Here is a 115,343-nt window from a genome sequence, read left to right on the forward strand (position 1 = left end):
ATACAGAAGCTTCAATGAAATAAGGTCTATTGTTACCAATTGTCATAGCGTTTATCCCTATGTTCTGGTTGTTTAAAGCCATTTTGTAAAAAACAGGGACTATTAACGGCGACTGTTGGAAATTAGAATTTTGAGTGTTTAAAGGTGCCGAAAACACGTACACGGTCGAAATTGAATTTGGCAAGGAAGTCAAAAACATACTCTGATCGTCATTATACAATGCTGCGGGTCCGGAACTGGATATAGAAAACGAATTTTTTGTACTTGGATATTGAAAATTGTCAATTTTATTTTCGAAAACTGCATTGAATAGGGGATGGTTAAAATTGATTTTTGTAATCAGTTTTTCAGTTTTTTCGGTTTTTATGAAACGAAATTTTCCGAAATTTAACATTAACTGATTTAGATTTGTGGTTGCCGTTGATAACGATGGAATAACAACCAGATTCCCTCCTTTTTCCACAAATGATTTCAGTGTGGTTTGTAAGGCTTGAGGGATTTCGTCCAATTCATTCAGGATAATAAGTTGCTGATTTTCTATAATGCTGTAATCTAATGACCCTAAAGAAAAATTGTTGTAGTTGAATTCAGTATCAGTATAAATCCGACTTAAGAAATTACTTTTTTCTGCTTGACCTATGCTCATTACATTGATCTTTTTTATTTTCGAAATACTAAAATAATAATTATTGTCATAATATAAACCGTTATCTACGATAGAAACATAACCGTGAAATGCTTGTTTAGGAATCGTAAAAAGAATGTTTTTCTTCGAATTGTCAAACTTGACGATGGTTTTTGCAATAAGTTTGGTCTGATTGTAAAGAGCAACAGGAACAGGTATTAAATCTTCCCCATATCCAGATAATTTGATCCCTATTTCATAAAAATCAGCTAAGGTTTCATTAATATAAACGCTGTCTATCGATATGTTGTTTTTTTGCTCCGCTTTTGGGATTATGAATAAAGGCGAATCAGAAGTGTCGCTGTTTTTGAGATGTTTCTTTTCCAGTCCCATGGCATCCGTTATGACAATAATATCTTTTTTGAATGCTGATTTATGCGCTTTTACTTTAGCTAGCATTTGGTCCAACTGAAAGGGAATGGCACTGTGTTTTAGGTTTTGCAACTCACTTTGAATTGTTTTGATATCGGTGTTCCAATAATTTTCAGAATTAGTAAGCAAGGAGAAATTTACATTTTCGGGTGTGTTTTCAAGTAATTCTTGAACGGCTCGTTTTAGCAATTCCCCTTTTTTACCTTTGGCTTGCATACTAAATGAATTGTCTAGTATAATATACATTTCGTTAGTAGCATTAAGACTGTCTTCAGCCTTAAAAAAAGGTTGTGCAAATGCAATGATAAGACATATCAATAATAATAAACGAGAGGCGAGAAGCAGCCATTTTTTTATTCTGGAGCTTTTCCTGCTTTGAACAGAAAGTGCAGCCAAAAAACGGACATTGGTGAAGAATTCTTTTTTGAAACGGCGTAATTGAAATAAATGAACCAAAATTGGAATTAGAAGCAAGAAAAGGAAATAAAGAATTTCTGGGTGTTTGAATTGCATTCCGTTTTGTGTTTAGTTCCTATAATTGCACCCTAAAGTAGCTCTATGAATTATAATATTCAAATATAGTATTTAGATTTCAAATTTTAGATTGCTGCTTTCAGAAATTAATGGATTTGTTTTTAAATATGGATCTAGAAAGGAATAAACTACGTTCTTGCTGATTGATAAAATAAGAGTTGTATAAAAAAGACAACCCCGTTTACATACATAAACGGGGTTGCTTTTTTATAAAGAATAGTGTTTTTTAGTTTCAAACTATAAATACTATTTGTTCTTGTCTTTTCTTTTTTTATCTCTGGTTTTAAGCATGTTTCTGTTTACAGATCCGTGAGTTTTCTTTTTAGTAACACCAGGTCCACCTAAATTTACTTTTTTATTCTTTTTAGATTTTTCATGATAAGCACCATCACCTTCCAGTTTTTGTTTTTTCATCATAAACTTAATCGGTTGTCTGTCTTTTTCAGGTTCGATAAGTTTAGAAGAAATTTCTACAATTTCAGGGAAATTTTCGATTTTTAATTCCATATTCATCAATACTTCAACCTCTACTTTTGACTCTTCCTCTCTAGGAGTGATAAAGCTTATTGCGGTTCCTGTAGCATCAGCACGACCCGTTCTACCTATACGGTGCATGTACAATTCAGGTAGTTCCGGCATTTCAAAGTTGACAACATGGGTAATGTTTGAAATGTCCAAACCTCTCGCCATAATGTCAGTTGTAATAAGTCCTCTTAAGTTTCCTTCTTGAAAAGAAGCCATAGTACTCAAACGGTAATTTTGAGATTTATTAGAGTGAATAACTCCAAATTGTCCTTCAAATTCCTCTTCGATACGCACGTGAAGCATATCAGATATTTTCTTGTTATTCACAAAAACTAAAACACGACTCATGTCTTCGTTTTCTTGTAACAAGTGTTTTAATAAATTTACTTTAGTGTTAAAGTTGGGAACATTATAAGTAATTTGTTTAATGTTTTCCAATGGTGTTCCAGAAGCTGAAAGTGTAACTTCTTCAGGATAATCAAAATAATCATTCAAAATAGCATCTACTTCCTCAGTCATTGTAGCTGAGAACAGAATGTTTTGACGTTTTTTTGGCATCATTGCTAAAATAGCTGTCAATTGAGTACGGAAACCTAAATTCAACATTTCGTCAAACTCATCGATAACCAGTTTTTGCATTTCTTCAAATCGAATTACATTATCTAGAGTCAAATCCATAATTCTTCCTGGTGTTCCCACAAGAATGTCGGTACCTTGATACACATTTTTTTTCTGTGTATTAATGTTTACACCTCCAAAGATACCAATGGTTCTTACAGACATGTATTTTGTCAATTTTTCAACTTCTTCTACAACCTGAACCACTAATTCACGCGTAGGAACTAGGATAACAAGTTTAGGAGTATGTGTAGGTGTAAATTTATAAAGCTTTAATAAAGGCAATAAATAGGCAAAAGTTTTACCTGTTCCTGTTTGTGCAATTCCCATCATATCACGCCCAGACATAATCACAGAAAAAGATTTTTCCTGGATAGGAGTAGGTGTCACAAATCCCAATTCATCGATTGCTTTTTGTACTGATTTTGGAAGATTGAATTGCTCGAAAGTAGTCATAAAAATGTATATTTCGTGCAAAGATACGCTTTTTATCAGGATGCCAACATATTGCTATTATAGTTGTAAATTTAGAACGCAATTTTGAAGCTCTGAATGCCCTATTTAAAAGCATTTCTGTCAATATCGTATTTACCGTTATGTAGGTTTTCCTTTATTCGAAAAAAAACAAATACGGTTATTTAAATTTTAAATCCCAAGATAAAGAAACCGAGTAAATCCAAAAATAATTTCCGGGGTCAAAAATAATTTCTTGATGCGCTAAATCAAATTGTGCGCCCCAAGTATTTTTATTTTTATTAGTGGTAAAATAGTAACCAACATTAAAACGTTGTGACTGAAGATTAATAATTGGTGAATCAGAATCATTAAATTGAAACTGATTTATCTCAGGAGATGTTCCCATACTATAGGTGAATGAGATATAATTTTCGGCATTACTACGGTATTTTCGGTAATTTAAAGCAGCTGACGAACTGGTTCCCGCTTCTCCAGGAGTGAAATATGGGCGTAAAGACCAATAACTGTTTCCTGTATACCAACCAATAGCTCCTGTGTATATATTAGTGGTTGTGCTGTATTTTAAGGTCCTGAATCCTAATGATACCTCTAAACTATGAGGTAATGATTTATACAATTCAGCACCATATCTTACATCAGGAAAAAGAAAAGATTTTGACAATCCTAAATTTAAATAAGCATACAATCCATTTGCAATTCTTGGATATAGGTCAACTTCAAATTGACTTCCATTTTCATTAAATCGCCTGCTCAAATTTAGTTTAGCTATAATACTTCCATATTTAGTAATTCGGCTTAATTTAAGGGAATGGAATTGCATAGGATCAAAAACATCAGAATAGACATCAACTGCTGATCTAATTCCTACTGTATTTACTCTTAAAGTTTGGTTTAAACTTGATTTGTAATCCAAGGCTTTTTGGTCCTCTGGATTTTTGTCTAAAATGGATTCAATTGTACTTAATGCCTCTAAAGGATTATTAGTACTTTCTTGCGCACTGGCTTTTAGGTATAATAATTCAGGATCATTTGGAAAATGTTTCAAACTTTCGTTCGCCATTTCTAAAGCTTTAAACTTAAATTCTCCCCAGGATTCATTTTTTATTGCTGCTATCCAAGTTTCCTTGTTTTTAGGGTCTTTATCTAATATTGAAGCAAACTCTTTTCTTGCTTTTTTGTAATCTCCATCCCAAGAATAGGTAGTAGCCAAAAAGGAACGGATATCTGTGTAGTTAGGATATTTGGTTAATATATGCAACAAAGTATCCTGAGCTTGTTTCCGTTGTTGATTGAAGGCTAGTTTACGAGCAGTTTCAAATGAGGTATCTGGATTTCCGTTGTATATTGTTTCTTGTCCATTTATTTGCAGTACACTTAAAAATACCAGTAAAAAACTCAACTTGATGGTTGTTTTTATTTTCATTTTTTTAAGGTGTTTTTAAAAGTTAAGTATTTTTGGTTTTTTGGGTCTGTTTTCAATAGACTTTCAATTATTTTAAATGCGTTGGAAGGTTTGTTTATTCTTTGATAAGCTTCGGCCAATTTAAAATCAATTTCAGGATTTTTAACTTGATTCGTCGCAGCTTTTTGAGCAACCAGAATTCCTTTTTCATTTTGGTCAGACCACCAGTATAAATCCATTAAGGCTAGATAACTGTCAATATGAAATGGTGTTCTTTTAATAACACTCAATAATTCAGTCTCCGCTTTTTTATAATCACCTTCCCATCCCAAAGTTCGAGCTTTTAATATTCTGACATCTGAAAAATTAGGTAATTCATTCAAAATATAATCACATAGCAATCTCGAGTTTTTATACTCTTTCTTAAACGCTAAGTCTCGAGCTACTACAAACATCTGATCATAATTTAGCCCCTTTGCTAATTTATTAATTGTCGCAAGATCTTGTTTTGTAAATTGAGTTGCTGGTTGTGTATATATATTTAAAGATTTGGGAATTATTTTATTTTTTTGGGTTAAATAGGCATTCAGCATTTTTGCCTCTTTTAAGGTGTCAGAAATGGTTTTTAAAATTTCTTTTTCGTTGACTTTGTTAATTCCGAAATTTTCATTTATTTTAAATAATTCCCCGTCAGAATATAAATAGTCTTTATAGATGAAGTCATTAATACTTCCTTTATTTCGCATTAAAGGGATATTGTGAATGTTTCTAAATTCTTTTACAGTATCTAATCCTTGACTCATCCAGGTAGTTTTTTCCATTTTATTGAACTTATAGTTATTCATTAAAAAAGAGACCAAACTTGGAGCTACATCCCAATGGGAAGAAATGGATTTGAATTTTTCCGCTTTTTTCAACATCGGACTTGATATAATTAAAGGCACATGAAATCTACATAATTTGTTTCTTTGCGAAATAGGAATTAGTCTGTGATCACCTGTAATGATGAATATTGTGTTTTTATATTCGGGTCTTTTTGCATATTCCTTCATGAAGTTTTTAATAGAAGTATCAGCGTACAATAAACAGGCAAAAATGTCTTTGTATGCTATTATTTCAGATTTATTTAAATCAAGGGTTTTGTTAGTATTCATGATGCTGTCGACCTTTTTCAAATACACGTTTTTTGAAGGAAAGTCAAATGGTTCATGATTAGTAAGTGTCATTATAATATCTAAACGGGGCATTTTTTTACCATCTAGCTCTGACAAAGTCTTTTTGAAAATTTCAGCGTCAGGATATCCCCAAGAAAAGCCACCCGAGTTTTCTTTTGTTTTGGTATAGCCAGGGCCAAATTTATTCACATCAATAATGTTATCTATTTCATTGTATTCCAAGAAATTAATTTTTCTGTCAAAACTTGATTCATCGCCACTAAAATATGAAGTAGTATATCCATTTGATTTTAATATACTAATAAGAGAAATATGTGAAGGCAAAGGATTTTGTTCTAAAAAGCCATTCTCAGCATAAGGTAATGATCCTAATAGCGATGGCACAACGCCAAAAGTTCTTCCAGTATTACTTACGAAGTTTTCCCAGTACAATGATTCTGAAATTAAAGAATCTAAGAAAGGGGTAAACCCTCTGTATGCATTTTTATCTAAAAACTCAGCGCCCAAACCTTCAACAATAATCATTGCAATATTAGGTTTGTCTTCCTGAATATTAAAAAAAGGAGATAAGACATCCTCAGATTTTTCAAAAGGTTTTACTAAAGGATATTCTTTTTTATAAAAGATATTTTCAACGTTTGTTAAATTTTTATCATTCTGAAAACGCATAATATCACTTGCGAAGAAATACATCTTATTTTGATAATTTGTTCCTGAAGATTCTGAAAAACTTAGTTTTAAAATCACAAAAAACGGTATTAAAGAAAGCAAAGAGACTATAATAATTTTCTCTTTCCCGTATCTTTTTAAAGCTTCATTTATTCCTAAAAATAACATTGGAACTAAAATAAAAGGCAAGAAGTAAAGTACTGATAAGGATTCAGAGGCGGTAACTGTAGTATACATATCCGCCATTGAATAGCCTAGTATATCCGCACCTAGATTAATCAACGTGGTAAGACTGTATTTTACTAATGCAAATTGTCCAAGAACAACTAAAGTGAACACTATTTTTATTAGTATATCAGCCAGTCTTTTTTTATATAAACGGATTCCGAAATATAAAGGGAATAACAAAAGGCCAATTCCTATACCTGCAAGGAAATCATTGGTTAATTTATAAAATAAAGTGAAAGCAATATTTTGAATAACAATTCCATTGGACGAAATAATAAAAATCTCATATAAACTACTTAACCAAAACGTAATTACTAAAGATGCTGTAAAATAGGCATAACTATAGCTGCTATTTAATAAAGTCTTACTATTCATATTCGTGTAATAATTGTGTTTGTAGGTACTAAACCTAAGTTGTTTTAGTACCTGTCATTCCTTTTCGTGTCATCTCACCCCATTTTATTTTAGTATTAAAATAGTAATCAAAATTACCTTTAATAGCTGAATAAAGAATAAAAGGATGGCAGACAATAGGTTCCATTAAAGCAATTCCTATTAACTTAATGCCGATTCCTTTTTTCTTGTATTGGTGATAGGTAAGTTCTTCTGATATAATTGTAACTATGGAAAAAAAGACAGTAAATAGATAAGCTAATACAATAAATGTTAATGCATAATCCCATCTTACTTCTTTCATAATTATAAGAAATAAAAAGTAAAAAATTCCAATCACTTCAATTACCGGTGCTAATCTTTCATAGATTAACCAATAAGGATAACTTAAAACACCGAGTGATTTATAATTTGGATTAAAGGCAATTTTTCTATGTTTTCTTAATGTTTCGATTGTTCCTCTAGTCCATCTGTTTCTTTGAGAAATAAAGATTTTGTAATTATCTGGTGCTTCAGTCCAGCATAATGGATCAGGAATATAAGCCACCTTGTATTTTTCCTTTTTCTCTTCCATATAACGTCTCATTCTAACAATGATTTCCATATCCTCACCTACAGTTTTGGTGTCGTATCCACCAACTTCAATTGCTGTTTTTTTATCGAAAAGACCGAAAGCGCCTGAAATAACTAATAAACCGTTTAGCTTACTCCAAGCCATTCTTCCCAGTAAGAAAGCTCTTAGGTATTCTAAAATCTGACCTCTTTCAAGCATTTTTTTAGGTAAATTCACTTCAATTAATTTACCGTCCTTGATAACACATGAATTTGCGATTCTAATTACCCCTCCAGCAGCAATTACTTTATAATCAGTCGCTTCTAAAAAAGGTTTTATCATTTTTTGTAAAGCATCTTCCAGTAACAAACAATCGACGTCTATACAGGCGACATATTTGTTAGTACTGATATTTAGACCAGTATTTAAAGCGTCAGCCTTTCCTCCATTTTCTTTATCCACTACCATTAATTTTTCAAAAGCAGGATTTGTAGACTTAAATACACCCGCTCTAAGTGGTTTTGTTGGAATTTGATTATTGATAAGCATATCTACTTTAACTAAATCGTATGCTTTTATAAGTTTTTCTAAACTATCATCCTTACTTCCATCGTTTACTATAATTACGTCATAATTTACATAATGGCTAGACAATAGAGACCTTACGTTTTCAGTAATATTTAAACTTTCATTATATGCGGGTGCAATAATTGAAATAGATGGTGAGATTGTAGATGATAAAATCTCTGTATAATTTACAAAGCTGTTTTTTTTCATATACTCAACAGTTTCTATTGCAGAAATAATTGCTAATACTATATAAGATAGTATTGCAGAAAAGGCAAAACCAAAAAACAAATATTGTATTATTTCAATTATTAATTGGAAGGTGCTAGTATTCATAAGCTATGCAGTTTCAATGAATTTAACATTTTCATCTATTTTAGGATCCGTAGGCATCATTTTGAAAGTATTGAAATTGTCAAAATTAAGTTCTTTCAATATTTTTATTGCAGATATCCTTATCTCAAAATTATCCTTATTCAAATAATCCAAAATAAATGGAATATCACTAATGTCATTCATATTTTGTAGCATATTAAAAAAAGCTATTTGCTCTTCTAAACTCCTATTTGAAAATTCTTTTTTTATTATTGGAATAGCTTCTACAGCATTTAAATGAGCAAGGACATTAATTGCATCGACTCTTATAGATTTATTTTGATGATCTAATAATAGTAGGAGCTCGTCTTTAGCCTCAAACTGATTGTAAATTTTAGCTAATTTTAATGTAAAAACTACTACCGAATCATTAGATGATTTAAGCCAATCATTAATATTAGGGATATGTTGATTATCAAATTTCTGAAGTATTTCTAATAATTGAATTTGATCCCATTCCGTTAAATGAGATTTCAAAACATTTAGAAAGTCAAGTCCTTTAAAATAAAATAAATTCACCAAATACATTTGGACTTCTTTACGAACTTCTCTTTTAGGGTGGTTAACGTGATGTGTAACAGCATCGTATGATTCTTTTATTTGAAATTGTGTAAGTTCTCGTATACTTTTTGCAATTATATCCCAGCTTTTGCTTTTCAGTTTACCTGTAGGGTAATTAACAAGTTCAGTTTGATAATAGAGATTTTGTATAGAATCTGCCATTTCCCCAGAAATATCATTTTTTAATTTCAGTAATGTAGCGATTATTATTTTCCTTTTTAATCCACTATTGGAGTGTTTTTTAAAGTAATTAATAATATTTTGTTGCTCAATACTTATTTCTTCCTCTTCGTTTCCTGAATACAAATAAGTAATTAATTCCGACTCATATTTTTTTTGATAAGTTTTTTGGATTCTTTCTTTAGATCTTAATCGATTTCTCAAATATTTAAGATAAATAATTAAAAAAGTTATTATCAAAATAAAGACTCCACTTAAAATCCAAGCCCAATAGATAATTGGCGGATACTGAGTGATAAATTCAATGATGTATTGATATGATTCCATTATATTTTTTTTAAGTAGGATCTTAAAATCTAACGCAACAATCTTTTTATTCTAATTACTAATTCATTAGGACTAAATGGTTTACTCATAAAATCAGTGGCTCCTAGATTAAATGCGTTTATCACCATTTCTTCTTGACCAGCTGATGAGAAAACAATAATAGGAGTTTGCTCTACTAATTTATTTCTTACATGACTAATTACTTCTAATCCGCTAATAAATGGCATCATTACATCGGTTAGAATCAACTGAGGCTTATGTTGTTCTATTAAATTAACAGCCTCTTTACCATCATATGCTATAAAAAGCTGGTACCCTTCTTTTTCCAATCTAAATTTCAATAATAAAGAAAGGATTGAATTGTCTTCCGCTAAAATAATTTTTTTAGAATCAGTCATCTTTTTATAATTTTAGAGCTTAATAATTCTTATTCCAAATTTTATTTAAAATCAAACATTTTTTAACTCTGTCGTTATTGTTTATTAATAATGATTGAGTTTAGATACATTTAAAATTAACTAAAAAATCTGACAAATATTACGTTAAAAATAATTTTATTATTATGCTCTTAGTTTTTGTATGAATAATCAAAAGCTCTAATAAAGACGAATAATAGAATTACATTACTCTAAATTAGTATAAATAACCGATAAAGCACTAAAAAAACACGATAAACTACACAAATACACTTGTGTGTAGGAAAAAAATTATAAAAAAATATTTATTTTTCAATTATGCCTGTTTGATAAAACGATGATATTTTTTGTTTGATTTATTGCTTTATCAAAAACTTTCAAATACACCTAATCCAAAAAGTGCAAAATCATACTTAACAGGGTCATTTTTATCTAGTTGTCTTAAGTTTTTGTCAAGTTCAGAAAGTGCTTTGCTATCATTTTGTTTTCGAATAAGCAGTCCAAGTTTACGAGCTACATTTCCTGAATGCACATCTAATGGGCAGGATAAAGAAGCGGGTGAAATGCTTTTCCAAATTCCTAAATCTACTCCTTTGTTATCCTGACGGCACATCCATCTTAGGTACATGTTGATCCTCTTTGCTGCGGATCCATTTAAAGGGTCTGAAATATGTTTTTGAGTGCGATAAGAATGCGGAATTTCAAAAAATATTTTTTTAAATTCAGAGATGCTTTTTTGCATCGAATGTGATTCTTGGTTTTTTAGAAAAACGGCTTCCATACCGTTATGGTTTTGGTAAATGTGTTGTAGGCTTCTGATAAAACTTGCGAAATCCTGACCGTTAAAGGTTCTGTGAACAAAGGATTCCAATCGCTCCAAATCGGATTCAGTATGCGACATCACAAAATCATATGGAGCATTACCCATTAGATCCATCATTTTGTGTGCGTTTTTGATAATCATTTTGCGATTACCCCAAGCAATAGTGGCACTCAAAAAACCGGCTATCTCCACATCTTCTTTTAGGGAAAATAAATGCGGAATTTGTACAGGGTCACTTTCAATGAAATCAAGTGTATTGTATTGTATTACTTTTGAGTCGAGGAAATCTTTGAGTTCGGAATGGTTCATTTTCATATGGGAAAAGGGAAAATTGTAAAGAGCTAAAGTGAGTTGCTAATTTAATTCAGTACTAACCCACTGCAGCGGTCTACTTAAATACTGACCACTGATCACTGTTTTACTGACCACTAATTTGTCCATCAACCATAACCAGTTTTCTGTCAGCCATGTTGGCTAATTCTTCATTATGGGTTACGATTACAAATGTTTGTCCTAATTCATCACGCAATTTAAAAAATAATTGATGTAAGTTTTCTGCTGATTGTGTGTCTAAATTTCCTGATGGTTCATCGGCAAAAATGATTGCGGGTTTATTAATTAAAGCTCTTGCAACTGCAACACGTTGTTGCTCACCTCCTGAAAGTTCATTTGGTTTATGGTTAATTCTATGAGAAAGTCCTAGGTAATCCAGTAATTTCTTTGCCTCAGTTTCAGTTTCTTGTTTGGATTTGTTAGCAATATATGCTGGAATGCAAACATTTTCTAAGGCGGTGAATTCAGGTAGTAACTGATGAAACTGAAAGATGAAACCCAAATTGAGGTTTCTAAACTTAGACAATGTCTTGTCATTCATATTTAGAATATCCTCTCCATTAATAACTAGAGATTTCTCAATTTGATTGTTGCTTTTTTGTTCTTCGACAAAAAGACTGGGTTTGTCTAAAGTTCCTAATATCTGTAATAGTGTCGTTTTCCCTGCACCTGAAGCCCCTACAATGGAAACAATTTCGCCTTTTTGTATATGAAGATCAACCCCTTTTAAAACGTGAAGTTTGTCATAGTATTTATGGATGTTTTTTGCGTGTATCATAGATTCAATCAGTTTTCACAAAGAAACAAAGTTTTGAGGACTATTAAATAAATAAGACTAGAATTTTAATCTTTCAAATAATAAACTTTCGTTAATAGGATACTGCAATGCGTAAATTATAAATAAATTTGGAGTTAACTCAATTTTTGTCAATTAGACTATCTGAAAAGGGAATGTATAAACTTCTTAGAATTCTTTTAGAAAAGCATCGTGATGAAGCCTAATATTGTTTCTTTACTCCTTCAAATTAGACAAAAAGTATTTATTTTTCGAATAATTAACGAACCAATATAAAAATGGAATTAGAAGAAGGAATGGAAGTTGCAACCCTAGCAGGAGGTTGTTTTTGGTGTACTGAAGCCGTATTCTTAGAATTAAAAGGAGTAAAAAGTGTTATTTCTGGTTATATTGGTGGGAATACATTGAATCCAACATACAAAGACATATGTAATGGAGATACTGGACATGCGGAAGCAATACAGATAGAGTTTGATCCTGAAATTATAAGTTTTGGGGAATTACTTGAAATATTTTTCGCAACGCATGACCCCACTACTTTGAATCGTCAAGGCAATGATCTTGGTACTCAATACCGTAGCGAAATATTTTATCATAATGAAAACCAAAAAAATGTTTCTGAGCAATATATAAATCTGTTGACTAAGGAAAACACTTTTAGTAACCCCATTGTAACTAAAATTTCTCCAGCAACAGTATTTTATGAGGCTGAGGATTATCATCAAAATTATTACAATCAAAATTCATCTCAGGGGTATTGCTCTTTTATGATTACTCCAAAAATTGAAAAACTAAAAAAAGTCTATAAAGACAAGCTCAAAAATTAAAGTGAATAAAAATCGTGATTTATTTAAAATATATACACTTAAAAAATAATGACAGAAGAGTTTCAAATTGAAAGCAATAAAAAAAAGAATTTAATTCTAGGAGTTGTATTTGATGCGATAGGGATGTTATCATTTACGGTTCCTGTGGTTGGTGAATTTTCGGATGTAATCTGGGCACCTATAGGAGCTTATTTGGTGACTAGGATGTATAAAGGGACTGTAGGTAGAGTAGGAGGAACGATAGCTTTTCTGGAAGAAATTATTCCATTTACGGATGTTATTCCAACGTTCACCTTAATCTGGATCTATACTTATTTAATAAAAAAAGAGCCTAAGAAATAAATTTATTTTTTGAACAAAAAACCTAAACCCATTCGTTTAAGCATTTTTTTTTCGAAACCCCAAAAGAATTTAAATTGACCGAAAAGAAAACCTATTAATACAAGAAGGACTTGGTAAAGAGGGAAAATCAAGATTAGGCGAATAGGGGTAAACCAAAGGCCTAAATCTTCTTTTGAAATGCCTAACCAATAACAAAAAGGTTTTGACAGCCAAGCAGATGCTGATCCCGTGATTGCAAAAACGATAAATATGATTGTGAGTTGAAAATTGGATTCTATTCCCCAACGTTTTTTTAGTTCCTTCATTTAATTTGTAATGATTACAAATATACTAACATTATCTTATAGGAACGTAACCAAAAAGTTTTTGTTTGAAGGTGTTTTGAAAATATATCATATAGTTGTATATCAAATAATTCACCTCATATCCATAGTCTACAAAAGAATCATAATTGATTGTCATTTCATATAGGCTAGAATTGTATAACTGAGGCTGTAAAACACGCCTGTTCCATTCGCTTACCCACACTCGGTTTTTATTTTCCAGATAGCTTTGTGTGTGATACCCTCGTGGATACGACCTTGAACTAAGCCAAGTGCTAAAACCGGGATCGATAATGATGACTTCGTATTCAAGTTCGTCATTGGCAATTCTAATCGTATCGTTTTGAATGGTAGTTGGTTTTTCGGAATTGGAAACAATAGATTTTGAATTAGTACAACTAAAAAAAACACCTATGAGTAGTAGAAGTATGAAAGCACTATTTTTCATGACGTAAAAATTAATATTAAAGTTACAAAATTAAAGTGCTTGTATAGTGTGTTTTAATAAAAAAAATCACCTCGAGTCGAGATGATTTTCTTTAATATTGTATTGAAATTATTTTCCAAAAAGGTTTCCAAGCATACCTCCAAGGCCACCACTTTTATTTTTCACAGCTGACAGAGCATCGTTTATATCTACTTTACCATCGGCATTTTGATCTAAACCAAATTGCCCACCATATTTAGAAATCGCTTCCATAATCCCAGCATTTTGGCCACTATTACCTGAAATTGCACCTACTAAATCTGATATTTCAAAACTTGAATCATTTGGATCTTTTGCTTTTCCTACTAGAGAACCAAGAATTTGAGGAATTAATTTCCCCGCTATTCCTTCGGAATCGTCACTATTCAACCCGAATTTTTCACCCAAGTTACCACTTAACTGCTGGGTAAGTTGCTGTACAACAGGATTAGAATTATTTTGAGAATTATTCGCTTGGAACAATTCTGCCAATTGTTCTGCTCCTCCTTCTGAAACTATTTTTTGTAATCCAGAAAATATAGAGTTACTGGCTTCATTTATTACGGCCTCATTCTTTTCGTTCGGAACAGTATTGTTATTTACAACTGCATCTACTCCAAACTGTTGTGCTAATTGTGTCAATTGATCAAACATGTTTTTTTGAATTAGATTAGAAATTAAACTTTATAAAAAAAATGATTCATTAAACTGAATTAATGAATCACCTCTTCGTTTTTATAAAGGTATGAAAATTAGCCTATTAGTCCAATTATTTGTTGCGCTAATTCGGTTCCAATCCTGTCTTGTGCTTCTAAAGTTGCAGCTCCAATATGAGGTGTCAATGAAATTTTGGGGTTCATAAGGATGATAATTTCTGGTGTTGGTTCTTTCTCATAAACGTCTAATCCAGCAAATAAAACTTTTCCATCATCCAGTGCTTTTACTAATGCAACTTCATCAATCACACCACCTCGAGCACAATTTACGATCCCAACACCATCTTTCATCAAGTTAAATTCATTCTCACCTATTAGATAATTTTCCTGATCAGGAATATGTACTGTTATGAAATCAGATTCTTTTAGCAATGACTCCAGAGACTGAGAAATAAGTGTTGTCGTAATTGATTGACCGTCAAAAAAGGAAACTGTTACAGCCACTTTTTCGATTAAAGGATCAGTTACAATAACTTTCATCCCTAATCCATGAGCAATTTTTGCCGTTGCTTGACCAATGCGTCCTATTCCTATTATCCCCAGTGTTTTGCCACGCAATTCAATACCGTTTGAATAGGCTTTTTTCAAACTTTCAAAACTAGTGTCTCCTTCAAGAGGCATATTTCTATTGGAATCGTGTAGAAAACGAACACCCGAAAATAAGTGGGCAAACACCAGTTCAGCAACTGATTCTGATGATGCGTCAGGCGTATTTATAACGTGTATTCCTTTGCTTTTTGCATAGTCAACATCAATATTATCCATTCCTACACCACCACGTCCAATGATTTTTAGACCTGGGCAAGCATCAATCATAGCGGCGCGTACTTTAGTTGCACTTCGCACTAAAATAACGCTGATGTCGTTTTTATTTACAAAATTGGCCACTTGTTCTTGTGCTACTTTTGTAGTGATGACTTCAAAACCTGCTTTTTCTAATGCTAGAATTCCGCTTTTAGAAATTCCGTCATTGGCTAATACCTTCATTGTTTTATATTTTAAGATTGAAAATTTAAAGATTTAAAGATTCAGACTGTTTATTTATTGCAGTGATTGATTGTAATTGAGTTTTGAAAACCTTAAATCATTCAATATTTTAATTGTTAAATTGCTTTTTCTAAAGCTTGCATTACATCGACTAAGACCTGAACGCTTTCTAGAGGAAGTGCATTATACATCGATGCTCTAAAGCCGCCTACTGAACGATGTCCTGGTAATCCAGAGATTCCTGCCTCTTTTAACATTGCGTTAAAAGTATCAGTGTGTTGTAGATCATTCAATAAGAAAGTGGCATTCATATTCGAACGGTCTTCAACAGCCGCTGCTCCTTTGAATAATGGATTTCTATCTATTTCAGTATAAAGTAAAGTCGCTTTTGCATCGTTTATTTTTTCGATAGCAGCAATTCCGCCCAGTTTTTTCAACCACTTCAACGTCAGTAATGATGCATATATAGGGAAAACAGGAGGCGTATTGTACATACTTTCTGCTTTAATATGTTTAGTGTAGTCTAACATACTTGGAATGTTTCTTCCGGTTTTGCCAAGAATTTCATCTTTTATAACAACCAATGTTGCTCCAGCCGGACCCATATTTTTTTGTGCTCCAGCATAAATCAAATCAAATTTTGAAAAATCCATTTGACGTGAAAAAATATCCGAACTCATATCACACACAAGAGGTATATCAAGCGTTGGGAATTCCTTTATTTGTGTACCAAAAATGGTATTGTTACTCGTACAGTGAAAATAATCAGCATCAGCAGGAACAGTATAGCCTTTAGGGATATAGTTATAGTTTTCTTCTTTAGAAGAAGCGACAACAACCGTTTCTCCAAAATATTTGGCCTCTTTTATCGCTCCGTTTGCCCAAGTTCCAGTATCTAAATAAGCCGCTTTTCCGCCTTCTTTCATTAAATTATAAGGCACCATCAAAAATTCTAAGCTTGCACCTCCTCCAAGAAAAATGGCGCTATATCCTTTGCCTTCAAGACCCAATAATTCAATTACAAGTGATCTTGCTTCTTCCATTACAGCAACAAAATCTTTGCTTCTGTGCGAAATTTCTAAAAGGGACAAACCGGAATCGTTGAAATTTAAAATAGCCTGAGCTGATTTTTCAAAAACTTCTTGAGGTAAAATGCATGGTCCAGCGCTGTAGTTGTGTTTTTTCATGAGTAGTTACTATTTTTATATTGGATCAAATTACTTCCCTTAGTATTCAAATTTCGTTAATAGAAGCCTAATAACAGTTAATTTATTCGAAATAATTAATTGAATTGTATTTATATTTTCAACAAAAACGATATCGTATCTATGTTATCAGCATAATCCCATAAATTGGGTTTTTGTGTTTCTCCAAAAGGGATACTGTTTTCGATTAATGCATTACTAACGATGCACTGAATTTGGTCTTTATCTGTTTGCAAGCGTTGCTCTATTTCGTTGAGGTTTTCATAAGTTTCATAAAAAACACTCGAAATAGGGGAGGCGTAGCTTTTATCTTCTTTTAAAGTCAAGAATCCATTGTCTCTTAACTTGAAATTACTCATTAAAAATACTGCTTTATTATAATCGTAATTATTAGCGTATTTCTCGTAATGAATCACATCTTGGTATTCGAAAATAGCTTCAAAAAAGACTTCAAATGAGTAGCCCTTTGGGACAAAAAGCTTAGATACATTACGGCATCCTAAACCAAAATACCTAAATATGTCTTCTCCCAGAGCAATTATCTGTTCTTTAGATTCATTGCCGTTTAAAACAGCAACTGAGTTTCTGTTTTTTCTAATAATCGAAGGTTTGTCTTTGAAATAGTATTCAAAATAGCGAGCCGTATTATTGCTTCCTGTTGCAATAACGGCATCAAAATTTTCTAATTTACCTTCTACAAACGTAATTTTGTCAGCAAATTTAGGCTCTATTGAAATAAGGTATTTAGCTAAAAACGGAAGTAGATGTTGGTCATTAGAGGAAGTTTTAACCAGAACATTATGCCCTGAAATTAAAACCGATAAAAAATCGTGAAACCCAACAAGTGGAATATTTCCAGCCAATATCAAAGCGATATTTTTAGATTCAACTATATCAATTGTATAGGCGGAAAGCCATTGATTTAAATTTTCTTCAGTAAGTGCTTTAGCCCAAGATTGAATAGAAAAATAAACTTGTTCCGGAGTATACCAACCGTTATGGGATTGTGATAATTTTATTAATTTGTTAAATTCATAAAAAAACATATTATTATGTAGTACATTTTCGTTTCTAACGGTTTCATTACTATTGAATTGATTTAAAAAGTGACCTAATTCAATGAAAATGTTTTTTTTAACTTCTAATGTCATAATGTTTGTTTATGAATTGTTTTGATTGTAATTTTGCACAAAAATAAGCATAATTAAGTCGAAAGTCAAAAGTCATCAAGTCAAAAGATTTTAATGTCTTTTTTACTCCTACACTTAAGGCTTTAAGACCGTTCAAATTTAAGACTATAAACATGGCAATAATAATAACAGACGAATGTATCAACTGTGGTGCATGTGAACCAGAATGTCCAAATACAGCAATATATGAAGGCGCTGACGATTGGAGATATAAAGACGGAACAAAACTAAGTGGGAAGGTAATTTTGCCTGATGGAACTGAAGTTGATGCTGAAGATGCTCAAACACCTATTTCTGACGATATATATTACATCGTTCCAGGAAAGTGTACGGAATGTAAAGGATTTCATGATGAACCTCAATGTGCTGCCGTATGTCCAGTGGATTGTTGTATTCCAGATGATAGTCATGTTGAGAGCGAAGAAACGTTATTGAACAGACAGGCTTTTTTACATAACGAATAGTTTAGTACGCATATATAAAAAAAATCCTGAGTTATTATACACTCAGGATTTTTTTTTTTTGGATATTGTGTACTTAATCTTTTATAATCACATAAGTTGTTTTAGATACTTCATCTGTTTGGTCATCGTAAGTTTCGATTACTAAATTACCATTATCATCAAAATACCCAAAAGAAAGAATGTTATTGGATTTTATGATATAATTATTTCTGGATGTTTTTCTTAGTATTGCTGATTTATCACCATTTAGGAAGTACATATTGTATCCTTTATCATCTAAGACGACCTGATATTTTTTATCGTTATTAATATAATAAGCAGAGTGATCCACATCTATAAGTCTAGTTTGCCCGTTATCAGTAATTTTAGTGATTTCTGTAACTTGAACAGGGGTATCCTTGACGTCCTTATTCAGAATTGTAGATTCGGCATCTTTAAGTTCGATTTTTTGAATTTCCTGAATTTCTTGGGTTTTAACTATTTTTTTCTCCCCTTCAGAATCTTTGATTGTTGTTGTTGTGGTTTTTACTTCAGTTTTAACGTTCTTGTTTTGTGATTGAATATTAAAAGAGAATAAAAAAACGGCGATTCCTAATACTATATTTTTCATATTATTTAATTTTAAAGATTGATATTAAACAAATTTACAACTATTTGATTGTTAATTAATTGTGGAATTATTAAATAATATTGTATTATTCACAGATTTATAGGTTACAATGTTTTTTGTTTTTGGGGTTTCTTTTTTGCAACTATAACATAGGTGTCAAAAGCATACGTTTTTCTGTCAATGGTTTTTATGATTTCGAAACCATTTAAAAATAAAAAAAGTTGCATTTCGTTTAGGGTAAAAACTCTTACCGTAGAGAAGTCTTCGGCTTTTATCTTTTTTTCGCCATTCTTTAAAGTGTAATATTGAGCGGTCCATTCAAGCATAAAATTATCTAATGTGGTTGTTTCCCAATGACTTTCTCTTAAATAATTGATTCCCTCGTGTTGGGCTTGATGGGTGATTACTTGATTTTCTATTATAAAGGGAATAAATCTATTGGCATCTATAAAATCAAATATCAATACGCCATCGATTGAAAGATTGTTGTAAACTGTATCGAAACATTCATTCACATCCTCATTTGATATTAAATAACTACTGGAGCGCCCCGTGATAATAATAGCATCTACCGGCTTTTTAAGCTGAAATTCCCGCATATCTCCATGGATGAAATTGGAGGTTTTGTTTCGCTTTTTAGCAATGTTTATCATGCTTAGACTATAGTCTAAGCCAGTATATTCCAGATTTGTTTTTCCAAAGCGTTTGGCTAAATTTCCAGTTCCACTACCTATTTCAAGTAGCGTTTTGCAATTGTTTTCCTGGATAAGTCCGTTGTAGAACTCAAATTCTTCATCATAATCAATAAAAGTCTGGTACATAGCATCATAAATAGCAGCCATTTTACCATCATATAGAGTTGCCATATTAAACTGATTTAAGGTTGGAATTTAGTTATTTCTTAGAACCTATTCTTTTTTTTAACCAATTGAAATAATTGGACTTATAAATTTAGGTAAAAATAAGGTATAAAAAAAGCGGCTATCTTTCGATAGCCGCTTTTAAAAATTATTCGATAATCGAATTAGAATTTATAGTTCAATGATAAGTTGAACATAGTTCCTAATTGGCTAAAGTGATACCCATCATAAGTCATTTGAGAATAACGTTGGTTGAAAGTAATCAAGTTAGATTGATTTTTAACTTGTGCAGGATCATTTAAGATTGCTGTACCAGCAGCATTTTCAGCTTTGAATTTCCATTCAGGTAGTACATTCAACAAGTTGTTTACATTTAAAGCTAAAGTTAATTTTTCAGTAGCTGAGAAAGTAACTCCTAAATCGGTAACAATCTTTGGCGTGAATTCTGTTCTTAAGTTAGAATCTAAACCTGCTTGTTTGAAAGTAGATTTTCCAAAGTAAGTATTGTTAAGAGAGAAACCTAATTTTCCAACTTCGTAATTAGCTCCTAAGATCCATTTTGTTTCTGGTCTAGAAGTAAACATTAAAGCATCAAGTGTTTCGCTAAAGTTGTTACTTTTTACAGGAGAGATTCTTTCATTTTGGAAAGTTACGTTTCCAGATAAATTGAATCCAAGTTTTCCAGTTCCTAATTCAATGTTATTGTAATTAGCAACTACATCTAAACCTGAAGTTCTTGAATCAAAAGAGTTTTCAAACCAAGCAACATCTCCAAAAGTTGTTGAAACAATGTCTCCTAAGATGATTCTGTCTTCTACCTTAATGTTGTAATAATCTAAAGTGAAATTAAAGTTTCTTGAAGGTTTTACTCCAACACCTACAGTAATATTTGTAGATTTTTCAGCATCTAATTTAGGCACGCCTAATAAACGAGCTTGAGGAGAAACGTTGTTTACAATTCCACTAACTTGTACTCCTTGTCCTGGAACAAAAGAATATTGTGATTTTTGAGTATAGATTTGGTGTAATGTAGGAGCTCTAAATCCAGTAGAAACAGATCCTCTTAATGTTACTTTATCCTCTGCAAATTTATATCTTGAGCTTAATTTCCAAACAGTTGCTCCACCAAAATCGCTATAATCTTCGTAACGAACCGTTCCGTTAATTAAGAAATCTTCAGTTACATCATAAGCAAGGTCAAAATAAGCCCCTAAGTTATAACGATTCCATTTACCTGAATTTTCAGGTCGGTTACCAGCAAATGAATCTGCTCCAATACCATCCCAAGATGCTTTGTCTCCTTCTGTTACTCCGAAAGTCTCTGTTCTAATCTCAGATCCAAAACCAATACTAATTTTGTCTGAAAGTACTTTAGAGATATCTAAGTTTCCTACAACATGGTTGAAAGATGTTCCTCCTGGTTTGAATGAAATAGGGCTGTTTTCTAAGTAGATATTAGCTCCGTTTGAATCAGTTCCTGAAGTTCTGTTATGAGAATTTTCAACTGAGTAAGTTTGTGTGTTTCCACCAACAGTAATACTAGCGTCAGTATTCCAATCATTCTTAACCGATTTGTAACCTAAAGTAGCGTTATAGTCATTCAAGTCTCCAATGAATGTTGGAACATATCCATTATAAGAAGGATTAGCTGAGTTACCATTTCCGAAGAAATCATTTAAGTAAGGAAAGTCAGATAATGATCTCCAGTATGGAGTTCTGTAGTTAGCAAATGAGTTTACCTTTTTGTAAACATATGCAGCATTGTAGTATAATTGTGTTTCTTCAGATAATCCAAATCCACCATTTACTAAAAATTTAGCAGCAGCAGTTTCAGGTGATCCATTGATGTTTCCTGCATCTGGCATCTTAGCTAGAAAAGCTTGTACGTCAGATAAAGAAGCACCAAAATCAGCAGCTTCTCCAGCAGCATCAACTGTACCAGGTCTATTTGCAAGATTTACTTTAGAAAAATCTACAGTATAGTTTACAAAACCTTTATCTCCTACAGTAGATCCATTGTTTAAACTTACTCCAAGCATTTCTCCATCACCTTCAGAAGTCATTCCACTTCTTACAGTTACAGATCCACCAGTTGTGTTCTTTTTTAAGATAATATTCATTACCCCAGCAATAGCATCAGATCCGTATTGAGCCGAAGCACCATCACGAAGAATCTCTACTCTTTCGATTGCGTCAGTTGGAATTGCAGAAATGTCAGAACCTGTTTCACCACGTCCTGGAGACGTTTGAACATAAAGTAAAGAACTTAAGTTTTTACGTTTTCCGTTGATTAATATTAAAGTTCTACTTGGTCCCATGTTTCTGATTTCGTAAGGGTCAAGTAATGAAGTCGCGTCATTTACCGGAGTCTGAACCGTGTTAAATGATGGAATTTTGTACTGTAATGCCTTGTCAAATGTAGCTTGACCAGTAGATGTTAAGTCTTTAGAAGAAATTACATCAATAGGTAATGCAGTAGTAGTGTTACTTCTTGGAGCAGTTCTTGTTCCTGTAATAACAATTTCATCTAATGCTTGTCCACCTTCTTCAGATAAAACAACATCTATTTTTGAACTAGAAGCTGCTTTTTCTACTTTATTAAATCCGATGTAGCTAAAGATTAATGTAGCTCCATCTTTTACTTTTATTCTATAGGCTCCGTCTATATCTGTAGAAACACCATTGTTTGTTCCTTTTTCTACAATGTTTACGCCTGGAAGAGCTTGTCCCGATTTGTCTTTTACTACACCCGAAACGTCTTTTTGAGCAAAAAGAAAGCTTACGTTAAGTAAAAAAAATAATAATGTGAGTTTTTTCATAATTAATTTGAGTTTGTTAATTTTTGGTTAGTTAATCAGGAGCAATATAGTAATTTTTTAACTTATAATTAACTAAATGCAGAAATTTTTTTAGAAACAAAGACAATAAACAGTAATGCCTGATTCTTTTTTATACCTAGTCTGACAGGTTAATTTAGTATATTAATATTCCTGAAATTTTAAAAATAATAATTGCGCTATTTGAGATTAATAAAATTGGTTGTCACGATTTTCTCTTCATAATTGATAATTTAAATGGTTTTTAATTTTTTGGCTTTAAAAATGAATATAACTTAAATAAAGAAATATAATAGCAAACATAACTTAAATATCTATATAAAAAAGTGAATTAAGTAAAAATATGATTAAATGGTAAATTTATATTATTTAATGAATAATTATCGGATAATAAGGAAATACTTTATTGATTTGGTTAATTGTAATTAAAAGAAAAAAAATATCAGTAGCATATTGAAGTTGCTTGTTAGTCAACGAATCAATAATATTTTTTAATCACAGGTTTAGTTCGCAAAAGGGATACTGAAAATTTGCTGAATGATTGCATTATATCTTATATTTGCAAACTTTAAAACAGGAATTATTAAAAACAGCTAGTGGAAAACGCTATCTGTAAACATAAATATCATGAAAGCAGGAATTGTAGGATTACCAAATGTTGGAAAATCAACATTATTCAATTGTTTATCGAATGCAAAAGCGCAAAGTGCTAACTTTCCTTTTTGTACTATTGAACCTAATATAGGAGTTGTAAACGTTCCTGATCCAAGAATTGAAAAATTAGAGGAATTAGTAAAACCGGAGCGTGTTCAAATGGCTACAGTAGATATCGTTGATATTGCTGGTTTAGTTAAAGGAGCGAGTAAAGGGGAAGGTTTAGGGAATCAATTTCTTGGAAACATTAGAGAGTGTAATGCAATTATTCATGTATTGCGTTGTTTTGATAATGATAACATTATACACGTTGATGGTAATGTGAATCCTATTCGTGATAAAGAGACTATTGATATCGAATTGCAGTTAAAAGATTTAGAAACAGTAGAAAAACGTCTTGAAAAAGTAAATCGTGCCGCTAAAACTGGAAACAAAGAGGCGCAAACTGAAAAAGCGCTTTTGGACCGAATTAGAGAAACGCTACTGCAAGCTAAATCAGCAAGAACTATCACTCCTCAAGGAAATGAAGAAGAAGTGTTGATGGAAAGTTTTCAATTGATTACTGCAAAACCAGTTTTGTATGTATGTAATGTAGATGAAAACTCAGCTGTTAACGGAAACAAATATGTAGATCTAGTTCGTGAATTAGTAAAAGACGAAGATGCAGAGGTAATTATACTTTCTGTTGGTGCTGAAGCTGATATTACCGAGTTAGAAAGCTATGAAGAGCGTCAAGTTTTTCTTGAAGATATGGGATTAACTGAGCCAGGTGCTTCTGTTTTAATTCGTGCTGCATACAAATTGTTGAAGCAACAAACCTATTTCACTGCAGGTGTTAAGGAAGTTCGTGCTTGGACAATCGACGTTGGTTCTACTGCGCCACAAGCTGCAGGAGTAATTCATACTGATTTTGAAAAAGGATTCATTCGTGCTGAAGTAATTTCATACGAAGACTACGTTGCATACGGTTCTGAGGCAAAAGCTAAAGAAGCTGGTAAATTTAAAGTGGAAGGAAAAGAATATATTGTTAAAGATGGTGATGTTATGCATTTCCGATTTAACGTGTAATTTTTATTTGAAGAAAATAGAATAAAGAAAATAGAGAATAGACGAAACCTGCAAGAGTAATTTTTGCAGGTTTTTTTTTTTTTTTTGACCTAATCCAGCTTTCCGCTGCAAGATTTTGCCGTCTTGCCTTTTTTTCTAAGTCAATAAAGGAGCTTCTCCCGAAGTGTCGGGAGTCGCTCTTTTTTGTCAAGAAAAAAGCAGTCAATCCTGTCAAAATGCTTTTCGTTTCCATCTGGGGTAAAGAAAAAAGAAAAGAGAGAATAGAAAGATTTTTAAAAATCAGCGAATCAGAGGTAAATAAAAAAAATCAGTGTAAATCTGCTTAATCTGTCTAGTCTGCGTTCCATTTTTTGTTTAATATTTTTAATCCGTGGGCTAATTTCATTACTTTTATAAAAAAACAAGCACTATGAAAATTATAGCCTTTGGCGGAAGCCCAAGTAAAAACTCAATAAATAAAAAATTAGCCACTTACGCAGCTTCTTTGTTTGATAATGCAGAAGTTGAAGTTTTGGATTTAAATGATTTCCAAATGCCTTTATTCACTGTCGATATCGAGGAGGAAATCGGACAGCATGAATTAGCCAAAGCATTTTTGGCTAAAATGGAAAGCGCTGATATTCTGGTGGTTTCTCTTGCTGAAAATAATGGGAATTATTCTGCTGCTTTTAAAAATGTTTTTGACTGGTGCACCCGGATTACAGGGAAAGTTTTTAATGAAAAACCGATGTTGCTTATGGCTACTTCGCCAGGAGGAAGGGGAGGTGCAACCGTACTTGAAATAGCTAAAAACGCTTTTCCTCGTTTTGGAGCCAACATAAAAGGAGTCTTTTCTTTACCTAATTTTAATGACAATTTCGATATTGAAAAAACTAAAATTTCAAACACCGAACTAGATAATCAGCTAAAAGAAGTAATTAAAGGTTTTTAGATTTAAAGGAAATGTCTCAAAGAAATTGACTCAAACGCAAAGTAACAAAGTTGGGTGTACTATCGATTAGTTCACTTTGTAATCCTTTGAGACTTTGAGGCTCTGTGTCTTTGTTTCTGTCAAAAAAAATGTCAATATCATTCTTAATAACTTTGACTCTTTCCTCTTTTAAAATATATTGAGAAGTCCTATATTAGCACAAAATCGTTAAATTTCCAAAATGTCAGATCAAAATCAATATACTGAAGATAATATTCGGTCTCTCGACTGGAAAGAACACATCCGTATGCGTCCCGGTATGTATATTGGGAAGTTGGGAGATGGTTCATCGCCAGATGATGGTATCTATATTTTATTAAAAGAAGTACTTGACAACTGTATCGATGAGTTCGTTATGGGTGCAGGTAAAACGATCGAAGTTACCATTAAAGACAAAACAGTTAATGTTCGCGATTACGGTCGTGGTATTCCGCTTGGAAAAGTGATTGATGTGGTTTCTAAAATGAATACTGGTGGTAAATACGATTCACTGGCTTTCAAGAAATCAGTAGGTTTGAACGGTGTAGGAACAAAAGCTGTAAATGCTTTATCTAATTATTTTCGTGTAGAATCCGTTCGTGATGAGAAACAAAAAGCGGCTGAATTTTCAGCAGGAAATTTAGTTCTTGAAGAAGATGTAATTGACACAACCAAACGAAAAGGAACCAAAGTAACTTTTATACCAGATGAAGCGATATTTAAAAATTACAAATTCCGTTATGAGTATGTGATTAAAATGTTGAAGAATTATTGTTACCTAAATAATGGGTTAACCATAATATTCAATGGCGAAAAATATTTTTCTGAAAATGGATTGAAAGATTTGTTGGAAGAAACCATTAACGCTGAAGATTTAGAATATCCTATTATCCACTTGAAAGGGGAGGATATCGAAATTGCCTTAACGCACAGTAAAACACAATATAGCGAAGAATACCATTCTTTTGTAAATGGCCAAAACACGACGCAAGGAGGAACGCATTTAGCGGCCTACCGTGAAGCGATTGTGAAAACCATTCGGGAGTTTTATAATAAAAGTTTTGATGCTTCAGATGTTCGAAAATCGATTGTTACGGCAGTTAGTATCAAAGTAATGGAGCCTGTTTTTGAATCGCAAACAAAAACAAAATTAGGTTCTACTGATATGGGTTCTGAACCTGGAATGCCTTCAGTACGTACTTTTGTGAATGATTTTGTGAAAACGAAGTTGGATAATTTTTTACACAAAAACACAACAACTGCTGATGCATTATTACGTAAAATTCTTCAGGCTGAAAGAGAGCGTAAAGAATTGTCAGGAATTAGAAAATTAGCCACTGACCGTGCTAAAAAAGCTAATTTGCACAACAAAAAATTAAGGGATTGTCGTGCGCATCTTCCGGACACTAAGAATCCAAGGAATCTAGAAAGCACCCTTTTTATTACGGAGGGAGATTCGGCTTCTGGATCGATTACTAAATCGCGAGACGTAAATACTCAGGCCGTTTTTAGTTTGCGTGGAAAGCCTTTGAACTCATATGGAATGAGCAAGAAAATTGTTTATGAAAATGAAGAGTTCAATTTATTGCAATCCGCATTGGATATCGAAGATGGATTAGAAAAATTACGTTACAATAATATTGTAATCGCCACCGATGCCGATGTCGATGGAATGCACATTCGATTATTATTGATTACTTTTTTTCTGCAATTTTTCCCTGAATTAATAAAAGAAGGGCATTTGTATATTTTGCAAACCCCTCTTTTTAGAGTTCGAAATAAAAAAGAAACTATTTATTGTTACACGGATGAAGAGAGAAGAGCAGCGATTGAAAAATTAAAACCAAAACCGGAAATCACCCGATTTAAAGGATTGGGAGAAATTTCGCCTGATGAGTTTCAGTTTTTCATTGGTGAAGACATCCGTTTGGATCCTGTTATGATGGATAAAAACACTTCGGTAGAGCAATTGCTATCCTTTTATATGGGTAAAAACACACCAGACCGTCAAGAGTTTATCATTAAAAACTTGAAGGTAGAGCTCGATGTGATTGAAGCGGTATAATATCAAAAAAAAAACGGATTATGATTTCTAAAAAACATTTTGTCTACATTGTTATTGTGGTTTTGTCAACTTTTTTAATTACCCTTTTCATCAAAAAAAATAACGATCATATAGAATGCAAGACTGTTGTAAAAAAGACTTTAAGTACGGAAGGAATCGAAGTAGTTACAAAAGAGCATAAGTGCAAAGAAAAGTATTCTTTTTAATTGCCGAAAAAAATTGTAATTATTTACTATTCAATAGAGTATATTTAATGAAAGACGAGGAAGAAGAAAATACAATTTCAGAGGATAATTTTATAGGTTAAAATCAAGAAGAAAAGGTGTTTTATGAAATAATTGAAGTAGATACCAAGAATTTTAAAAGTAGAAATCGATGTGATTGAAGCGGTATAATTATGTAAACGTTTGAAAATAAATAGCAGTGTCAGAAAGCCTTCAAAATAAAGTTTTGTTATCTCAAGTGGTTGCGCTGTGGCAAAATGCACGCCAGCAGGTTTTTCGAACCATAAACTCAACGATGACGTATACTTATTTTGAAATAGGTAGAATGATTGTTGAAGAAGAGCAAAACGGAAACGAGAGAGCTGCATACGGGAAACAAATCTTGAAAGGACTTTCTGCAGATTTAACAAAAGAGTTTGGGAAGGGCTTCTCAATGAGGAATTTAGAACAAATAAGAAAATTTTATAAAATCTATTCGATTTCGTCGACAGTGTCTACAATTTTGCAAAATCAAATTCCGCAGACAGTGTCTGCGGAATTGAAAGATCAGATTCCGCAGTCACTGACTGCGGAATTCAATACTTTTGATTTTGAGTCGTTTAGGTCTTTTTTTAGACTTACTTGGTCACATTATACTTTTTTAATGAGAATCGACAATGAAAAAGAAAGACGCTTTTACGAAATAGAATCGGAGAAATACAACTGGAGTGTGAGAGAGTTAAAACGTCAGTATGATTCGGCACTTTATACAAGATTGGCTTTAAGTCGCGATAAGGAGGGTGTTTTGAAATTATCAGAAAAAGGGCAAATAATTGAAAACCCCAAAGACATAATCAAAGACCCATACATATTGGAATTTTTGGGATTACCTGAATTAAATCAATATTCTGAATCTGATTTGGAAGAAGAAATAATCAATAAGTTAGAACATTTTTTGTTAGAACTTGGGCACGGATTTACGTTTGTAGCCAGACAAGACCGAATTACATTTGATGATAAACATTTTAGAATAGATTTGGTTTTCTATAATCGAGTATTAAGGTGTTTTGTACTGATCGATTTGAAAATTGGTGAATTGAAGCACCAAGATTTGGGGCAAATGCAAATGTATGTGAACTATTATGATAGAGAAAAACGTTTGGAAGGCGAAAATAAAACTATTGGAATTGTCCTTTGTCAAAACAAAAGCGATTTGGTGGTTGAATATACTTTGCCAGAGAATAACGAACAAATTTTTGCCAGTAAATACAAAACCGTTTTGCCTAGCAAGGAAGATTTAATAAAATTAATTTCGTAATCACTATATGAAAGACGAGGAAGAAGAAAATACAATTCCAGATAATGAAGATATAAATTCAGAGGATAATTCTATTGATGAAAATCAAGAAGAAAAGGAATCTGATGAAATAATTGAAGTGGATGCCAAGAATTTTGAAGGACAGCATTTTTACGATATTCAAGAAGACGGTAACGATACCATAACCAAAGTTACGGGAATGTATAAGGACTGGTTTTTGGACTATGCGTCTTATGTTATTCTTGAACGTGCGGTGCCTGCGATTGAAGATGGTTTTAAACCGGTTCAGCGTCGTATAATGCACTCGCTTAAAGAGTTGGATGACGGGCGTTACAACAAGGTAGCTAATGTTGTGGGTCACACGATGCAGTATCACCCTCACGGAGATGCGAGTATTGGTGACGCTATGGTGCAAATAGGTCAAAAAGAATTGTTGATTGACTGTCAGGGAAACTGGGGTAATATCCTTACTGGGGATAGTGCGGCAGCTTCCCGTTACATTGAAGCGCGTTTGTCAAAGTTTGCTTTGGAGGTGTTATACAGTCCTAAAATTACGGATTGGGGAATGTCCTATGACGGAAGACGAGCGGAGCCTAATAATTTACCGGTAAAATTTCCATTACTACTCGCTTCAGGGGCTGAGGGAATTGCTGTAGGTCTTTCGACCAAAGTGTTGCCACATAACTTTAATGAGTTAATTGATGCTTCGATCAAAATATTAAAAGGAAAGCCGTTTACGCTTTATCCTGATTTTATGACACAAGGTATAGCAGATATATCTAATTATAATGATGGACTGCGTGGCGGACGTGTTCGTGTTCGTGCCAAAATTTCCCAGCTGGATAAAAACACTTTGGTGATTACCCAAATTCCGTTTTCGACTAATACTACAACACTTATTGATAGTATTTTGAAAGCGAATGATAAAGGGAAAATCAAAATCAAAAAGATAGAAGACAATACCGCAGCCGATGTTGAGATTTTAATTCATTTGTTTCCGGGAGTTTCTCCTGATAAAACCATTGATGCCTTATTTGCTTTCACGGCTTGTGAAACTTCGGTAGCGCCATTAGGTTGTGTTATTGAAGACAATAAACCGTTGTTTATAGGTGTTTCGGCAATGTTGAAAATTTCAACAAACAGAACGGTACAATTGTTAAAAAGCGAATTGGAGATTCAATTAAGCGAGCTGGAAGAACAATGGCATTTTCTGTCTTTGGAACGTATTTTTATCGAAAACAAAATCTATCGTGACATTGAGGAGCAAACCACCAGAGAAGATGTTATTCAGGCAGTAGATGATGGTTTAAAGCCACACATTAAACATTTAAAACGTGCTGTAACCGAAGACGATATTCTTCGTTTGTTGGATATTCGAATTATGCGTATTTCTAAATTTGACAGTAACAAAGCGCAAGATAAAATTGAAGCTTTAGAAGGAAATATTGAACAGGTTAAACACGATTTGGAGCACCTTATTGATTTTGCCATTGCCTATTTTGTTAAGCTAAAAGAGAAATACGGTAAAGGAAGAGAACGCCAAACGGAGCTTCGTATTTTTGACGATATCGAAGCGACCAAAGTGGTGTTGAGAAACACTAAATTGTATGTAAACAAAGAAGAAGGATTTGTGGGTACGAGTTTGAAAAAAGACGAGTATGTTACGGATTGTTCGGATATTGATGATGTGATTGTTTTTCTTCGTGACGGGAATATGATGGTGACTAAAGTGGATGCCAAAACTTTTGTGGGTAAAGATATTATTCATATTGCCATTTTTGACAAAAGCGACAAACGTACTATTTACAACGTGATTTACCGAGATGGAAAATCAGGGCCTTCTTATATAAAAAGATTCAATGTTTCTGGTGTTACCAGAGATAAATTATATGATTTGACTAATGGTACCAAAGGATCTCAGATTCTTTATTTTACTTGTAATCCAAACGGGGAAGCCGAAGTAATTACCATTATCCTGCGTCAGGTAGGAACTATCAAGAAATTAAAATTCGATGTTGATTTTGCTAGCCTAGCCATTAAAGGCCGTGCTTCCAAAGGAAATTTGGTGTCCAAATATCCTATTAAGAAAATCGAAATTAAGGAAAAAGGTATTTCTACTTTGTTACCAAGAAAAGTATGGTTTGACGATACGGTTCAAAGGCTGAATGTAGATGGTAGAGGAGAGTTGTTAGGTGAATTTAGGCCGAGTGATAAAATTCTAATTATTCTGCAATCCGGAAAATTGAAAGTGGTGACTCCTGAATTATCTACTCATTTTGAGGAAGACATGATTGTATTGGAGAAATGGATTCCTAAAAAACCTATTTCTGCTATTTACTTTGATGGTGAAAAAGAACGCTATTACTTAAAGCGTTTCTTAGTGGAAACTGAAAATAAAGAAGAGAGCTTCATTACGGAACATCCAAATTCACAATTGGAAATTATTTCGACTGATTATCGCCCTGTGGCCGAATTGATTTTTCCAAAAATTAAAGGAGTCCAAAAAGAAAGCGTTACGATTGATATCGAGTCGTTTATTGCCGTGAAAGGTTTTAAGGCGTTAGGTAACCAGTTAACAACTGATAAATTGAAGCAAGTGAATGTTCTTGAATCCTTACACTATGAGGTTCCAGAGGAGATTGTTCCAGAACGCAGTCAAGATACTGAGGAGGATTTATCTGATGTGCATCTTGATGAAGATGGACAGGTTAACTTGTTTTAAAACATAAAAAAAGCTCCATTTGGAGCTTTTTTTTTAAGTTTTGTAATGTCATTTTATTTCTTTTTCTTCGAAGCTTTCATATTCAACACTTCTACAAAAAGGGAGAAGGAAATAGCAAAATATAAGTACCCTTTTGGAACTGGCGTTACATGGCTTCCAAAGATTAGGGCATTAGATAAATGCGCACTTTCAGTAAGTAGCATCATTCCAATTAATATCAAAAAGGATAAACCTAAAATCTGAATCGATGGGTGTTTATTTACAAAAGAACCTACAGGAACTGCAAATTGCATCATTATTAAAACCGAAATTACTACAGCTGTAACCATAATATACAAGGCTCCCTCAACTCCATTAGTCATCCCGACAGCAGTAAGAATACTATCAAAAGAGAAAACCAAATCAATCATTATGATTTGCAATAAAACGTTTTGAAATGATTTTGTCGCCGCTTTCCCAAGCTCTTTTTCTTCAAGTCCTTTTTCATCTACTTTTTCACGAATTTCATTCGTGCTTTTGTAAATTAAAAATAAACCACCTCCAAGTAAAATAAGACTTTGTCCTGTTATTCCGGCTGAGAACCAACTTAAGTCAACTGTAAACCAAGGTTCTTTCATTTGGGTTAATAAGTTGATTCCAAACAAAAGGGCAATTCTCATAAACATAGCTAAAAACATACCGATTTTAGTGGCCTTTTTTCGGCTTTCAGCAGGAAGTTTTCCAGTAGCGATTGAGATGAAAATGATATTGTCAATTCCTAGGATAATCTCTAGAAATGTTAATGTTAATAGGGCAATCCAAGCATCCGGATTTAAAAATACTTCCATTTTATTTAAGTTATGAATTATGAATTATGAGCTATGAGTTTCCTGAATACTGCTGCTGACCACTGATTACTGCCACCTGAACACTATTATTCCGAGATCTTTGTGACGGTTCCTTTTTGTTTTTGATCAGTACCTACTATTCCAAATTCAAAGGTATACGAATTTCCTGAAGTTGTCAAAATTTTCATTCCGATAGCTTTTTCTTCCGCGCTGTTTTTTGGGTGTAATTTTTTTAAAATGTATTCGCAATCATTTACCCATCTGATGGTAGCTGTATCGGTTTTACCTTCAAAAGTTTCTATTTCGATGCTGTCATTTCGCTCAAATACAGTTGTTTTTTTAACTCCGTCAACTTCATATTCAAAACTAAATTTTCCGGTTCTAAAATCTTTGCAATTGCGTTCTACATTATAACAGGAGAACATCAAAAAGAGTAAGGGAATCAAGAGCAATTTTTTCATTTCTAAGTTTTTGTTTTTACGTTGGATTTTTTTAATATTCAGCAACAGCTTTTATTTTTTATTTAGCCTTTTTAATTCGGCATCAGTAAAGTGTTTTATTTCTTTTTCTTTAGCAAATTTATCAGCATTATAACTCGTTGATTTGTTTTTGGGAATGGAAAGGCTTTCCCAACTGCCATTTTTTAATTGTTTGGCATAAAGTACAATTTGACCAATATGATAGGGATAATGGGCCAATTGTCTGTTTATTGCATCCATTGCTGTTTGTCCCTCATTTCGGATGTATATAATTTGTAAAAGCTGTTCGGGAAGCAGGGAATCGATTGCTTGAAAAAAGCAATCCCAGCCCGTATTCCATGTTGCTAATACTTCCTCTTTGGTTTGTGGTTCATTTTCAAATTCCATATCCCTTTCTCTCCATTCTTTTTCACCATCTGTAGTCAAAAAGTCAGTCCATCGAGATAACATATTCCCTGAAAGGTGTTTTACAATTGTTGCAATACTGTTGGAATCTTCATTTGTCGCAATAAAAAGTTGGTTCGTTTCCAATTGCTCCATTGCTTTTTCGCCAATTGTCTTGTAATAATGCATTTGCTTTTTTACGCTAGCAAGGTAGTGTTGATTGATATCCATTTTTACTGAATTTTGATGTCGTATTTGTCTAAAAGCCCTGGAATACCTTGAGTGGAAAACTTAGCTTTTTTCATTGGGTTAAACTCGGGATCAATTTTATAATTGTATGCGGTTAGGAAGTTAACTTCCTTTAGTTGGGTATCATTAAATATAGCGCCGTCTAAATTGCAGTTGTCAAAAACTGAATTTGATAAAATGCAACCAATAAAAGTCACTTCTTTCAGCGAACTATTTAGGAACTTTGTTTTGGGCATTTTCTTGTTGGCAAAAGAAGAGTAATCCAAAACACAATCTTGGAAATTCACGTTAAATAAAAAATCAGTGCAATTTTGAAAATGAATTCCCAGCAATTTGCAATTTGTGAAACTAACCGTTTTTAAGCTTGTGCCTACGAGTTGCATCATAGAAAGGTTACAGTCAATGAACTCGCAATCCATAAAAGTATTGTTAGAGAAATTACTATTTGAGAAATCACAATTTTTAAAAGTACAATCTTCAAATTCTCGATTGCTAACTCTCTTGTTGATGAAGTTTACCTTTTCAAATGTTTTTTGAATGTGAATTAATTCTTCCATTAGTCGTTAAATATACCTTTCATAATTGTTTTTAATCCTATATACATCAATGCCATTGCCGATATACATGCAATAATTCCAACTCCTAAAACCAAGTAATGCCAAACATTTTGTTGGTTCATAAACGCATTATAAATCAGTGTTGGGCCTATGAACAACAAGGGCAAAGAGCCTGTTAGATATCTAATTCCTTTGGATAATAAGTCTTTATTTATTGGCATTATTTTTTTGTTTTTTAAACACAAAGTTCACAATCCCGATAACTATCGGGATTCGCAAAGTTCACAAAGAATAAATTGTTTTTTTAGGTTTAAATACTTTAAAAATATTCTAAGTTGTTTACAATCTTAGTTTATTATTTTCATATTACTGAATGCACGTCCCTAATTAAAGTTGACCGATTTCTATTAATTTCTCATTGTCAAAAATAGTAATAATAGGCTTAGAAAAAAGAGGATTATTGAACCAATTATTTTCAAAATCAACAGGACTTAATTTCCCTATGTTGTTATGAGGTCTCTTATTATTATAATGTTCAACTGCTCTATCTACATCCTTTTTTAATTGTTCAAATGTTTTAGGTTTCCAGTGGTCTATATACTCTTCTTTTATTGTTCTGTTAATCCTTTCTGCATAAGCATTGTCTTGTCCTGACAATGCCATGCTGATTTCGCATCCACTCCCTTTGAGAAGAGCTATATATTCATTGTAAATATACTGACTACCTCTATCAGAGTGGTGTATCATTGGAGCTTCATTGTTTTCTAATGCCATTTGCATTGCGCTTAAATTAGCAGTAGCTCTCATGTGATTAGATAGTTGATGTCCAACGATTTTCTTTGTATAAACATCTATTATAAAAACTGCGTAATAAAATCTTTCTCCAACATAAATATAAGTTATATCTGATTGCCATATCGTTGACGGAGCATAAACAGACATTGACTTTATTAGATTCGGAAAATAAACTTTCACAGAAAACGTTGTTCTCCTGTAATTTTTATGTCTTTTTATCCTGAACCCTAAATCCATAAACGTATCGATAAATCTATCTCTTCCTATGAAATTAGGACGCAAAGCATAATACATTTTCTCAACCCCACAACCAGGGTGTTCTTTCCTTAGTTCCTCTGCTTCTATAATCAGACATTCTATATTTCTTTCAAAAGCAATCTGTCTTTTTGAATACTGATTAACTGCTTGCTTGCTTATTTTAAGTGTTTCATAAAGCTGATTTAAAGAAAAACTTACTACTTTCTGGTTCTCAACGAACCAGCTGATTGTGGGGTGTTGAAGTTTTTTTTTATGTCGATATTAAGCTCATCTTTAGCTATATCGATCATCTTTTCGAGATAATCAATTTTTATTTGCTTCTGACCAACCGCTTGCTCAAGTTCTTTTATCTTGAGTTCTAACTGTTTTAGCTTATCAATGTTACTATCTTTCATTTCTACAACTCTAATTCCTTTTTCATTAAAAGTAGAAAATTTATAAATCCAATTGTAGATTGTAACGTTATTTACTCCGTAAAGTCGTTCTAATTGCAGAACACTATACTTCCCGCATTCGTAAAAACTTACGATTTCTTTTTTAAACTCTTCCGAATAAACCCGGAGTTTCCTAATTTCTTTTAAATTTGCATTCATATAACTTGACTTTTGTGGTCAACCTATATCAGGGAAGTACAAAGTACAGAACACTGAACACTGAACACTGCTTACTGTTTACTGCTTACTATTAAAAGAGTCAACGGCCTTTCTCACACTTCCGTGTTTTTCTAACAAAGCAGCCGCTTCTTCATAACTAACGGGAATTTCTCCCATAATCATTTTTACACCGCGATCCACGAGTTTAGTGTTGCTTAATTGCATATCGACCATTTTGTTTCCTTTAACTTTTCCAAGTTGGATCATCGTGGCTGTTGAAATCATATTAAGCACTAATTTTTGTGCTGTTCCAGCTTTCATTCTAGAGCTTCCGGTTACAAATTCTGGTCCTACAACCACATCGATAGGAAATTGTGCTGTTTGTGAAAGTGGACTAGCCGCATTGCAAGAAATACTTCCCGTGATAATGTTATTTTCGTTACAAGATTGCAATCCGCCAATGACGTAGGGAGTTGTTCCTGAAGCGGCAATACCTATTACCACATCGTTCTCATTTATGTTATATTCCAATAAATCTTTCCAAGCTTGGGTTGCATTGTCCTCGGCATTTTCTACTGCTCTACGTATTGCCATATCACCACCGGCTATGATTCCGTTTACTAAATCGAATGGCACGCCAAAAGTAGGTGGACATTCAGAGGCATCCACGATTCCTAATCTACCTGAAGTTCCTGCTCCTATATAGAAAAGTCTTCCGCCTAGTTTCATTTTAGCAACGATTTGGGACACTACAATTTCTATTTGTGGCAATGCTTTTTCAACAGCATAAGGAACGGTTTTGTCTTCTTGATTGATATTAGATAACAATTCTTGAACGGACATCTTTTCCAGATGTTCGTATTTTGAGGATTGCTCGGTAGTTTTTGTGAAAGTCATTTCTTTTTGAGGTTCAAAGTTGCAAAGATTCAAAGGTACTACCTTTTTGAAAAGTATAATAAATTTTGTGGTTTTGATTTACGGTAGATTGATGGAACGCAGATAAAACAGATTCGCTTGCTCGAAAACGCGGATAAAAGCGCAAAGAAATCCAATTTTGTAGAATCAGTAGCCTCTATCTTGTCTTTCCGACGAAGGAGGAATGGCATATAGAATTTCGACTATAAGGTTTATGAGTATTTGTTTTTTTGCCGTTAGCTGAGTCATTGCGAGGAACGAAGCAATCTCATCTAGTATTTCGACAATGTAGTTTACAGGTTGAAGGAAGTTATTATTTAAATAAACCGCAGTAAAAGACGCTGCGATTTATTTATTTAAGTTAATAGACGTCTCAGACGAGCGCCAGATAGGTGTCTACATTCTTTGTAGGCACGGATTGCAAATCCGCTTATCCTTTAGATTCGCAAAGTAGTTTTTTTATTTTGAATAAATAATTTTTATGGTTTCATCGTTAATCGCATCACTCCAATTTAAGCTTGGTTGAAGACTTTTAATTGCTTCAACATCTCGTTTGAAATTATTATTAAGTTGAACTGGATGAATATTACTTTGCATACTTTCATCAAATTGGATGTTTCCTAAATATTTTATTTCACCTTTTTTTAGATTAAATGGTAAGTTGAATCCATTTATTGAAGTGTCTCTGGTTGAATATCCATAATTAGTAAAAAGTCGCAAAAAAGGAATTTCGTAATTTCCAGCTTTGCGTTCCAATACAAATAAATACGTTTTTCCATTTTCTAATTGTCCATCGTGTTTCATTTTGATAATTTGTTGAGGAACAAATCGAATTTGAGTAGAATTTTTTTCTGCTATTTTTTTATCAGAATTTGTATTTGATATTTGAACAAAATATCCGTTAAATTTAGCTTTCTCGTTTGGAAATGTGATAGATCCAAAAATCAGTCCATTTTCTGAAGTGTTTTTGTCGAATTGAATCGGTTCATACGGAATAGAAGTTACAACACCACAACTATTGAAAATGGAAATTGTTGCAATTATTATTAAGGTTAATTTGCAGATTTTTTTTAATTTTTTAGTCATTTGTTTTATCTTAGTTTATTTGTTTTCGTTTGCTTGGAAATAACGCGCAACTAGTATATAGGTCTGATAAAATCAGACTTATCACCCCAAAATTAGGTAGATTGGCCTGACATACGCCACGCATTATTTGTTTTCAAAAGTAGTTAATTTTTTACTTTTTACTTTAGAGATTGTGAATTTTTTCTGAGGATAATTTTATGGGAGATAATTCAGTTTGACTATATGAATTGGTACTTGTACAGCGTGAGGGATAGCAGTGAAAATCCCACGCCTTTTTGCGTGGATTGAAGCGAATAGCCCGACCCGACCCCGATAGCTATCGGGGTTACGGAGGGGCACGCCCAAATTATAGAATTATAAAAAGTAAGCCAATATAATTCCCAGAATAATCATGGAAACTTTGGCGATATTGAATTTATGTCCTTCACTACTTTCAAAAATGATAGTCGATGAAATGTGGAATAATATCCCAATAACAACGGCTGTTATTTGGGTTGTGAACTGGTTTAAAACAGGTAAATAATCGGAAACGAAAGTTCCTAACGGCGTCATAATGGCAAAGGTGATCATAAAGGCAAAAATGGCTTTTTTGTTCAGATGCGAATTGATGAAAAAGGTTGTTAGAATTATGGCAATAGGCAAGTGATGAATGGATATACCAATTGCTAAGTTGTTATGATGGTTCCCCACAGGAAATCCTTCCATAAATGCGTGGATACAAAGACTGATAAATAGGAGCCATGGGATTTGGTTCATATTTGCATGTCCGTGTACGTGTCCATGTTCAGCTCCTTTGGAGAAAAACTCCAATATGATTTGGAATAAAATACCCAACATTATAAAAATCCCTATGTTGCTGTCGTGACTTTCGTACACATCAGGTAACAGGTGCATCACAGTTAGTGAAAGCAAAAAAGAACCACTAAAAGCCAGTAATAACTTAAGATTGGTTTTGTTTTTTGGCTTTAATACCAGTGCGATGCCATAACCGATTAATACAGAAAGTAAGGGTAAAAGATAATTCATTATTTGAAAATCATAATTAATCGTTCGCTTTCATTCTTGTAGAATTTTTTTAGCTTATAGTCTCCAAAAATATCCAAAAGATAAATTCCGGCTTCTTCCATTAAAGCTTCAAAATCCTGAAGGGTTAAGGCTTTTACTTTTTCAGTGAAATGAAATTGCTGTCCTTTGTCTTCAAAATCTATTTCTTTATAAATATGTCCGTCCTTTAAATACCTTTTTAGATGAAAATCAATTCCGTCCACGGTTTTTGTTTCTTCGGGAACCAAAGTGTTAAGTACTTGGGTCACATTCATAAAGTCAATCACGGCAAACCCATATTCAGAAAGACTTTCTTTTATGGATATTAAAGTGGTTAAATTGTCCTCGTCGTTTTCGAAATATCCAAAACTGGTAAACAAATTGAAAATGGCGTCATACTTCTCTTCGAATGGCTCACGCATATCGTGCACTTTAAAATGCAAAGAACTGTTAGCGTTTTTATTTGCCTCGGCGATACTGTTTTCTGACAAATCAGCACCAAGAACATCAAACCCTAATTGATTAAGATAAATAGAATGACGGCCTTTACCACAAGCTAAGTCAAGTACTTTTGCTTTTTCAGGCAGATTAAGATAATGAGTAATATTATCCATAAAAACCTGTGCTTCTCTATAATTTCTTTCTTTATAAAGGATGTGATAATAGGGAGTATCAAACCAAGAACTAAACCAAGTTTCAGCTGGTTGTTCGTTGTTTATTTCGTTTGGTTTTTGTTCTTCAGACATTTATTCTTTTTCAATTAATTCAAGTCCGGCAAATTTAGTGTATTTTTGCTGAAAAATAACGAATCTGTATAGATACACTGTGATTCTCTTTGAGAATTGTGTGATTTTTATAAGAGGTTAAATATGAAACAGAAAAAGGTCTGTTTTAATTATACACAAAAATGGAAGATAATTTTAAGATGGTTGCCAAAACCTTTTTTGGTTTTGAAGAAATATTAGCTAAAGAATTAATTAAGCTAGGCGCACAAGACGTGGAGCAGGGTGTAAGAATGGTAAGCTTTAAAGGAGATAAGGGATTTATGTACAAAGCCAATTTGTCTTTGCGTACAGCCCTAAAAATCTTAAAGCCTATTTATTTTTTTAAGGCTAACAACGAACAAGCTTTATATAAAGGAGTAGCTGGTGTAAACTGGTCAAAATATATTAATGCGAACCAAACTTTTGTAATTGACGCAACAGTTCACTCGGATAATTTCAATCACTCGGAATTTGTTTCCCAGAAATGTAAGGATGCGATTGTGGATCAATTTAGAGAACGAACAGGACAACGTCCAAGTATTGATAAAATACATCCTGATTTAAGAATCAACATTCATATCGACAGAGACCAAGTTTCAGTAGCGTTAGACACTTCTGGAAATTCATTGCACCAACGTGGGTATAGAACAGCAACTAATATTGCTCCTATAAACGAAGTTCTGGCTGCCGGAGTTTTATTACTATCGGGTTGGGACGGAGAGACTGATTTTATTGATCCTATGTGTGGTTCAGGTACTTTACTTGCCGAAGCGGCTATGATTGCTTGTAACATTCCAGCAAACATTAACCGTAAGGAATTTGCTTTCGAAAAATGGCGCGACTGGGATAATGAATTGTTTGACAGCATCACAGACAGCTTGTTGAAAAGAGTTCGTGAATTTCACCATACCATTAAAGGGTATGACAAAGCACCATCAGCGGTTCAAAAGGCCAAAGACAATATCAAGAATGCAAATCTAGAAGAGTACATCACTATCGAAGAGCAAAACTTCTTTGATACGGAGAAAACTACCGAAGGGAAATTACATATGGTTTTCAATCCGCCTTATGATGAGCGTTTGGATATTCATATGGAAGAGTTCTACAAGAGCATTGGAGATACGCTTAAGAAAAATTACCCAGGAACGAATGCTTGGTTTATCACGGGTAATCTTGACGCCTTGAAATTTGTGGGGTTAAAACCATCTAGAAAAATCAAACTTTTTAATGCTAGTATCGAATCCCGTTTGGTGAAATACGAAATGTATGAAGGAAGTAAGAGAACGAAGTTTCAAGTTGTTGAAGGGGATAGTGAGTAGTATTCAGTGGTCAGTAATCAGTGGTCAGTGGTCAGTATTCAGTGGTTAGTGTTCAGTAATCAGTGCTCAGTATTCAGTAATCAGTGCTCAGTGATCAGTAATCAGTAAACAGTGTTTAGTATAATTAGAACTTATAATTCATAACTTATAATTCATAACTCATAATTTATAATTCATAATTCATAATTTTTTTTCGATGACAAAATTACAAGTAAGAGCATTTCTATACCAATTAGGGTGTTTTGCCATATTATTTATATCAGCGCGCTTTTTAGTGGAACGTTATACGAATTTGACTGGTATATGGATTCCTGCAACAGCATTTGTTGTTGGGACACTTTTATCACCAAAGTTTAAAGCAATGAAAACCAATGACGGAGAGAAGTTGTTTATGAAATGGATTTTCACTAAAGATGTGAAAGAAATAGGATAATTTACAACAACTCTATAATAAAAAAACGAGCCAATTATATATGTATAATTGGCTCGTTTTCTTTTATATCTATCCTGTTAAAGGATTTATTTTTTAGTTGTCACAACTTTTTTGGCAACGACCTTCTTTTTATAAAGTGGGATGAAATAAGAAACGGTATAGTTGATTCCTACTCCAAAACTACCGTCATAAGTTCTGTTGAAACCCGGAATGTAAAGGTTATCGAAGTTATCTGGTTTTTTGTTTGTAATCAAGGTATTTAATCGAAGGCTGAATCCCATAAATACGTTGTCAAACACTTTTGCTTTTACACCTGCTACCACTTCAATCCAGCTAGCGGTAAGGCCGTCGAATTTTTGAGAAGTTGCAATTGCGGGTACTTGTCCAAAATAAGGGTTGGCATTGTATATTTTATAATTGTTCAGTTCTTGACTGAAGGTGCTTACTCCATAACGCATTCCTATAGAGATAATATTCTCCATATCCAGCCAGTTTTCATACGCATTGTAGTCAAAACCAACTTTTAGGTACGAACCTTTGGTTGTGAAATTCAATCGGTCGTCGTCAGTGGTTTTGTTTTCATTACCAATTTCGGCTGCCAGATAATATTTTTTGTTCAGTCTAAAATCTCCTGCGAGTTCCAGTCCCTTATAATCTTTGTCATAGAATGCTTTTGTCAGTTTGAATAAATCAATCCCAACACGCAGTCCATAACGGTCTTTTTTTACGGGAATGGTATCTGTTTTTTTAACAACCTCTTTATTTGGGATAATGGTAACAGGAGGTCCTGGAAGGATTCCCTCGGTTTGTGTGCTGGTTTGTTTTGCCGGTTCCACTTTTTTTGTCGTTTCTTGAGCTTGTGACAAAAAGAAAGACGTTAAGAGACAAATACTAAAAAAATATTTCAATGTGTGTTTCATTTTCGTTATTTAAAGTACTGTTTTTAACGGCTATGTGCTGAATCCATTTTTGGTCCAGAACTGCTGCATCGGTATGTGTAAATGGATTTTGGGGATTTAAAATAAAATTAGTTTTAAAACCGCAAGCTCTGGAAACGAAGAGATTTTGTCTGGTGTAATTAAACTTCAGAATATCTTCGTTTACCAATGCTGTATTAGGATTCCCCGAATTCAGAATAAAACGAAAGCTTGTCGCATCGGCATCTGTTTTTAGGGGAATTGAAACTTTACTTCCATTAATTAGAGTGCTACTATTAAAAACAATTCCTTCAGTCTTTCCTTCTCCAATAATTTTTAAATCCGTCACATTTTTTAATGTGGTGGAATTTACGGAATCATAAAATGAAATCACTAATCGAGGAGTAGTAATGGTATTAGCATCACAAATATCATCTTTCTCACAACTGGAGAAAGTGAAGGCAATGGCTAATAACAACAAAAATGTTTTTTTCATATAATATATATTTAGTGTTCAGTAATCAGTGCTCCGAGTTCAGTCCTAATAGTTCTGAATACTGCTACTGCAAACTGAGCACTATTTTCTTCATAAAAATAGTTTACTCTAATTTTTAAAAACAACAGGTTTTCAATTTCAATGGCAAAAACCAATGTCAATAACTGTGTCAATGTCAATGTCAAAAATCAATGTCAATAACAATGGCGAAAATCAATATCAATGGCAATGACAATAGCAATGACAAAAAGCAATAATTTAACAACTGCGACTGAACACTGAATACTGACCACTGATTACTCGATACTGATCACTGAAAACTATTTTCTTCTTTCCAAAAGAACTACATTCTCTACGTGATGCGTTTGCGGAAACATATCCACTGGGCGCACACGAGTTACTTTGTATTTTTCGTCCATTAAAGCTAAATCACGAGCTTGTGTAGCTGAGTTACAACTTACATAAACCACTTTTTCAGGAGCAATTTTCATAATTTGTTCGATTACATCCTTATGCATTCCGTCTCTTGGTGGATCAGTAATAATCACATCAGGATGACCGTGTTGCGCTATGAAATCGTCGTTAAAGACCACTTTCATATCTCCTACAAAGAACTCACAGTTTGTGATTTCGTTGCGTACCGCATTCGCTTTAGCGTCTTTAATCGCATCTGGAACACTTTCGACACCTATTACTTTCTTTGCTTTTTTAGAAACAAACTGAGCAATAGTACCCGTTCCAGTATATAAATCATAAACGATTTCGTTTCCTGTCAATCCAGCAAAGTCACGAGTGATTTTATATAACTCATAGGCTTGGTCTGAATTGGTTTGGTAGAAAGACTTAGCGTTAATGCTAAATTTCAATCCTTCCATTTCTTCCAGGATGTAATCACGACCTTTGTATAGTTTGATGTCAGTATCGTAAAGCGTATCGTTTGCCTTACTGTTTACCACATATTGTAAAGAAGTAATTTGTGGAAACTTCTCATATAAATGGTCTAAGATTAATTCTCTGTTGGCTTTATCGTTTTCAAAAAACTGAATCAAAACCATAATCTCACCAGTTGAAGAGGTACGCAACATTAAAGTACGTAGCAATCCTTCGTGCGCTCTCGGGTTAAAGAAAGTTAGACCATTTGCATTAGCAAAATCTCTCACTTCGTTTCTAATCGCGTTAGATGGATCTTCTTGTAAGTGACATTTATTGATGTCCAGGATTTTGTCCCACATTTTCGGAATATGGAATCCTAGGGCATTTCTATTTCCTAAATCTTCGGTGCTGCTAATTTCAGCTTCGGTCAACCAACGGCTGTTCGAAAACGAAAATTCCATTTTGTTTCTATAAAAGAACTTTTTCTCTGATCCTAAGATAGGTTCAAATTCAGGAAGCTCTACTTTCCCTATGCGTTGCAAGTGATTCAACACCTCATTTTGCTTGTAATACAGCTGTTGGCTGTACTTCATATTTTGCCATTTACAACCTCCACAAACACCAAAGTGCTCGCAAACAGGTTCTATACGATGTTCAGAAAACTCGTGAAAATGAACCGCTTTCCCTTCGTAATAGGCCTTGCGCTTCTTAAAAGTCTGCACGTCAACCACATCACCCGGAACCACATTTGGGATAAACACTACCTTACCATCGGGCGCTTTTGCTACCGATACGCCTTTTGCACCTGCATCAAGGACTTTTATTTGATGAAAGACAACCTTGTCTGTATTTTTCTTAGCCATGGCGCAAAAATAAGCGTTTGTAAACTTTTATAAATTCAAATTGCGAAATATTTTCAAAAAAGAGTGTTTTTTATTTGAGCCTATTCCCGCTTTTCGCTGCAAACCCGCCATTCTACAAGCAAGAACACTACGCCTGTAAAGGAGCTTCCGCTGGTCGCTCTTTACCGGCAAGAGTTCTAAAGCTGGTAGTACCGCGGTTTTTACGCTATAATCGGGGGCAGGGGAGTTGAAGTTGTAAATTAGTATAGTTCTAAAATTGGTCTTTACGCTTCATCATTTCGTAATTTAAAATCGTGAGAAAATAAAAAATAAAATCGGCGCAAATTTTTCCTGCAATTACTCCTGTTAATGCATTTCCGGTTAAAATGGGCAACCAATACATACAAAACGGACGAACCAATGAAATATCGAGAAGAGCGGGATAACCAAATTCCAGCAACAAGTTTCTAACAATCAAGAGCACATCTTTAAAAGAAGTGCGTTGCTGCAGTATTTTATTCTTTTTGCGCCGTTGCAGGAAAACCATAATAAGTATAACACCATAAAAAGCAAAGTACTCCGCAAACGTAATTAGGTAAGCCGTCGTCAAGCCATCAAAAAACCTACTGAATTGCGAACCCAGCAAAGCCGCGCTGCTAGCGGCCAACTCGGCATATTTATAGCGATCAAACCATTCTTTAAACTGTACTTTAGAAAGCATAGAAGTTTTTTACTTATTGGTAAAGAAAAGCAAAAGTAAAAAAAAACACAATCTAAATTAATCTATCGCTACAGATTGAAAGGATTCAAAAGAATTTAATCTGTGCTTCTCTTTTTAATCTCTGATAAAAAACATTTTTAATTTGCAGCTTTAAACTGTTTCATTTCTTGCAACGGTTCGATGGCATTGTAATCTTTCCAAATTTTTGGATCGTAGGATTTGATATTTATATATTTAAAATTTTCTTCCTTGATTTTTTCTATGGCGGCAACGTTCGTTTCAGTACGGGACATATTTAAAAACTCTGTTTTATTGCGAGTATTGGCTTCAATTTTAAAATCAATTGCCAATACGTCTTTTTCACCGTTAGTTAATTCTATAAGCTTCAACGGGCGATTGAGATAAAAGTAATTTCCACTTTCTGTAGCGGCATACTGCATATAGTAGCTATCCTCTTCGGCTCTTTTTTTGTAAATTATGGTTCCTTTGCTAACATTTTCGGATACTTTAATTCCTAACAGAAACTTCATATTGAAATTATGCACCTTTTCTCCTTCGTCTAGGACATAATCAGTTCTCAGGACAGCATAATCGTTTTCAGAAATATACAGTTTACCCACATACATGGCTTTGCTTTTTCGAGGTTTAAAAGAGAGGATATAGGCAAATTCATTTTGATCAGTGTAGGTTGTGCCTTCAAAAGTGTAGTCGTATAGATCCGGTTTTTGTATAAAATCGAATCGCTTATCGCTTAAAAAATTATTTTCATGCATAAAGCTTTTAAGCTTGCTTTTTGTAGCAGTTAACGGGCTGTTTATTTCTATGTCAATACCTTTGTTTTTCTTTTTATTGAAGTCTTTACGTAACGAAATCGTATCTCTTGATCCAAAAAGCCCACTTTTTGCGCGGTAATATTTAGTGGAGTCTAAGTGTTGTAACATCATATTCATAGCTGTTTTTTCTAAATCGTCTAGGGACGTAGACTCTCCTTCCTTTTTTAAGACAGTAGCTTTTAAAACAGCTAGTTTTGAGGTAAACACAAACTTATCAGCTTTTTTGGTTTTAACCGAATAGTAATTACAAAGAATATCCGTAAATGATAACGGCGGATGCGATATTAATTTTTTAGAAAAACCCTGCAAGTCATTGTTGACTTTTGATAAGGCTTGCTTGCTAAAACCAGTTGATTTGTTAATCTCCACATCGATTATCGAAGGATTAAAATAATTAGAGGTTCTGTAAAAGAACATTTCTTTTGACCCTTTTTCGCCAGTGGTATAATTACGGCTCAAGTTGGCTTTTACATTAGCCATAATCTCATAAGGATTTGGTTTTATGTTTGATACGACAACATCATTCAGTTCGTAAATTCCGGGTAAAAGCTTAATCGTAAAATCCAGTTTTTTCAATTCCCCAACGGTCAGTTGCTGATTAACAAAACCCAAATAGGAAACAGTAAGGAATGTTTCGTCTTTACTATTGTTTTCCGAAAGTGAAAAATAACCTTCGCCATTTGAAACCAAGTTTTCCGACTCGTTCACCCTAATATTTGCATACGGAATACTTTCTCCAGTTGTGGAATCAATGATTTTTCCTTTTATGTTTTGGGCATTTCCTATTTGGAAGAAAAAAAGAATAAAATATATATTTATCAGGGTTTGTCTCATTTTTGTAAAGTGCTTTAAAGATGTAAGCTTTAACTAAATTATATCAATTATCTGTTTTTTTGATATTTATCAGTAGCAAATTGACACTATTAAAACTATAGCTGCAATACCCACTTTTAGTGATTTATAAAATTTTAACTTTTTGGGATGTATAACCTTTAAGCAATCGAAAACACTAGATAAATCAACTTGTTTTTAATTTAGATAAACTAAATTGTAAAACAACCATATTTCTAAATATATTTACCGTTCTATAATTAGCTGTTATTTACATGAAAAAACTATTATTTATTGCGCTTTTAGTGTTTACTACGAGTGTGTTTGCCCAAGACAAGAGTCAAGGTACTACTAGTGAAAACTACACCAAGAAAGAAGTACAAATTAAAATGCGTGATGGCGCAACTTTATTTACTGCCATTTATGCACCCAAAGACCGTTCTAAAAAATACCCTATCATTATGCAACGCACGCCCTACAGCTGTGCGCCTTATGGAGAAACCGAATTTAAAAAGAGTATTGGTCCAAGTGATACGATGATGAAAGAAGGTTATATAGTCGTGTATCAAGACGTTCGTGGGCGCTATATGAGTGATGGTTTGTATGACAATATGCGAGCTTTTATCCCTAATAAAAAAGTAAAAACCCAAGTGGACGAAGCTTCCGATACGTATGATACGATTGACTGGCTTGTTAAAAACGTGGAGAACAATAACGGGAATGTGGGTGTATGGGGTATTTCGTATCCTGGATTTTATTCTACTTATTCTTTGTTAAGCAACCATCCTGCTTTGAAAGCAGTTTCGCCTCAGGCTTGTATTGCTGATTTCTTTTTTGATGATTTTCATCATAATGGCGCTTATTTATTGAGCTACTGGAAAGCGACACCTTTATTTGGTATCCAAAAAGCGGAAAAAACCGACAAAGGTTGGTTTAAATTTCCTGATTTAGGAACTAAAGATGATTACCAGTTTTTTCTAGATGCAGGGCCTTTGTCTAATTTGGATAAATTTTATGGGAAAGACAATGAATTTTGGCAACAGCTAAAAGACCATTCAAGTTATGATGATTTCTGGCAAAAACGCGGAATTCTACAACACTTAAAAGATATTAAACCTGCAGTAATGACAGTAGGAGGTTGGTTTGATGCCGAGGATTTATATGGTCCTTTAAACACGTACCAAGCCATTGAAAAAAGCAGTAAGAACTACAATACAATTGTTATGGGACCTTGGAGTCACGGCGATTGGGCTAAGAACTCGGCTAGTGCTGTGATTGGAAATATAAAGTTTGGCGATAGTATTTCTGGGTTTTACCAAAAAAATATCGAAGCCAAGTTCTTCCGTCATTTCTTGAAAGACAATGGAAAAGGGGAAAACAAATTACCGGAAGCCTATGTCTTTGACACTGGTTCTAAAGACTGGAAAACGTATGACGTTTGGCCACCAAAAAACATAGTAAAAGAAAGCTTTTATTTGGCTTCAGACAAATTAACGACTGCTGTGCAAACGAATGTTGGTTTTGAGGAATTCATTAGCGATCCAAAAAAACCAGTTTCTTTTACTGAAGATATCAACCAAAAAGGGATTACTCCTAGAAAATACATGACAGATGACCAACGTTTTGCAGCAAGACGTCCTGATGTTCTAGTTTTTGAAACGGACGTATTGACTGATGACACTACATTGGCAGGAGATATTTTGGCGCAATTGCAAGTTTCCACTTCTGGAACAGATGCGGACTGGATTGTAAAAGTTATTGATGTATTCCCAAATGACGAACCAGAAACGCCTGAAGTTGCTCCTTATTTAAAAATGAGCAATTACCATATGATGGTGCGTAGTGAGGTGATGAGAGGTCGTTTTAGAAATAGTTTTATAAACCCGGAACCTTTTGTGGCAAATGAGAAAACAGCCGTAAATATCAAATTGCAAGATGTGATGCATACCTTCAAGAAAGGGCATAAAATCCAAATCCAAGTTCAAAGTACCTGGTTTCCTTTGATTGATTTGAATCCGCAAACGTATGTGGACAATATCTTTTATGCAAAACCGGAAGATTTTAAAAAGCAAACACATCGTGTGTATTCAGATTCTAAAATACTTTTTACTGTTTTGAAATAAATTCTGTTATTTACGAGGTTCAATTGTCCTTAGCTTCCGTAATCGAGCGTCAAATGTTTGAAGAATACGTAAAAAGAAAAGCTGTTTGAGCGCAGCGAGTTCTTTTCTTTTAGTATTTAAGAACTAATTTGACCGATGAGGGAGTGTAGACTTGATTTTTTTGTTTCTTTTTTGATCAAGCAAAAAAGAAAATTAGTAAAACATAATTTTATAATTTCAAAAAAACTTAATTGGTAGTGTACCTGCTTCTCGATAAAATCTCGCCCCCCAAAAGCGGAATCACTCGAACTGACGAAAAATCATCATCTCGTTGAGTTGGCTCATAAAGTAAATGATTAATGTGAAAACAAGAATCCAATCCTAGAAATAGTGATTGGGTTTTTGTTATATAGGAATTTGTGGTTATTGTGTAGCGAGAGCATTTTGTATCGCTTTCTCTATCAAAGGCGCCATTATTTCATAACCAGCTTTGTTAGGATGCACGCCATCTTTAGAATAGGCTAGGGGCAGTCCTTTTTTATCATCAGTCATTGCCGTGTGATAATCGACAAATGTAATTTCATTGGCAGTAGCATAACTACTTAGAAGAGTATTCAACTCAATAATGGTATTTGCAGGTTCTTGATTGGGTTGCCATATAAAATCATTAGCTGGTAAAATCGAGCAGAGAATGACTTTTATGTGATGGGCTTTCGCCAAATCCACCATCGAGAAAAGGTTATCTGTTATCATTTCTAATGTTGAAGGTCCCGTATTACCGGCGATATCATTGACACCTGCTAAAATAACAACGAGACTAGGTTTTAATGCAATGACATCGGCTCTAAAACGCAGTAATAGTTGCGGACTTGTTTGGCCGCTGATTCCTCTATTAATATAATGATGATTTTCAAAATACTCTGGTGCTTCACGGCTCCAAAACTCGGTTATAGAATCTCCCAGAAATACTACTCGCTTATCATTAAGCACCGAGTTTTGAAAAATCGAATTGGCTTTTTGGTATTTGTTTAGATTGGGCCAGTCTTGTACTTTGTTTCGTTTTTCCATAAAAGATTTTGAAATGGACTGGGTTATTTTAGAAAAAATCCTAGTCACTAACAATAGATGTTCCGAAGCAAATCTAGCTAAAATAATTTCGGATTAATTCTATAAAGCACAGTATTTTTAATTTGTATTTATATTCAAACAGATAATTAGAATTCCACCGTTAACAAATAGTTTACCATATGAGAAATATAAGGACATATAAGTTATTGATTTTTAAGCCTCGCTTAAATCCTCTTATATTTCTTAAATGGTTAAAAATTAATGCTGTTTATTTCAGTATATAGCCATAATTTCAAAGTCATTTTCGAATGAACCAATTCTTTGTGTCTATAATTGGTTTTCGATATATAATTTGTTGCACGTCACTTCGAGGTGTGATTTTTTCATAAAAAAGTAATATTAAATGACATTTGAGGTTTAAAGTTGAATTCGATTACAAACTAAAATGCTGTTGTTTAAGAGGTTCAGTTGTCCTTAGCTTCCGCAGTCGAGCGTCAAATGTTTGAAGAATACGTAAAAAGAAAAGCTGTTTGAGCGCAGCGAGTTCTTTTCTTTTAGTATTCGAGAACTAATTTGACCGACGAGGGAGTGTAGACTTGATTTTTTTGTTTCTTTTTTGATCAAGCAAAAAAGAAAATTAGTAAAACATAATTTTTTATTTTCAACAAAACGTCATTGGTAGTGTACCTGCTTCTCGATACATTTCAAAATAAAAAATTTTGAAATACTCGAAGTGACGAAATGAAAAAATGTATCGAGAACCGTTTTTAATTCTAAATTTTCTTGTTCTCGATACAATCCCTCCCAAAATCGGGATCACTCGAACTGACGAAAATCATCATTAAAAACCAATTTCCCCTAACGGCTAAGATTTCTATTCTTCAAAATTATCTTTCCAGTCTTTTGAAACAATAGCCGAAACCTTATTGTCTTTATCCATAGTCACTCTCAGTTCTTTATTAGCCACTTTCTTTGAATAATCAGCTTTAAATCTATAAATGATGGATTGACCATCCTCATTTGGGATGACTTCTATTAGTCGGAGATCGATGAAGGTACCGTAGTTTTGACGGAATTTCGCACAAGTTTTACTAAGGCGGCTAAGCGTGGTGTTTGCAATGACTTTGTCTGTAGCTTCGTCTCGGGTAAATTGTTTGAATGTTGAGGTATTGCATGTCAATAACACTCTTTTACCTAAATTATAGGCTTTGGCCTTTAGCGCTTCATTGGCTTCTGCTTTTATCAGTAGCTCGGCCATATTTTCTCTTTCAATTTTTTCTTTTGCTTTTTTGGATTTACATGCTATTAGAGAAAGTAGGCAGAGTAGTAGAATTAACTTTTTCATTTCGGTTTCAATTTCTGTATAAACGGAAAATAAGGGTGTAAAGTATAAAACCAGCCTTCTTATTCCTGTTTTTTATGAGAATGACGAGCTTTAAAGCGGTTTCGTATACTATTGTATATGTGATAGATGTGTTTTTAATTAACTGTGTATCAAGTATTTGTTTTTTATTTTAATTCACATTTTGATCTGTGAACTCATAAATGAAATTAACGCTTTTATGTTTGTATGAATTTTACGTTTTTATTTGATGACACGAATGTCATTCGAAGTTTTTTTTAACACTTTCATCGGAAATATGATAAATGTATTAACGATGTAATTGTTAATTATATAAATTAGTATTCAAATGTATGAATATTACGCAGTTGCGATTTTTTTTTGTTGCGTAAATATGAATTTGGCTGTAATTCCATTATATATTTTAACATAAAATCAATAATAGAACTCCCCACTCTATAGATTTTATTTTTTCAGTTTGTTATATCGTGTTCGTTATTTTATAAATTTTTATTCGATAAATATGAAAACATTTCTACTTACCCCCAGATTTTTTACCCTTGTTTTTTTAATTAGTAATTTATTTTTTGCCTCCGGGGCTTTTGGGCAGGCGACTGTCACTACGGATAAGGCAGATTATGCCCCAGGTGAAATTGTTACAATTTCGGGTACTGGATGGTATCCTAATGAAATGGTGTCTTTTACTTTAAAAGAAATTCCATCTATTGATGAAGCTCTTTTGAATTTTACCGTTCAGGCAGATTCAAACGGTTCGTTAGTTTACAATCAATTTATGACACAACAACGTCATTTAGGTATCGCATTTTTAATGAGTGCTATAGGGAATTCTTCTGGTCTTACAGCAGAAAACCATTTTACGGACGCAACCTTTACAGTTAAAAATGGAGGTAATTGGAATTCAACACCTAATGTCTGGAACGAAAGCGGATTTCCTGGTGCAGGGGATTTCGTAACAGTAAACGATAAAAAAGCGGTTACATTAAATGCTAATGCGAGTGCTAATACTATAAATATTGCTGCAGTCCAAAGCGGAAGTGGTACTTCAAAAATTGAAGTTATACCAAACACATGTATTATATGGCCCAAATTTTATCTAAAAATACATAGCTATATCCACAGATACTCATTACCTCTTTTTTGCTTGTAGCTTTTACGACATTAGTAATGAAATCTTCTACATCTTCCAATGAATTATAAAATTTATTAGAAAATTCTCGTTTGTATTTTGCCCACATTTTTTCAGCGGGATTAAGTTCTGGACTATATGGTGGTAGAAAAACCAAAACAATATTTTCAGGAATGATTAATTTTTTTGCCTTATGAAACCTTCCATTATCCAGCACCATTATTTTGAGTTCTTTCGGATTTTCCTTTGAGAAATTATCTAAAAAAACTTGAAAATTATCAGCGTTGCAATGTGGGAGTATTAATTGAAAATGGTCTCCAGTTATGGGCGAAAAAGCTCCAGAAAGCCAAGTTGATTTAAAAACTTGTTGGAAAGCACAAATCGGCTTAACACTAATAGCAGTAACTGATTTTCCGTTTCGAGTGAACAAACCAAAACGCGATTCATCTTGAAAATACAAGTTTACAGAGTCAAAATCACCCACCGTATTTAGTGCTATTTCTTGACAGATTCGTCCGAAGTCTTTTTAAAAGAGATTCCCTGATCTTCGTCTTTTTGGCGTGACTTTTGCGGGCTACTTTTACACTTGATTTAAAATTCCTGATGCAATAATAAAGCAACGTATTGTAATTGAAAGTCTTCCCTGATTCTTTTTCAATCCAATCTTTAAGCTCAACATAGCCTTGAAGTCCATTTTGAGGGTCGTTGAGTTTTGTTTCCAACATATTGTGTTCAATAGCATTAAAAGCCGACGGCTTAAAACCTGTTTTTTGATGCTTCATCAAACCCTCAATTCCAGAATTAAGGTATAATGTCCTCCAATTCTGAACGCTATTAGGGTCAACCACAGCTAATTTAGCAACCTCACGTTTAGAAATCCCTACTTTTTCGTTTTGCTTCAAAATCAGCAGAACTCTCAAACGTTGACCAATAAACGGAATAGATTGTTTGAGCAGATTTTTTATTTCTTTTTCGGTTTCCTTAATTACCAAAATTTTTGCATGCGCCATGATTACTTTTATAATATAGTCCAAATATAACATAAAAAAACCAATTATCAAAATTGGTATATATTATATTTTCGTTTGGTATTAAACAATATACTTTAACTGTTGGAAACAATTTAAATTTGACTTCTAGTGATGCAGATAATAAAATTGCAGAAATATCAGTAGATGATAGCGGTACAATTATAACAAATAATTTAAATTTAAGTACAGGAACAAATGGTACTACACATTTAAATTTAAGTGGCGTTAATAGTAGACTTACTGTTTCTGGTGCAATTAATATAACTGGTACTAAAAACACCAATACGTTTTCAACAACTAGTATAGTTGAATACAACGGAGCTACTCAAAACGTGGTTAAATTCAATTCTATTTATGCTAATGTAGCTTTAAGTGGTTCGGGTGTTAAAACATTTGCAGCTACTCTTGCTATAAATGGTAGACTTACTATTAATAGTGGTGTAAAAGCAAAATTAAATGCTTTTAGTTCTACTGCAAATACATTAACATTAGGAGGAGTGAGTATGCCAGCCGGTACATATGGGGGTACAGATTCTGGCGCTACTAATATAATCACTGATTATTTTGAAGCGGGTCTTGGAATTTTGACCGTGGCTAATGGTCCGGCTAAAGTAAACCAGACAATAACGTTTACTAACCCAGGAACAAAGACTTATGGTGATGCTCCATTTAGCGTTTCCGCTACTGCGACGTCAGGCTTAGCTATTAGTTTCAGTATAGTTAGCGGTCCTGCCACAATCTCTGGGAATACAATAACAATTACCGGAGCTGGAAGTGTGGTAGTAAGAGCTGCACAGTCAGGTAATGCAAGTTATAACGCAGCGCCAAATGTAGATCAGAGTTTTACTGTAAATAAAGCTACACCAACGATAAGTGTAACAGGAACCCAAACTTTTACTTATAACGGTTTAGCTCAAGGACCTGCAACGATTTCCTATAATGGGGATGGTAGCACTTCATTATTATATACAAATACAAACGGAACTGCCTATTCATCTGCTACTGCGCCTACAAATGCTGGTAGCTATCAGGTTGTAGCTAGTGCAACTGCAGGTGTTAATTATAATGTTGCTGTTACTAGTGCACATACATTTACAATTAGTAAAGCAGCAACTGAAACAGTTGTTACTATCAATGATGCTCCGTTCACATACACAGGTTCGGTTATTGAGCCAGCAACAGTAAGTTTAACAGGTGCTAATTTGAGTTTAACTCCAACAGCATCTTATTTAAATAACGTTGCTGCAGGTGTTAATACTGCTTCAGCAAGTTATACTTATGCTGAAAGTGCTAACCATTTAGGAAGTACACAAACTGTGATCTTTACAATCGGAAAAGCTACTGCTACTTTAACATTAACAAACTTAACAGGTCATACATATGATGCTACTTCAAAATCAGCTACGGCTTCTATAACTCCATCAGGAGTAACAGGAATAACTGTAACAGGTTCAGGAACAGATGCAGGAAGTTATCCGGTATCCGCTTCATTAACCAATGCTAACTATCAGGCTGAAGCAGTAACTGGTTCAATAGAAATCGGAAAAGCTACTGCTACTATAGCAATCGTTGATTACTCAGCGGATTATGACACTTTTACTCATACAGCAAGTGGAACAGCTACAGGTGTTAACAGTACTGATTTATCGTCAGGTTTAAGTTTTGCAACTTCTCACACGAATGTACCTGGAGGTTCTACCAACTGGTCATTTGCAGGAGGGACAAACTATAATAATGCTAATGGTACAGCTAATGTAACTATTGGTAAGGCTACTGCTACTTTGGTATTAGGAAACTTAACAGGTCATACATATGATGCTACTTCAAAATCAGCTACGGCTTCTATAACTCCAGTGGGAGTAACAGGCGTAACTGTAAGTGGTTCAGGAATGAATGCAGGAGATTATCCAGCATCAGCGTCTTTAGACAATGCTAACTACACAGCTACGACAGTAAACGGTTCATTAGAAATTGGAAAAGCTACTGCTACTATAGCAATCGTTGATTACTCAGCGGATTATGACACTTTTGCTCATACAGCAAGTGGAACAGCTACAGGTGTTAACAGTACTGATTTATCGTCAGGTTTAAGTTTTACAACTTCTCACACGAATGTACCTGGAGGTTCTACCAACTGGTCATTTGCAGGAGGGACAAACTATAATAATGCTAATGGTACAGCTAATGTAACTATTGGTAAGGCTACTGCTACTTTGGTATTAGGAAACTTAACAGGTCATACATATGATGCTACTTCAAAATCAGCTACGGCTTCTATAACTCCAGTGGGAGTAACAGGAGTGACTGTAACAGGATCTGGAACAGATGCAGGAGATTATCCAGCATCAGCGTCTTTAGACAATGCTAACTACACAGCTACGACAGTAAACGGTTCAATAGAAATTGGAAAAGCTACTGCTACTATAGCAATCGTTGATTACTCAGCGGATTATGACACTTTTGCTCATACAGCAAGTGGAACAGCTACAGGTGTTAACAGTACTGATTTATCGTCAGGTTTAAGTTTTGCAACTTCTCACACGAATGTACCTGGAGGTTCTACCAACTGGTCATTTGCAGGAGGGACAAACTATAATAATGCTAATGGTACAGCTAATGTAACTATTGGTAAGGCTACTGCTACTTTGGTATTAGGAAACTTAACAGGTCATACATATGATGCTACTTCAAAATCAGCTACGGCTTCTATAACTCCAGTGGGAGTAACAGGAGTGACTGTAACAGGATCTGGAACAGATGCAGGAGATTATCCAGCATCAGCGTCTTTAGACAATGCTAACTACACAGCTACGACAGTAAACGGTTCATTAGAAATTGGAAAAGCTACTGCTACTATAGCAATCGTTGATTACTCAGCGGATTATGACACTTTTGCTCATACAGCAAGTGGAACAGCTACAGGTGTTAACAGTACTGATTTATCGTCAGGTTTAAGTTTTGCAACTTCTCACACGAATGTACCTGGAGGTTCTACCAACTGGTCATTTGCAGGAGGGACAAACTATAATAATGCTAATGGTACAGCTAATGTAACTATTGGTAAGGCTACTGCTACTTTGGTATTAGGAAACTTAACAGGTCATACATATGATGCTACTTCAAAATCAGCTACGGCTTCTATAACTCCAGTGGGAGTAACAGGAGTGACTGTAACAGGATCTGGAACAGATGCAGGAGATTATCCAGCATCAGCGTCTTTAGACAATGCTAACTACACAGCTACGACAGTAAACGGTTCATTAGAAATTGGAAAAGCTACTGCTACTATAGCAATCGTTGATTACTCAGCGGATTATGACACTTTTGCTCATACAGCAAGTGGAACAGCTACAGGTGTTAACAGTACTGATTTATCGTCAGGTTTAAGTTTTGCAACTTCTCACACGAATGTACCTGGAGGTTCTACCAACTGGTCATTTGCAGGAGGGACAAACTATAATAATGCTAATGGTACAGCTAATGTAACTATTGGTAAGGCTACTGCTACTTTGGTATTAGGAAACTTAACAGGTCATACATATGATGCTACTTCAAAATCAGCTACGGCTTCTATAACTCCAGTGGGAGTAACAGGCGTAACTGTAAGTGGTTCAGGAATGAATGCAGGAGATTATCCAGCATCAGCGTCTTTAGACAATGCTAACTACACAGCTACGACAGTAAACGGTTCATTAGAAATTGGAAAAGCTACTGCTACTATAGCAATCGTTGATTACTCAGCGGATTATGACACTTTTGCTCATACAGCAAGTGGAACAGCTACAGGTGTTAACAGTACTGATTTATCGTCAGGTTTAAGTTTTACAACTTCTCACACGAATGTACCTGGAGGTTCTACCAGCTGGTCATTTGCAGGAGGGACAAACTACAATAATGCTTTAGGAACTGCAGCAATCGTAATCGGTAAAAAAGACATTACAGGTAGTTTCTCTGCAGAAAACAAAATGTATGATGCAACAACTAATGCAGTAGTTACAACAAATAGTCGTGCATTAGTAGGAGTTATTGGAGCAGACGTTGTTTCATTAGAAGGTGGTACAGCAACTTTTAACAACAAACATGTTGGTGATGGTAAAGCAGTAGCTTTAGAAGGTGCAACAATAACGGGTGCACAAGCAGCAAACTATAACTTAACTTCTGTCGCTACTACAACTTCAGTAATAAGTGTAAGACTAATTAGTATAACAGCTCAGCAAGATACTAAGGTATACGATGGAACAACTAGTTCTTCAGTTTTACCTTTAAGAGATGCATTACAAGGAGTAGGAACAAGTGCAGATACATATAGTAATATTGCTTCTCAAACAACTGACAACAAGCACGTTGGAACATCTAAAGAGTTAAGTGCAAATGTTGCTACTATCAACGATGGTAATAATGGTTACAACTATTCGATTACTTATGTTACCAATAATACAGGTGTAATTACGAAGAAAAATGTTAGGGTTACTGCATTAGCTTATTCAAAAGTATATGACGGTAATATGATTTCTTCTAGAAAACCAGCATGTGATCCATTGGCCCCAGGTGATGTAGAAACAACGGTCATAAAACAAGATTATATGGATGCCTTAGTTGGTACGGGTAAAGTTTTAGTACCTAGTGGTTTAGTGATCAACGATGGAAATAATATGGGTGGTAATTATACTATTGAGTATATTACTAAGCTAGAAGGAACAATTACTCCAGCTTCTACTACTACAACACTTATTACAAGTGCTGCAAGTGTTAGATTTATGGACATGTTTACCATGACAGCTCGTGTTGTACCTAACCATACTGCTACCGCTTTAACAGGTGCTGTTAAGTTTACAATCGGTTCATTTGAAATTACAGCTACTGCACACCCTGTGCCAGGTGCTACAGATGGTATGCTAGAAGCAACGGTAATAACACAATTGCCATCAACCATTGGTGTTGGAGATTATATTGTTGGAGCTGTTTTCACTAGTACAAACGAAAATTATTCAGGAAGTACGAGTGCAACTAAACCTTTGACAGTACTTCAGAAAAATGTTGATCCAATTGATGCAGATGGTTTCTATACAGGTCAAGTTTTTGCTTGGACTACAAGTGTTACTTCTAATTCAGGAACAGTTATGCTGGCTGCTGCGATTAAAGACAACAATGTTCCTGGTGGAGATGTACGTGGTGCGAGAATAACATTTGCTTATGTAAATGGGATGTCAATAACTCCAATACCTGGAGCTCAAAACTTACCAGTAGGTTTAATCGATATTAACGATGGGTCTATAGGTGTGGCAAGTGCCATAGTACAAATGAGTATTGGAAATGCTGATGCCAATGAATTTAGAATTGCAGTAATTGTAAGTGGAGGATATAAAAATGATCCTTATGCTGCAAGATCTCAAACACAAGTATCTATTTCAAGACCATTACCTGGCGGATTTATTATGGGTGCTGGAAATGTAAGAAATGCAGATATAAACGTAACTACAGGTGCAGGACCAACTGCTTCAACTTCTTATGCTACATCAGGTTTGATTAAAGGTGAAGCAAATACATTAACACGCTTCTCTTTTGATGTTAAGTATAATAAATCTTTAAAAAACCCTCAAGGGAAGGCCAAAATTTATTTTACAAGTAATTATAATAGATTTGGAATACTTGATGGTGAGAATCATTATTATGAAATTGCGAGTAATGCTATTGCAGGCTTGAATCTTCAAAATGTAAACGCAACGTTTACAAGTAAGGCCAATTTAAATGAGATCCTTAAAGATGGAACTAGTGTTGCTATTGAGGGTGGTGCATCATTTGAATTAAAAATGAGAGATGGTGGTATAACTACATCAAGTCCAATTGATGAAATAGGAATCACTTTGTATCGTAAAGCTGGAGGAATTTGGTACTCAAATAGTTTCAACGCAACAAATGCTACAACTGTAAATAAATTAATTTTTAATGGTGAAATTAATGTTGTTGGTGGTGGTGGTTCATTAGTAGCTAAACAAGCTACAGTGAAAAATGAAACTATAAAAGAGCCATTGGCTGTAGTAGCTTCAGAAATCAAAGTAATAGCCTACCCAAATCCATCTTTCAATCAATTTACATTAGCTATAGAAGGAGGAAGCGGTGAGAAAGTAGAAGTACAGGTTTACGACTTACTAGGTAGATTAGTGAAACACATTGAAAAAAGTAATGATCAAGCTATCCAGTTTGGTGAAGATTTGCAATCAGGAACGTATATAACTATTATTAGTCAAGGAACGAACCGCAAAACAGTTCGATTAATTAAACAGTAATAGATTTAAATAACCCTAAAGCAAAAGCCAGTTCGATTCAATTCGAACTGGCTTTTTTTGGTTTTATGACTTTTAGTGAATAAAATTTTTTAATCAAACAAATCCGAGGATAAATAACGATCTCCTCGATCACAAATTATGGCAACCACAACCCCTGATTCCAATTCATTGGCCACTTTTATAGCTGTAGCAACGGCACCGCCGCTGCTCATTCCTGCAAAAATCCCTTCCTCGAGTGCCAATCTCTTTGTCATATCTCGAGCTTCCTGTTCGCTTACTTCCATAATGCGATCCACTTTTGAGGGATTAAAAATTTTAGGCAGGTATTCCTGGGGCCATTTTCTAATTCCTGGAATTTGGGAGCCATCTGCCGGTTGTGCACCTATGATTTGAATGTTAGGATTTTGTTCTTTCAAGTAAGTTGATGTCCCCATAATTGTTCCTGTAGTCCCCATAGCCGAGACAAAATGTGTAACAGTTCCTTGGGTGTCATTCCATATCTCTGGCCCTGTAGTTTTATAATGTGCTTTCCAGTTGTCGTCATTGGCAAACTGATTTAACATAAAATAACCACCTTCGGCTACTTTTTTGTCGGCATAATCTCTGGATCCAATAATCCCTTCGCTTGCTGGAGTTAAAATAACCGTTGCCCCATAAGCACGCATTGTCTGGGTGCGCTCTTTGGTCGAGTTTTCAGGTAGTACAAGTTCTATTTCTAGATTTAATAACTGGGCAATCATAGCCAGTGCAATTCCGGTGTTACCACTGGTGGCTTCGATGAGCTTATCTCCTTTTTTAATATCCCCTCTTTCTAAGGCGGAAACAATCATATTATAAGCTGCTCTGTCTTTTACACTACCTCCAGGATTGTTGCCTTCGAGTTTCAATAAAAGTTTTACGTTTTTGTTTTCTATTAAATTGGTAGTTTCCACTAATGGTGTATTTCCAATTAGTTTTAATAATTTTTGAGGATTCATATTATCGGATCTCTTTAATTTTTACTTCAGTTGTTGTGGTATTTAATACCATTGATTTAGCAGGAATGGATTTGGTAACCCAAGCATTTCCACCAATTACACTATTTTTTCCTATTACGGTTTCTCCTCCCAGAATAGTTGCATTGGCATAAATGCAAACGTTTTTCTCCACGGTAGGGTGTCTTTTAGTGTTTTTCATATCCTTGTTCACACTCAACGCTCCTAGAGTTACCCCTTGATAAATTTTCACGTTTTTTTCGATAATCGTAGTTTCACCTATTACGATTCCTGTTGCATGATCAATAAAGAAAGGAGAAGCTATGGTTGCTCCTGCATGAATGTCGGTTCCGGTTATGCGATGGGCATATTCACTCATTAATCTGGAGAACAATAATAGATCCAATAGATATAATTCGTGGCTTAAACGGTAAATGGCAATAGCATAAAATCCGGGGTAGGCTAGATAGACCTCTTCAATACTGTTAGAAGCAGGATCGTTTTCCAGGATGTATTGCGCATCTTGATTTAACTGCTCTAATACTGATGGCAATTTTGCCAAATATTGATCCCAAATAGAATCGCAAATTCCTTTTGGTTTTTTGCAGGCGATTACTGAGATTTCTTTAAATTGTCTCTCCAGTTCATCGATGCTTTCGCTAAGAGGAGCATTCGAATCAAAAAGTGTAAAGAATAATTTTTCAGCAAAAGCTTCTGTTTTTGTTTTGATTCCATAATTAATGGAAAAATGGCTCTTTAAGGAGCTAATATTTTTGATAATCAGATCTTTCATCTCGATTATAGGATTGAATTAGTAAATGAAAAGAATAAATGTAGGTTGTTTTTTAGAGACAGCAACAACACTTGTACAAAGAAATTTGTAGAATGTAGTGGGGTAATAGGTGTTTGTTGTCTGTTGACATAAAAATAGGTGTTCCAATAAAAAACAGCCACAAAGATATTGAACTATTTTGAGCTAACGTCAAGATAATTGAATGTCTTCTAATAGAATAGTGTATTTTTTTAAAATCAATGCAAATCAAGGGTTGAAAGCCTGTATTTAGTGCCGATAGGCACATTCGAACCCTTGATTCGTATAATCGAACTTTTTTAAAGGTATTTGGCATTCCTTTTTCCATTGGATTGAAAAGCAAAGTAACATAAACTATCCAGCAAGAATTAAATCAAATAAACCCAAAGCTTTAGAATAGTTTGTTACAAATGGAATCGCATGTACTAACATCTTTACATAAAAGATATTAGCTAGACAAAATAGGGGTAAAGCTTTATTCCTTTTAATAAATTTAGATCAAACTAATACCTCGGAGGATTTAACTTCGGTAAAATATTTTTGCATATGCAATAACAAACTTTCCTTGTTTACTGGTTTTGAGAGGTAATCATTGCATCCTGAATCGATTGTTCTTTTCTTATCTTTAGAAAACGCATAGGCGGTTTGTGCGATAATAATAACTTCGGTATTAAATTCACGTATTTTTAATGTGGTTTGAAGACCGTTCATTTCTGGCATTTGCATATCCATTAAAATTAAATCAATATCTGGATGTGATTTACATATTTCAATTGCTTCAGCGCCATTGCGAGCTCTTATGATTTCTTTGCAGAATTTTTTTGTTGTTAGTGTAAGTAGTTTTGCTGAAATTTCATCGTCTTCCGCAATTAGAATTTTTAATTTTTTAATTTTAGTGCTGTTTTTTGATGACAAAACTGAAATTATTTCTTTTTCTATATTGATCTCATTACCGTTGTGGGGAAGTGTAAAGAAAAAAGTACTTCCTATTCCTATTGTACTTTTAACATTCATTTTTCCTCCTAACATTTCTGCAAATGATTTTGAAATCGAGAGACCTAAACCAGCTCCTTCATGATTTCGAGTATAAGATTCTGATACCTGCCTGAACCTGTCAAAAATAAGGCTTTGATGATTTTCGTCTATTCCTGAGCCAGTATCTTTTACATAAAATTCTAATTCAAATGGTTCAAACAAGTATTCTGACATACCGGTTGTGTTTTGTTTTACGGCTTTTATTTGAAAACCTATTTCAATAGTTCCTGATTGGGTGAATTTTATTGCGTTTTTAACTAGATTAGTCAATATGGCATATACTTTCTCTTTATCTGTTTTGACAATAATTTCTTTTAAAGGGTATGGGTTGATATACGTAAGTTGGATTCCATTATTTTCTGCCTCAGGTTTAAAGAAACGATAGATATGATTCAATATGTGGTTTATATTGGTTTCTGCAATACTAACTTTCATCAATCCTGATTCAATTTTGGATACATCAATAATATCATTAATGATGTTAAGCATTCGGACGCCACTTTTTTCGATGATTTCGATATATTCTGATTTCTCTTCATTGGATAGATTTACTTCTTTTAGTAATTCAGCAAAACCAAGAATTCCATTCATTGGAGTTCTTATCTCATGACTCATGTTAGTTAAAAAGGCTGATTTTAATCGGTCACTTTCTTCTGCTTTCTCTTTAGCAATTATCAGTTCAGCTTCAACTTTTTTCTGTTCAGTAATGTCTTGAACGGTTCCGATCATTTTTAAAGGATTATTCAATTCGTTAAATAAAATTTCTCCTAAAACATGAACCCATCGTTCCTCTTTGTTTGCTTTGCATAAAATTTTAAATTCTTTGTTGAAATTAGATTTTTTTGAAAGTACATCATTTATAAAATGATCTTGAATCAATTCTTTGTAATCTGGATGAATTACACTAGTCCAACTAAGAGTTGAAATTGTATCAAAGGAATCTAGTCCTAAAATGCTATCTAATATGTTTGAACTCGACCAACTACCATCTTGAATATTCAAAACATAAGTTCCAAGTCGGGCAATAATTTGCGTTTCTTTTAAAAACAGTTCGCTTCTTCTAAGTTTTTCTTCTGCTAACTTACGTTCAGTGATGTTTCGAGTATGAGCGAGATGTACCACTTTACCGTGGTATAACATGGGTACCGCATTAGTTTCTAACCAGAGTCTCCTGCCTTTGAGACCAAGTATTTCAAATTCTCTTCGCATCGATTCCCCTGCCAGTATCCGTTTGTGCATCTTGGCAAAAGTTCTACGGTATTCTGGGGCAATGACATCGGTAACTGTGTTGCCAAGAACCTGTTCTAATGAATCGGCCTGAATCATTGCAAGTCCGGCTGGGTTCATCATTACTAATTTCCCGTTTTCGTCCACTATTTTGATGCATTCCGGCTCAGTTTCTATGATGGTTCTTAGGCGGTATTCGCTTTCAATGAGTTTTTCCTTGGCTTGTTCCCGGTCAGTGATATCTCTTAAAGCGCCATCAATATGACTAGGGTTTCCTGACGCGTCTAGAATTAATTTTGCATTAATGGAAGCATATTTAATAATGCCTGATTTCATTTTTAACTTTAACTCATAATCCCTCAATTCTCCTTCTTTCAAAATCAAATTAATCATTTTAAAACGGTCTCGTGGATTTTCATAAAAATCAACCACTTTAAACTGCATTAATTCTTCTTTGTTGAGATTAGTAAATTGTTTTATGGACGGACTTACTTCTAAGAAATTACCTTCTAAATCGGTTCGATAAAAAACATCTTGTACATTATCAAAAAGACTGCGGTATTTTATTTCGCTTTCTCGTAGTTTGTTTTCCATCTCTTTTCTTGTGGAAAGATCTTTTTTTAGTTTAATGTTATTCGATTTTATTCGAATTAAAAAGAAAAATGCTGTGAGAAAAAGAATTACGATTGTGATGGATTCAATTACGTTATAAAATAAAATGGCATTCCAGATTTTAGGGTCATAATCAATAACTAATACTGTTGCAGTTTGTAAAGTATTGAGTTCTTTAATGGGAACCACTACGCTAAGGCTTTTCCATTGTCTTGCTATAATGGGATTTGATACTAATTCTTTTGAGGATTTGAAAAGTTGATTGTGTGTGAAAGGAGTACCGTCCTTAGTTTTATTAGAAGCAATTAGCGTTTCGGGACTGCCTTTATGAATTGAATAAATCGAAGCTGATTTTAAATTGTTGTTTGAGTCTACAATATCGTTTAACGTGTTTGTTAAAATTGTCTTTTCAGCAGTATTCGTTTTGGCATTTTTTATATTATCCTTTGACAAACCTATTTCTATACTGCGCGTTATTTGAATGAATTCATCTGATTGAATTCTAAAATTTATCGATAAGGTATAATAAATATATAAGGCACCAAGAATAACAAAAAAGAATAAAGAAATTTTTTGGAAACCTGTTTTTTTAAGAAGTTTACTTTTTAATTTCATACGTCCGCCTATTTATTGATTAATTACAACTCAATTTTTCTATTGCTATAAGTTTCGAAACTCTTTAAATAAAAAATGCTTAAAAGTATAAAAGGTAGTCTTTCTGTGTTTTTACGACACAATTAAAATAAGGGAAATTAAAATTTTAAAAAACGATGTAGTCAAATATACACAATTCTAACTAAATTCAGATAATTCTTATGTGAATTTTGTAAGTGGTTATTATTTTTTAAATTTCATTCTAAAACAAATGCATTCTTATGTTATAATTCTAAAGAGCAATGTAAATAATTGTTTTTTAGAATTATAGCTTTTTGTTTTTTTGTAAATTATAGTTAAAATTATAGTTTATAAAGGTTTAAATTAGTAGGAATGAAGTAAATTTGAGTAAATATAAAATAGAATATTATGAAAAGAAATGCAACAGCAATTTGGAAAGGATCTCTTAAAGAAGGTGGAGGGAAAATCACATCACAAAGCAAAACATTGGATAACACACAATATTCCTTTAAATCACGTTTTGAGGAAGGGGTGGGGACAAATCCTGAAGAGCTTATTGCCGCAGCTCATTCTGGATGTTTCTCGATGCAGCTTTCTGCTTTTATTGGTGAAGAAGGTTTTGAGGTAGAAAGTATCGAAACCCGCTGTGATGTAAATTTAGTTGACGGGAATATAATAGGCTCCCATCTATCCGTAAAAGCAAAGGTGAACGGAATTTCAGATATTGCTTTTCAAGAGTTAGTTACTAAAGCCGAGAAAAACTGCCCCGTGTCTAAAGTTCTAAAAGCCGAAATAAGTTCGACGGCAGTTTTGATATAATTTCAGGGTTTAAGCTAAATAGGACTCGTTTTACAAACAAAACGAGTCAAACCTATGTCTTGTTGTCTCATTTAAAAATAAATGCTTTAAACAGCGCTTAAAAAAAGCAAATTATGAAGTCTGCTAAAAATTTCACCAGTGATTTATCAGAAAAGGAATTTCCTGAGGTCGAAAAAATATCTGCCAAGATTATTAGAAAACCTATTCTGGAATTAATGAAACATGATTATCCAAAATCAAAGGAGATAAATTTTTTATCGATCAATGAGCTTAATTTATACAAGGAGAAATACATTGCAAACTATTTAACAAATGAAATTGGGGTGCTATCAGAGATTGAAGATAAGGTACTAAGGGATCTAGATAAAGAAGATGCTTCTGTGATCCAAATCGAGGATGAAACGGGGAGTAGGACTTTTGGTCAGTTTGTGGCTGATAAAGTTGCTGATTTTGGCGGGAGCTGGAAATTCATAATCTTATTTGGGGTTTTTATAATTCTCTGGATCTTGGCTAATATACTTATACTGTACAATAAGGGATTTGATCCCTATCCGTTTATTTTATTGAATTTGATTTTATCTTGCCTTGCGGCACTTCAAGCTCCAGTAATTATGATGAGCCAAAACCGCCAAGAGGAAAAAGATCGAGAAAGAGCAAGAAAGGATTATATGATAAATTTAAAGTCGGAACTTGAGATTAGAATGCTTCATGAGAAGCTGGATCATTTAGTAAAACATCAACAAGAAGAATTGATAGAAATTCAAAAAATTCAAATTGAAATGATGAATGATATTTTGACTCGAATAAAAAAGTAAAACTCATTTTACAAAGTCCATTTTTTTGTAAAAAAAAACAAAGTCATTTAATAGTGTTTATAAACATATCCTAAAATCATAATTAGGACATTTAGGAAAGTCACCCAAAGAAATATTTTTTTCGAAAAAACACTTTTCGAAAAAAAATGAAACCCAAGTATTCCAAAAAATAACAGGCTGGAATAGATGGCTGGATACATCTGAAAAGCGGCCGAAAATTCTCCTCTCAAAAGAAGCAAAAAAGCCCTTTGAAAACCACATCCCAAACACTCCATTCCGAAGAGCGTTTTACTCAAGCAAGGCAACATAAATTTTTCTAAATTCAATGGATTTGTTTTTTACAAATTTACAAAAAAATACAGCATTCCTTTTTATTAAAATAGGGGACTGTTTTTATTTCATTACTTTTGGAATCTGATATTTAAGAATATGAAAAAAATAATATTTCCAATTATGTTAATTGCGATAGGAGTGGCTTTCTATGAGCAAGTAAGTAACGATAAAAATGTATATGTAATGGTAATTGCAATCGTCGTTTTCATGTATGGAATGATGCGATTGAGTGCAAAGACGCCAAGTAAAAACCAAGAAAAAGATAACGAAGATGTTTAGTAAAGGAGATAAAGTGTCTGTGCTTGATGAAGCTATAAATGGAGTTGTACTCGCAGTCAAAGACAAGGAAATTAGTATTGAAACAGAGGATGGTTTCGTGATGACATTTTTTGTCAATGAGCTTATTAAAATACAGGAAACCAGTAACTTAATGAATTCTATTAGAAGCATTAATATAAGCGAGGCCGCGAAGGAGAAAGAGATTCCAAAACCGAGAAGTTTTGTTAAAGAACGCAAAGATAAGAACGAAATTTCGGCTCCTGAATTTGATTTGCATATTGAAAAATTAGTAAAAAATAAACACGGACTTTCTAATTATGATATATTAACAATACAGACGGATACTGCAAAACGACACATTGAATTTGCCATTCGCAATCGCATTCCAAAAATTGTTTTTATACATGGTGTTGGCGAAGGCGTGCTTAAAGCCGAACTTGATTTTTTATTAGGACGCTATGATAATATTGCTTTTCAGGAAGGAAATTATCAAAGATATGGTCAAGGTGCAACGGAGGTTTTTATAAAGCAAAATAGTAAATAGGCTTTAGTTTTGGTCCAAAAAAAGTCCCGTTTTACAGCTGTAAAACGGGACTTTTTTTTGGAATTATTTAGGTGTTTTTTGAGTGCTTTTCTCTTTAGATTTGAGTCTTTATTTTGACTCAAAATAAACGATTAAATGGTCGTTAAAAGGTCTCCGTAAACAAAGTTATCTCCTAGTAAAAAGGTACTGTTCCCCTTCTTGAAAGTTACCTTTTTAAGAACGATTGTGTGTTTAAAACTATTTGGTCCATTAGTTGTAGTAGTTACTTCTATGATCCCACTTACGTTTGAAATTCCAGTTGCTGCATTCCATTCTTGACTAATTGAAGGGGTGGTAGGAACTGTAGTATTACAGAAATAAGTACCAGTCAAAAGACCTGAAAATAAACGGTATGTAAGGATGTTTTTAGTAGTTCCAATAGTTCCAATTCGTGGAGTGTTTAATGGTGTAACTACGTCTGAGATTAGGGTTTTGTCTATGTCTAATGTTAGTGATTCACTACTTGTATAGTTGTAAATAATATTAGAATTACTGCAAATTTCAACCGTTTTGTCAAACAAAAAAGGCAAGGTTACTGCTGTTGTTACATAGTCTCCAAAAGGGAATGTTTCGTAAAATTGAGTACCAATGCTTTTGTTGAAAGTGATGTTGTTAAAAAAGATATTGTGGTTGTATCCTGTAATTCGGCTGCTGTTTTCAGTAGTGTTAACTGTCTTAATTGCCGTAGTTTTTATGTTTATTTTTCCGTTACTAGCGATCCATTGGTCAGTAACTATTGGAGTTGCCGCAGGTATGGTTTCGCATATATTCGCTGCGGAAACAGTACCGTTATAAAAGCGATAATACACCCTATTACTGCTATTAATGTCTATAATTGTATTGGTTAGACTTATGTCATTTGCAAAGGATGTACTTGGGATTTCAAGAAGTAAAGCTTCTCTTTCTTTTAGTTTGTAGATAATGTTATTTGTACTGCAGCTTTGTGTAATAGCTTCTTCAAAACTTATATCTTCCTGTATTAAATCACCGTCATCACAACTGTTTAGTAACAACGCAATTGCCAGTATGCTTACAACTCTTTTCATTTCTATTTTTATTTGAAACAAAAATAGAATTTTTAATCTGTTCTAGATACATGCCTTAACAAAAATGCTCAAATTAACCTCCTTTTTAGTTTTATGTCTTTAGTTTTTTTTTAAAAGAAGTGATTATTGTTTGATTATATTATTGCTGATTATGAATAATTTTGAAGCGAATAGAAATCATTATCTTTGTGTTTTTCTAGTAATAGTTGCTATTCTTTTTGTAATTATAAAATTAGAATTGTTTAATCATAAAGTATTGTATTTCAGACGAAAGTTAAAAATTTATAAATGAAAAAAGTATATCTCGATAATGCCTCAACTACCCAGATTCGCCCAGAAGTAATTCAGGAAATGACTAAAGTGATGACTGAGGATTTTGGTAATCCATCATCAACACACGGTTTTGGCCGAAATGCCAAGAGTGTTTTGGAACTTTCCAGAAAAACAATTGCTAAAAATTTAAACGCTTCGGCACAAGAAATTATATTTACTTCTTGTGGTACAGAGGCTAATAACTGGATTCTTCGTTCAGCTGTTAAAGATTTAAAGGTTGAGCGAATAATCACAAGTAAGATTGAGCATCATGCGGTTTTGTATACTGCTCAAGCCCTACAAAAGGAATTTGATATTCAGCTGGATTATGTGGCTATAAAACCAAATGGTGAAATCGATATTACGGACTTGGTTGAATTACTTTCACAAGGGCATAAGACTTTAGTGAGCTTAATGCATGTGAATAACGAGATAGGAACCGTTTTAGACTTAGAAAGAGTAGGGGTTATCTGTAAGGAGCATAATGCATTGTTTCATTCGGATACGGTTCAATCTATAGGGAAAACGGAGCTTGATTTGCAAAAGTTGAACGTTGATTTTATAGTTGCTAGTGCACATAAATTTCACGGGCCTAAAGGTATTGGATTTGCTTTTGTTCGAAAAAATTCCGGATTACAACCTCTTTTCTTTGGTGGAGAACAGGAAAAAGGAATGCGTGCAGGTACTGAAGCGGTACATCAAATTGCTGGAATAGCAAAAGCTTTGGAGTTTTCGTATGCTAATTTAAATGCTGAAAGAAATCATATTTCCGAATTGAGACGTTATTTGATAGAAACTCTTGAGGTTGAGTTTCCGGCCTTTTCCATCAATGGTGTTTCAGATGGTTTTTATAATATGGTCAATGTTTTACTTCCCTTTTCGGACGAGAAAACGGCTATGATTTTATTTCATTTAGATATGAAAGGAATTGCGGTTTCACGCGGAAGCGCCTGTCAAAGTGGGAGTATAAAGGCATCTCACGTACTTGCGGAAATGCTTTCAATGGAAGATTTGAAAAAACCAAGTTTACGTATTTCTTTTAGTCATTACAACTCAAAGGAAGATGTTGATTTGCTTATAAACGCTTTAAAAAGTATATAAAACTAAAAAAATCCGCTAAGGCGGATTTTTTATTGAAAATATGTTTTTGAAATGTAAACTATTGGACTTCCTCCTCTAATTCTCTTTTTCTTCTTCTTTCTTGTAATATTGAATCCCTTTTTTTAGCTGTTACCATTAATCCTATCATCATAATAAATGCGGTCAATAAAATGACTTGTATAATCAATGATTTATTTACTAATAATACCATGTTTTCTGGGGTTATAGAAAGAAATAACAAGATGGTAATTAATCCTCTAGGCGCTACAAACAGCAAAGGAGACATTGGCATTTTAGATAGTTTTAATTGAATTAATCGTAAAACAAAAATCAGGAATACTATCCCAATGGACCAAACTAATGTATCCGTATTGATGATTTCAGCCGTTTCGATCAAATAACCAAAAAGAAGAAAGAATAAGGCTCTAACTAAAAATGTTGCTTCAACTATAAGTTCTTTAAATTTTGAAACTTCCTTATTCAATAAGTCAAGACGAAAGCTTTCAAACCATTTTAAATGCTTTAACTCGTCCAAATTACCAATAGATAATCCAAATACTAAAATAAAAATAAGCGCAGGTAAGTGGTATATTTTTGAAACTTCATAGATCAAGATTATAAGTAGAACAATTGGAACAAATTTAATGTGATGATCAATTTTATTCAATAGAAATGAAAGTAATATAGTGGCCACGAATGAGATAACGATGATAATTAGGATATCTAAACAGAAATACCCAAAAGTATCTAGCCCAAAACTGCTGTTAAAAGCAATAAAGTTGAAGAAGACTACCCCAAAAATATCAGATAAACTACTCTCGTAAATAATGAATTCTTTTTGCCCTGAAGTTAGGTTTCTTACACTTGGTATGGCGATAGCACTGCTTATTACACAAAAAGGAATAGCATTTGTCAAGCTGTCTTTAAAAGAATATCCACCATAATACTGCAACAGAAAAGCCAAAGAAAAAGCCAATACTATCAATGGGAGAAAGGCTCCCAGAGAAGATTTTTTTATCAAATCAATTTTAGACTTATTGAGTTCCAGTTCTAGCGAACCTTCTAGAACAATCAAGATAAGTCCAATTGTTCCTAAAACCGGTAGTGTTGATGTAAGGTCTGGGAGATTAATATCAAAAAAAATGGTTGCTTGTCTAACAAACCAACCCAATAGAAGTAATAATATTACTGAAGGAATTTTTGTCCTTGAAGCGGTAAGGTCAAATAAGTAAGCGACCAGCAGCAAAATACAAAAAGAAATTATGATCGTCATAGGGTTATAAATTGGTATTTTTAAATTGTTATTTTGTTTGTAATCGGTATTAAACTGATACAAAGGGCGATGTAAGATAGTGCTTTAGGTTGTTTAACACAAAGATTTGTAGTTTTAAAAAACAAAAGGACTTTTCGTTTTTTTGTAAACGGCTGTAAACTAGTCTGCTGTTTTTTTCTGTTCCTTTAATTTCTTTTTTTCTAGTTTTCTAAAATACCCTCTAAATAAAAAATTATGTTTTAATGCCTCCAGATTTTCGTTTAATCGTTTGCTGGCTTCATTGACATTAGTCATTGTCGAGTCTATTTTTTTAACCAGTTTAGGGTCATTCGAAAGATAGTTTAAAGCTCCTTTACCTTCTTTAGCGTTTATAATAGTCTTGTTAAGGTTGGCTACCACCTTATTTATTTCGGTGCTTGACTTGTTTAAATTACCTACTATATTTTTAATTTTATTGGCTACAGCCGTATCTTTTAAAACGCCAATTATATTATCTTTTTTATCCAATGAGCTAATGAGTTGGTTTAATTTTGTTAAGGATTCAGAGGAATTTTTACTTGTTGTTTTTAAATAAGACATAGTTTGTTTTAAGTCTTTCGCTATGAGGGTATCATTTAATAATACACCCACAGTTCCCTTTCCTTTAATAATTTCATCAGTAATTGTGAGTAAATTTCCTGTAAGAAGTGCTGCGTTTTGATTGGTCACGCTCAATGTGTTTAAAAGATCATCTGTTCGAATGCGATTTAAAGAACGAATTTGATCTCCAGGATTAACTGCAGGCATTGTGCCTTCTCCTGGGACAATATTTATAACCATACTTCCTACTAGACCATCAGAACCAATAGTAGCAATTGCATCTTTTTTTATATGTTTAAAAATAGATTTGTCAATAATCATATCCACTATAATGGTGGTGTCATTAACCATATCGATTCCTTGAACAGTTCCAACTTTTATTCCTGAATAGCGTACATTATTCCCTAATTGTAATCCATTTACATTGTTGAAAACGGTTTCTAAATGACTGGTTTTACCAAACATTTGTTGTTTGTTACCAATGAAATAAATGGCTAAAATAAATAGCAATAAACCTATAATTACAAAAAGGCCAAGTCGTATTTTTTGCGATGTCGTTTTTTCCATATCTATACTTATTTAAAAAAAGCTTGAACCTTTGGGTCCGTTGAAATTGATAGTTCTTGGTAAGTTCCCTCAGCATAATTGATTCCGTCAACTAATAATATCATTCTATTCGAAATCGCTCTGGCACAATCCACATCATGTGTAATGATAAGAGCGGAAGTATTGTATTTTTTTTGGATAGAAGTCATAAGCTGTATAATTTCCTTAGCTGTTATGGGATCTAGCCCTGTAGTGGGTTCGTCATAAAGAATAATCTTGGGCTGAAGGATTAATGTCCTTGCCAAGGCAACTCGGCGTTTCATCCCGCCTGATAATTCTACAGGCATTAAATTGATTGTATGTGCCAGACCAACGTTTTCTAATGCTTCTAACACTAATGGTGTAGTGTCTTTTAAAACACCAAATTTTTTAGTGTGGCGTCTTAATGGGAATTCAAGATTTTCTCTTACAGTCATCGAATCATAAAGGGCACTACCTTGAAAAAGAAACCCAATTTCTGTTCGAAGTTCATCTAAAGAAGAGCGATCTAATTCACCAATATTCTCACCCATTACCTCAATTGTTCCACTATCTGGAGCTTCAAGCCCTATTAAGCATTTTATCATTACTGACTTTCCTGAACCTGATTTCCCCATAATAACCAGGTTTTCCCCTTCATTCAAAACCATATTAAATCCATTAAGCACATGGTTGTCTCCATAACTTTTTTTTAAGTCACTGATTGCTATAATTGGTCGCTTATTTAGAGAAGGTTCATTCATAATTAGTTATAAATCATAAAAAATATCAGTTACAAAGACGGCTACAAAATCTATAATAAACAGGAGCATTGAAGTAAAAACCACTGCGGTATTTGCCGCAAGTCCCACGCCAGCTGTCCCTTTTTTACAATAATACCCTTTAAAACAACCAACTAATCCGATGGCAAATCCAAAAAAGAAAGTTTTAATGGTTGCAGGTATTAAATCACTAAATTCCAAGGCGTCAAAAACTTTATTGTAATACAACAAAAAAGAAACATCCCCTTTTATGTTTTCAACCAAAAACGAACCGTAAATAGCAATCGCATCGCCAAAAAAAACCAAAACGGGAAGCATAAAAGTTGTGGCTAATATTCTGGTAACAACTAGGTATTTAAACGGATTTGTCCCTGAAACTTCCATAGCATCAATTTGTTCTGTAACACGCATCGAACCTAATTCAGCGCCAATTCCTGACCCAATACGTCCAGCACAGATCAAAGCGGTAATAATTGGACCTATTTCTCGAATAATCGAAATACTTACCATTGAGGCCATCCAGGAAACTGCGCCAAATTCTTGAAGTGTAGGTCGGGATTGCAAGGTGAAAACTAATCCAATTATAAAACCCGTTACCGAAACAAGAAGTAGAGAACGGTTTCCCATATTATAACATTGCCTAAGGAATTCTTTAAATTCCATAGGGCGTTTAAAAACCTCTTTAAAAAAGCGACCGGCAAAATAGGTGAGTTCGCCAATTTCAATTAAAAATAATTTTAATGCTTCGATTATTTTAAAAATACTATTCATTAAGTAGCTATGAATTAATTTTTAACAAGAATAGGTTACTCAAATATACGATTATTATGCTGGTTTTCAGAGTTTTTAGGTGTGGTTTGTCGGTTTTACAGTTAATTAGTTGAAGTATTAGAGGGTATGATTCCTTTAGGATTATTATAGTTATTACTTTCAAATCTTTTAATAAACATCAAATTAAAAGTAAATCACTGATGTCAATCCTGTTGCTTTCATGTGGAATGGTATTGCAGGTAATTATTTCTTTGGCACCTGAATTTAATATTTCTTGATATGCATTTCCAGCAAAAACGGCATGAACTCCTATGCATATTGGTGGTTTCATTCCTGCAGTTTTTAGACGTTTAATGGTTTCAATCATTGTTCTTCCCGTAGAGATTATATCATCTACTAGAACTGGTGTAAAGTCCTTGTATTTTTCTATTAAAGGGACTGAAATTTCCACGTCTCGATCTCCATGTCTTACTTTAGTTAGTATTATATAAGGGGCATTTGCATTTTTAGCAACTTCAGAAACCCATTGTTCACTTTCACTATCCGGACCTATTAAAATAGGGTTTTCAATAGTGTATTTTACCCATGAAGAAATATGGTTTGCGGCATGTTCAACTCTCGATGGGATGGTGTATATTTCTGATAGAGAACTTCTTCTATGTAAATGAGGGTCTATAGTTATTAAAGTATCTGCCATACTTGAAATAATATGGGCAAAGTATGTTGAAGTTACCGCTTCCCCAGGTTGAAATACAGTGTCCTGCCGCATATATGAAAGGTAAGGCGCAATAAGAGTAACGGTTTTAGCGCCTAATTCTTTTGCTGTTTTTGCCATAAAATACAAAGGGAGTAATTTTGAATCCGGATTATGAAGTGTACACACCAGGATTACTTTTTTATCTTTTACATCAGATAAGATGCGAACATAGGTTTCCCCGTCCGGGAATGCTCTTATTTCTATGAAGCCTTTCTCGGCTTTTTCTTTATGAATAAGTATTTCCGTAAGTATTTCATTTCCAGGTAAAGCAAAAACGATTTTTTTCATAAGATTTTATTGAATTAAAATAATATCTGGTTCTGATTTCAAATACTCCATCGCGTAATTCAGCTCCCCTTTTGTTTCGGAATATATGCAAAACAAAGCATCTCCTTTGTTCACTTTTGTTTTCAAAGGGGTCAGCAATAAAACCCCCGCAGTCAAATCATGCGGAGCACCTGCAAGTTTTGCTATTTTAGCGAGCCTACGATTATCAATTTCAGTAACAACGCCAGATTTATGCGCCTGAATATCTATTTTATGAATAGCCAATTTGGGTTCTCTAAATCCACCTTGTGCTTTACAAATGGCAATAAATTTTTCATAAGCCTTTCCGGAAGAAAGTATTTGTTCGGCCCTAATAATGCCGTTTTTATTTTTTGATTTCTCGGCTAAATCGATAATGCTTCCTGCAATAAGTAGTGCCCTGTCTCGTAAATCCTGTGGCGCATTTTTTTCGTTTCGTAAAACACTTAATACGTCCATTGCTTCGAGTGAAGGCCCAATACCTCTGCCTACAGGTTGCGAACCATCTGTGAAAAGCACCTCTACTTTTAGACCGATTGCTTTTCCAACTACCTTGAAATAATATTTTAGTTTTTCGGCATCTTCTTCTGTTCTAACTTTTGCGGTTTTTCCAATAGGAATGTCAATAACCACATGTGTCGAACCTGCAGCTGATTTTTTTGATAATACCGAGGCAATCATCTGTCCTTCTCCATCAATATCCAGTGCTCTTTCCACACGAATTAAAATATCATCTGCCGGACTCAGTTTTATGGAACCGCCCCAGACAAAACAGCCGTTTTCTTTTTCAACGACTTTTTGGATTTGTTTCATATCAAGATTTACATCTGTCATAGTTTCTAGAGTGTCTGCAGTACCAGCTGGCGAAGTTATGGCCCTGGAAGAAGTCTTAGGTATGATAAGTCCGGCTTCAGCCACAATCGCCACTACAATAGGAGTAGTCCGGTTTCCGGGAAGCCCACCCACACAGTGTTTGTCCACCACAATTTTACTATCCCATGAAAGTTTTTGTCCTGAATTAACCATGGCTTCAGTAAGCCCAATGATTTCGTGAATATCGAGATTATCACCGGCACATGCAGTAATGAAAGCAGCAATTTCAATGTTGGAGTAATGACCTTTTACAATATCGTTTATAATATTTTCAAAATCGACTTTGTTTAACTTTTTACCATACATTTTTGAGCGAACACTTCCCATAGAAACAACGGGTTGTACGTGCGAAAAGCTGATTTCATCACCTTCTTTTGCTCTTAAACTTTCCCATGCGTATTTAGAAAGTCCGGCTTTCCCCGGTTTCAAAATCCCATCTGTAATCGTGTTTAATGTGGCTATAATTGATTTTCCTTTTACGGTAACTAATATCCTGTTATGGGCTTCAAACCCTTCTGATATACAAATGTGGCAGTCCCTTCGCATGAAAACAACATGTTCCATTTGGGTGTCAATTCCAAGGTGGACAAGATTTAATGTATTAAAGTTTGAGGCCATAAGTTGTATGATTTCGAATGAAAAACTTAGAAATAAAATAAAAACCTTCTTTTACAACTAGTATTTAAAAGAAGGTTGTAATAACTGAAGTGTAATACTCCTTTTTTATTAATTTTCATAAAGTCGCAATCTGTTTCTGACCAAAATTAATTCGGTTTGCAGAGCGTCTATTTTCTGTAACAGGTTTAAGACCACGTCAATTCCTTCTATATTAACATCTAATTCATGGTGCATGCGAATTATCTTTTCAATCTCATAAATAGAATCCTGATGTATATATTGGTTTTGCTCAATAGTTTGTATTTCGATTAACCCCATTTCGTTCAAATGAATAAAGAAAGCTAGTTCCACTTTATAATGGGAGCAAAGAGTAGGGATTAGTATGAAGTTTTCTGTGTTCATAATGTTCTTAACTTAGAAAGTTCAGTAATTAATTCTTTTTCTTTTTCTGTTAGATTTGTGGGTATATCAATTTGATAGTCTATATATAAATCTCCAAATGCACCTTCCTTTTTATAAACTGGAAACCCTTTTCCTTTCAATTTCACTTTAGTGCCATTTTGTGTTCCAGGTATAACTTTGAGTTTTACTTTACCGTCAAATGTGTCAACAGTTATTTCTCCACCTAATAAAGCTTTGTATAAATCGAGATTTACAGTAGAGTATAAATTGCTTTTGTCCCTTTTAAAATTAGAATGGTTATCAATGGAGAATGTAATGAATAAATCTCCTTTTGGTCCACCACTAACACCGTCACCACCGTGTCCTGGAATTTTAATTTGCTGACCGTTTTCTACACCTGCCGGAATGCTTAGTCTTATGTTTTTACCGTTTATTGTAAGTGTTCGTTTATGAGTTGTATAAACGTCTTTTAGATCAAGATGAAGTTCAGCATTAAAATCTTGGCCTTTATATTGGGCACTGCGTCCACTTCTTCCTCCTGAAGTTCTTCCTCCAAACATAGATTCAAAAAAATCTGAAAAGTCTCCACCTCCTGAAAAATCTTGATACCCGCCTTGTTGGCTTTCTCTTTGGCGTTGTTGCTGCTGATTGGCTTTTTCATATTGCTCTGAATGTTGCCAGTTTTCTCCATATTGATCGTATTTTTTACGATTTTCAGGATTACTTAAAACCTCATTAGCCTCATTGATTTCCTTAAATTTTTTCTCAGCTTCTTTATCATTAGGATTCAGATCGGGATGGTGTTTTCGGGCAAGTTTTCGGTACGCTTTTTTAATCTCAGCCGGAGTTGCACTTTTATTTATTTCTAATATTTTGTAATAGTCTATAAAAGCCATTGAATGAATGTTTTCTGATTAGTGTCTAAATAAACAGTTATGTAGTTTAAAGTATCAAAAATAAGTTATGTTTAAGATTCAATGAATGAGTTTTAAACTGAAAGTAACTACTCTCAAATTTAATCAATTTTTGGCTGATAATTTGGAATAAAACGTTTTATTTCAAAGGTTTACAGCGTTAATTCAGGTGTTTTTTTTCTAATAGATGCTTTTGAATCTTTTATAAGGAAAATAGGTAATCAAATTAAGTATAAGTCTTGCTACCCAATAAGACATAAAATTTAAAAAATCCGAATAAAATGTTTTTCTTTTTTTTAGTGATTCGATTGAAACTTGTTGACATTGACTTATGATATCATTTAGATGCAATAAGTAGGTGCTTGAAAATGATGTGGATTTAATTTCAGCATTCATTTCGATACTTCCAAAAGAACTTAGATTATTCAGATTAAAGGAACCAATTGTGGTCCAATTTCCATCTACCACGGCTGCTTTGCCGTGAAGAACGGTTTTATTCCATTCGTATAATTCCACTTTATTATGTAGCAGCATAGAATAAATATGGTAAGTTGCCCTTCTTGAAAGTGGAACATCTGATTTTCCTGAAAGAATCAATATTATTCTAACATTATTGTTAGCTGCTGTTCTTAATGCTCTTTTGAGTCTTCCGCCGGGGAAAAAATAGCTTCCCACAATGATTATTTCTTTTTTTGCATTTATAAAGGATTTTAAATACGCTTTATATATTTCGTTTTTTCTTTTCAACCAGTCATTTTGAATAATACTTACAACGGTATCTTTCCGGGTGTTAATAACGGATTCTATTTTTCTATGATAAATATTTCTATTTTTATAATAAAGGTTTCTACACAACAATTGAATTGCTTTTCCTATTATGGAATCATTAATTTGAATTGAATAATCCAGCCATGGTTCCGTAGTTGTTGAACCAAAGTATTTATTGGAAATGTTTATTCCTCCTATTAACACGATACTGGCATCAGAAACAACTACTTTATGATGTAATCTTCTCCCGATATAAAATGAATTTGTCGAAAAAAAAGGGGAAAAGTGACGTATCTTAATTCCAATTTCGGTAAGTTTTATTATAACGGATTTCGGAAAAGAAAAGGACCCAAATCCATCTATTAAAATGTATATTTTCACTTCACGATTCGCTGCTTTTATTAGCAGATCTATTATTTGTTTACCAATGTCATCATTTTCAAAAATATAGAATTGTAAATGAATCTCATATTTAGTATTCTCGATAATAGTTTCTAATCGGGAGAAATAGTCTTTTCCACTTTCAACTAATTCAACGCTTTCTGGAATACTCCCTGGATAGTTGCTAATTGACATGGGCGTTTTTTGTTTTTACCTCTTTGATTAAAAGAAATTCTAAAAGATTCTCCGTGTCAAGCGTTCCCACAAGTTTGTTGTTTTCTAAGACTAGTAATAGGTTGGATTTATTGTGATATACAAGCTCAAAGATATTCTCTAAATGGGTGTCAACATCGAGATATATTAAATTCCTGTTCATAACTGTATGAATGGCCGTATTTTCTCCATCATTAGAAAGGGCCAATATTATCTGGTCTCTATTTAGTGTACCTACTGGTTCATTATTCTCGGTTATCAAAAAAGTTTTAGACTGACTGTCAAGTAATAATTCAACTGCTTTTTTTATGGTGTCAGAAGCTTCAATTGTAAAATACTGCTTCATAAGTACATCTCTAACGGTAAATCCTTTGAGTCTAAATTTCGATTCGGTATATTCCGTTTCCATTTGGGCTCCCATAATGACAAATATTCCTATAAATATCAGAAAAGGATTGGAAAAAAAACCTAAAAAAATAAACCCCATAGCTAAAAGTTGCCCAATTCTAGCTGCGATTTTTGTTGCCACATGCCTTTCTAATTTGAATGCCAAAATCGCTCTTAATATTCTTCCTCCATCCATTGGGAAAGCCGGAATTAAATTAAAAACCGCTAATACGATGTTTACAATAAAGAAATTAAGAAAAAAATTATCAGCATTTACGCCCCCGGCTAATTCCTTCATTAAAATTTCAGGATTTTCAGGAATCGAAATAAAAAGGCCTGTTATAATAGCCAATCCAATATTTACTAATGGTCCAGCAAATGCAACAACTAGTTCTTCCGCAGGTTTCTCAGGGATGCGCTCTAATCTAGCCACTCCTCCTATGGGTAATAGTGTAATATCTTTGGTTTTTATACCATAATTTTTAGCCGCTAGTGCATGTCCCAATTCATGTAAAAAAACAGTAACAAAAATGGATAATATAAAAAATACGGACCAAGCTATTTGTAGCGCATTATATCCCGTTTTATAATTGATGTATATTATAAATACAATAATTAAGGAGAATGTCCAGTGTATAAAAACTCCAATACCAGCTATTTTTCCGAGTTTGAAAGATCCTTTCATTTTTTGAATTTTTTTTTATTATTATTATTATTAAGTATAATGAAATTGCGAACAAAGGCGCAAATAATTAAAAAATAATATATTGTAGTCCGAGTAAGAAGAAATTGGATGAAAGTAACGTTACACTAAATTACAATAATTTTCTTGAAGAATTGGAGAAATCTAGGATGAAGATGAAATTTACCTTCTTCATATTCAGGTCATTGACTAAAGAACTGTTGCGGCTTAATTAGCTGTCCAATATTTGTCAATACTATAAATAAAAGCCTATGACAAGCGCAAGAGTCAACAGAAAATAAAAAGTTGATACGATTACACAAATTCGCAATGTTTAATATATGGGAATCTGTAAAAAAGGGCCTAAATAAATCTTATGAACCAGGGAATCAGAAATAAAATAAATCATTTTAAACCAATGTATGTACGCTATTAAAGTGATATCATTTTTTTAATTTTCTTTTCAGGATTCTTTTCTTTACTGCAAAGTAAATGCTGATGAAATAAGCAGAAGAAAACACAGCCACTGTCGTGACGTCAACAAAACTTTCCAGCAGATTAATCCCCGTTATTTTTAAAAGCAGAAAATGGATATAAGAATTGCTTTCATCATTATAACCCAGAAGTTGGCGTACTTTCCAATGCCAATCCGTAAACGGGCAATAACCTATCCCGTACCAAATTCCCAATACAACCCAGGAAAAGGCAGTAAGGGACAGTGTGATTAAGTTTACAAACCTCCATCGTGGAATGACCCATCCGAACACGTTGAACAAGACGAGAACAGTATGAAACAGGAAGAAAAAATAATCAATGAGATGAAGCATAAGTTTACTCATAAAATCAAGTAAATGAAATATTTATTTAAACTAGATTGCAAATGTTTTTAGTTTTCCAATCAATCACGATTATCTGAACCTTAAATATTTACAATATTCTAATTATGTTATGAACGTCTTCTTTATGTGCCAATGCTGTTCCTTCTCCCATTGTAGCTGCTACACCGCAAGCCACGCCCCATTTTAGCATAATTTCAGGCGAATAATTATTTAGTATCGAATAAATTAGTCCCGCCACCATACTATCACCCGCACCAATAGTACTGTTAACCGATACTGAAGGGGTTGATTGATAAAACACACCTTCCTTGGATGCTATAAAAGCACCTCTGGCACCTAGTGAAACAACCACATATTTTGCCTTTTCGGATTGTATCAGTTCTAAAGCAAACTCTTCCTGTTCTGAACTGGATAAAAAATCCTTACCTGCAAGTAGCGCTAACTCCCGTTGATTGGGTTTCATTAGATAGACTTTTTCTTTGAGCGTTTCCTTCAAGGCGGGACCGGATGTGTCCAATACTATTTTTAGGTTTTTATGCGAGAACTTCCGAATTAATTTAGCGAAATAATCTGCTGGCATTTCTTCGGCCAGACCACCACTTAAAACCAAAATATCATTAGGTTCAAGAATTTTTTCTATAGTATTTTCGATTTCAGCGATTTCATCTTTAGTTAAAGTATTTCCGGGCATCCCGAAACGGTACTGCTGTTTGGTTTGTGTATCAACAACGGCTAGATTCTCCCTTGTCCAAGCCTTAATGGGAATGGACTGCGGTTTAATATTCTCTTTTAGGAGTAATTCGTTTAAAAGCGCTCCGCAATTACCTGCAAAAGGGAATACACAATTAGTGGTTACATCTAATCGATTCAGTACTCTTGAAATGTTAATTCCTCCACCTCCAGGATTGTACTTAATGGAATGACATTTTAGCTTTTGCTCTGGGATAATGCCATCCACTTTTGCACTTTTATCTAAGGCAGGATTCAAGGTTAAGGTTACTATATTCATATTGTTAGCTTTTTTTATTTTTATTTTCATTGCCATTGAAATTGTTTTTCTTTTTAAGTCTGTATATCCATTTTTCGATTTCTACCGCCCAGAACACAATGCTTGATACTAATAACGTTATTGTAAGTTCGTAAATTGTGAGCGGCTGTGTTTTGAAAACCGAATTAAAAAAAGGAGTATAGATTAGCATCATCTGCAAGGCTATGGTTAATGCTAATGCACCCAAAAGGGGTTTGTTTGACAGGATTCCAATTTTAAATAAAGATTCCTTATCAGAGCGAATGGCTAATATATGTCCCATTTGACTGAAACACAGAACAGTGAAAGCCATTGTTTGCCAGTGAGAAATTCCGCTTCCAATAGCCCAAGCTTGCATTCCCAGAGTTACTGAGCCCATTAAAAAACCAACCCACAATATGTGCAATGCCATCCTTCCAGCAAAAATATTCTGCTTGGGATTTCTTGGAGGTCGTTCCATAATATCAGCTTCTGAAGGTTCTGATGCAAGTGCTAATCCCGGTAAACCATCAGTAACAAGATTTATCCAAAGTATATGTACCGCTAGCAGAGGTATTGGCAAACCAAAAAAGGGAGCCAGAAAAATGGCCCATATTTCACCACTATTGCTGGTCATAGTGTATTTGATAAATTTCAAAATATTGTCAAATATCCTTCGGCCGTGTTTTACTGCAATTACTATAGTGGCAAAATTATCGTCCAATAAAATCATATGAGCCGCTTCTTTAGCCACTTCAGTTCCGTTAATTCCCATAGCAATCCCAATATCTGCATTTTTTAGTGCAGGCGCGTCATTTACACCATCACCTGTCATTGCCACAAATTGCCCCTTGGCTTGCAATGCCTTGACAATTTTTAATTTTTGTTCAGGATTTACACGAGCATATACCCGAATTTTTTCGACACTGTTTTCAAACTGCTTTTCCGATAGAGTTTCAAGTACTGAACCTTCCAGCACCAAATCTTCTTCGGAAGTAATTATTCCCAGCTGCTTTGCAATGTTTATTGCAGTGAGTCGGTGGTCGCCAGTAATCATAATAGGTATAATCCCCGCTTGTTTGCATTCGGAAACCGCTTTTTTTGCTTCTTCTCTTGGTGGATCGAGCATAGCTGTAAACCCTATAAAACGTAATGAAGATTCAATTGTTTCTGCATTTATGGTTTTGGGCAGGGCTTCTATTTCTTTTATGGCGTATCCAATGATGCGATAGCCTTTCTCGGCCATTTCATTTATTTTTACTTCTAATTCAGGAATTAGCGATTTTTGATTTTCGTCTAACTTTGCCCATAGCATATCTACAGCACCTTTAGTAATAACCACAATTCCTGTTTCCGTTTGGTGTACGGTAGTCATACACTTCCTTGAAGAATCAAACGGTAGTTCAGCAACCCTTGGGAGTTTTTTTTCTAATTCGAATTTTTCAATATTCTTATTAAAAGCATATTCTGCTAATGCCGTTTCGGTCGAGTCTCCAATCCATTTCCCATTAGTTTCTTTGGCAACATCATTATTCAAAGCCATAGCTATAAGAAGTGGACTCGTTTGAAAAAGAGCAGATGTGGTTTTGACATTGGGAGTTTCATAAATTTCCTGAACACTCATTTTATTTAGTGTAAGTGTTCCGGTTTTATCAGAGCAGATATAGGTAACCGATCCAAGGGTTTCAACAGCGGGTAATTTTCGAATAAGTGCATTGCTTTTGGCTAATCGTTTAGCACCAAAGGCTAGAGCCACAGTAACAAGAGCGGGTAATGCTTCGGGGATGGCGGCAACAGCAAGAGAAATGGAAGTTAGCAACATCGTCAACACTGCTTCACCACGCAAGCGACCAATAACAAAAATCACAATGCAGATAATCAGAATCACAATTGAAAGTCTTTTTCCAAAAGCGCTTAATCGTTTTTGTAAAGGCGTGGCTGTTTCCTCGATTTGAATCATTTTTGCAATTCGTCCCAGCTCGGTATTCATTCCTGTCGCTATTACATAAGCGGCTCCACGTCCGTTTGTGATAAATGTTCCCTTGAATCCCATATTGTTGCGGTCGCCAAGAGAGTATGTTCCTTCGGGTAGTTTAGCACTATTTTTTTCTGTATTGTGGGATTCACCGGTAAGTGTAGATTCATCCACTTTTATCTGGTGTGTTTCAAAAAAACGAACATCAGCAGGAATCCTATTTCCGGCCTCGAGTAAAACCACGTCACCAGGCACCAAATCAAAAGCAGGTATTTCAAAAGTATTTCCTTCCCGAATTACTCTTGCATTGCTAGGTGTCATATCTTTTAATGCTTCCATCGCTTTTTCAGCTCTGAATTCTTGTATAAAACCTATGATTGCATTGACGAGAATAATGGCAAGAATGATTATGGTATCTACCAAATCGCCAATGAACCCCGAAATAATTGCAACCGCAATTAGTATAAGAATCATAAAATCGGTGAGTTGATGCAGCAGCATCCGTAAAACGGTTTTCTTCTTTTTGTCCTCAATCTGATTTCCCCCGTACTCAATAAGACGCTCCGAAGCGATAGAAGTCGCAATACCTGATGGTGTTGTGTTCAACAATCGCGATATATCAGAAAGTGGAAGCAAGTGCCAATTCATTTGAGTTCATTTAAATGATGAATACTCTGTTTTTTTTGAGGTTGTGACTTAAAAAAGGTAAAATAGTTTTACTTTTATTAATTTAAAATATTAATGTAATTTACGGATTTTATAATTCATTGATTACCAATTGTTTTAGTATTACAATTCTACTATCAAATATAACTAATTTACCAATGATATCTATGATGATGTATTTGCTATATTCAGTAATTATCCCGAAATTTACTCAAGTAATTTTTTAGTTTTTGGAGAATTCTTAGCTTTTGGTCTTATGTGAAATTTATTGAGAGCTGGGTTTTTCATTGGAAATTTAAAATTACAAACCTTTTTTGAACGACTTCTAATTATTTAAATTTAATTATGAAAACCATCATCCTTTCTATTGTTCTTTTAGCGCTTGCCATAGCTGGGATTGCCATTAAACTACTAGTGAAAAAAAACGGCAAATTTTCTGGTACCTGTAGTAGCAATAACCCTTTAATACAAAGTGATGGCGGAACGTGTGGTATTTGTGGAGCAAAGCCAGAGGAGAAATGCAAATCTTAGTTCAATTCCCTTATCGAATTTTTTAAACTTTCTGATGCGTATGTTTTCCAAATTCCTTTATCATCATAAATAAAATAGACTTCCAGTTTCAATTCTTTGTTTGCTTCTAAAAATTGTATTGAATTATTCAATCCCATCACCATAAAGGCAGTGGCATAAGCATCAGCTGTAATGCCGTCGTCAGCAATCACAGTAGCGCTTAGTAAATTTTGTTTGGCGGGGTAGCCCGTTTTTGGATTGATGATATGGGAATATTTTTGGCCATTCTCCTCATAAAATTTACGGTAATTCCCAGATGTAGCCAGCGCTTTATCGTTTAATTCTATTACAGCCTCAAGTTCCCTTTCTGAGGTTTCTTTTTCATCAGGTTTATCTATACCAACTTTCCAATTCTCATTTTCTTTTTTTCCTTTAGCTTTCAGTTCTCCTCCCAGTTCAACTAAGTAATTATTTATTCCTTTGCTTTCAAGATAATTGGCAATAACATCAACTGAATATCCTTGGGCAATGGCATTAAAATCAATTTTGATCTCCGGTTTTGCCTTTATAATTTTGTTGCCCTCCAATCTTACCATTTTGTAACCTACAAAATGGAGTAGGCTGTCAATTTTTTTGCTGTCAATAGTTGCTTTTTTGGCAAAGCCAAATCCCCAGGAATTTACTAATGGACCAACCGTTACATCAAAAATGCCATCTGTTTTCTGGGAGACTTCGATTGATTTATTAAAAACTTCAATAAAATAGGGGTCAACCAAAACACTGTTGTCGTTATTATTTATTCTGGAAATAAGTGAACCAGGAACCCAGGTAGACATTGAGGCGTCAATGTCTTTTAACAGTGAATCAATGGCGGTTTTGTGATTGATTCCATCATCTGATAAATAGGAAATATGGTAGGTAGTGCCTTGTGCATTACCTTCAACTTTGATTAAATTTTTCTTTTTCGGGTTACAGCCAGAAAAAAGAATAAGGGATGCAAGTATAGGGAAAAGGAATTTCTTCATAAATGTTTTTTATTAGCTACCAAAATCATCAAAAGCAATATTCTCAGGAGGAACACCAAGTTCGTCAAGCATTTTAAAAACCGCAGCATTCATCATAGGTGGTCCGCAAATATAATATTCTACATCTTCTGGCGCATCGTGATGTTTTAAATAATTTTCTAATAACACATTATGAATGAAACCCGTATAGCCTGTCCAATTGTCTTCTGGCATTGGTTCTGAGAGCGCAATGTTGTATTGAAAATTGGGAAATTCTTTTTCGATATCCCGGAAATGATCGGTATAAAAAACTTCCCTTGATGATCTTCCACCGTACCAGAAAGAAACTTTTCTATCCCTTTCTTTTTGGGTATGAAAAATATGAAATAAATGAGAACGCAAGGGAGCCATTCCAGCACCACCACCAATATATATCATTTCTCTATCTGTTGGTTTTATATGGAAATCACCAAAAGGACCTGCAATATTTACTTTGTCACCAGGTTTTAGGGCAAATACATAGGAAGAACAAATACCCGGATTTAGATCCATAAACCCACCTGTTTTTCTGTCAAATGGGGGAGTGGCAAGACGTATATTCAGCATAATGATGTTTCCTTCTGCTGGATGATTAGCCATTGAATAAGCACGGAAAATGGGCTCTGGATTTTTCATTTTCAGGTCCCAGATTTTGAATTTATCGTAATCTCCCTGAAAGCGATCATCAATTTTATAGAGATCTTTTTTGAAATCTATTTCAGTCGCCGGAACATCGATTTGGATATAACAACCCGACTCAAATTCAAGGAATTCACCTTCGGGTAATTTTACGACCAGTTCTTTAATATAGGTAGCCACATTATTATTTGAAATAACTTCACATTCCCATTTTTTAATTCCCATTATTTTTTGAGGAATTATGATTTCCATATCCTGTTTTACTTTTACTTGGCAACCCAAACGCCAGTTTGATTGCTGTTGTTTACGGGTGAAATAGGGCGTTTCAGTGGGTAATATTTCTCCGCCTCCTGATATTACTTGGCATTTGCACATAGCACAGGTTCCACCTCCACCGCAGGCCGAGGGTAAAAATATTTTTTTATTGGACAAAGTGCTTAGCAGTGTTGAGCCGGCTTCTGTTTCAAGTACTTCCTTTTCGTTAATAGTTATTTTAACTGATCCGGAAGGAGTAAGTTTTGATTTTGCATACAGAATAATATATACCAATACCAAATTGAATATTAGAAAAACAACTACGCTGCTTATAACTGTTGTACTATCAAAAGCTAAAATTATCATTTTCTTATTTGATTAAAAATTTATAATGCAATCCCCATAAAACTCATAAATGCAATGGCCATTAATCCAGTTAAGATAAAAGTAATTCCCAAACCTCTTAAAGGTGCAGGAATATTAGAATACCGTAATTTTTCTCGAATGGCAGATAATGCTACTATTGCTAAAAACCAACCCACGCCAGAACCCAATCCAAAAACAGTAGCCTCTCCTAATGTTGCGTATTCCCTTTCCTGCATAAATAACGCGCCTCCCAGAATCGAGCAGTTTACCGCAATAAGTGGTAAAAATATACCTAAGGAAGTGTATAATGCAGGGGCATATTTTTCAACAATCATTTCCACTAATTGAACTATGGAAGCAATAGTCGCAATAAACATAATGAAACTTAAAAAGCTGAGGTCTACTGTTGCAAAATCGGGTGATAACCAACTTAAAGCACCAGCTTTTAACACATATTTTTCCAGCATATAACAAGCCGGTACTGAAACCAGTAAAACAAATATCACTGCAAGACCTAATCCTATGGCGCTTTTAACGGTTTTGGATATAGCCAAGTAAGAACACATACCCAGGAAATAGGCAAATATCATATTTTCGATGAAAATGGCTTTTATAAAAATATTTATATGCTCCATAGAAAAAATGTTTAAAAAACGTTGTTTTTATTTGTTGTCGTTTTAATTATTTAGACTCTATTAATTTTTTGTTTCCACTTCGTTGTACCCAAATGATAATCCCAACAATGATTAATGCCATAGGGGGCATAATGACAAGGCTGTTATTAAAATAACCCAACTTATATATCGATTCCGGTATTATTCGAAAACCCATCAACTCTCCGGAGCCAAATAGTTCCCTTATCATAGAAACTATAACTAATATTAATCCATAACCAAATCCGTTACCGATACCGTCTAAAAACGAAGGCCAAGGTTTATTAGCCATTGCAAAGGCTTCTAATCGGCCCATAATGATGCAATTGGTAATAATCAGACCCACAAAAACCGATAACTGTTTGCTAACGTCAAAAACAAAGGCTTTTAAAAACTGATCGACCAAAATAACCATTGCAGCAACAACAGTTAACTGAACTATAATGCGTATTCGGGTTGGAATAATGTTTCGAATAAATGAAATAATAACATTCGAAAAAGCACATACGACTATAACCGCAACGGCCATAACAATTGAGGGTTTCATTTTTACGGTTACTGCTAATGCCGAACAAATGCCTAAAACTTGTACCGTGATAGGGTTATTGTCGTTTAATGGATCATACAAAAGCCGTTTATTTTTTGGAGAAAATAAAGCTTCTTTCGGTTCTTTCGGTTTTGCAGGAACTGCTATTGTTTCTGTGCTCATACGCTGCTATTTAAGTTTATAAATGCTATGGCCTTCTACTTTTAAAATAAGGGATATAATTGTTAAGCGTTCTTTTAAACATTTCGGTAACGCCTTTGCTGGTAATTGTAGCTCCGGAAACGGCATCCACACCATGCATATCATTAGGAGATGCACCGCCTTTTATTACGGTTACCGAAACAAAATTTCCCGATTCATCAAATATTTTTTTTCCAATGAACTGCTGCTGAAATTTTTCTGTTTCAATTTCGGCGCCTAGTCCAGGCGTTTCGCTTTTGTGTCCAAAACTAGCACCGTATATAGTGTTCATATCGGCTTCCAAGGAAATATATCCCCATATTGGTCCCCATAATCCTTTTCCACGTACTGGAATGATATAAAAAGAGTTTCCGTCTTTATTGCAAATAAAAAGCGGGAATAACTGCTCATCAGCTTTTCCAGTTTTTATTTTGTCGAGTTCTTTTTTGAGGTCTATGTCAAACGCCGCAATTTTGCCTGTTACTTCTACACCTTTATTGTTTAAAACAATTTGGTTGGTTATATATTGGTTAAAAAAACGCTCGGTCTCAGCGGTTTCTGCATTTACAGAAACACTGGTTAAAATATTTTTCATTTTTTCTATCCTACTATTTTTTGCCTGATATGGAGCAAGGCTAATGGCAGTTACTGATAACAGTATTGCAATAACCACCACCATACCGGAGGAAAAAAGGAACGTAGCTTTGTTACTGTCTTTATCCATTTTGATTTTGTATCGGTTTTACCCTTTTTAATCTTCGGTTAATATTAGCTGCAACTACATAATGATCTATAAGAGGCGCCATTACATTCATAAATAAAATGGCTAACATCATCCCCTCGGGATAGGCTGGGTTAAAAACGCGGAACAGAATGGCCAACATTCCTATTAAAAAACCATAAATGTATTTTCCGTTATTAGTTTGTGCAGCACTCACTGGATCAGTGGCCATAAAAACGGCACCAAAAGCAAATCCGCCCAAAACTAAATGATGTAGAGGTGCTATTTGCATTAACGTATTCAATCCAAACCAATTAAAAATAAGTGCCATTAAAAAACCACCCACAAATACGGATGACATAATGCGCCAGCTACCAATACCTGTGTATAACAAAATGGCTGCGCCTATTAAACAGGCAATAGTAGATGTTTCACCTACGGAACCAGGAATAGCGCCTATAAAGGCTTCCATTACACTAGGGATTTTATCAGCAAGACCGGCAGCAGCATCTCCTAAAGGAGTTGCACCGCTATAAGCATCAACAACTGCCTGCCCTTTAACTGTACTGGTATTTATCCATACTTCATTACCGGACATTTTACTTGGATAAGCAAAGAATAGAAATGCTCTGGCCGTCAATGCAGGATTTAAAATATTCATACCCGTACCACCAAACACTTCTTTTCCGATGATTACCGCAAAAATTGTTGAAACGGCTACCATCCATAACGGCACATCGATAGGCATTATCAACGGAATCAACATACCTGAAACTAAAAAGCCTTCGTTAATGGTGTGTTTCCGTATGATGGCAAAAATAAATTCTGTTGATAATCCAGCGCCATAAGAAACTAAAACTAATGGTACTACTTTAATGGAACCAAAAACAAAATTATCCAGTAAGGAAGAGTCCATTATCCCCAAAGCTTGATAATGCTGGTAGCCCACATTCCACATTCCAAATAAAAGGCAGGGAATTAAAGAAAGCACCACTAATATCATTGTTCGTTTTAAATCTATGGCATCACGTACATGAGCTCCTTTGCTTGCTGTAGTATGGTCAGGAACAAATAGAAATGTTTCGATTGCATCGAATGCCGGAAATAATTTTTCCAGTTTTCCCCCTTTTTTAAAGGAGGGTTTTATTTTGTTCAGTAATTTTCTAAGTGGCTTCAAATTCTAATGTTATTTGATTAAAAAATTAGATTCTTACTTGTTTATAATGAGATCAGATCCATTATAATTAGCATTTTAATAATTCAGCTTTCAGTATTATTTATTTTATTATAAATAGAGTAAATACTTTTAACAGAATTCCTTACGGACGATATCAAGTCCATGGCGTATGATGTCCTGTGACTTTATCTTTGATGTACAGACAAATTCACAAAGAGCAAAATCTTCTTCCACCACTTCATAAATACCTAGTTTTTCCATCATATCTATATCCTCAATCAATATTGATTTTAAAAGATGTACAGGGTAAATGTCCATAGGAAAAACTTTTTCATATTCACCGGTTATTACAAAAGGGCGTTCTTCTCCGTGTAAGTTGGTGTTCAGATCGTGTTTTTTATTAGGCGAAAGCCAAGAAAAAAAAGTGCGGGAAATGCTGAACTTGTTAAATCCAGGTTTCAGCCAGCCCATAAATTCAAATTCATTTCCTTCAGGGATAACCGTTATTTGCGAATCATAAAATCCTAAATAACCGTCAGCAGGAATTTGGTTACCAGATAAAATAGAGCCACTGATGATTCTATTCTCTCCTTTTTTTAATCCACCGTCAGCAATACTATTTTTTATGGAGGTACCTACTATGGTTTTATAATATTTGGGGGCATTAATTTGTGATCCCGTTAAAGCCACCACCCTTGTAGCATCAAATTTCCCTTCCTTAAATAATTTCCCAATTATCAGGACATCCTGTGGATTGATGTACCACACGGCTTCTCCTTTGTTAACTGGGTCAATATGGTGTATTTGAACACCCACATTGCCAGCGGGATGAGGGCCGGATATTTTGTTGAGTTGTACTCCCTTGGCATTTGCAAAAATGGAGGCAGGAGTAGGGTCATCCCTTACATTCAAATGTATTTTACCATCGGTTAATTTTTTTAATGCATCCAGCCCAGTTTGAAAATGGGTATCTGAATCTGACATAATAAAATTAGTATCGGGTGCCAATGGATTGCTATCAAATGCTGAAATAAAAATTGATTTTGGAATTTCACAAGGATTGGCAATAATGCCATAAGGACGCTGACGGATAAATGGCCAAACGCCACTTTTTAATAACAATTCAACAATTTCTTCCCTGTTGAGGTCATTGGGATTTGATTTATGAAAAGGGAAGTATTTAATTTCCCTATCTGCCAGAATTTTTATTTCTAGTATTACTCTTTTTTCTCCGCGAAGAATTTCTACCACTTCTCCACTTACTGGGGAGCATAATGTAACGGCTTCATTATTTTTATTGTAAAACAATGGAGTGCCCGCTAATACAGTGTCTCCTTTTTTAATAAGTAATTTTGGTGTAAGTCCAATAAAGTCAAGTGGTTTAATGGCAAATATCTCAGCTATAGGCATATCCAAAACAGACTTAGTGGCCTCTCCTGTCAATTTGATATTCAATCCCCGTTTAATTTTAATATATTCACACATACATTAACTTTATTTTGTTGGGTATTAATTATAATTTTCTGGTAATTGAACGAAGGGTTTCGTTCACTCAATAAACGCAAGCGTTTTGTTCTATACTATTCAATTTAAGTAACTTGAAAGAACTAATCTAGTGATTTTACCTTGAATAAGCAACAAAATTTTTAATTTTAGTAAAAAAAGAATTACATATAGCTGCTAAACCTGACCATATATCTAGACAGTATTTTAAACGCTTACATTGTTTAGTAGGCAATTAGATTTTGTTTAGTAATCTAATCAAAAACGATTTTATTTGATGAAAATGTTAAGTATTCCTTTACGGGAGTACTTGTTTAATTAATCTCGTTTTCAGAAATAGCATTATATGCCCAAGAATTTAAATTCGCAATAGTGGTTTTAGCAATTGCCTGCAAAGCTTCATTAGTTAAAAAAGCCTGATGACCTGTAATTAATACATTAGGATGGGAGCGAAGTATAGTATAAAGATGATCTTCTATTTTATGATGTGAGTGGTTTATGAAAAAAATATGTTTCTCTTTTTCATAAACATCTAAGCCAGCCGCAGCAATTGTTTTGTTTTCTATCATTTCAATTAGGTCTTCGGTATTTACGAGGCTACCTCGAGCGGTATTAATAAAAAACACTCCTTTTTTCATCAGGGAGAAAGTACTTCTGTTAAACATATATTTCGTGGCGTTATTAAGAGGGCAGTGAACTGAAACCACATCTGAATTTTTGCATACTTCTTCCAATGTTTTGTATTGGATATTGGTTTCTTGTATCAGCTCTTTATTTTCTATAGGGTCACTGGCCAAAAGGGTACACCCAAAACCATGCATTATTTTAGCAAATGCAGACCCAATTTTACCGGTACCAATAATCCCGATTGTTTTTCCATTTAAATCAAAACCCACTAAGTTGTCTAGACGGTAATCGCCAATTTGCATTATTTTTTGACCCAATATCAGTTTTCTATTCAAAGCTAAAAGTAATGCAACAGCGTGCTCAGCTACGGAATAGGGGGAGTATGCGGGAACATTTGCGACTTTAATTCCTAAAGAGCGAGCTTTTTTTAGATCTATATGATCGTGACCTACTGAACGTAAGGCAATGTACATCACGCCAAAAGAATATAACTTCTCGAGTACTGTTTCATTAGCCTGGTCCGAAGTGAAAAGAGAAACTGCATCAAACCCTTTGGAAAGATTTACGGTTTCTTCATTCAATTGTTTTTCAGTATAAACTAATTCAAGTTTGCCGTGAATCGCTTCTTCAAAAAAGGGTTTGTCAAAACCATAAGTGCTGTATATCAATATTTTCATAATATAGTTTTTATCGGTTATAAAAAGTCTGCTTTTCTTTATTTGAATTTTTTTTCCGCCTCCAAAATATTTTCAATCCCTTTAATCAATGCATCGGGATTAAACGAAATGCTGTTAATTCCTTCATTCACTAAAAACTGTGCAAATTCAGGAATATCACTTGGCGCCTGGCCGCATAATCCCACTTTAATATTATTGCGTTTTGCTGCTTGAATGGTATTACGGATTAATATTTTAACTGCTTGGTTTTCCTCGCTAAAGAGATAACTTATTAATGCTGAGTCTCTGTCTAGTCCAAGAGTGAGCTGTGTCAAATCATTAGAACCAATTGAAAATCCGTCAAATAAATTTGCGAATTCATCAGCAAGTAATACGTTACTTGGGAGTTCTATCATCACGTATATTTCTAAATCGTTTTCCCTTTGAATTAAACCGTTTTTTGCCATTTCGGAAATTACTTTTTCTCCTTCTTCGATCGTTCTACAAAAAGGAATCATCAATTTTACGTTTTGTAACCCCATTTCATTTCGTACTTTCTTCATTGCTTCACATTCTAAAGCAAAGCCTTTTCGATAAAAATCACTATAATAACGAGAAGCTCCCCGAAAACCTAGCATCGGATTTTCTTCATCTGGTTCGAAATATTTTCCCCCGATGAGGTTTGCGTATTCATTGCTTTTAAAATCACTCATTCTCACAATAACCTCTTTAGGGTAGAATGCCGCTGCCACTATGGACACTGCCTCGGCGAGTTTGTCAACAAAATATTTTTTCCCGTCTGAATACTCTTCAGTCAGCACACGTATTTCGGCAATGATTTTGTCATCGGTTATTTTTTCGGGTTCGCATAAAGCGAGCGGATGGATTTTGATACTATTCGAAATGGCAAATTCCATTCGCATTAATCCCACTCCTTGATTGGGGAAATTGCTCAGTTCGAAAGCTCTTTCAGGATCAGCAAGAATAAACATAGGTGCCGTTTCCGGCATAGCTAATTGGCTAAAATCTTGTTCTGTTATGTCCCATTTAAGTTGGCCATCATATATATATCCAGTTTTTCCTTCGGCGCAGGAAACGGTGATTTGTTGTCCGTTTTTAATGAGTTGAGTTGCATCTCCACACCCTACCACGGCAACAGTACCTAATTCTCTGGCTACAATTGCAGCATGACTCGTACGTCCCCCTTTGTTTGTAATAATGGCTGCGGCTTTTTTTAGTACAGGATCCCAATCCGGATTCGTCAAGTCAGTAACCAGGATTTCCCCTTCAAGTAGCTGGTTTCCTTCTTGAGGGTTGTTAAGTATACGGGCTTTTCCAGTTGTGATTTTATCGCCAAGTGCAATTCCCTGAGTGATTAATGGTCCTTTTTGGAGCAGACTGTAAATTTCCAGAATCTGTTTTTTTTCTTTCGCGTGAACTGTTTCTGGACGAGCTTGAACGATGTAGAGTTGGTTGTTTAAACCATCTTTTGCCCATTCGATGTCCATAGGTTTGTTATAGTGTTTTTCAATACCATAACACCACTGTGAAAGCTGAATAACTTCTTTGTCGGTTAGTGAAAATTGTTTTTGTTTTTCAGCCGAAGTTGGGAAATTAATAATGGTATGTTTTGCTGAGGTATCCTCCGATTTTTCCGAGTAGATCATTGTGAATTCTTTCCTGCCACACTGTTTTCTTATGATAGGATTGAAGTTTTTATTTTGTAAAGTGGGTTTGAAAACCGTCCATTCATCAGGAGTAATATTTCCTTGAACAATATTTTCTCCTAATCCCCAACTGCTGTTGATGATGATTGTGTTTTCAAAACCCGTGTCTGGATCGATTGTAAAAGCCACACCCGATGCTGCTTTATCACTTCGAACCATTTGTTGTATCCCTACAGAAATGGCAATGTCCATTTTTACAAAACCCATATCGTGTCGGTACTTGATAGCGCGATCCGTAAATAATGAGGCGTAACAACGCAAAATGGCATCTTCTAATTGATTAATCCCGCTAATATTTAAAAAGGATTCCATTCTTCCGGCAAAACTGGCGGAGGGTAAATCCTCGGCAGTGGCACTGCTACGAACAGCTACACTAAGGTTGTCTATTCCGCTTTGTGTGCAAAGGTTTTTATAAGCGGTTTTAATTTCTTTTTTTATATCGTCGGAGAAATTCGAATTTAAGATTGTTTTTCGGGCTTTTGTTCCAATGTCTGATAGATTTGAATAGTTTTCAGTTTCCAGTGAATCTAATAATTCCTTTAAAACAGCTTCCAGATTATTTTCTTTTCGAAATAAACGATAGGCATCGGCGGTCAAAGCAAAGCCATTGGGAACGTTTATACTTATATGATTCAATTCATTATACATTTCGCCCAAAGAAGCATTTTTACCGCCCACTTTTTCAATGTCGGTAATACTAATTTTTTCGAAAAACAGAATGTATTTTGAATTTTTCATAATTATTAAAGTACTATAATTAGTTCAGGATATAATTCAATTCAAACTGGGGTAACTTTTTTATAATCAGGATTGATTAGTATAAGTTATTCAAAAACGGACAATTGTACAAAGAGGAAAGTAGGTATTCCTAATTATTGATAGTATTAGTGTAAATTTAATCATTTTATATTTTTTTAGAATATAAAAAGCAATATATTTTTGATTTTTATAGTTGTAATCACTTCTTATTTAGTCGTTTATGGTGTTGAAGTGTAGCGGGTAATAGAAATGTTATTATACTTTTCATTTACTAATAAATTATCTATGAGTTTTTTTAATATCTTGAAAACTCAATATTAGAGAATTAATCAGTTTTTTTATTTAATTTAGGTTCTAGAAAATATAAATTATATAATTTTGTCCTGAAATTTTTAGTGTATATGTTTAAATTTTTGTATCCTTATAATTATTAAAAAAACAAACTTATTAAGATGAATAAACCTCCAGTACCATTAAACGAATTTGATAGACTAAAGGCGTTGGATAGTTTTTCTATTATGGATAGTTTACCTGAAAAGGAGTATGATTCTATTACACAATTAGCATCTTATATTTGTGAAACACCTATTGCTCTGGTAAGCTTATTGGATGAAAATAGACAATGGTTTAAATCCAGTGTTGGTCTTGGAGCTAAAGAAACGTCAAGGGATATTTCGTTTTGCCAATATACCATTATGGGGGATGAAATTTTTGAAGTTAATAATGCTTTAGAAAATGAAATATTCGTTAAAAATCCATTAGTAACTGGAAATCCAAATATCCGGTTTTATGCGGGGGCCCCATTAAATGATTCAAATGGTTTTAATTTAGGGTCATTATGTGTAATCGATACAGAGTCTAGAACTTTATCTGAGGAACAAAAAAAGGCACTAAAAATATTAGCTGATCAAGTAGTTTCTTTATTGCAATTAAGAAAAAAAAACACAGCATTAATTAATACCCAAAAAGAGTTTCAAAGCTTCATTGAACTTTCAAAAGATTTAGTTTGTATAGCAAATGTTGACGGGTTATTTCTCAAAGTGAATCCTGCTTTTGAGACAGTATTAGGCTATGATAAAAAGGAGTTAGAAGGAAATCCATTTATAGGTTTTGTTCATAACGATGATTTAGAGAAAACGTATAAAGAGGTTGAAAAACTATCTAAAGGACATAAAACAATAAGTTTTGAAAATAGATACCGCTGTAAAAACGGAAAATATGTTCAATTAAGTTGGAATACTTCTCCAGACCCTGAAACTGGAAATTTGTATTGTATCGCTAGAGACATTACATTCGAAAAACAACAACAAAACGAACTTTTAGACATTACTACTGATTTAACGGCAATATTAAATTCTACTGATTTTTCAATTATTGCAACAGATTTGGATGGAACAATTAAACAATTCAATAAAGGAGCTGAAGTCTTGCTGGGCTATAAAGCGGATGAATTAATAGGAAAGACATCTCCTGCAATTCTTCATAAAATAGATGAGGTTGTCAAACGATCAGAGGAATTGACAATAGAACTTGGTGAAAAAGTAGAACCTGGATTTGATGTTTTTGTTATTAAAGCAAGGAAATCTTATGTGTCAGAGACTTATGAGTGGACCTATGTGAGAAAGGACGGTAGTACTTTTCCAGTATTATTATCAGTTACTGCGATTAAAAATCAATTAGGGGAGATTACCGGATATTTAGGGATAGCTAAGGATATATCTAAAGAAAAAGAATTTGAACTTAATTTAATTAATAGTAAAAAATTAATTGAAGAGTCTCAAAGAATTGCTAAAATAGGGAGTTGGAAATTTGACTTAATTACTAAAAACTTAATTTGGTCAGATGGACATTATCGTATTTTTGAATTGGAGCAAACGCCAACTGAAAAACTTAATGAAGCTTATAGAAGTAGGATTCATCCAGATGATTTAATTGCTTTAGACGAATTAAGTGATAAGGTGATGCAAACGGGAGATGATTTTAAAATCAAATACAGAGTTGTTTTTCCTGATAAAAGAATAAAACACATCATCGAGATAGGGCAGCCTTTTAGAAATGAATTTAATGAAGTCATTGGAATTCAAGGTACAGTTCAAGATATTACTTTAATCACACTTGCTGAGCAAAAAATTGAAGCAAATATTAGAGAAATTGAACATATTAAAGCAGCTTTAGATGAATCAGCAATTGTGGCCGTTACAAATCAAAAAGGGATTATAACCTATGTAAATGACAAGTTTTGTGATATTTCAAAATACAGTAGTGAAGAACTTATAGGTAATGACCATCGTATTGTAAATTCAGGATATCATTCTAAAGCGTTTATTAAAAATATTTGGGTAACGATTTCAAATGGGGAAATATGGAAAGGAGAAATAAAAAATAAGGCAAAAGACGGTTCTTTTTATTGGGTAAATACTACTATAGTTCCCTTTATAGATGAAAACGGAAAACCATACCAGTATATTGCTATTCGTAATAATATCACTGAACAAAAAGAAGCACAGAAGAATTTAAAAGTAGCCTTGTTAAATCTCGAAAAGAATAACAAAGAACTTGATCAATTTGCATATGTTGTTTCGCATGATCTTAAAGCACCTTTAAGAGCAATTAATAATCTAGCGGAATGGATTGTTGAAGATATGCCTGAAATGCCTGAAGAAGTAAAGTATAATTTAGGCTTATTGCGTGGTAGAATTTTAAGAATGGAGAATTTAATTAACGGTGTGTTAGATTATTCAAGAATAGGAAGAACCAAAATAAAAAAAGAGTCTACTGATTTAAAAGTAATGTTAGACCAAATAGTTGAAACTATTGTGCCTAATAAGGAATTTGAGGTTTCTATAGATGAAAATATGCCAACTATTATGGGACCTAAAATTTTACTAAATCAAGTTTTTAGTAACATAATAAGTAATTCCGTGAAGTATAATGACAAACCTATTGGAATAATAAGCTGTAAGTATAAAGAATTACCTGATTTTCATCAATTTACTTTGACTGATAACGGACCTGGAATTCCTAATGAATATCATAAAAAAGTATTTCAGGTATTTCAAACAATTGAAGCTCGTGACGTAAAAGAAAGTACAGGAATAGGATTATCCATAGTAAAGAAAATAATTGAGGAACAAGGAGGAGAGATCTTCATAGAATCCGAAGAAAATATAAACACAAGTTTTATTTTTACTTTGCCTAAATAAAAAGATATGGAAGAACCGGATACAAAATGTCAAGCCAAGTTAGAATCACTAAAAAAGGAGTTTGAGGATTTTATTTATATTATTTCGCATGATATGAAAACGCCTATGAGAGCAATCTCAAATATTTCCAACTGGATAGAAGAGGATTTAGGCGCAACGATTAATCCATCGATTAAAGAGAATTTTAATTTATTAAAAAACAGGGTGCAACGTCTTGAAAATATGATGAATGCAATGCTTGAACTTTCCAGAGTTGAAAGATATGATATGGATTTTATTGAAGTAAATATTCCTAAATTAATTGATGAAATTATTTTTATAACTAAAGATAAATTAAATACTGAATTCCATATTTCTTTACATTTGAAAAATGAAAATTTCATCACCTATATAAAGAAATTAGAAAAAGTGCTATTAAGTGTAATCGATAACTCAGTTCGATTTAACAATAATATAAAAAAGAATGTTTATATTGAGGTCGTTGAAACTGATATTAACTATGAATTTGAAATCAAAGATGATGGATTAGGGGTAGAAGAAGCGGTAAAAGATAAAATTTTTGATATTTTTTATACCGTACATTCAAAAGATGTGTTAGACACAACAGGATCGGGATTAGCGATTTCTGATAAAATATTAAAATTCGTTGGAGGAAATATTGAATACAAAAAAAATCCATCAGGTGGCTCCATTTTTAAAATGATATGGCCAAAAAACATTGAAATAAAAAAATAAGATTATGACACAGAAATTGGTAAATATTTTATTAGTCGAAGATGATGAAGTCGATGTAATGAATGTGAAAAGGGCTTTTGCTAAAAACAATATAAAAAACGAACTTTTTGTTGCAGGAAATGGAGTTGAAGCACTTGAGATGTTGAATTCTTCTATTGTGCCATTGCCTAAAATAATTATTTTGGATATTAATATGCCCAAAATGAACGGTATCGAATTCCTTAAAATTATGAGAGAAGATGATAGATTTAAAAACATCTCTGTTTTTGTAATGACAACATCAAACGAAGATAGTGACAAAATAAATGCTTATAATTTGAATGTAGCTGGATACATATTAAAACCTTTGTCCTTTGAAAAATTTCTTTCTTCTGTTGCCACTTTGAAGAACTTTTGGCAATTATGCGAACTGTAATTTTTTAATTCTAAGACAACTATGTTAAGTACTAATGTGTTACTTGTTGATAACTGTAAAACAGATATTGATAAAATTAAAAAAGCTTTTTCAGAAAACTGTATTCATTTTAATTTGAATATTTCCGAAAATGTAAGTGAGGCTTGGTTGCTTCTCCAAGGTAAAAGTAAATTATCCCCAACACCAAAAATTATGTTAATCGATATTAACGAACAAGGTATTGATGGATTGGATTTAATTCGAAAAATAAGGAAAAACCCTTTTCTTAAATCAATTTTAATATATGTCATTACAAGTACTGATAACGATATTAATAAAATAGCTGCATTTGATTTAAATGTAGCGGGATATCTACACAAACCAGATGATGAAGAAAAATGGGATGCCTTTTTTTCAATACTTAATGATTATTGGAGTATTATTAAATATTCAAATTAAAATAAAATAGGATGACTAAAGCTTTGAAAATATTAATTATAGATGATGATAATGTAGATTCAATTACGATTATTCGTTCCATATCTCAATCTGGAATAATTGCAAAAGTTGAAAGTGTTTTCTCGGGAAAAGAAGGTCTGGAAAAAGCAGAGTCATTTCAATACGATTTGATATTTTTGGATTATATGATGCCTGATTATGATGGGATTAGTTTTTTAAAAAAATTAAGGGAATTAGGCAATGAAACCCCAGTTATATTTGTCACGTCTCAAGGTGATGAAAAGATTGCAAGTCAAGCTATACTTGAGGGCGCCTCAGATTATATTCCTAAAACATTACTTACTCCTGATGGGGTTTCCCAGAGCATAAGAAATACTATTAAACTTCACGAAAGCTATAAACTGCGTAAAAATGCTGAATTAGAACTAAATATTAATGTCAAAAGATTAGCTGAAGCCCAACAACTTGCTAAAATCGGGAGTTGGGAAATTAATTTATTTAATAATAATGTTTATTTCTCACAGGAACTATTCGAAATCTTTGAATTAGATAAAAAAAGCATTCCCTCAATCGAGCTGTTAAAATCTAGTATGACATCTACAGATGACAGAAAGCAGTTTGATAATAAACTTGAAGAAGTAAAGAGCACAATAAAAAATGTAATTCTTAGTCATAATATTAAAGCACATAAAGGAACTCATAAACACATTACTGAATATATTAAATGTCTGTTTGATGAAAACGGAAAACCATTAAAAGTTTTAGGTACGGTTCAAGACATAAGCGAACAAAAACAGAATGAAGAAGAACTAGTTAAAGCTAAAAACATCGCTGAAGAATCAGTAAGGGTAAAAGAGCAATTTCTAACTAATATGAGTCATGAAATTCGGACTCCAATGAATGGAATCATTGGATTTACAAAAATTCTTGAAGATACTAAACTTGATAATGATCAAAGACAAAGTGTAGAAGCCATAAAAACTGCGGGTAATAATTTAATGATTATCATTAATGATATTCTTGATTTTTCTAAAATTGAAGCTAATAAAATGACATTTGAAGCTGTTGACTTCTCTTTGTCTAAATTAGTAAACTCAGTAATAGAATTGTTGTCCCCTGTCTCGAATGATAAAAAAATAAAATTAATTAGCCATATAAATCCTCAAATAGAGGATGTAATAATAGGCGACCCTACAAGATTATCTCAAATTTTAATAAATCTAGTCGGTAATGCCATAAAATTCACTGATAAAGGATATGTAGAGCTTATAGTCGACTCTGAAAATGCTCCAGATATAGAAACTAGTATTCGTTTTACAGTAGTAGATACAGGAATAGGAATCGAGCAGAAAAAGATAGATTTAATATTTGAAAGCTTTAATCAGGCTTCAAACGAAACTTCAAGAAAATTTGGAGGAACGGGATTAGGGCTTACCATTACCCGTAGATTAATTGAATTGCAAGGAGGAACGATTACAGTAAAAAGCGAAATTTCAAAAGGGAGTGAATTTTCATTTGCAATTCAATATAAAAAGGGACAAAAAAACATAATTGAATCTTCAAATAATGATAATAAACCACTGTCTTCCGAGTTTTTAAAAGACATAAAAATTTTATTAGTGGAAGATAATATGTTAAACCAATTATTAGCTGTAAAAGTATTCCAAAAATGGAATAAAGAAATTGATATTGCTGATAATGGATTAATCGCTATTGACAAAATCAACAGCAATAATTATGATATTATTTTGATGGATGTTCAAATGCCGGAAATGGACGGGAATGAATTAACTAGTTACATTCGTTCTAATATGGGTATGAAAGCTAATGTACCTATCATAGCTTTAACTGCTCATGCGACTGTAGGCGAGGAAATGAGATGTCTAAATAACGGGATGAATGATTATTTATCTAAACCTTTTGATTTTAAAGTATTATTAGAAAAATTAAGGAAAAGTTTATCAAATTCCGGTAAAATAAAAGAGGCTAAAAATAAACTAGGTGAATCTACTAAAATAATAGATTTTAAATATTTAAATGAATTTGCCGATGGAGATATTGATTTTATTCAAAATATGGTTGCCTTGTTTATTCAAAACACTCCTAAGACTTTAGATAAAATAATTGAATCTAATATTAAAGATGATTTAAATGAATTAAAAAATGAAGTTCATAAATTAAAATCCTCCGTTAGTTTATTAGGAATAGAAAAGGCAATGAATTATATTGAAGTAATTGAAAATGAATTAGTAGAAAATCCATTGAGTGATAAAAGAAAAAAAGCAGTTGATAATTTAAAAATTATTTGCAATAAAGCTATCGAATTTTTAAAAACGGAGAAGGATTTAATTCTAAAATAGTGTTTTATAATACAACAATTTTCTTTTAATTAGTATTTGATTTTGTTTGTATTCTTAATTATAAGCATACTTATTTATATAAAAGTTTAAAATGAAAATAGTAATAGCCGAAGACGAGGAAATGTTGCTAAAGGCAATGGAATTTAAACTGTTAAAAGAAGGTTTTGAAGTAATAGCCTGTTCTAATGGGGAAGAAGCTATGGAACAAATTGTATCCCAAAACCCGGATATCATTATTACAGATATTATGATGCCTATTGTTAACGGTTTAGAAATTGTTAAGAAAGTAAAAATGGAATTAAAACTTACTATTCCTATAATTATTCTTTCATCAGTAGGATTTGAAAACACCGTAGAGGAGGCTTTTGCCTTAGGTGTGGATGATTTTATTACAAAACCATTTAACCCTTCTGAATTGATAATTAGAGTTAAACGTCAATTATTAAGAGTAAAAAAACAATAAGAGTATAAAATTGGGCCACTAAAATGACCTTCTGAGTTGTACTTATTATTATGTATTTATGCGAATCAAGGATTGAAAGCCTGTATTTTGTGCCGTTAGGCACTTAATATTGGTAGTAATTAGGTTCAAAATTTATTAGCGTGCCGTAGGTACGCAATACCTATCGTTTTGTTGCGTACCTACGGCACGCTAAATTCGTTTCAATTCATATTTTCTACCAATATTTAGTGCCGCTAGGCACATTCGAACCCTTGATTCGCATTATTTAATAATAAGTACAATTTTATTATTTTTCGAATACTATTGCATCAACTTTGGCTCCAAAATCCAGTAAAAGTGCAGATATGCTTTTTACAAATTCTGGAGGTCCACAGATGTAAAAATGCTGACTGAAATCGGAAATATTTTCAATAAGATATTTGCGATCAATTCTCTTCCCTATAAACCCCATTACATTTTCCCGGGTATATAATTTTACAAAATCATCTTTTAGCATTTCCTGTAATTCCGCTTCCATAATGACATCTTCGGATGTTTTATTGGAATAGATAAGTCGGTTACCTTTAAGCTGATTCTTTTTATGTAAATCCCTGAATATGGAAATAAAAGGTGTGATTCCAGCTCCTCCCGCTATAAAAACACCGGGGCCTTTATATTGAATTGCTCCCCAGACATCTTGAAGAATTAATTCAGCTCCCGCATTAACTTTGCCTAGTTCATTTGTAACTCCTTGATGTTCATTGTAAATTTTAATCATGAATTCGAGGTAATTCTCTTCTCTTAAACTAGTAAAAGTAAATGGTCTCGATTCCTCTTTCCATTCGGGTAGATTAATGGAAATTTTAGTTGCCTGACCAGGAATAAAGTCATATCCATCGGGCTTTTCAACTACAAAACGTTTTACATCGTGGGTAATGTATTGGGCTTGTAACACTCTAACGTTATAACTGTTCATATTGATTGATTTAAAAAGTTTATGTTTTAAATGGGAGTACATGATTTTCGTTATACGGCAAAAGTCCGGTAGGGTACGAAAGCTTAAATTTACAAAAAAAAACACACAAATTTGTAGTTTTACCGATGTATGTTGTTGTTTGTGAGTTTGTTAATTTTTAAAGAGGATAGGGATAAAAAGTAAATATCGGGCCAAATTTGAGCGATTTTACATTTCTATTTTCACATCGGCTAAAAAAGATTTACATTTGCAATTCTTGTAAAAATGAGATTTTATCTTTTTTCTTCAAGTCGGCAAGCCTTTATTTAGGCATTTTGCAAACGAATCACCCCAATTTTTTATTGGTTTATTATCCATTTCGGAATCATCATTTTTTCCGGTTACTTATTATTTTACAAATCTTTACAGAAAAGAATGAAACAGTATTTCAATTTATTCGACTTTAAACAAAAAGTCAACTACAAAACCGAAGTTTTAGCAGGATTAACCGTGGCTATGACAATGATCCCCGAATCGCTTTCTTTTGCTATTCTAGCTGGATTTCCTCCTTTGGTTGGTTTGTATGCTGCATTTATAATGGGATTAGTTACTGCTATATTTGGCGGAAGACCAGGAATGGTTTCCGGTGGAGCAGGAGCAACGGTAATTGTTTTAATTGCCCTAATGAAATCACATGGCTTAGATTATGTTTTTGCGGCTGTTGCTTTGGCAGGAGTATTGCAAATTATGGTTGGCTTATTCAAGCTTGGTAAATTCATACGTTTAGTGCCTCAGCCCGTAATGTTCGGGTTTGTGAATGGATTGGCGATAATTATTTTTATGTCACAAATAGAGCAGTTCAAAACATTAGTGAATGGGGAGAGCGTATGGCTATCTGGTAATCCATTGTATATTATGGTGGGATTGGTAGCTTTGACTATTGCTATTGTGATGTTATTCCCAAAAATAACTAAAGCAATACCGGCTTCATTAGTGGCTATAATTGTGGTTTTTGGGTTAGTATTGGGCCTTGGCATAGACACTAAAACAGTAAGTGATATTGCATCGATAAGTGGTGGTTTTCCTCCTTTTCACGTTCCAGATATCGCATTAAATATTGAAACGCTAACACTGATTTTTCCTTATGCCTTGATTATGGCTTCAGTAGGTTTAACCGAAGGCTTGTTGACTTTAAATTTAGTTGATGAAATGACGGGGACTAAAGGGAGCGGAAATAGAGAATGCATCGCTCAGGGAAGTGCCAATATATTAAATGGTTTTTTCTTTGGTATGGGTGGCTGTCCTATGATTGCCCAAACATTAGTTAACCTTTCAGCAGGTTCAAGAGCCCGTTTGTCAGGTATAGTTGCTTCTCTGGCAATTCTGGGTATCATTTTATTTGGAGCGCCCGTAATTGAACAATTGCCTATTGCGGCTTTAGTGGGGGTAATGATTATGGTGGCTATTGGAACATTTGAATGGGTTAGTTTTCGAATAATAAACAAAATGCCAAAACACGATATTTTCGTTTTACTATTAGTTGCTTTAATTACGGTTTTACTTCATAATTTGGCTTTAGCCGTATTAATTGGGGTAATTATTTCAGCTTTAGTATTTGCTTGGGAAAGTGCCAAACGTATTCGCGCTAGAAAATTTATAGATGATAAAGGGGTAAAACACTATGAAATTTACGGTCCGCTTTTCTTTGGTTCAACTGCTGCATTTTCTGAAAAATTTGATGTTTCGAATGATCCATTGGAAGTGATAATTGATTTTAAAGAAAGTAAAATTTCGGATATGAGTGCGATTGACGCCGTGAATAAAATAACGGAACGCTATGCTAAAGTGGGTAAAAAAATCCACTTGCGCCATTTGAGTGCTGATTGTCGTCAGTTATTAAAAAATGCTGATGATGTTATTGAAATTAACATAATTGAAGATCCAACCTATAAAGTAGCTGTAGATTAGTTGCATTTTATTCTGGAAATAGATATTAAAAAGCCGTTGTAGTTATTTCTACAACGGCTTTTTATTGTTTCGAATAAAACGAAATGTAACGTTATTTGGGTGGTTTTATGTGATGTTTAAGAGGGCTTTTGTTTTGGAACAATTCAAAACCTTGTTGCCACCATTTTTTCATTTGATCTGCATCAAAAATATAGGGATGTACTGTTAGTATTTGATCGATATAATAAAAATGAATAGCAACATGTTTGTTAGCGGCTTCCAGACGGGCAATTATTAAATCATCTTTTACAATTTGGTTTAGCATAAAGTCAAAAGAACGGAGTAATACCTCCATGGCATTATGAAGGGGCGGATTGTCGTAAACCCGTTTTTCAAGTCTTAAAACAATTACATCAATAGCGGTAGCCCCTTTTTTTATGGCCTCCTGTACTGGGATTAAGTTCCCAAAACCCCCATCGCCATATTCCTCCCCATTTTTAGATAATAGACTCATTAAAGGAACTAGATTAGCCGAAGCCCATATCCAATCACAAAAATCATCATAGTTATAATCGTTAGATGATTTATGTTCTACAATCTGTTTGGTGAAATTAGCAACAGTAACGACTACTTCTTTATTTAAAACTTTCAACTTTTCGAAATCAGATTCCGTGAAGTTATTCCGAATCAAGTTTCTTAAATTGTCACTATTTCCAAAAGTTTTTCGGTTTTTTATGAATTGAGTTATCATCCCGAAATGATTTATTTTAGTCTTTAGGATTCCGTTTTTCTTTTTAACAATAAATGGGGAAACCGAAAAAACATCTTCCTGACGGATAGTAGTGTATATTTTTTTTATTCGATCAAGATCACCTATTGCCAGGAAAGGAACCAATAAGCTACCCGTTGAAGTACCTATGTAAATGGAATACTCTTTTTTACATTGATTGATAAGATATTCCGAAATACCTCCTGCAAATGCGCCTTTACTGCCTCCTCCTGAAATGACTAATGCATTCATAGAAAATAGAATCAAATTAAAAACAGGTATATTGAATCTACCAAAGCGAGTGTTCGATAGTGGATCCGTGCATAACAGTAAGCTTAACTGTTGCAGCCCATTCCATCATAGAATTAAAATCTAGCCAACTTTCCTGTGCTTGTTTCCAGTGGTCTTCTAATCCTTCCGGATTTTTATAAACCTCATAAAGAGTGAACGTTGTGTTGCCTGTGGTGGTAGACGATGGATCTAATGGATTAGAATGTTCTGGTCCTTTGGCAACATTATAACGCATTAAAGCAAGCTCACCGTTTCTAGCGTGGGTTTTTTTCATCCATTTAGCATGGCTTGCAAAAATTCTATCTCCTTCTGCAATTGCATCTGGTCCTGCAGTGAACATCATCGTGATCATTGTGTTTCCTTTTTGTGACATGTTGTTTGTTTTTAGATGAAACAATACCGGCTAGTGTGTTTTATTTACTGTACCGGATGAACTATCAAATATACAAAATAATTTACATTTTTTGAAGGATATGTGCTGATAATGAGCAGTGTAGATTTTAAGTGTTTGTGTTTGTTCTAATCGAAATAATTATAGGGAAGTTTGAAGTTTAAAGATGAAAATTTTTCAAAAATGTATGATTTTATTTTCCTTTCATCATTTGTTCTCCTTCATTATTGGAGTTGGGTTGGCCATAATGAGAGACTGAAACAATAGCAGAACCATCCTGATTTATTGTTAACTTAAAAAAGTAATCATATTCCTGATCCGTAATACGATCAATAGGCTTTTTTCCTCCTAGAGCTTCAATCATTTCTAATACAGTATTGGAATGCCCTATTATCAACACATTTTTACCTTGGTTGTCTTTTAAGATTGTATTTGCATTGTTTTTTAACTGCTGAGGATCATAAAAAAGTATTGTTTTATGTTGTCTAATAGCCGTAGGAGTTGCAGTCAGTTTTGTACGGTTGTAATTAGTAGAGTAGATGTTTTGTAGTTTTACTTTTTTTAGTTTTTTAGCTAATACTTTTGCTCTAGACTGTCCTGTTTCAGATAAAAGGGGATCTTTATTACCTGGGTCAGTAGTGATTTTTTCTGCATGACGTACAAGATAAATGGTTGTTGGATTTCCTGTTTGTGCCGAAATTTTGAAAGCGAATAATAGTACTATTAATAATATTTTTTTCATCTGTCTTCTATTTTATTTACCGTGTTGAGAAATTTCTTTAGGGAATTTATCCGCTATTAAGTTTAGGTTTATATTGTGTTCAAGATAAGCTTTTAATCCGTCCAATACAGTCGTGAAACCAGCTGTAGAATCTTTAATGGCTGCTATTAAAGCATCATTTTCTAGTTGGGGACCATAATGTTTGATTGTTACATAAGTTGTTCCGTCACTTAAAGAATTAAAATTAAAATCGACAGAAGTACTTGGGTTTCCCCAATCAATAACAATTTTCTTGTTTGGTATAATTTCTTTGACAAATACAGTAGCCGAAACGGAATACATTTCCCATTCCCAAGTTAGGGTTTTACCCACTTCTAATTTTGAGCTCCCTTTAGTAAACCAAAAATTTGATGTAATTGCGGGGTCAATAAAGGCTTCGAAAACAACATCTACTGTTTTCCTAATTAGCATTTGTGTTTCGGAATACGAGGTGTTTGTATGATTCATAATCCCTTTCTATATTGTTTTTTGGTTTTGTAATTGGCTTGTCAAGGAGTCACAATATTACAAATTATTTTAATTAATTTCCTTTAATTATTTATAGATTAGTTTGACGTAATTGTATTTCAGTATGATTACTCTTTATTAAGTTTTAAATAGTGTTTGCTATTTTTGAAATTAATTGATAGTATTCAAATGGCGTGCGAGATGGACTCCCATAGAAAAACAAGCTTGAAGTAAATATCCACCCGTGGGTGCGTCCCAGTCCAGCATTTCTCCTATACAGTATTGATTTTCTATTTTTTTTAATTGGAAATTTTTATCCACAGTATTTAGTCGTATTCCTCCTGTTGTAGATATGGCATCATTCAATGGGGCCTTACCCGTGATTTCAATAGGCAGTCTTTTAATGTTTTGTACAAGCAGATCCCGATTCAAAAATATTTCTTTCGAAAGCTGGGTTTTTAAAAGATCGATTTGTGCCGTGCTTAATTTAAGCTCTTTTCGTAGTATTTCAGTTGGTTTTTTTGAGCTAGACTTTTTAAACTTATCTCTTAAAAGTTCTAGTGATACTGTAGGTTTTAAATCTAAAAATATAGTAGCCTTTTGAAAGCTGTTAAGTTCTTCGCGAATTTGGGGACTAAGGGCATAAATTGCATTTCCTTCAATACCAAAACCTGTAATTACCACTTCCCCTTTTTGACTCTTATTCAAACAGCTAATAGCTATGTTTTTAAGAGGGCTGCCTTCGTGTTCAGCAATAAAACTTTTCGGCCAGTTAATTTGATAAGCACAATTAGAGACTTGAAACGGAGTGACAGCTATTTCTTTTGTTTTGAATAAGTCAATCCAAGTGCCATCAGATCCTGTTACTTTCCAGCTGCCACCGCCCAAGGCAAAAACGGTGTAATCAGATAGGATTTCAATTTCTGTATTGAAAACAGGGTCTTGATTTTCATTCCATCCAGTCCAGTTGTGTTCGTATTGAATTTTAACCTCTTGCTTTTCGAGAACCTTTAGAATGGCTTTAAGTACCGCTATGGGTTTAATTCCGCTTTCAGGATACATACGATTACTACTGCCTATGAAAGTGGGAATGCCAATGGTATTGATCCAATTGATAAAATCATTGTTGCCAAAATCGAGGAGTGCTTCTTCTAGAAAATCAGTAGGGGTGTAGCGTTCAATAAATTGGTCAATTGGTTCGGAATGGGTTAAATTGAATCCCCCTTTTCCTGCCACAAGAAATTTTCTTCCCAAGGTTTTATTTTTCTCGAAGATGGTGACATTAAATTTTGTACCATCCAGGAATGCGGCGAGTAAAAGTGCCGCAGGTCCTCCCCCTATAATTGAAACTGTTTTCTTCACTTAGCAAAAATACTGTTTGTTTAAGAATTAATACTGAAAGAGAACTTTTTAATTATATAAAGGATTATTCCCTAATCAAAATACTATAAATTCATATCCTTATTTTCAATATCAGAACTTGGTGAATCCGTAGGTTTTGGTAAAGGCGCATTTATATTATTATGCTCTACATTTTTTATTTGTTTCAGCAGTTCTACACAATTATCTATAATTTCCTTTGTGGTGCGGTTTATGTATTCACTTTTTTTAAATTGCAATACATTTTTGTCCATATCTTCGGCCGTCCAGCCACGACTCCAACCCAAAAAACTAAACGGCGGAAAAGTAAAACCTAGGTCGGTAAAGAAATACATCATTTGTCCTGCGACTTGTTGAATGTTATCCTGTCCGCCGGTTATAATAAAAGAGGCCAGTTTGTTTTTCACCAAAATTCTATTGTTGATTGTAATTTGGTTTTGCACACAATTTAACCTTTCGGCCATTTTATAATACAATGCAGAAGCATTTCCCCACCGGATGGGAGTTGCTACAATTACAATGTCAGCCCAAAGAATCATACTTTCATACACTTCGGTCATACCATCATTTGGATTCATTTCAGTAATGCTGCAAGGCCAAGTACAAGCGTGACTGTGTTGCGAATAATAGCCCTCACAATTACGGAATTCCAGTTCCCGTAGTTTTACTATTTTGGTAGCCGCGCCATATTTTTCTTTTGCATAATCCAATGATTTTTCTAATGCATTTTCAGAAGTTGAAAAACGCGGTAATTTGGCCGACATATTAGTGGTACTGATCCCTAAAATGTTCAGGCTGTTCTCGGATGTTTGGTATTTTAATTTTATTAAATCATCCAGTAAAGGATTGTCGTGAAATGCTTTGTGTGCCTTTACGATGGGTTCTTCGCTCACCATTATATTTTCACCCTCTATCTTTAGGTCATAAACAGCTTGCTGATCTTTATAACCTGGAGGGGAACTTCCTGTTTCAATGTTATATTCCCATCCGTGCCAGGGACAGGTTACATACAATCCATCATACTTGGTACATACGGCACCCAGTCCTAATGGACCCGATCTGTGTAAGCAGGCATTGGCCATAGCCGACATTTTTCCGTTGTAATGAAAAAGGGCCACTTTCCTATTGCCAAAACTTACTGTTTTTTGTGAATTGTTTGGCAACTCGTCTTTGGTACAAGCTATTAAGTAATTCATATTTTAAAGTATTAATCGTTTTATGTTTTTGGTGTTGATGTAAAAAATCTGCCAATTTTCATACTTATATAGGGAACCTTTTATTGCAATGGGTTCTGCAACAAAATCAAGTATTTCTTTGTTTATTTTTTCTCCATTCTCACCCAGTAAAACAGCGTATTTTTTCACCCCGTTTTGGTTATAGGCTATCATAGGCATTATACCGCCACTAATGCAACGTATGGCACAGCTGCGGTGGGGTTTTCCTTCGCCAGGATTCATAACTCCCAGATAACATTTTGGGTCGATAATTTCTCCTGTAATAATTTGTTCTCCCAGTAATACGGGATGGCTTATAATTTCAGACACAGTATTTTTGGTAGGTAATAATGAAGCCAGTTCTTCACTCAGCTCCATTGCATTAACACCGTCTCTGGTTATGATAGTTCCTCTAATTGTTGCTGTACAATTCGGTTTTTTATTGCACCAACTGGCAATTAGAGTTTCTGCACCAAATTTCGAGGCATTAACCAGTGGCAGTACTTCTAATTTTGGATTTCCAAAATCATCTTTTCCTTTCACGAAAATAATATGGGGAAATGGAAGGTTGCTTATCGTACCCGTGTATTGGGCAACTTCGTTGTATTTATACTCCGAATTAGCAATTCTTTTTTGTGAAAAGCTGAATGTAATAAGAAACAATAAGCTTATGGAAATGGCAGGAAATAAAAATCGTTTTAAAGTTTTTATCGAATCTCTATTTAAGTTTCCTAACCAGCCAATATAAAAATTGTCTTCGTTTGTGAACTTTGGTGTTTCCGTAAATTGGAGCGGTTCTATAAAAGTACCCTCGACTAATGCTTGTGGCAAAACGAAAATTTTATTGCCAACTAATTTTAATTGATAAGTAGCGATTTTTTCGGTAAATGGGGCAGGAGCTTGTCCATTGTGAGCATGGTATTGATACCCGTGCCAGGGACAAGTAATGCATCCATCTATTATCTTGCCTTCGCCTAACGGACCGTTTTGATGTTTACATTCATTATGCACGGCACTTAACTTTCCATCATATTTAAAAACAGCAATACGTTCCTTGTTCACATTCACCATTTTTGCCTTGTTGTTTTCTATTTCATCTGTTTTGCACACATATTGCCAACCATTTTCCATAATTGGTTTTTGTTTGTCAAATTTATAAGAAAGATATCCTGCCCAAATATGCACAATAGAAAGGAAAACTAATCCACACCAGATAAACCCATACACCAATAGGTTGTTTTCTAACTGCAAAACACCTAAAACTATATGTAGAATAATTAAAAAATAAGCCGCATAAACTAACATGTGCAAGGTTTTCCACACTTTTGGTTTTAGTGCCGCCAACCAAAAATCATGACTAGTGAATGCCATTACCATTAGAATAAGATAAGCTGCAAAGCCAAGCGTTTGAAAAGGAAAAAAGAGAAATGAATTATAGTGGGTGTTGCTCGTAAACAAGGATAGTAAAGGGTTGGTGTTTCCATTGGCATGAAACCAGAAAACACTCAAAATAGCGTGTACGCTAACCACTAAAAATGTACTTACACCTAGATGACGCCTGTTGTAAAGCAAGGGTAAAAAAGCAGGATTGATTCGGCAAAGCGGTCCAATGCTCAAAATCATATGTAATAATACAATGCCCAGTAAACCAAAAGAACGAATAACAACCGTGACGACGTTCGCATTAGGGAATAATAACAAGTTAGCTGTAGATGAAATAAATAGAAACAACACGATAAAAGCCCATAGCACAATATCATATTTTTTTTTACTTTTATTCCACATGATTGCTTTGTATCCCATAATCCTATTTTAGTTAAACTGATTGATAGTTACACTTCCAGAATAAGCTATTACTATTGTCACTATAAGAATAATGCCAATTACAATCCACATATAAAAATGATATTTTCGTAAGGAGCGGGTCATAGGTGAGTAATGTTTTTTTTAGTTATTAATAAAGGCCATAATAATACACTGCCACCAAAAATCAGTAATTTAAACAACAAAGAAGTATGCAGTGCCAACTCATCAATTTTCTTTATTTTATAAAAAACAAAATAGAGAGCAAAGAAGAGACCAATGAACAAATAGACGTATAAAAAGTAAATGAGTATCATTTCACATTTATAATTAATAGTTACGGTTAGTTTTAGGTGCTCGTGAATTTAGAGTTTTTGTGGAATTGAAAAGAAATAATGTTGCAACGTATTGCTAGTCAATTATATCAAATATACAAAACAAACTTTAATTAAATGTTATAAACTGAATTTCGTGAGATAAGGCTTTGAATGCAGATAAGGTTTTTTAGGAGCACAAAAATTGCCAAAAAGAGAAAAAAAACGATTCAATTCTTTCACTGAGAATTCATCTGCTTTTTTATTTTGTCCAAGGGCCATTCTTGGTAATATTGACAAAGGATTTACCGTTAAAACGAAAAAGTCCTGATACACCACCAAACCACATTCTCCCTTCTTGATCTTCTAAAACACTCAATATTCCGGGATTGTTAAGACCCTCTTTTTTATTAAAATTAGTAAATGATTTTCCATCAAAGCGGTACACGCCAAAACGTTTTCCTGTCACCCAAATGTTGTTTGATTTATCTTGATATACATCCCATATTTCTTTACCGGAAAGGACTTCTTGTCCACTAAAAGGAGTAAATGATTTTCCGTCAAAACGACAAAGTCCATTATGGGTTGTGCCAAACCACATATTCCCATTCGAATCTTCAATAATGCGATTCACATTGTTGTTACACAATCCCTCTTTCTCTGAGATATTTGACAACTTTTTTCCATTATAAACATATGCTCCACCGTTGGTTCCAAACCACATTCTTCCTTGACTATCTTCTATAATACAATGAACTATCTTAGCACT

General features: G+C 33.8%; 101 protein-coding genes (2 of these 101 only partly in view). 27 read left to right on the top strand and 74 right to left on the bottom strand.

Features of this window, described 5'->3' with window-relative positions:
* The 9 genes from FLAK523_RS08580 to FLAK523_RS08620 form a co-directional block, all read right to left on the bottom strand.
* On the bottom strand, positions 1-1,570 hold the 5' portion of the coding sequence (locus tag FLAK523_RS08580; protein ID WP_248902600.1) for a VWA domain-containing protein. Its footprint begins 371 nt before the window's first position; only the first 1,570 of its 1,941 coding nucleotides appear in the window; the start codon lies at positions 1,568-1,570; the stop codon falls past the left edge of the window.
* A gap of 267 nt (positions 1,571-1,837) precedes the next feature.
* On the bottom strand, positions 1,838-3,190 hold the full coding sequence (locus tag FLAK523_RS08585) for a DEAD/DEAH box helicase (RefSeq protein WP_248908080.1): 1,353 nt from the start codon (positions 3,188-3,190) through the stop codon (positions 1,838-1,840).
* 178 nt (positions 3,191-3,368) lie between these two features.
* Positions 3,369-4,634 (bottom strand): YaiO family outer membrane beta-barrel protein, encoded by a 1,266-nt coding sequence (locus FLAK523_RS08590; protein WP_248902602.1) that lies wholly within the window; start codon positions 4,632-4,634, stop codon positions 3,369-3,371.
* Positions 4,631-7,060, bottom strand: a complete 2,430-nt coding sequence (locus tag FLAK523_RS08595; protein WP_248902604.1) for an LTA synthase family protein — start codon at positions 7,058-7,060, stop codon at positions 4,631-4,633. The genes FLAK523_RS08590 and FLAK523_RS08595 overlap by 4 nt, the downstream gene beginning before the upstream one ends.
* Before the next feature lie 34 nt (positions 7,061-7,094).
* Entirely contained in the window at positions 7,095-8,534 is a 1,440-nt protein-coding gene (locus FLAK523_RS08600; RefSeq protein ID WP_248902606.1) for a glycosyltransferase, read from the bottom strand.
* Positions 8,535-8,537: 3 nt separating this feature from the next.
* A complete protein-coding gene (locus FLAK523_RS08605; protein WP_248902608.1) occupies positions 8,538-9,641 on the bottom strand; it encodes a HEAT repeat domain-containing protein in 1,104 nt (367 codons plus the stop codon).
* Positions 9,642-9,670: 29 nt separating this feature from the next.
* Positions 9,671-10,039: a response regulator transcription factor gene (locus FLAK523_RS08610; RefSeq protein WP_248902610.1), complete on the bottom strand. Its 369-nt coding sequence runs from the start codon at positions 10,037-10,039 to the stop codon at positions 9,671-9,673.
* Between the two features lie 385 nt (positions 10,040-10,424).
* Positions 10,425-11,189, bottom strand: a complete 765-nt coding sequence (locus FLAK523_RS08615) for a TIGR02757 family protein (protein ID WP_248902612.1) — start codon at positions 11,187-11,189, stop codon at positions 10,425-10,427.
* Between the two features lie 109 nt (positions 11,190-11,298).
* On the bottom strand, positions 11,299-11,991 hold the full coding sequence (locus FLAK523_RS08620; RefSeq protein WP_248902614.1) for an ABC transporter ATP-binding protein: 693 nt from the start codon (positions 11,989-11,991) through the stop codon (positions 11,299-11,301).
* A 296-nt stretch (positions 11,992-12,287) separates the two neighbouring features.
* On the opposite strand from FLAK523_RS08620, the gene msrA reads away from it, so the two are divergent.
* Both msrA and FLAK523_RS08630 read left to right on the top strand, forming a co-directional pair.
* Positions 12,288-12,836, top strand: a complete 549-nt coding sequence (msrA, locus tag FLAK523_RS08625; protein WP_248902616.1) for a peptide-methionine (S)-S-oxide reductase MsrA — start codon at positions 12,288-12,290, stop codon at positions 12,834-12,836.
* Between the two features lie 48 nt (positions 12,837-12,884).
* Entirely contained in the window at positions 12,885-13,178 is a 294-nt protein-coding gene (locus FLAK523_RS08630; RefSeq protein WP_248902618.1) for a hypothetical protein, read from the top strand.
* Between the two features lie 2 nt (positions 13,179-13,180).
* On the opposite strand, the gene FLAK523_RS08635 is transcribed toward FLAK523_RS08630, so the two are convergent.
* From FLAK523_RS08635 to FLAK523_RS08660, 6 genes are all read right to left on the bottom strand, one after another.
* Positions 13,181-13,483, bottom strand: a complete 303-nt coding sequence (locus FLAK523_RS08635; protein ID WP_248902619.1) for a DUF6787 family protein — start codon at positions 13,481-13,483, stop codon at positions 13,181-13,183.
* A 31-nt stretch (positions 13,484-13,514) separates the two neighbouring features.
* Positions 13,515-13,949 (bottom strand): DUF6146 family protein, encoded by a 435-nt coding sequence (locus FLAK523_RS08640; protein WP_248902621.1) that lies wholly within the window; start codon positions 13,947-13,949, stop codon positions 13,515-13,517.
* Positions 13,950-14,057: 108 nt separating this feature from the next.
* Positions 14,058-14,621 (bottom strand): hypothetical protein, encoded by a 564-nt coding sequence (locus FLAK523_RS08645; protein WP_248902623.1) that lies wholly within the window; start codon positions 14,619-14,621, stop codon positions 14,058-14,060.
* A 98-nt stretch (positions 14,622-14,719) separates the two neighbouring features.
* Positions 14,720-15,670 (bottom strand): D-2-hydroxyacid dehydrogenase, encoded by a 951-nt coding sequence (locus FLAK523_RS08650; RefSeq protein WP_248902625.1) that lies wholly within the window; start codon positions 15,668-15,670, stop codon positions 14,720-14,722.
* Positions 15,671-15,786: 116 nt separating this feature from the next.
* Entirely contained in the window at positions 15,787-16,857 is a 1,071-nt protein-coding gene (serC, locus tag FLAK523_RS08655) for a 3-phosphoserine/phosphohydroxythreonine transaminase (protein WP_248902627.1), read from the bottom strand.
* A gap of 110 nt (positions 16,858-16,967) precedes the next feature.
* On the bottom strand, positions 16,968-18,026 hold the full coding sequence (locus tag FLAK523_RS08660) for an acyl-CoA reductase (RefSeq protein WP_248902629.1): 1,059 nt from the start codon (positions 18,024-18,026) through the stop codon (positions 16,968-16,970).
* Between the two features lie 152 nt (positions 18,027-18,178).
* On the opposite strand from FLAK523_RS08660, the gene FLAK523_RS08665 reads away from it, so the two are divergent.
* Positions 18,179-18,529 carry a 4Fe-4S dicluster domain-containing protein gene (locus tag FLAK523_RS08665; RefSeq protein WP_248902631.1) on the top strand — a complete coding sequence of 117 codons (351 nt, stop codon included), beginning with the start codon at positions 18,179-18,181 and terminating at the stop codon, positions 18,527-18,529.
* A 73-nt stretch (positions 18,530-18,602) separates the two neighbouring features.
* Here FLAK523_RS08665 and FLAK523_RS08670 read toward each other — a convergent pair whose 3' ends face one another.
* The 3 genes from FLAK523_RS08670 to FLAK523_RS08680 all read right to left on the bottom strand — a co-directional run bounded on the left by FLAK523_RS08670 (position 18,603) and on the right by FLAK523_RS08680 (position 22,818).
* Positions 18,603-19,139, bottom strand: coding sequence for a hypothetical protein (locus FLAK523_RS08670; RefSeq protein WP_248902634.1), 537 nt, complete (start codon positions 19,137-19,139; stop codon positions 18,603-18,605).
* A 104-nt stretch (positions 19,140-19,243) separates the two neighbouring features.
* Entirely contained in the window at positions 19,244-20,005 is a 762-nt protein-coding gene (locus FLAK523_RS08675) for a class I SAM-dependent methyltransferase (RefSeq protein WP_248902636.1), read from the bottom strand.
* Between the two features lie 158 nt (positions 20,006-20,163).
* Positions 20,164-22,818 (bottom strand): TonB-dependent receptor, encoded by a 2,655-nt coding sequence (locus FLAK523_RS08680; protein WP_248902638.1) that lies wholly within the window; start codon positions 22,816-22,818, stop codon positions 20,164-20,166.
* 645 nt (positions 22,819-23,463) lie between these two features.
* Between FLAK523_RS08680 and ychF the strand changes: the two genes are divergently transcribed.
* The 6 genes from ychF to FLAK523_RS08705 all read left to right on the top strand — a co-directional run bounded on the left by ychF (position 23,464) and on the right by FLAK523_RS08705 (position 31,815).
* Positions 23,464-24,558 carry a redox-regulated ATPase YchF gene (gene ychF / locus FLAK523_RS08685; protein WP_248902648.1) on the top strand — a complete coding sequence of 365 codons (1,095 nt, stop codon included), beginning with the start codon at positions 23,464-23,466 and terminating at the stop codon, positions 24,556-24,558.
* A gap of 409 nt (positions 24,559-24,967) precedes the next feature.
* Positions 24,968-25,489: an NADPH-dependent FMN reductase gene (locus FLAK523_RS08690; RefSeq protein ID WP_248902650.1), complete on the top strand. Its 522-nt coding sequence runs from the start codon at positions 24,968-24,970 to the stop codon at positions 25,487-25,489.
* Between the two features lie 220 nt (positions 25,490-25,709).
* A complete protein-coding gene (locus FLAK523_RS08695; RefSeq protein ID WP_248902651.1) occupies positions 25,710-27,572 on the top strand; it encodes a DNA topoisomerase IV subunit B in 1,863 nt (620 codons plus the stop codon).
* Positions 27,573-27,753: 181 nt separating this feature from the next.
* Positions 27,754-27,879, top strand: a complete 126-nt coding sequence (locus tag FLAK523_RS15225; protein WP_256469075.1) for a hypothetical protein — start codon at positions 27,754-27,756, stop codon at positions 27,877-27,879.
* Between the two features lie 212 nt (positions 27,880-28,091).
* Positions 28,092-29,093: a YhcG family protein gene (locus FLAK523_RS08700; protein ID WP_248902654.1), complete on the top strand. Its 1,002-nt coding sequence runs from the start codon at positions 28,092-28,094 to the stop codon at positions 29,091-29,093.
* Positions 29,094-29,100: 7 nt separating this feature from the next.
* Positions 29,101-31,815: a DNA gyrase/topoisomerase IV subunit A gene (locus FLAK523_RS08705; protein ID WP_248902656.1), complete on the top strand. Its 2,715-nt coding sequence runs from the start codon at positions 29,101-29,103 to the stop codon at positions 31,813-31,815.
* Between the two features lie 53 nt (positions 31,816-31,868).
* Here the strand turns inward: FLAK523_RS08705 and FLAK523_RS08710 are convergent, their stop codons facing one another.
* From FLAK523_RS08710 to FLAK523_RS08760, 11 genes are all read right to left on the bottom strand, one after another.
* Positions 31,869-32,642 (bottom strand): TerC family protein, encoded by a 774-nt coding sequence (locus FLAK523_RS08710; protein WP_248902658.1) that lies wholly within the window; start codon positions 32,640-32,642, stop codon positions 31,869-31,871.
* An 86-nt stretch (positions 32,643-32,728) separates the two neighbouring features.
* Entirely contained in the window at positions 32,729-33,103 is a 375-nt protein-coding gene (locus FLAK523_RS08715; RefSeq protein WP_248902660.1) for a DNA topoisomerase IV, read from the bottom strand.
* A gap of 51 nt (positions 33,104-33,154) precedes the next feature.
* Complete coding sequence (locus FLAK523_RS08720; protein ID WP_248902662.1) at positions 33,155-33,736, bottom strand: DUF1572 family protein; 582 nt, start codon at positions 33,734-33,736, stop codon at positions 33,155-33,157.
* Between the two features lie 2 nt (positions 33,737-33,738).
* Positions 33,739-34,311 (bottom strand): pentapeptide repeat-containing protein, encoded by a 573-nt coding sequence (locus FLAK523_RS08725; RefSeq protein ID WP_248902664.1) that lies wholly within the window; start codon positions 34,309-34,311, stop codon positions 33,739-33,741.
* The gene (locus tag FLAK523_RS08730; RefSeq protein WP_248902666.1) at positions 34,311-34,532 is read right to left on the bottom strand and encodes a DUF6095 family protein; all 222 of its coding nucleotides are present in this window, start codon (positions 34,530-34,532) and stop codon (positions 34,311-34,313) included. The genes FLAK523_RS08725 and FLAK523_RS08730 overlap by 1 nt, the downstream gene beginning before the upstream one ends.
* A gap of 166 nt (positions 34,533-34,698) precedes the next feature.
* Positions 34,699-35,592 (bottom strand): IS3 family transposase, encoded by an 894-nt coding sequence (locus FLAK523_RS08735; RefSeq protein ID WP_368670301.1) that lies wholly within the window; start codon positions 35,590-35,592, stop codon positions 34,699-34,701.
* Positions 35,562-35,957, bottom strand: coding sequence for a transposase (locus FLAK523_RS08740; protein ID WP_248902668.1), 396 nt, complete (start codon positions 35,955-35,957; stop codon positions 35,562-35,564). The genes FLAK523_RS08735 and FLAK523_RS08740 overlap by 31 nt, the downstream gene beginning before the upstream one ends.
* Positions 35,958-36,035: 78 nt before the next feature.
* A complete protein-coding gene (gene murQ, locus FLAK523_RS08745) occupies positions 36,036-36,854 on the bottom strand; it encodes an N-acetylmuramic acid 6-phosphate etherase (RefSeq protein WP_248902670.1) in 819 nt (272 codons plus the stop codon).
* Positions 36,855-37,331: 477 nt separating this feature from the next.
* Positions 37,332-37,958 carry a hypothetical protein gene (locus tag FLAK523_RS08750; protein ID WP_248902671.1) on the bottom strand — a complete coding sequence of 209 codons (627 nt, stop codon included), beginning with the start codon at positions 37,956-37,958 and terminating at the stop codon, positions 37,332-37,334.
* A 354-nt stretch (positions 37,959-38,312) separates the two neighbouring features.
* Positions 38,313-38,984 carry a ZIP family metal transporter gene (locus FLAK523_RS08755; protein ID WP_248902673.1) on the bottom strand — a complete coding sequence of 224 codons (672 nt, stop codon included), beginning with the start codon at positions 38,982-38,984 and terminating at the stop codon, positions 38,313-38,315.
* Entirely contained in the window at positions 38,984-39,748 is a 765-nt protein-coding gene (locus tag FLAK523_RS08760; RefSeq protein WP_248902675.1) for a bifunctional 2-polyprenyl-6-hydroxyphenol methylase/3-demethylubiquinol 3-O-methyltransferase UbiG, read from the bottom strand. The genes FLAK523_RS08755 and FLAK523_RS08760 overlap by 1 nt, the downstream gene beginning before the upstream one ends.
* Before the next feature lie 161 nt (positions 39,749-39,909).
* Here FLAK523_RS08760 and FLAK523_RS08765 point away from each other — a divergent pair, with 161 nt between their 5' ends.
* Together FLAK523_RS08765 and FLAK523_RS08770 are read left to right on the top strand one after the other, a co-directional pair.
* The gene (locus tag FLAK523_RS08765; protein WP_248902677.1) at positions 39,910-41,085 is read left to right on the top strand and encodes a class I SAM-dependent RNA methyltransferase; all 1,176 of its coding nucleotides are present in this window, start codon (positions 39,910-39,912) and stop codon (positions 41,083-41,085) included.
* A 196-nt stretch (positions 41,086-41,281) separates the two neighbouring features.
* Entirely contained in the window at positions 41,282-41,518 is a 237-nt protein-coding gene (locus FLAK523_RS08770; RefSeq protein WP_248902679.1) for a hypothetical protein, read from the top strand.
* Between the two features lie 86 nt (positions 41,519-41,604).
* On the opposite strand, the gene FLAK523_RS08775 is transcribed toward FLAK523_RS08770, so the two are convergent.
* The 5 genes from FLAK523_RS08775 to FLAK523_RS08795 form a co-directional block, all read right to left on the bottom strand.
* The gene (locus tag FLAK523_RS08775) at positions 41,605-42,438 is read right to left on the bottom strand and encodes a DUF6048 family protein (RefSeq protein WP_248902682.1); all 834 of its coding nucleotides are present in this window, start codon (positions 42,436-42,438) and stop codon (positions 41,605-41,607) included.
* Complete coding sequence (locus FLAK523_RS08780; protein WP_248902684.1) at positions 42,410-42,931, bottom strand: DUF6452 family protein; 522 nt, start codon at positions 42,929-42,931, stop codon at positions 42,410-42,412. Before FLAK523_RS08780 ends, FLAK523_RS08775 begins: the two co-directional genes overlap by 29 nt.
* Positions 42,932-43,251: 320 nt before the next feature.
* A complete protein-coding gene (gene rlmD / locus FLAK523_RS08785) occupies positions 43,252-44,667 on the bottom strand; it encodes a 23S rRNA (uracil(1939)-C(5))-methyltransferase RlmD (protein ID WP_248902686.1) in 1,416 nt (471 codons plus the stop codon).
* Between the two features lie 250 nt (positions 44,668-44,917).
* Positions 44,918-45,367, bottom strand: a complete 450-nt coding sequence (locus tag FLAK523_RS08790; RefSeq protein ID WP_248902689.1) for a hypothetical protein — start codon at positions 45,365-45,367, stop codon at positions 44,918-44,920.
* Between the two features lie 137 nt (positions 45,368-45,504).
* On the bottom strand, positions 45,505-47,034 hold the full coding sequence (locus FLAK523_RS08795; protein WP_248902691.1) for a carboxypeptidase-like regulatory domain-containing protein: 1,530 nt from the start codon (positions 47,032-47,034) through the stop codon (positions 45,505-45,507).
* 272 nt (positions 47,035-47,306) lie between these two features.
* Between FLAK523_RS08795 and FLAK523_RS08800 the strand changes: the two genes are divergently transcribed.
* Positions 47,307-49,154 (top strand): CocE/NonD family hydrolase, encoded by a 1,848-nt coding sequence (locus FLAK523_RS08800; RefSeq protein WP_248902693.1) that lies wholly within the window; start codon positions 47,307-47,309, stop codon positions 49,152-49,154.
* 402 nt (positions 49,155-49,556) lie between these two features.
* Here the strand turns inward: FLAK523_RS08800 and FLAK523_RS08805 are convergent, their stop codons facing one another.
* Entirely contained in the window at positions 49,557-50,201 is a 645-nt protein-coding gene (locus FLAK523_RS08805; protein WP_248902695.1) for an SGNH/GDSL hydrolase family protein, read from the bottom strand.
* A gap of 874 nt (positions 50,202-51,075) precedes the next feature.
* Positions 51,076-51,546 carry a hypothetical protein gene (locus FLAK523_RS08810; protein ID WP_248902696.1) on the bottom strand — a complete coding sequence of 157 codons (471 nt, stop codon included), beginning with the start codon at positions 51,544-51,546 and terminating at the stop codon, positions 51,076-51,078.
* A 520-nt stretch (positions 51,547-52,066) separates the two neighbouring features.
* Here FLAK523_RS08810 and FLAK523_RS08815 point away from each other — a divergent pair.
* Complete coding sequence (locus FLAK523_RS08815) at positions 52,067-52,711, top strand: hypothetical protein (RefSeq protein WP_248902698.1); 645 nt, start codon at positions 52,067-52,069, stop codon at positions 52,709-52,711.
* Here the strand turns inward: FLAK523_RS08815 and FLAK523_RS08820 are convergent.
* Together FLAK523_RS08820 and FLAK523_RS08825 are read right to left on the bottom strand one after the other, a co-directional pair.
* The gene (locus FLAK523_RS08820) at positions 52,638-53,174 is read right to left on the bottom strand and encodes an IS630 family transposase (RefSeq protein ID WP_248902447.1); all 537 of its coding nucleotides are present in this window, start codon (positions 53,172-53,174) and stop codon (positions 52,638-52,640) included. The two genes, FLAK523_RS08815 and FLAK523_RS08820, sit on opposite strands and share 74 nt — an antisense overlap.
* Positions 53,167-53,733, bottom strand: a complete 567-nt coding sequence (locus FLAK523_RS08825) for a hypothetical protein (protein ID WP_248902700.1) — start codon at positions 53,731-53,733, stop codon at positions 53,167-53,169. Before FLAK523_RS08825 ends, FLAK523_RS08820 begins: the two co-directional genes overlap by 8 nt.
* Positions 53,734-53,753: 20 nt before the next feature.
* Here FLAK523_RS08825 and FLAK523_RS08830 point away from each other — a divergent pair, with 20 nt between their 5' ends.
* Positions 53,754-60,008, top strand: coding sequence for an MBG domain-containing protein (locus FLAK523_RS08830; RefSeq protein WP_248902702.1), 6,255 nt, complete (start codon positions 53,754-53,756; stop codon positions 60,006-60,008).
* An 89-nt stretch (positions 60,009-60,097) separates the two neighbouring features.
* Here the strand turns inward: FLAK523_RS08830 and cysM are convergent, their stop codons facing one another.
* The 3 genes from cysM to FLAK523_RS08845 form a co-directional block, all read right to left on the bottom strand.
* On the bottom strand, positions 60,098-60,985 hold the full coding sequence (gene cysM / locus FLAK523_RS08835; protein WP_248902703.1) for a cysteine synthase CysM: 888 nt from the start codon (positions 60,983-60,985) through the stop codon (positions 60,098-60,100).
* A 1-nt stretch (position 60,986) separates the two neighbouring features.
* A complete protein-coding gene (gene epsC, locus FLAK523_RS08840; protein ID WP_248902704.1) occupies positions 60,987-61,775 on the bottom strand; it encodes a serine O-acetyltransferase EpsC in 789 nt (262 codons plus the stop codon).
* A gap of 516 nt (positions 61,776-62,291) precedes the next feature.
* A complete protein-coding gene (locus FLAK523_RS08845; protein WP_248902706.1) occupies positions 62,292-65,282 on the bottom strand; it encodes a hybrid sensor histidine kinase/response regulator in 2,991 nt (996 codons plus the stop codon).
* A 408-nt stretch (positions 65,283-65,690) separates the two neighbouring features.
* Between FLAK523_RS08845 and FLAK523_RS08850 the strand changes: the two genes are divergently transcribed.
* Both FLAK523_RS08850 and FLAK523_RS08855 read left to right on the top strand, forming a co-directional pair.
* Entirely contained in the window at positions 65,691-66,101 is a 411-nt protein-coding gene (locus tag FLAK523_RS08850; RefSeq protein ID WP_248902707.1) for an OsmC family protein, read from the top strand.
* A 113-nt stretch (positions 66,102-66,214) separates the two neighbouring features.
* Positions 66,215-66,916 (top strand): DUF1003 domain-containing protein, encoded by a 702-nt coding sequence (locus tag FLAK523_RS08855; RefSeq protein ID WP_248902708.1) that lies wholly within the window; start codon positions 66,215-66,217, stop codon positions 66,914-66,916.
* A 47-nt stretch (positions 66,917-66,963) separates the two neighbouring features.
* On the opposite strand, the gene FLAK523_RS08860 is transcribed toward FLAK523_RS08855, so the two are convergent.
* The gene (locus FLAK523_RS08860; protein WP_368670302.1) at positions 66,964-67,224 is read right to left on the bottom strand and encodes a DUF2752 domain-containing protein; all 261 of its coding nucleotides are present in this window, start codon (positions 67,222-67,224) and stop codon (positions 66,964-66,966) included.
* A gap of 121 nt (positions 67,225-67,345) precedes the next feature.
* On the opposite strand from FLAK523_RS08860, the gene FLAK523_RS08865 reads away from it, so the two are divergent.
* Together FLAK523_RS08865 and FLAK523_RS08870 are read left to right on the top strand one after the other, a co-directional pair.
* Positions 67,346-67,528, top strand: a complete 183-nt coding sequence (locus FLAK523_RS08865; protein ID WP_248902710.1) for a hypothetical protein — start codon at positions 67,346-67,348, stop codon at positions 67,526-67,528.
* A complete protein-coding gene (locus FLAK523_RS08870) occupies positions 67,521-68,072 on the top strand; it encodes a Smr/MutS family protein (protein ID WP_248902711.1) in 552 nt (183 codons plus the stop codon). Before FLAK523_RS08865 ends, FLAK523_RS08870 begins: the two co-directional genes overlap by 8 nt.
* Positions 68,073-68,203: 131 nt before the next feature.
* On the opposite strand, the gene FLAK523_RS08875 is transcribed toward FLAK523_RS08870, so the two are convergent.
* Positions 68,204-69,157, bottom strand: coding sequence for a hypothetical protein (locus FLAK523_RS08875; RefSeq protein WP_248902712.1), 954 nt, complete (start codon positions 69,155-69,157; stop codon positions 68,204-68,206).
* 288 nt (positions 69,158-69,445) lie between these two features.
* Between FLAK523_RS08875 and FLAK523_RS08880 the strand changes: the two genes are divergently transcribed.
* Positions 69,446-70,570, top strand: coding sequence for a cysteine desulfurase family protein (locus FLAK523_RS08880; RefSeq protein ID WP_248902713.1), 1,125 nt, complete (start codon positions 69,446-69,448; stop codon positions 70,568-70,570).
* Positions 70,571-70,628: 58 nt separating this feature from the next.
* Here FLAK523_RS08880 and FLAK523_RS08885 read toward each other — a convergent pair whose 3' ends face one another.
* The 13 genes from FLAK523_RS08885 to FLAK523_RS08945 form a co-directional block, all read right to left on the bottom strand.
* Positions 70,629-71,843, bottom strand: a complete 1,215-nt coding sequence (locus FLAK523_RS08885; RefSeq protein WP_248902714.1) for a cation:proton antiporter — start codon at positions 71,841-71,843, stop codon at positions 70,629-70,631.
* 159 nt (positions 71,844-72,002) lie between these two features.
* Complete coding sequence (locus FLAK523_RS08890; protein ID WP_248902739.1) at positions 72,003-72,989, bottom strand: MlaD family protein; 987 nt, start codon at positions 72,987-72,989, stop codon at positions 72,003-72,005.
* Positions 72,990-72,997: 8 nt separating this feature from the next.
* Positions 72,998-73,750 carry an ABC transporter ATP-binding protein gene (locus FLAK523_RS08895; protein WP_248902741.1) on the bottom strand — a complete coding sequence of 251 codons (753 nt, stop codon included), beginning with the start codon at positions 73,748-73,750 and terminating at the stop codon, positions 72,998-73,000.
* 6 nt (positions 73,751-73,756) lie between these two features.
* Positions 73,757-74,539: an ABC transporter permease gene (locus FLAK523_RS08900; protein ID WP_248902742.1), complete on the bottom strand. Its 783-nt coding sequence runs from the start codon at positions 74,537-74,539 to the stop codon at positions 73,757-73,759.
* A 178-nt stretch (positions 74,540-74,717) separates the two neighbouring features.
* Positions 74,718-75,584 carry a ribose-phosphate pyrophosphokinase gene (locus FLAK523_RS08905; RefSeq protein ID WP_248902743.1) on the bottom strand — a complete coding sequence of 289 codons (867 nt, stop codon included), beginning with the start codon at positions 75,582-75,584 and terminating at the stop codon, positions 74,718-74,720.
* Between the two features lie 6 nt (positions 75,585-75,590).
* Positions 75,591-77,093: a thymidine phosphorylase family protein gene (locus FLAK523_RS08910; protein ID WP_248902744.1), complete on the bottom strand. Its 1,503-nt coding sequence runs from the start codon at positions 77,091-77,093 to the stop codon at positions 75,591-75,593.
* A 108-nt stretch (positions 77,094-77,201) separates the two neighbouring features.
* Complete coding sequence (locus FLAK523_RS08915) at positions 77,202-77,495, bottom strand: chaperone modulator CbpM (RefSeq protein ID WP_248902745.1); 294 nt, start codon at positions 77,493-77,495, stop codon at positions 77,202-77,204.
* Entirely contained in the window at positions 77,492-78,391 is a 900-nt protein-coding gene (locus FLAK523_RS08920; protein ID WP_248902746.1) for a DnaJ C-terminal domain-containing protein, read from the bottom strand. The genes FLAK523_RS08915 and FLAK523_RS08920 overlap by 4 nt, the downstream gene beginning before the upstream one ends.
* Before the next feature lie 198 nt (positions 78,392-78,589).
* A complete protein-coding gene (locus FLAK523_RS08925; protein WP_248902747.1) occupies positions 78,590-79,753 on the bottom strand; it encodes a phosphatidylserine/phosphatidylglycerophosphate/cardiolipin synthase family protein in 1,164 nt (387 codons plus the stop codon).
* Complete coding sequence (locus tag FLAK523_RS08930) at positions 79,743-80,843, bottom strand: site-2 protease family protein (protein WP_248902748.1); 1,101 nt, start codon at positions 80,841-80,843, stop codon at positions 79,743-79,745. Before FLAK523_RS08930 ends, FLAK523_RS08925 begins: the two co-directional genes overlap by 11 nt.
* Positions 80,844-81,283: 440 nt before the next feature.
* Positions 81,284-81,679 (bottom strand): DUF2784 family protein, encoded by a 396-nt coding sequence (locus FLAK523_RS08935; protein ID WP_248902750.1) that lies wholly within the window; start codon positions 81,677-81,679, stop codon positions 81,284-81,286.
* An 88-nt stretch (positions 81,680-81,767) separates the two neighbouring features.
* On the bottom strand, positions 81,768-82,688 hold the full coding sequence (locus FLAK523_RS08940; RefSeq protein WP_248902752.1) for a 1-phosphofructokinase family hexose kinase: 921 nt from the start codon (positions 82,686-82,688) through the stop codon (positions 81,768-81,770).
* A gap of 4 nt (positions 82,689-82,692) precedes the next feature.
* A complete protein-coding gene (locus FLAK523_RS08945; protein WP_248902753.1) occupies positions 82,693-85,308 on the bottom strand; it encodes a cation-translocating P-type ATPase in 2,616 nt (871 codons plus the stop codon).
* A 363-nt stretch (positions 85,309-85,671) separates the two neighbouring features.
* On the opposite strand from FLAK523_RS08945, the gene FLAK523_RS08950 reads away from it, so the two are divergent.
* The gene (locus tag FLAK523_RS08950; RefSeq protein ID WP_248902755.1) at positions 85,672-85,857 is read left to right on the top strand and encodes a membrane or secreted protein; all 186 of its coding nucleotides are present in this window, start codon (positions 85,672-85,674) and stop codon (positions 85,855-85,857) included.
* Here the strand turns inward: FLAK523_RS08950 and FLAK523_RS08955 are convergent.
* The 9 genes from FLAK523_RS08955 to ppsA form a co-directional block, all read right to left on the bottom strand.
* Complete coding sequence (locus FLAK523_RS08955) at positions 85,854-86,861, bottom strand: FAD:protein FMN transferase (protein ID WP_248902757.1); 1,008 nt, start codon at positions 86,859-86,861, stop codon at positions 85,854-85,856. The genes FLAK523_RS08950 and FLAK523_RS08955 overlap by 4 nt on opposite strands.
* Positions 86,862-86,873: 12 nt before the next feature.
* Entirely contained in the window at positions 86,874-88,139 is a 1,266-nt protein-coding gene (gene nqrF, locus FLAK523_RS08960) for an NADH:ubiquinone reductase (Na(+)-transporting) subunit F (RefSeq protein WP_248902758.1), read from the bottom strand.
* 20 nt (positions 88,140-88,159) lie between these two features.
* On the bottom strand, positions 88,160-88,774 hold the full coding sequence (nqrE, locus tag FLAK523_RS08965) for an NADH:ubiquinone reductase (Na(+)-transporting) subunit E (RefSeq protein WP_248902760.1): 615 nt from the start codon (positions 88,772-88,774) through the stop codon (positions 88,160-88,162).
* A gap of 46 nt (positions 88,775-88,820) precedes the next feature.
* Positions 88,821-89,501, bottom strand: coding sequence for an NADH:ubiquinone reductase (Na(+)-transporting) subunit D (locus FLAK523_RS08970; RefSeq protein ID WP_248902762.1), 681 nt, complete (start codon positions 89,499-89,501; stop codon positions 88,821-88,823).
* Positions 89,502-89,526: 25 nt separating this feature from the next.
* Entirely contained in the window at positions 89,527-90,243 is a 717-nt protein-coding gene (gene nqrC / locus FLAK523_RS08975) for an NADH:ubiquinone reductase (Na(+)-transporting) subunit C (protein WP_248902764.1), read from the bottom strand.
* On the bottom strand, positions 90,236-91,417 hold the full coding sequence (locus FLAK523_RS08980) for an NADH:ubiquinone reductase (Na(+)-transporting) subunit B (protein ID WP_248902766.1): 1,182 nt from the start codon (positions 91,415-91,417) through the stop codon (positions 90,236-90,238). The genes nqrC and FLAK523_RS08980 overlap by 8 nt, the downstream gene beginning before the upstream one ends.
* A gap of 129 nt (positions 91,418-91,546) precedes the next feature.
* Positions 91,547-92,872, bottom strand: a complete 1,326-nt coding sequence (locus FLAK523_RS08985) for a Na(+)-translocating NADH-quinone reductase subunit A (RefSeq protein WP_368670288.1) — start codon at positions 92,870-92,872, stop codon at positions 91,547-91,549.
* A 362-nt stretch (positions 92,873-93,234) separates the two neighbouring features.
* Entirely contained in the window at positions 93,235-94,224 is a 990-nt protein-coding gene (locus tag FLAK523_RS08990; protein ID WP_248902768.1) for an NAD(P)-dependent oxidoreductase, read from the bottom strand.
* 38 nt (positions 94,225-94,262) lie between these two features.
* A complete protein-coding gene (ppsA, locus tag FLAK523_RS08995) occupies positions 94,263-96,668 on the bottom strand; it encodes a phosphoenolpyruvate synthase (protein ID WP_248902769.1) in 2,406 nt (801 codons plus the stop codon).
* A 473-nt stretch (positions 96,669-97,141) separates the two neighbouring features.
* On the opposite strand from ppsA, the gene FLAK523_RS09000 reads away from it, so the two are divergent.
* The 6 genes from FLAK523_RS09000 (at position 97,142) to FLAK523_RS09025 (ending at position 104,303) form a co-directional block, all read left to right on the top strand.
* Positions 97,142-99,892, top strand: a complete 2,751-nt coding sequence (locus FLAK523_RS09000) for a PAS domain S-box protein (protein WP_248902770.1) — start codon at positions 97,142-97,144, stop codon at positions 99,890-99,892.
* Between the two features lie 6 nt (positions 99,893-99,898).
* Complete coding sequence (locus FLAK523_RS09005; RefSeq protein ID WP_248902771.1) at positions 99,899-100,627, top strand: ATP-binding protein; 729 nt, start codon at positions 99,899-99,901, stop codon at positions 100,625-100,627.
* 4 nt (positions 100,628-100,631) lie between these two features.
* Positions 100,632-101,042, top strand: a complete 411-nt coding sequence (locus tag FLAK523_RS09010) for a response regulator (RefSeq protein ID WP_248902772.1) — start codon at positions 100,632-100,634, stop codon at positions 101,040-101,042.
* Positions 101,043-101,063: 21 nt separating this feature from the next.
* The gene (locus FLAK523_RS09015; RefSeq protein WP_248902773.1) at positions 101,064-101,480 is read left to right on the top strand and encodes a response regulator; all 417 of its coding nucleotides are present in this window, start codon (positions 101,064-101,066) and stop codon (positions 101,478-101,480) included.
* An 11-nt stretch (positions 101,481-101,491) separates the two neighbouring features.
* Complete coding sequence (locus tag FLAK523_RS09020; RefSeq protein ID WP_248902775.1) at positions 101,492-103,840, top strand: hybrid sensor histidine kinase/response regulator; 2,349 nt, start codon at positions 101,492-101,494, stop codon at positions 103,838-103,840.
* Between the two features lie 91 nt (positions 103,841-103,931).
* Entirely contained in the window at positions 103,932-104,303 is a 372-nt protein-coding gene (locus FLAK523_RS09025; protein ID WP_248902784.1) for a response regulator transcription factor, read from the top strand.
* A gap of 286 nt (positions 104,304-104,589) precedes the next feature.
* Here FLAK523_RS09025 and FLAK523_RS09030 read toward each other — a convergent pair whose 3' ends face one another.
* On the bottom strand, positions 104,590-105,258 hold the full coding sequence (locus FLAK523_RS09030; RefSeq protein WP_248902786.1) for an FAD-binding oxidoreductase: 669 nt from the start codon (positions 105,256-105,258) through the stop codon (positions 104,590-104,592).
* Positions 105,259-105,672: 414 nt separating this feature from the next.
* Here FLAK523_RS09030 and FLAK523_RS09035 point away from each other — a divergent pair, with 414 nt between their 5' ends.
* Positions 105,673-107,205: a SulP family inorganic anion transporter gene (locus tag FLAK523_RS09035; RefSeq protein ID WP_248902788.1), complete on the top strand. Its 1,533-nt coding sequence runs from the start codon at positions 105,673-105,675 to the stop codon at positions 107,203-107,205.
* 91 nt (positions 107,206-107,296) lie between these two features.
* On the opposite strand, the gene FLAK523_RS09040 is transcribed toward FLAK523_RS09035, so the two are convergent.
* From FLAK523_RS09040 to FLAK523_RS09075, 8 genes are all read right to left on the bottom strand, one after another.
* Complete coding sequence (locus tag FLAK523_RS09040) at positions 107,297-108,205, bottom strand: patatin-like phospholipase family protein (RefSeq protein ID WP_248902789.1); 909 nt, start codon at positions 108,203-108,205, stop codon at positions 107,297-107,299.
* A gap of 37 nt (positions 108,206-108,242) precedes the next feature.
* The gene (locus FLAK523_RS09045; RefSeq protein ID WP_248902791.1) at positions 108,243-108,617 is read right to left on the bottom strand and encodes a hypothetical protein; all 375 of its coding nucleotides are present in this window, start codon (positions 108,615-108,617) and stop codon (positions 108,243-108,245) included.
* A gap of 211 nt (positions 108,618-108,828) precedes the next feature.
* Positions 108,829-109,377 carry a histidine phosphatase family protein gene (locus FLAK523_RS09050; RefSeq protein ID WP_248902792.1) on the bottom strand — a complete coding sequence of 183 codons (549 nt, stop codon included), beginning with the start codon at positions 109,375-109,377 and terminating at the stop codon, positions 108,829-108,831.
* Positions 109,378-109,389: 12 nt separating this feature from the next.
* Positions 109,390-109,863, bottom strand: coding sequence for an SRPBCC family protein (locus FLAK523_RS09055; protein WP_248902793.1), 474 nt, complete (start codon positions 109,861-109,863; stop codon positions 109,390-109,392).
* 171 nt (positions 109,864-110,034) lie between these two features.
* On the bottom strand, positions 110,035-111,225 hold the full coding sequence (locus tag FLAK523_RS09060) for a TIGR03862 family flavoprotein (protein WP_248902794.1): 1,191 nt from the start codon (positions 111,223-111,225) through the stop codon (positions 110,035-110,037).
* 83 nt (positions 111,226-111,308) lie between these two features.
* On the bottom strand, positions 111,309-112,439 hold the full coding sequence (locus FLAK523_RS09065; protein WP_248902795.1) for a Rieske 2Fe-2S domain-containing protein: 1,131 nt from the start codon (positions 112,437-112,439) through the stop codon (positions 111,309-111,311).
* A gap of 3 nt (positions 112,440-112,442) precedes the next feature.
* Positions 112,443-114,260, bottom strand: coding sequence for a Rieske 2Fe-2S domain-containing protein (locus tag FLAK523_RS09070; RefSeq protein ID WP_248902796.1), 1,818 nt, complete (start codon positions 114,258-114,260; stop codon positions 112,443-112,445).
* A gap of 576 nt (positions 114,261-114,836) precedes the next feature.
* Positions 114,837-115,343 carry the 3' portion of a two-component regulator propeller domain-containing protein gene (locus FLAK523_RS09075; RefSeq protein ID WP_248902797.1) on the bottom strand. It continues 618 nt past the right edge of the window, so 507 of the gene's 1,125 nt are visible here — the last part of the coding sequence; its start codon lies beyond the right edge, outside the window; it ends in the stop codon at positions 114,837-114,839.

The sequence above is a fragment of the Flavobacterium sp. K5-23 genome, assembly GCF_023278045.1.
In the GTDB taxonomy this organism is placed as follows: Bacteria; Bacteroidota; Bacteroidia; order Flavobacteriales; family Flavobacteriaceae; genus Flavobacterium.

Coding starts and splice junctions, on each gene's coding strand:
- FLAK523_RS08780 (WP_248902684.1), bottom strand. CDS start 42,931: ATGAAAAAAACATTTTTGTTGTTATTAGCCATTGCCTTCACTTTCTCC.
- nqrC (WP_248902764.1), bottom strand. CDS start 90,243: ATGGATAAAGACAGTAACAAAGCTACGTTCCTTTTTTCCTCCGGTATG.
- FLAK523_RS09020 (WP_248902775.1), top strand. CDS start 101,492: ATGACTAAAGCTTTGAAAATATTAATTATAGATGATGATAATGTAGAT.
- FLAK523_RS09010 (WP_248902772.1), top strand. CDS start 100,632: ATGACACAGAAATTGGTAAATATTTTATTAGTCGAAGATGATGAAGTC.
- FLAK523_RS08880 (WP_248902713.1), top strand. CDS start 69,446: ATGAAAAAAGTATATCTCGATAATGCCTCAACTACCCAGATTCGCCCA.
- FLAK523_RS08650 (WP_248902625.1), bottom strand. CDS start 15,670: ATGAAGGTATTAGCCAATGACGGAATTTCTAAAAGCGGAATTCTAGCA.
- FLAK523_RS08750 (WP_248902671.1), bottom strand. CDS start 37,958: ATGACTAAAAAATTAAAAAAAATCTGCAAATTAACCTTAATAATAATT.
- ychF (WP_248902648.1), top strand. CDS start 23,464: ATGAAAGCAGGAATTGTAGGATTACCAAATGTTGGAAAATCAACATTA.
- FLAK523_RS08600 (WP_248902606.1), bottom strand. CDS start 8,534: ATGAATACTAGCACCTTCCAATTAATAATTGAAATAATACAATATTTG.
- FLAK523_RS08690 (WP_248902650.1), top strand. CDS start 24,968: ATGAAAATTATAGCCTTTGGCGGAAGCCCAAGTAAAAACTCAATAAAT.
- FLAK523_RS08925 (WP_248902747.1), bottom strand. CDS start 79,753: ATGTCAATTAGCAACTATCCAGGGAGTATTCCAGAAAGCGTTGAATTA.
- FLAK523_RS08915 (WP_248902745.1), bottom strand. CDS start 77,495: ATGAACACAGAAAACTTCATACTAATCCCTACTCTTTGCTCCCATTAT.
- cysM (WP_248902703.1), bottom strand. CDS start 60,985: ATGAATCCTCAAAAATTATTAAAACTAATTGGAAATACACCATTAGTG.
- FLAK523_RS08740 (WP_248902668.1), bottom strand. CDS start 35,957: ATGAATGCAAATTTAAAAGAAATTAGGAAACTCCGGGTTTATTCGGAA.
- FLAK523_RS08885 (WP_248902714.1), bottom strand. CDS start 71,843: ATGACGATCATAATTTCTTTTTGTATTTTGCTGCTGGTCGCTTACTTA.
- FLAK523_RS08630 (WP_248902618.1), top strand. CDS start 12,885: ATGACAGAAGAGTTTCAAATTGAAAGCAATAAAAAAAAGAATTTAATT.
- FLAK523_RS09055 (WP_248902793.1), bottom strand. CDS start 109,863: ATGAATCATACAAACACCTCGTATTCCGAAACACAAATGCTAATTAGG.
- FLAK523_RS08675 (WP_248902636.1), bottom strand. CDS start 20,005: ATGGCAACTCTATATGATGGTAAAATGGCTGCTATTTATGATGCTATG.
- FLAK523_RS09035 (WP_248902788.1), top strand. CDS start 105,673: ATGAAACAGTATTTCAATTTATTCGACTTTAAACAAAAAGTCAACTAC.
- FLAK523_RS08970 (WP_248902762.1), bottom strand. CDS start 89,501: ATGAGCACAGAAACAATAGCAGTTCCTGCAAAACCGAAAGAACCGAAA.
- FLAK523_RS08680 (WP_248902638.1), bottom strand. CDS start 22,818: ATGAAAAAACTCACATTATTATTTTTTTTACTTAACGTAAGCTTTCTT.
- FLAK523_RS08760 (WP_248902675.1), bottom strand. CDS start 39,748: ATGTCTGAAGAACAAAAACCAAACGAAATAAACAACGAACAACCAGCT.
- nqrF (WP_248902758.1), bottom strand. CDS start 88,139: ATGATAATTTTAGCTTTTGATAGTACAACAGTTATAAGCAGCGTAGTT.
- FLAK523_RS08900 (WP_248902742.1), bottom strand. CDS start 74,539: ATGAATAGTATTTTTAAAATAATCGAAGCATTAAAATTATTTTTAATT.
- FLAK523_RS08845 (WP_248902706.1), bottom strand. CDS start 65,282: ATGAAATTAAAAAGTAAACTTCTTAAAAAAACAGGTTTCCAAAAAATT.
- FLAK523_RS08610 (WP_248902610.1), bottom strand. CDS start 10,039: ATGACTGATTCTAAAAAAATTATTTTAGCGGAAGACAATTCAATCCTT.
- FLAK523_RS08855 (WP_248902708.1), top strand. CDS start 66,215: ATGAAGTCTGCTAAAAATTTCACCAGTGATTTATCAGAAAAGGAATTT.
- serC (WP_248902627.1), bottom strand. CDS start 16,857: ATGAAAAAACACAACTACAGCGCTGGACCATGCATTTTACCTCAAGAA.
- FLAK523_RS08810 (WP_248902696.1), bottom strand. CDS start 51,546: ATGAAAAAGTTAATTCTACTACTCTGCCTACTTTCTCTAATAGCATGT.
- FLAK523_RS08730 (WP_248902666.1), bottom strand. CDS start 34,532: ATGCCAATAAATAAAGACTTATTATCCAAAGGAATTAGATATCTAACA.
- FLAK523_RS08720 (WP_248902662.1), bottom strand. CDS start 33,736: ATGGATATCAATCAACACTACCTTGCTAGCGTAAAAAAGCAAATGCAT.
- FLAK523_RS08700 (WP_248902654.1), top strand. CDS start 28,092: ATGACGTATACTTATTTTGAAATAGGTAGAATGATTGTTGAAGAAGAG.
- ppsA (WP_248902769.1), bottom strand. CDS start 96,668: ATGAAAAATTCAAAATACATTCTGTTTTTCGAAAAAATTAGTATTACC.
- FLAK523_RS08770 (WP_248902679.1), top strand. CDS start 41,282: ATGACAAAATTACAAGTAAGAGCATTTCTATACCAATTAGGGTGTTTT.
- FLAK523_RS08865 (WP_248902710.1), top strand. CDS start 67,346: ATGAAAAAAATAATATTTCCAATTATGTTAATTGCGATAGGAGTGGCT.
- FLAK523_RS08815 (WP_248902698.1), top strand. CDS start 52,067: ATGAAAACATTTCTACTTACCCCCAGATTTTTTACCCTTGTTTTTTTA.
- FLAK523_RS08930 (WP_248902748.1), bottom strand. CDS start 80,843: ATGAAAGGATCTTTCAAACTCGGAAAAATAGCTGGTATTGGAGTTTTT.
- FLAK523_RS08670 (WP_248902634.1), bottom strand. CDS start 19,139: ATGAAAAATATAGTATTAGGAATCGCCGTTTTTTTATTCTCTTTTAAT.
- FLAK523_RS08890 (WP_248902739.1), bottom strand. CDS start 72,989: ATGGAAAAAACGACATCGCAAAAAATACGACTTGGCCTTTTTGTAATT.
- epsC (WP_248902704.1), bottom strand. CDS start 61,775: ATGAAAGATCTGATTATCAAAAATATTAGCTCCTTAAAGAGCCATTTT.
- FLAK523_RS08695 (WP_248902651.1), top strand. CDS start 25,710: ATGTCAGATCAAAATCAATATACTGAAGATAATATTCGGTCTCTCGAC.
- FLAK523_RS09015 (WP_248902773.1), top strand. CDS start 101,064: ATGTTAAGTACTAATGTGTTACTTGTTGATAACTGTAAAACAGATATT.
- FLAK523_RS08910 (WP_248902744.1), bottom strand. CDS start 77,093: ATGGCCTCAAACTTTAATACATTAAATCTTGTCCACCTTGGAATTGAC.
- FLAK523_RS09065 (WP_248902795.1), bottom strand. CDS start 112,439: ATGAATTACTTAATAGCTTGTACCAAAGACGAGTTGCCAAACAATTCA.
- FLAK523_RS08935 (WP_248902750.1), bottom strand. CDS start 81,679: ATGAGTAAACTTATGCTTCATCTCATTGATTATTTTTTCTTCCTGTTT.
- FLAK523_RS08775 (WP_248902682.1), bottom strand. CDS start 42,438: ATGAAACACACATTGAAATATTTTTTTAGTATTTGTCTCTTAACGTCT.
- FLAK523_RS09025 (WP_248902784.1), top strand. CDS start 103,932: ATGAAAATAGTAATAGCCGAAGACGAGGAAATGTTGCTAAAGGCAATG.
- FLAK523_RS08875 (WP_248902712.1), bottom strand. CDS start 69,157: ATGAAAAGAGTTGTAAGCATACTGGCAATTGCGTTGTTACTAAACAGT.
- FLAK523_RS08615 (WP_248902612.1), bottom strand. CDS start 11,189: ATGAACCATTCCGAACTCAAAGATTTCCTCGACTCAAAAGTAATACAA.
- FLAK523_RS08945 (WP_248902753.1), bottom strand. CDS start 85,308: ATGAATTGGCACTTGCTTCCACTTTCTGATATATCGCGATTGTTGAAC.
- FLAK523_RS08805 (WP_248902695.1), bottom strand. CDS start 50,201: ATGGAAAAACGAAACAAAGTACAAGACTGGCCCAATCTAAACAAATAC.
- FLAK523_RS08715 (WP_248902660.1), bottom strand. CDS start 33,103: ATGAAAAAATTGCTCTTGATTCCCTTACTCTTTTTGATGTTCTCCTGT.
- FLAK523_RS08595 (WP_248902604.1), bottom strand. CDS start 7,060: ATGAATAGTAAGACTTTATTAAATAGCAGCTATAGTTATGCCTATTTT.
- FLAK523_RS09005 (WP_248902771.1), top strand. CDS start 99,899: ATGGAAGAACCGGATACAAAATGTCAAGCCAAGTTAGAATCACTAAAA.
- FLAK523_RS08800 (WP_248902693.1), top strand. CDS start 47,307: ATGAAAAAACTATTATTTATTGCGCTTTTAGTGTTTACTACGAGTGTG.
- FLAK523_RS08870 (WP_248902711.1), top strand. CDS start 67,521: ATGTTTAGTAAAGGAGATAAAGTGTCTGTGCTTGATGAAGCTATAAAT.
- FLAK523_RS08635 (WP_248902619.1), bottom strand. CDS start 13,483: ATGAAGGAACTAAAAAAACGTTGGGGAATAGAATCCAATTTTCAACTC.
- FLAK523_RS08940 (WP_248902752.1), bottom strand. CDS start 82,688: ATGAATATAGTAACCTTAACCTTGAATCCTGCCTTAGATAAAAGTGCA.
- FLAK523_RS08710 (WP_248902658.1), bottom strand. CDS start 32,642: ATGGAAGTATTTTTAAATCCGGATGCTTGGATTGCCCTATTAACATTA.
- FLAK523_RS08725 (WP_248902664.1), bottom strand. CDS start 34,311: ATGGAAGAATTAATTCACATTCAAAAAACATTTGAAAAGGTAAACTTC.
- FLAK523_RS08705 (WP_248902656.1), top strand. CDS start 29,101: ATGAAAGACGAGGAAGAAGAAAATACAATTCCAGATAATGAAGATATA.
- FLAK523_RS08860 (WP_368670302.1), bottom strand. CDS start 67,224: ATGTTGCCTTGCTTGAGTAAAACGCTCTTCGGAATGGAGTGTTTGGGA.
- FLAK523_RS08895 (WP_248902741.1), bottom strand. CDS start 73,750: ATGAATGAACCTTCTCTAAATAAGCGACCAATTATAGCAATCAGTGAC.
- FLAK523_RS08755 (WP_248902673.1), bottom strand. CDS start 38,984: ATGAATTATCTTTTACCCTTACTTTCTGTATTAATCGGTTATGGCATC.
- FLAK523_RS08955 (WP_248902757.1), bottom strand. CDS start 86,861: ATGAAGAAATTCCTTTTCCCTATACTTGCATCCCTTATTCTTTTTTCT.
- FLAK523_RS08795 (WP_248902691.1), bottom strand. CDS start 47,034: ATGAGACAAACCCTGATAAATATATATTTTATTCTTTTTTTCTTCCAA.
- FLAK523_RS08620 (WP_248902614.1), bottom strand. CDS start 11,991: ATGATACACGCAAAAAACATCCATAAATACTATGACAAACTTCACGTT.
- FLAK523_RS09030 (WP_248902786.1), bottom strand. CDS start 105,258: ATGAACAGTTATAACGTTAGAGTGTTACAAGCCCAATACATTACCCAC.
- rlmD (WP_248902686.1), bottom strand. CDS start 44,667: ATGGCTAAGAAAAATACAGACAAGGTTGTCTTTCATCAAATAAAAGTC.
- FLAK523_RS08825 (WP_248902700.1), bottom strand. CDS start 53,733: ATGTTATATTTGGACTATATTATAAAAGTAATCATGGCGCATGCAAAA.
- FLAK523_RS09000 (WP_248902770.1), top strand. CDS start 97,142: ATGAATAAACCTCCAGTACCATTAAACGAATTTGATAGACTAAAGGCG.
- FLAK523_RS09050 (WP_248902792.1), bottom strand. CDS start 109,377: ATGAAAAAAATATTATTAATAGTACTATTATTCGCTTTCAAAATTTCG.
- FLAK523_RS08765 (WP_248902677.1), top strand. CDS start 39,910: ATGGAAGATAATTTTAAGATGGTTGCCAAAACCTTTTTTGGTTTTGAA.
- FLAK523_RS08990 (WP_248902768.1), bottom strand. CDS start 94,224: ATGAAAATATTGATATACAGCACTTATGGTTTTGACAAACCCTTTTTT.
- FLAK523_RS09045 (WP_248902791.1), bottom strand. CDS start 108,617: ATGTCACAAAAAGGAAACACAATGATCACGATGATGTTCACTGCAGGA.
- murQ (WP_248902670.1), bottom strand. CDS start 36,854: ATGACTTTCACAAAAACTACCGAGCAATCCTCAAAATACGAACATCTG.
- FLAK523_RS08850 (WP_248902707.1), top strand. CDS start 65,691: ATGAAAAGAAATGCAACAGCAATTTGGAAAGGATCTCTTAAAGAAGGT.
- FLAK523_RS08950 (WP_248902755.1), top strand. CDS start 85,672: ATGAAAACCATCATCCTTTCTATTGTTCTTTTAGCGCTTGCCATAGCT.
- FLAK523_RS08645 (WP_248902623.1), bottom strand. CDS start 14,621: ATGTTTGATCAATTGACACAATTAGCACAACAGTTTGGAGTAGATGCA.
- FLAK523_RS09040 (WP_248902789.1), bottom strand. CDS start 108,205: ATGAATGCATTAGTCATTTCAGGAGGAGGCAGTAAAGGCGCATTTGCA.
- FLAK523_RS08590 (WP_248902602.1), bottom strand. CDS start 4,634: ATGAAAATAAAAACAACCATCAAGTTGAGTTTTTTACTGGTATTTTTA.
- msrA (WP_248902616.1), top strand. CDS start 12,288: ATGGAATTAGAAGAAGGAATGGAAGTTGCAACCCTAGCAGGAGGTTGT.
- FLAK523_RS08660 (WP_248902629.1), bottom strand. CDS start 18,026: ATGACATTAGAAGTTAAAAAAAACATTTTCATTGAATTAGGTCACTTT.
- FLAK523_RS08905 (WP_248902743.1), bottom strand. CDS start 75,584: ATGAAAAAAATCGTTTTTGCTTTACCTGGAAATGAAATACTTACGGAA.
- FLAK523_RS08585 (WP_248908080.1), bottom strand. CDS start 3,190: ATGACTACTTTCGAGCAATTCAATCTTCCAAAATCAGTACAAAAAGCA.
- FLAK523_RS08605 (WP_248902608.1), bottom strand. CDS start 9,641: ATGGAATCATATCAATACATCATTGAATTTATCACTCAGTATCCGCCA.
- nqrE (WP_248902760.1), bottom strand. CDS start 88,774: ATGGAGCATATAAATATTTTTATAAAAGCCATTTTCATCGAAAATATG.
- FLAK523_RS08790 (WP_248902689.1), bottom strand. CDS start 45,367: ATGCTTTCTAAAGTACAGTTTAAAGAATGGTTTGATCGCTATAAATAT.
- FLAK523_RS08640 (WP_248902621.1), bottom strand. CDS start 13,949: ATGAAAAATAGTGCTTTCATACTTCTACTACTCATAGGTGTTTTTTTT.
- FLAK523_RS09070 (WP_248902796.1), bottom strand. CDS start 114,260: ATGGGATACAAAGCAATCATGTGGAATAAAAGTAAAAAAAAATATGAT.
- FLAK523_RS08665 (WP_248902631.1), top strand. CDS start 18,179: ATGGCAATAATAATAACAGACGAATGTATCAACTGTGGTGCATGTGAA.
- FLAK523_RS08920 (WP_248902746.1), bottom strand. CDS start 78,391: ATGGCTTTTATAGACTATTACAAAATATTAGAAATAAATAAAAGTGCA.